This window comes from Alicycliphilus denitrificans, from assembly GCF_044792555.1.
Classification (GTDB): domain Bacteria; phylum Pseudomonadota; class Gammaproteobacteria; order Burkholderiales; family Burkholderiaceae_C; genus Alicycliphilus; species Alicycliphilus denitrificans_A.
Map to the genome: position 1 here is coordinate 1,233,969 of NZ_CP126238.1, position 110,826 is coordinate 1,344,794.

The 110,826-nt window shown below is 65.9% G+C and carries 110 protein-coding genes and 4 pseudogenes (2 of these 114 running past the window's edge); 56 read left to right on the top strand and 58 right to left on the bottom strand.

Going from position 1 to position 110,826, the window contains the following annotated elements:
* Window positions 1-738, top strand: the end of a protein-coding gene (locus P7644_RS05810; protein WP_404302178.1) for an FUSC family protein. Its footprint begins 1,443 nt before the window's first position; only the last 738 of its 2,181 coding nucleotides appear in the window; its start codon lies off the left edge, out of view; it ends in the stop codon at window positions 736-738.
* Between the two features lie 317 nt (window positions 739-1,055).
* Here P7644_RS05810 and P7644_RS05815 read toward each other — a convergent pair whose 3' ends face one another.
* The 5 genes from P7644_RS05815 to P7644_RS05835 are packed head-to-tail and all read right to left on the bottom strand — an operon-like array spanning window position 1,056 to window position 5,614.
* Window positions 1,056-1,886 carry an SDR family oxidoreductase gene (locus P7644_RS05815; protein WP_404302179.1) on the bottom strand — a complete coding sequence of 277 codons (831 nt, stop codon included), beginning with the start codon at window positions 1,884-1,886 and terminating at the stop codon, window positions 1,056-1,058.
* Between the two features lie 30 nt (window positions 1,887-1,916).
* Window positions 1,917-2,732, bottom strand: a complete 816-nt coding sequence (locus tag P7644_RS05820; protein ID WP_404302180.1) for a cupin domain-containing carboxymuconolactone decarboxylase family protein — start codon at window positions 2,730-2,732, stop codon at window positions 1,917-1,919.
* A 27-nt stretch (window positions 2,733-2,759) separates the two neighbouring features.
* On the bottom strand, window positions 2,760-3,551 hold the full coding sequence (locus P7644_RS05825) for an SDR family oxidoreductase (protein ID WP_404302181.1): 792 nt from the start codon (window positions 3,549-3,551) through the stop codon (window positions 2,760-2,762).
* A complete protein-coding gene (locus tag P7644_RS05830) occupies window positions 3,548-4,615 on the bottom strand; it encodes an NAD(P)-dependent alcohol dehydrogenase (RefSeq protein WP_404302182.1) in 1,068 nt (355 codons plus the stop codon). Before P7644_RS05830 ends, P7644_RS05825 begins: the two co-directional genes overlap by 4 nt.
* Window positions 4,616-4,633: 18 nt before the next feature.
* A complete protein-coding gene (locus tag P7644_RS05835; protein ID WP_404302183.1) occupies window positions 4,634-5,614 on the bottom strand; it encodes an aldo/keto reductase in 981 nt (326 codons plus the stop codon).
* Window positions 5,615-5,717: 103 nt separating this feature from the next.
* On the opposite strand from P7644_RS05835, the gene P7644_RS05840 reads away from it, so the two are divergent.
* Window positions 5,718-6,608: a LysR family transcriptional regulator gene (locus P7644_RS05840; protein ID WP_404302185.1), complete on the top strand. Its 891-nt coding sequence runs from the start codon at window positions 5,718-5,720 to the stop codon at window positions 6,606-6,608.
* Between the two features lie 94 nt (window positions 6,609-6,702).
* Here P7644_RS05840 and P7644_RS05845 read toward each other — a convergent pair.
* Window positions 6,703-6,795: pseudogene (locus P7644_RS05845) on the bottom strand (hypothetical protein); the annotation flags it as partial.
* Window positions 6,796-6,912: 117 nt separating this feature from the next.
* Window positions 6,913-7,137, bottom strand: coding sequence for a hypothetical protein (locus tag P7644_RS05850; RefSeq protein WP_404302186.1), 225 nt, complete (start codon window positions 7,135-7,137; stop codon window positions 6,913-6,915).
* Between the two features lie 54 nt (window positions 7,138-7,191).
* Between P7644_RS05850 and ylqF the strand changes: the two genes are divergently transcribed.
* Complete coding sequence (ylqF, locus tag P7644_RS05855; protein WP_404302187.1) at window positions 7,192-8,151, top strand: ribosome biogenesis GTPase YlqF; 960 nt, start codon at window positions 7,192-7,194, stop codon at window positions 8,149-8,151.
* Window positions 8,152-8,240: 89 nt separating this feature from the next.
* On the opposite strand, the gene P7644_RS05860 is transcribed toward ylqF, so the two are convergent.
* Genes P7644_RS05860 through P7644_RS05870 form a run of 3 tightly spaced genes read right to left on the bottom strand, consistent with a single transcriptional unit; the run spans window position 8,241 to window position 11,184 of the window.
* A complete protein-coding gene (locus tag P7644_RS05860) occupies window positions 8,241-10,082 on the bottom strand; it encodes a hypothetical protein (protein WP_404302188.1) in 1,842 nt (613 codons plus the stop codon).
* A gap of 59 nt (window positions 10,083-10,141) precedes the next feature.
* Window positions 10,142-10,849 (bottom strand): pseudouridine synthase, encoded by a 708-nt coding sequence (locus tag P7644_RS05865; protein WP_404302189.1) that lies wholly within the window; start codon window positions 10,847-10,849, stop codon window positions 10,142-10,144.
* 53 nt (window positions 10,850-10,902) lie between these two features.
* Window positions 10,903-11,184 carry a hypothetical protein gene (locus P7644_RS05870; RefSeq protein ID WP_404302190.1) on the bottom strand — a complete coding sequence of 94 codons (282 nt, stop codon included), beginning with the start codon at window positions 11,182-11,184 and terminating at the stop codon, window positions 10,903-10,905.
* A 71-nt stretch (window positions 11,185-11,255) separates the two neighbouring features.
* Between P7644_RS05870 and P7644_RS05875 the strand changes: the two genes are divergently transcribed.
* Window positions 11,256-12,182 (top strand): DHH family phosphoesterase, encoded by a 927-nt coding sequence (locus tag P7644_RS05875; RefSeq protein ID WP_404302191.1) that lies wholly within the window; start codon window positions 11,256-11,258, stop codon window positions 12,180-12,182.
* A 72-nt stretch (window positions 12,183-12,254) separates the two neighbouring features.
* Here the strand turns inward: P7644_RS05875 and P7644_RS05880 are convergent, their stop codons facing one another.
* On the bottom strand, window positions 12,255-12,698 hold the full coding sequence (locus P7644_RS05880) for a thermonuclease family protein (protein WP_404302192.1): 444 nt from the start codon (window positions 12,696-12,698) through the stop codon (window positions 12,255-12,257).
* Between the two features lie 226 nt (window positions 12,699-12,924).
* Here P7644_RS05880 and rarD point away from each other — a divergent pair, with 226 nt between their 5' ends.
* Window positions 12,925-13,806 (top strand): EamA family transporter RarD, encoded by an 882-nt coding sequence (gene rarD / locus P7644_RS05885; protein ID WP_404302193.1) that lies wholly within the window; start codon window positions 12,925-12,927, stop codon window positions 13,804-13,806.
* A 37-nt stretch (window positions 13,807-13,843) separates the two neighbouring features.
* Here rarD and P7644_RS05890 read toward each other — a convergent pair whose 3' ends face one another.
* Both P7644_RS05890 and P7644_RS05895 read right to left on the bottom strand, forming a co-directional pair.
* Window positions 13,844-14,416 (bottom strand): pseudouridine synthase, encoded by a 573-nt coding sequence (locus P7644_RS05890; protein ID WP_404302195.1) that lies wholly within the window; start codon window positions 14,414-14,416, stop codon window positions 13,844-13,846.
* Window positions 14,413-15,297, bottom strand: a complete 885-nt coding sequence (locus tag P7644_RS05895; RefSeq protein WP_404302196.1) for a peptidoglycan DD-metalloendopeptidase family protein — start codon at window positions 15,295-15,297, stop codon at window positions 14,413-14,415. The genes P7644_RS05890 and P7644_RS05895 overlap by 4 nt, the downstream gene beginning before the upstream one ends.
* 305 nt (window positions 15,298-15,602) lie before the next feature.
* Here P7644_RS05895 and P7644_RS05900 point away from each other — a divergent pair, with 305 nt between their 5' ends.
* Complete coding sequence (locus tag P7644_RS05900) at window positions 15,603-17,000, top strand: aspartate ammonia-lyase (protein WP_404302197.1); 1,398 nt, start codon at window positions 15,603-15,605, stop codon at window positions 16,998-17,000.
* Between the two features lie 131 nt (window positions 17,001-17,131).
* Here P7644_RS05900 and P7644_RS05905 read toward each other — a convergent pair whose 3' ends face one another.
* The 4 genes from P7644_RS05905 to P7644_RS05920 form a co-directional block, all read right to left on the bottom strand.
* Window positions 17,132-17,911, bottom strand: a complete 780-nt coding sequence (locus P7644_RS05905; protein ID WP_404302198.1) for a DUF4377 domain-containing protein — start codon at window positions 17,909-17,911, stop codon at window positions 17,132-17,134.
* A gap of 40 nt (window positions 17,912-17,951) precedes the next feature.
* The gene (queE, locus tag P7644_RS05910; RefSeq protein ID WP_404302199.1) at window positions 17,952-18,593 is read right to left on the bottom strand and encodes a 7-carboxy-7-deazaguanine synthase; all 642 of its coding nucleotides are present in this window, start codon (window positions 18,591-18,593) and stop codon (window positions 17,952-17,954) included.
* 4 nt (window positions 18,594-18,597) lie between these two features.
* Window positions 18,598-19,707, bottom strand: coding sequence for a 6-carboxytetrahydropterin synthase (locus tag P7644_RS05915; protein WP_404302200.1), 1,110 nt, complete (start codon window positions 19,705-19,707; stop codon window positions 18,598-18,600).
* Between the two features lie 61 nt (window positions 19,708-19,768).
* A complete protein-coding gene (locus tag P7644_RS05920; RefSeq protein ID WP_404302201.1) occupies window positions 19,769-21,574 on the bottom strand; it encodes a glutamine--tRNA ligase/YqeY domain fusion protein in 1,806 nt (601 codons plus the stop codon).
* A gap of 205 nt (window positions 21,575-21,779) precedes the next feature.
* On the opposite strand from P7644_RS05920, the gene P7644_RS05925 reads away from it, so the two are divergent.
* The 5 genes from P7644_RS05925 to P7644_RS05945 all read left to right on the top strand — a co-directional run bounded on the left by P7644_RS05925 (window position 21,780) and on the right by P7644_RS05945 (window position 24,732).
* A complete protein-coding gene (locus P7644_RS05925) occupies window positions 21,780-22,136 on the top strand; it encodes a hypothetical protein (RefSeq protein WP_404302202.1) in 357 nt (118 codons plus the stop codon).
* Between the two features lie 119 nt (window positions 22,137-22,255).
* Window positions 22,256-22,702 (top strand): type II 3-dehydroquinate dehydratase, encoded by a 447-nt coding sequence (gene aroQ, locus P7644_RS05930; protein WP_404302204.1) that lies wholly within the window; start codon window positions 22,256-22,258, stop codon window positions 22,700-22,702.
* On the top strand, window positions 22,696-23,592 hold the full coding sequence (locus tag P7644_RS05935) for an alpha/beta fold hydrolase (RefSeq protein ID WP_404302206.1): 897 nt from the start codon (window positions 22,696-22,698) through the stop codon (window positions 23,590-23,592). The genes aroQ and P7644_RS05935 overlap by 7 nt, the downstream gene beginning before the upstream one ends.
* Window positions 23,593-23,660: 68 nt before the next feature.
* Window positions 23,661-24,023, top strand: a complete 363-nt coding sequence (gene arfB, locus P7644_RS05940) for an alternative ribosome rescue aminoacyl-tRNA hydrolase ArfB (protein WP_404303142.1) — start codon at window positions 23,661-23,663, stop codon at window positions 24,021-24,023.
* 37 nt (window positions 24,024-24,060) lie between these two features.
* A complete protein-coding gene (locus tag P7644_RS05945; protein ID WP_404302207.1) occupies window positions 24,061-24,732 on the top strand; it encodes an alpha/beta hydrolase in 672 nt (223 codons plus the stop codon).
* A gap of 84 nt (window positions 24,733-24,816) precedes the next feature.
* Here P7644_RS05945 and P7644_RS05950 read toward each other — a convergent pair whose 3' ends face one another.
* Entirely contained in the window at window positions 24,817-25,284 is a 468-nt protein-coding gene (locus P7644_RS05950; protein WP_404302208.1) for an Lrp/AsnC family transcriptional regulator, read from the bottom strand.
* Window positions 25,285-25,386: 102 nt separating this feature from the next.
* Here P7644_RS05950 and mdeB point away from each other — a divergent pair, with 102 nt between their 5' ends.
* From mdeB to P7644_RS05965, 3 genes are all read left to right on the top strand, one after another.
* Entirely contained in the window at window positions 25,387-28,026 is a 2,640-nt protein-coding gene (gene mdeB / locus P7644_RS05955; RefSeq protein WP_404302210.1) for an alpha-ketoglutarate dehydrogenase, read from the top strand.
* A gap of 91 nt (window positions 28,027-28,117) precedes the next feature.
* On the top strand, window positions 28,118-28,558 hold the full coding sequence (locus P7644_RS05960) for a helix-turn-helix domain-containing protein (RefSeq protein ID WP_404302211.1): 441 nt from the start codon (window positions 28,118-28,120) through the stop codon (window positions 28,556-28,558).
* Between the two features lie 85 nt (window positions 28,559-28,643).
* Window positions 28,644-29,795 (top strand): acyltransferase family protein, encoded by a 1,152-nt coding sequence (locus P7644_RS05965; protein WP_404302212.1) that lies wholly within the window; start codon window positions 28,644-28,646, stop codon window positions 29,793-29,795.
* A 55-nt stretch (window positions 29,796-29,850) separates the two neighbouring features.
* On the opposite strand, the gene rnk is transcribed toward P7644_RS05965, so the two are convergent.
* From rnk to P7644_RS06015, 10 genes are all read right to left on the bottom strand, one after another.
* Entirely contained in the window at window positions 29,851-30,261 is a 411-nt protein-coding gene (gene rnk / locus P7644_RS05970) for a nucleoside diphosphate kinase regulator (RefSeq protein WP_404302213.1), read from the bottom strand.
* Window positions 30,262-30,578: 317 nt separating this feature from the next.
* Window positions 30,579-31,442, bottom strand: coding sequence for an S-formylglutathione hydrolase (gene fghA, locus P7644_RS05975; RefSeq protein WP_404302214.1), 864 nt, complete (start codon window positions 31,440-31,442; stop codon window positions 30,579-30,581).
* Between the two features lie 109 nt (window positions 31,443-31,551).
* On the bottom strand, window positions 31,552-32,667 hold the full coding sequence (locus tag P7644_RS05980; RefSeq protein WP_404302215.1) for an S-(hydroxymethyl)glutathione dehydrogenase/class III alcohol dehydrogenase: 1,116 nt from the start codon (window positions 32,665-32,667) through the stop codon (window positions 31,552-31,554).
* 161 nt (window positions 32,668-32,828) lie between these two features.
* Entirely contained in the window at window positions 32,829-34,124 is a 1,296-nt protein-coding gene (locus P7644_RS05985) for a citrate synthase (protein ID WP_404302216.1), read from the bottom strand.
* A 36-nt stretch (window positions 34,125-34,160) separates the two neighbouring features.
* Complete coding sequence (locus P7644_RS05990; protein ID WP_404303144.1) at window positions 34,161-34,433, bottom strand: succinate dehydrogenase assembly factor 2; 273 nt, start codon at window positions 34,431-34,433, stop codon at window positions 34,161-34,163.
* 4 nt (window positions 34,434-34,437) lie between these two features.
* Window positions 34,438-35,142 carry a succinate dehydrogenase iron-sulfur subunit gene (locus P7644_RS05995; protein WP_404302218.1) on the bottom strand — a complete coding sequence of 235 codons (705 nt, stop codon included), beginning with the start codon at window positions 35,140-35,142 and terminating at the stop codon, window positions 34,438-34,440.
* Window positions 35,143-35,171: 29 nt separating this feature from the next.
* Window positions 35,172-36,977 carry a succinate dehydrogenase flavoprotein subunit gene (gene sdhA / locus P7644_RS06000; protein WP_404302219.1) on the bottom strand — a complete coding sequence of 602 codons (1,806 nt, stop codon included), beginning with the start codon at window positions 36,975-36,977 and terminating at the stop codon, window positions 35,172-35,174.
* 22 nt (window positions 36,978-36,999) lie between these two features.
* Complete coding sequence (gene sdhD, locus P7644_RS06005) at window positions 37,000-37,365, bottom strand: succinate dehydrogenase, hydrophobic membrane anchor protein (RefSeq protein WP_404302220.1); 366 nt, start codon at window positions 37,363-37,365, stop codon at window positions 37,000-37,002.
* Window positions 37,366-37,389: 24 nt separating this feature from the next.
* Window positions 37,390-37,824, bottom strand: coding sequence for a succinate dehydrogenase, cytochrome b556 subunit (gene sdhC, locus P7644_RS06010; RefSeq protein ID WP_404302221.1), 435 nt, complete (start codon window positions 37,822-37,824; stop codon window positions 37,390-37,392).
* 136 nt (window positions 37,825-37,960) lie between these two features.
* Complete coding sequence (locus tag P7644_RS06015; RefSeq protein ID WP_404302222.1) at window positions 37,961-38,752, bottom strand: GntR family transcriptional regulator; 792 nt, start codon at window positions 38,750-38,752, stop codon at window positions 37,961-37,963.
* Between the two features lie 190 nt (window positions 38,753-38,942).
* Between P7644_RS06015 and P7644_RS06020 the strand changes: the two genes are divergently transcribed.
* The 8 genes from P7644_RS06020 to P7644_RS06055 all read left to right on the top strand — a co-directional run bounded on the left by P7644_RS06020 (window position 38,943) and on the right by P7644_RS06055 (window position 48,293).
* Window positions 38,943-39,929: a malate dehydrogenase gene (locus tag P7644_RS06020; RefSeq protein WP_404302223.1), complete on the top strand. Its 987-nt coding sequence runs from the start codon at window positions 38,943-38,945 to the stop codon at window positions 39,927-39,929.
* A gap of 182 nt (window positions 39,930-40,111) precedes the next feature.
* On the top strand, window positions 40,112-41,116 hold the full coding sequence (locus tag P7644_RS06025; RefSeq protein ID WP_404302224.1) for an HpcH/HpaI aldolase/citrate lyase family protein: 1,005 nt from the start codon (window positions 40,112-40,114) through the stop codon (window positions 41,114-41,116).
* A gap of 55 nt (window positions 41,117-41,171) precedes the next feature.
* A complete protein-coding gene (locus P7644_RS06030; protein WP_404302225.1) occupies window positions 41,172-41,771 on the top strand; it encodes a hypothetical protein in 600 nt (199 codons plus the stop codon).
* A 117-nt stretch (window positions 41,772-41,888) separates the two neighbouring features.
* Entirely contained in the window at window positions 41,889-44,480 is a 2,592-nt protein-coding gene (gene acnB / locus P7644_RS06035) for a bifunctional aconitate hydratase 2/2-methylisocitrate dehydratase (protein WP_404302226.1), read from the top strand.
* 145 nt (window positions 44,481-44,625) lie between these two features.
* Complete coding sequence (locus tag P7644_RS06040) at window positions 44,626-45,234, top strand: TetR/AcrR family transcriptional regulator (protein WP_404302227.1); 609 nt, start codon at window positions 44,626-44,628, stop codon at window positions 45,232-45,234.
* Window positions 45,231-46,382: an efflux RND transporter periplasmic adaptor subunit gene (locus P7644_RS06045; RefSeq protein WP_404302228.1), complete on the top strand. Its 1,152-nt coding sequence runs from the start codon at window positions 45,231-45,233 to the stop codon at window positions 46,380-46,382. The genes P7644_RS06040 and P7644_RS06045 overlap by 4 nt, the downstream gene beginning before the upstream one ends.
* Complete coding sequence (locus tag P7644_RS06050; RefSeq protein WP_404302229.1) at window positions 46,379-47,578, top strand: ABC transporter permease; 1,200 nt, start codon at window positions 46,379-46,381, stop codon at window positions 47,576-47,578. Before P7644_RS06045 ends, P7644_RS06050 begins: the two co-directional genes overlap by 4 nt.
* 4 nt (window positions 47,579-47,582) lie before the next feature.
* The gene (locus P7644_RS06055) at window positions 47,583-48,293 is read left to right on the top strand and encodes an ABC transporter ATP-binding protein (RefSeq protein ID WP_404302231.1); all 711 of its coding nucleotides are present in this window, start codon (window positions 47,583-47,585) and stop codon (window positions 48,291-48,293) included.
* Between the two features lie 67 nt (window positions 48,294-48,360).
* On the opposite strand, the gene P7644_RS06060 is transcribed toward P7644_RS06055, so the two are convergent.
* Window positions 48,361-49,683, bottom strand: coding sequence for a lytic murein transglycosylase (locus tag P7644_RS06060; RefSeq protein WP_404302232.1), 1,323 nt, complete (start codon window positions 49,681-49,683; stop codon window positions 48,361-48,363).
* A 45-nt stretch (window positions 49,684-49,728) separates the two neighbouring features.
* Here P7644_RS06060 and sbcB point away from each other — a divergent pair, with 45 nt between their 5' ends.
* Together sbcB and P7644_RS06070 are read left to right on the top strand one after the other, a co-directional pair.
* Complete coding sequence (gene sbcB, locus P7644_RS06065) at window positions 49,729-51,165, top strand: exodeoxyribonuclease I (RefSeq protein WP_404302233.1); 1,437 nt, start codon at window positions 49,729-49,731, stop codon at window positions 51,163-51,165.
* Window positions 51,137-51,991: an NAD-dependent protein deacetylase gene (locus P7644_RS06070; protein WP_404302235.1), complete on the top strand. Its 855-nt coding sequence runs from the start codon at window positions 51,137-51,139 to the stop codon at window positions 51,989-51,991. The genes sbcB and P7644_RS06070 overlap by 29 nt, the downstream gene beginning before the upstream one ends.
* Window positions 51,992-51,997: 6 nt before the next feature.
* Here P7644_RS06070 and P7644_RS06075 read toward each other — a convergent pair whose 3' ends face one another.
* Genes P7644_RS06075 through ccmA form a run of 10 tightly spaced genes read right to left on the bottom strand, consistent with a single transcriptional unit; the run spans window position 51,998 to window position 60,791 of the window.
* Entirely contained in the window at window positions 51,998-54,271 is a 2,274-nt protein-coding gene (locus P7644_RS06075) for a TonB-dependent hemoglobin/transferrin/lactoferrin family receptor (protein WP_404302237.1), read from the bottom strand.
* 25 nt (window positions 54,272-54,296) lie between these two features.
* Window positions 54,297-55,157, bottom strand: a complete 861-nt coding sequence (gene ccmI, locus P7644_RS06080) for a c-type cytochrome biogenesis protein CcmI (RefSeq protein ID WP_404302239.1) — start codon at window positions 55,155-55,157, stop codon at window positions 54,297-54,299.
* Window positions 55,154-55,633, bottom strand: a complete 480-nt coding sequence (locus tag P7644_RS06085) for a cytochrome c-type biogenesis protein (RefSeq protein WP_404302240.1) — start codon at window positions 55,631-55,633, stop codon at window positions 55,154-55,156. The genes ccmI and P7644_RS06085 overlap by 4 nt, the downstream gene beginning before the upstream one ends.
* Complete coding sequence (locus P7644_RS06090; protein WP_404302242.1) at window positions 55,630-56,154, bottom strand: DsbE family thiol:disulfide interchange protein; 525 nt, start codon at window positions 56,152-56,154, stop codon at window positions 55,630-55,632. The genes P7644_RS06085 and P7644_RS06090 overlap by 4 nt, the downstream gene beginning before the upstream one ends.
* A complete protein-coding gene (locus P7644_RS06095) occupies window positions 56,151-58,118 on the bottom strand; it encodes a heme lyase CcmF/NrfE family subunit (RefSeq protein WP_404302244.1) in 1,968 nt (655 codons plus the stop codon). Before P7644_RS06095 ends, P7644_RS06090 begins: the two co-directional genes overlap by 4 nt.
* 2 nt (window positions 58,119-58,120) lie before the next feature.
* Entirely contained in the window at window positions 58,121-58,558 is a 438-nt protein-coding gene (gene ccmE / locus P7644_RS06100; RefSeq protein WP_404302246.1) for a cytochrome c maturation protein CcmE, read from the bottom strand.
* On the bottom strand, window positions 58,555-58,734 hold the full coding sequence (gene ccmD / locus P7644_RS06105; protein WP_404302248.1) for a heme exporter protein CcmD: 180 nt from the start codon (window positions 58,732-58,734) through the stop codon (window positions 58,555-58,557). Before ccmD ends, ccmE begins: the two co-directional genes overlap by 4 nt.
* Window positions 58,721-59,461, bottom strand: a complete 741-nt coding sequence (gene ccmC, locus P7644_RS06110; RefSeq protein ID WP_404302250.1) for a heme ABC transporter permease CcmC — start codon at window positions 59,459-59,461, stop codon at window positions 58,721-58,723. Before ccmC ends, ccmD begins: the two co-directional genes overlap by 14 nt.
* The gene (gene ccmB, locus P7644_RS06115; protein WP_404302252.1) at window positions 59,458-60,165 is read right to left on the bottom strand and encodes a heme exporter protein CcmB; all 708 of its coding nucleotides are present in this window, start codon (window positions 60,163-60,165) and stop codon (window positions 59,458-59,460) included. Before ccmB ends, ccmC begins: the two co-directional genes overlap by 4 nt.
* Window positions 60,162-60,791 carry a cytochrome c biogenesis heme-transporting ATPase CcmA gene (ccmA, locus tag P7644_RS06120; RefSeq protein WP_404302254.1) on the bottom strand — a complete coding sequence of 210 codons (630 nt, stop codon included), beginning with the start codon at window positions 60,789-60,791 and terminating at the stop codon, window positions 60,162-60,164. Before ccmA ends, ccmB begins: the two co-directional genes overlap by 4 nt.
* Window positions 60,792-61,062: 271 nt before the next feature.
* On the opposite strand from ccmA, the gene P7644_RS06125 reads away from it, so the two are divergent.
* From P7644_RS06125 to P7644_RS06145, 5 genes are all read left to right on the top strand, one after another.
* A complete protein-coding gene (locus P7644_RS06125; protein ID WP_404302255.1) occupies window positions 61,063-62,751 on the top strand; it encodes a cytochrome D1 domain-containing protein in 1,689 nt (562 codons plus the stop codon).
* 92 nt (window positions 62,752-62,843) lie between these two features.
* Window positions 62,844-63,437, top strand: coding sequence for a NapC/NirT family cytochrome c (locus P7644_RS06130; protein WP_404302256.1), 594 nt, complete (start codon window positions 62,844-62,846; stop codon window positions 63,435-63,437).
* A 62-nt stretch (window positions 63,438-63,499) separates the two neighbouring features.
* Window positions 63,500-64,327, top strand: coding sequence for an ethylbenzene dehydrogenase-related protein (locus tag P7644_RS06135; protein WP_404302258.1), 828 nt, complete (start codon window positions 63,500-63,502; stop codon window positions 64,325-64,327).
* Window positions 64,328-64,368: 41 nt separating this feature from the next.
* Window positions 64,369-64,710: a cupredoxin domain-containing protein gene (locus tag P7644_RS06140; protein ID WP_404302259.1), complete on the top strand. Its 342-nt coding sequence runs from the start codon at window positions 64,369-64,371 to the stop codon at window positions 64,708-64,710.
* A 185-nt stretch (window positions 64,711-64,895) separates the two neighbouring features.
* Window positions 64,896-66,617 carry a cytochrome D1 domain-containing protein gene (locus P7644_RS06145; protein ID WP_404302260.1) on the top strand — a complete coding sequence of 574 codons (1,722 nt, stop codon included), beginning with the start codon at window positions 64,896-64,898 and terminating at the stop codon, window positions 66,615-66,617.
* 44 nt (window positions 66,618-66,661) lie between these two features.
* On the opposite strand, the gene P7644_RS06150 is transcribed toward P7644_RS06145, so the two are convergent.
* Together P7644_RS06150 and upp are read right to left on the bottom strand one after the other, a co-directional pair.
* Window positions 66,662-68,086, bottom strand: coding sequence for a cytochrome D1 domain-containing protein (locus tag P7644_RS06150; RefSeq protein ID WP_404302261.1), 1,425 nt, complete (start codon window positions 68,084-68,086; stop codon window positions 66,662-66,664).
* A gap of 82 nt (window positions 68,087-68,168) precedes the next feature.
* On the bottom strand, window positions 68,169-68,798 hold the full coding sequence (upp, locus tag P7644_RS06155) for a uracil phosphoribosyltransferase (protein WP_404302262.1): 630 nt from the start codon (window positions 68,796-68,798) through the stop codon (window positions 68,169-68,171).
* 152 nt (window positions 68,799-68,950) lie between these two features.
* On the opposite strand from upp, the gene P7644_RS06160 reads away from it, so the two are divergent.
* Window positions 68,951-69,655: a YebC/PmpR family DNA-binding transcriptional regulator gene (locus tag P7644_RS06160; RefSeq protein ID WP_404302263.1), complete on the top strand. Its 705-nt coding sequence runs from the start codon at window positions 68,951-68,953 to the stop codon at window positions 69,653-69,655.
* A 67-nt stretch (window positions 69,656-69,722) separates the two neighbouring features.
* On the opposite strand, the gene P7644_RS06165 is transcribed toward P7644_RS06160, so the two are convergent.
* Both P7644_RS06165 and P7644_RS06170 read right to left on the bottom strand, forming a co-directional pair.
* Window positions 69,723-70,427, bottom strand: a complete 705-nt coding sequence (locus tag P7644_RS06165) for a glutathione binding-like protein (RefSeq protein ID WP_404302264.1) — start codon at window positions 70,425-70,427, stop codon at window positions 69,723-69,725.
* Between the two features lie 72 nt (window positions 70,428-70,499).
* Window positions 70,500-72,008, bottom strand: a complete 1,509-nt coding sequence (locus P7644_RS06170; RefSeq protein ID WP_404302265.1) for a helicase HerA-like domain-containing protein — start codon at window positions 72,006-72,008, stop codon at window positions 70,500-70,502.
* Window positions 72,009-72,080: 72 nt separating this feature from the next.
* Between P7644_RS06170 and P7644_RS06175 the strand changes: the two genes are divergently transcribed.
* The 6 genes from P7644_RS06175 to P7644_RS06200 are packed head-to-tail and all read left to right on the top strand — an operon-like array spanning window position 72,081 to window position 77,033.
* Complete coding sequence (locus tag P7644_RS06175; protein WP_404302266.1) at window positions 72,081-72,800, top strand: YebC/PmpR family DNA-binding transcriptional regulator; 720 nt, start codon at window positions 72,081-72,083, stop codon at window positions 72,798-72,800.
* A gap of 18 nt (window positions 72,801-72,818) precedes the next feature.
* Window positions 72,819-74,105, top strand: coding sequence for a phosphoribosylamine--glycine ligase (purD, locus tag P7644_RS06180; RefSeq protein WP_404302267.1), 1,287 nt, complete (start codon window positions 72,819-72,821; stop codon window positions 74,103-74,105).
* Complete coding sequence (hemF, locus tag P7644_RS06185) at window positions 74,105-75,055, top strand: oxygen-dependent coproporphyrinogen oxidase (protein WP_404302268.1); 951 nt, start codon at window positions 74,105-74,107, stop codon at window positions 75,053-75,055. The genes purD and hemF overlap by 1 nt, the downstream gene beginning before the upstream one ends.
* 47 nt (window positions 75,056-75,102) lie before the next feature.
* Entirely contained in the window at window positions 75,103-75,891 is a 789-nt protein-coding gene (rsfS, locus tag P7644_RS06190) for a ribosome silencing factor (RefSeq protein WP_404302269.1), read from the top strand.
* Between the two features lie 14 nt (window positions 75,892-75,905).
* The gene (gene rlmH, locus P7644_RS06195; protein WP_404302270.1) at window positions 75,906-76,373 is read left to right on the top strand and encodes a 23S rRNA (pseudouridine(1915)-N(3))-methyltransferase RlmH; all 468 of its coding nucleotides are present in this window, start codon (window positions 75,906-75,908) and stop codon (window positions 76,371-76,373) included.
* 60 nt (window positions 76,374-76,433) lie between these two features.
* Window positions 76,434-77,033, top strand: coding sequence for a Maf family protein (locus tag P7644_RS06200; RefSeq protein ID WP_404302271.1), 600 nt, complete (start codon window positions 76,434-76,436; stop codon window positions 77,031-77,033).
* A gap of 30 nt (window positions 77,034-77,063) precedes the next feature.
* Here the strand turns inward: P7644_RS06200 and P7644_RS06205 are convergent, their stop codons facing one another.
* Genes P7644_RS06205 through P7644_RS06235 form a run of 7 tightly spaced genes read right to left on the bottom strand, consistent with a single transcriptional unit; the run spans window position 77,064 to window position 83,364 of the window.
* Entirely contained in the window at window positions 77,064-78,653 is a 1,590-nt protein-coding gene (locus tag P7644_RS06205; RefSeq protein WP_404302272.1) for a cytochrome D1 domain-containing protein, read from the bottom strand.
* Window positions 78,646-79,857, bottom strand: a complete 1,212-nt coding sequence (gene nirJ / locus P7644_RS06210) for a heme d1 biosynthesis radical SAM protein NirJ (RefSeq protein WP_404302273.1) — start codon at window positions 79,855-79,857, stop codon at window positions 78,646-78,648. The genes P7644_RS06205 and nirJ overlap by 8 nt, the downstream gene beginning before the upstream one ends.
* Before the next feature lie 11 nt (window positions 79,858-79,868).
* Complete coding sequence (locus P7644_RS06215) at window positions 79,869-80,351, bottom strand: Lrp/AsnC family transcriptional regulator (RefSeq protein WP_404302274.1); 483 nt, start codon at window positions 80,349-80,351, stop codon at window positions 79,869-79,871.
* On the bottom strand, window positions 80,341-80,817 hold the full coding sequence (locus P7644_RS06220; RefSeq protein ID WP_404302275.1) for an Lrp/AsnC family transcriptional regulator: 477 nt from the start codon (window positions 80,815-80,817) through the stop codon (window positions 80,341-80,343). Before P7644_RS06220 ends, P7644_RS06215 begins: the two co-directional genes overlap by 11 nt.
* Window positions 80,804-81,811, bottom strand: coding sequence for an Lrp/AsnC family transcriptional regulator (locus P7644_RS06225; protein ID WP_404302276.1), 1,008 nt, complete (start codon window positions 81,809-81,811; stop codon window positions 80,804-80,806). The genes P7644_RS06220 and P7644_RS06225 overlap by 14 nt, the downstream gene beginning before the upstream one ends.
* Window positions 81,812-81,814: 3 nt before the next feature.
* Entirely contained in the window at window positions 81,815-83,017 is a 1,203-nt protein-coding gene (locus P7644_RS06230) for a cytochrome D1 domain-containing protein (protein ID WP_404302277.1), read from the bottom strand.
* On the bottom strand, window positions 83,014-83,364 hold the full coding sequence (locus P7644_RS06235; protein WP_404302278.1) for a c-type cytochrome: 351 nt from the start codon (window positions 83,362-83,364) through the stop codon (window positions 83,014-83,016). The genes P7644_RS06230 and P7644_RS06235 overlap by 4 nt, the downstream gene beginning before the upstream one ends.
* Before the next feature lie 251 nt (window positions 83,365-83,615).
* On the opposite strand from P7644_RS06235, the gene cobA reads away from it, so the two are divergent.
* The 4 genes and pseudogenes from cobA to P7644_RS06255 form a co-directional block, all read left to right on the top strand.
* Complete coding sequence (cobA, locus tag P7644_RS06240; RefSeq protein WP_404302279.1) at window positions 83,616-84,440, top strand: uroporphyrinogen-III C-methyltransferase; 825 nt, start codon at window positions 83,616-83,618, stop codon at window positions 84,438-84,440.
* Between the two features lie 64 nt (window positions 84,441-84,504).
* Window positions 84,505-85,992, top strand: a complete 1,488-nt coding sequence (gene rng, locus P7644_RS06245; RefSeq protein ID WP_404302280.1) for a ribonuclease G — start codon at window positions 84,505-84,507, stop codon at window positions 85,990-85,992.
* Between the two features lie 187 nt (window positions 85,993-86,179).
* Complete coding sequence (locus tag P7644_RS06250) at window positions 86,180-87,463, top strand: tyrosine-type recombinase/integrase (RefSeq protein WP_404302282.1); 1,284 nt, start codon at window positions 86,180-86,182, stop codon at window positions 87,461-87,463.
* A gap of 259 nt (window positions 87,464-87,722) precedes the next feature.
* Window positions 87,723-87,859: pseudogene (locus P7644_RS06255) on the top strand (AAA family ATPase); the annotation flags it as partial.
* Between the two features lie 34 nt (window positions 87,860-87,893).
* Here P7644_RS06255 and P7644_RS06260 read toward each other — a convergent pair.
* Both P7644_RS06260 and P7644_RS06265 read right to left on the bottom strand, forming a co-directional pair.
* The gene (locus P7644_RS06260; protein ID WP_220637467.1) at window positions 87,894-88,136 is read right to left on the bottom strand and encodes a hypothetical protein; all 243 of its coding nucleotides are present in this window, start codon (window positions 88,134-88,136) and stop codon (window positions 87,894-87,896) included.
* 84 nt (window positions 88,137-88,220) lie between these two features.
* A complete protein-coding gene (locus P7644_RS06265) occupies window positions 88,221-88,568 on the bottom strand; it encodes a DUF4148 domain-containing protein (RefSeq protein ID WP_404302283.1) in 348 nt (115 codons plus the stop codon).
* A gap of 246 nt (window positions 88,569-88,814) precedes the next feature.
* Between P7644_RS06265 and P7644_RS06270 the strand changes: the two are divergent.
* A pseudogene (locus P7644_RS06270) lies at window positions 88,815-89,384 on the top strand (IS256 family transposase); the annotation flags it as partial.
* A 121-nt stretch (window positions 89,385-89,505) separates the two neighbouring features.
* Here the strand turns inward: P7644_RS06270 and P7644_RS06275 are convergent.
* On the bottom strand, window positions 89,506-90,090 hold the full coding sequence (locus P7644_RS06275; RefSeq protein WP_404302284.1) for a MerR family DNA-binding protein: 585 nt from the start codon (window positions 90,088-90,090) through the stop codon (window positions 89,506-89,508).
* A gap of 587 nt (window positions 90,091-90,677) precedes the next feature.
* Between P7644_RS06275 and P7644_RS06280 the strand changes: the two genes are divergently transcribed.
* The 15 genes from P7644_RS06280 to P7644_RS06350 all read left to right on the top strand — a co-directional run bounded on the left by P7644_RS06280 (window position 90,678) and on the right by P7644_RS06350 (window position 105,582).
* Entirely contained in the window at window positions 90,678-91,079 is a 402-nt protein-coding gene (locus tag P7644_RS06280; RefSeq protein WP_404302285.1) for a hypothetical protein, read from the top strand.
* 10 nt (window positions 91,080-91,089) lie between these two features.
* The gene (locus tag P7644_RS06285; protein WP_404302286.1) at window positions 91,090-91,338 is read left to right on the top strand and encodes a DUF2933 domain-containing protein; all 249 of its coding nucleotides are present in this window, start codon (window positions 91,090-91,092) and stop codon (window positions 91,336-91,338) included.
* Complete coding sequence (locus P7644_RS06290; RefSeq protein WP_404302287.1) at window positions 91,335-91,985, top strand: methyltransferase family protein; 651 nt, start codon at window positions 91,335-91,337, stop codon at window positions 91,983-91,985. The genes P7644_RS06285 and P7644_RS06290 overlap by 4 nt, the downstream gene beginning before the upstream one ends.
* Before the next feature lie 177 nt (window positions 91,986-92,162).
* Window positions 92,163-93,026: a polyphosphate kinase 2 gene (gene ppk2, locus P7644_RS06295; RefSeq protein WP_404302288.1), complete on the top strand. Its 864-nt coding sequence runs from the start codon at window positions 92,163-92,165 to the stop codon at window positions 93,024-93,026.
* 33 nt (window positions 93,027-93,059) lie between these two features.
* A complete protein-coding gene (locus P7644_RS06300) occupies window positions 93,060-95,489 on the top strand; it encodes a heavy metal translocating P-type ATPase (protein WP_404302290.1) in 2,430 nt (809 codons plus the stop codon).
* 19 nt (window positions 95,490-95,508) lie between these two features.
* The gene (locus P7644_RS06305) at window positions 95,509-96,837 is read left to right on the top strand and encodes an MFS transporter (RefSeq protein ID WP_404302291.1); all 1,329 of its coding nucleotides are present in this window, start codon (window positions 95,509-95,511) and stop codon (window positions 96,835-96,837) included.
* Window positions 96,834-97,445: a LemA family protein gene (locus tag P7644_RS06310; RefSeq protein WP_404302293.1), complete on the top strand. Its 612-nt coding sequence runs from the start codon at window positions 96,834-96,836 to the stop codon at window positions 97,443-97,445. The genes P7644_RS06305 and P7644_RS06310 overlap by 4 nt, the downstream gene beginning before the upstream one ends.
* Before the next feature lies 1 nt (window position 97,446).
* Window positions 97,447-98,355, top strand: coding sequence for a TPM domain-containing protein (locus P7644_RS06315; protein WP_404302295.1), 909 nt, complete (start codon window positions 97,447-97,449; stop codon window positions 98,353-98,355).
* A 1-nt stretch (window position 98,356) separates the two neighbouring features.
* Window positions 98,357-98,854: a TPM domain-containing protein gene (locus tag P7644_RS06320; protein ID WP_404302296.1), complete on the top strand. Its 498-nt coding sequence runs from the start codon at window positions 98,357-98,359 to the stop codon at window positions 98,852-98,854.
* A gap of 25 nt (window positions 98,855-98,879) precedes the next feature.
* The gene (locus P7644_RS06325; protein WP_404302297.1) at window positions 98,880-100,238 is read left to right on the top strand and encodes an MBL fold metallo-hydrolase; all 1,359 of its coding nucleotides are present in this window, start codon (window positions 98,880-98,882) and stop codon (window positions 100,236-100,238) included.
* The gene (locus P7644_RS06330) at window positions 100,235-101,776 is read left to right on the top strand and encodes a thymidine phosphorylase family protein (protein ID WP_404302298.1); all 1,542 of its coding nucleotides are present in this window, start codon (window positions 100,235-100,237) and stop codon (window positions 101,774-101,776) included. The genes P7644_RS06325 and P7644_RS06330 overlap by 4 nt, the downstream gene beginning before the upstream one ends.
* The gene (locus tag P7644_RS06335; RefSeq protein WP_404302300.1) at window positions 101,773-102,672 is read left to right on the top strand and encodes a ribose-phosphate pyrophosphokinase; all 900 of its coding nucleotides are present in this window, start codon (window positions 101,773-101,775) and stop codon (window positions 102,670-102,672) included. Before P7644_RS06330 ends, P7644_RS06335 begins: the two co-directional genes overlap by 4 nt.
* Complete coding sequence (locus P7644_RS06340) at window positions 102,669-103,844, top strand: trypsin-like peptidase domain-containing protein (protein WP_404302302.1); 1,176 nt, start codon at window positions 102,669-102,671, stop codon at window positions 103,842-103,844. Before P7644_RS06335 ends, P7644_RS06340 begins: the two co-directional genes overlap by 4 nt.
* A gap of 6 nt (window positions 103,845-103,850) precedes the next feature.
* Complete coding sequence (locus P7644_RS06345; protein WP_404302303.1) at window positions 103,851-104,495, top strand: YqaA family protein; 645 nt, start codon at window positions 103,851-103,853, stop codon at window positions 104,493-104,495.
* 37 nt (window positions 104,496-104,532) lie between these two features.
* Entirely contained in the window at window positions 104,533-105,582 is a 1,050-nt protein-coding gene (locus tag P7644_RS06350) for a type II glyceraldehyde-3-phosphate dehydrogenase (RefSeq protein WP_404302304.1), read from the top strand.
* A 65-nt stretch (window positions 105,583-105,647) separates the two neighbouring features.
* Here the strand turns inward: P7644_RS06350 and P7644_RS06355 are convergent, their stop codons facing one another.
* The 5 genes and pseudogenes from P7644_RS06355 to fliE form a co-directional block, all read right to left on the bottom strand.
* Window positions 105,648-106,910, bottom strand: coding sequence for a hypothetical protein (locus tag P7644_RS06355; RefSeq protein WP_034062037.1), 1,263 nt, complete (start codon window positions 106,908-106,910; stop codon window positions 105,648-105,650).
* Between the two features lie 105 nt (window positions 106,911-107,015).
* The gene (locus P7644_RS06360; protein ID WP_404302307.1) at window positions 107,016-109,445 is read right to left on the bottom strand and encodes a xylulose 5-phosphate 3-epimerase; all 2,430 of its coding nucleotides are present in this window, start codon (window positions 109,443-109,445) and stop codon (window positions 107,016-107,018) included.
* Between the two features lie 106 nt (window positions 109,446-109,551).
* Window positions 109,552-109,950, bottom strand: a complete 399-nt coding sequence (locus P7644_RS06365; protein ID WP_404302308.1) for a hypothetical protein — start codon at window positions 109,948-109,950, stop codon at window positions 109,552-109,554.
* Between the two features lie 265 nt (window positions 109,951-110,215).
* Window positions 110,216-110,674: pseudogene (locus P7644_RS06370) on the bottom strand (class I SAM-dependent methyltransferase); the annotation flags it as partial.
* Window positions 110,675-110,707: 33 nt separating this feature from the next.
* Window positions 110,708-110,826 carry the 3' end of a flagellar hook-basal body complex protein FliE gene (fliE, locus tag P7644_RS06375; RefSeq protein WP_404302309.1) on the bottom strand. The gene runs 190 nt beyond the window's last position, so only the last 119 of its 309 coding nucleotides appear in the window; its start codon lies off the right edge, out of view; the stop codon is at window positions 110,708-110,710.

The following is a 110,826-nucleotide window of genomic DNA, read 5'->3' on the forward strand; positions in this document are numbered from 1 at the left end:
CATGCGTTCACGCTGCAGCGCTACCTGTTCACCGCCATCGCGGCCACGGTGCTCGGCCTGGTGCAGGCGCATTTGCTGGGCGCGGGCGGCAGCCCCGGCTTCGTGCTGCTCGAACGCATGGCCGACACCCTGATCGGCGCCGGCATCGCCTGGGCCTTCGCCTATGTGCTGCCCTCTTGGGAGCGCCAGCAGATACCGGCCCTGGTGGCGCGCACGCTGGCGGCGCAGACGCGCCACGCGCGTGAGGCCCTGGGCCTGGGCCAGCTGCAGGCCGTGGACAACCACCCCGAACTGGCCTGGCGCCTGGCCCGGCGCGAGGCCTACGACAGCCTGGGCGCCCTGGTGCAGGCCACGGCGCGCGCCTGGAAGGAGCCGCGCGCCGTGCGCCCGCCGCTGGCGCCGCTGGAACGCATGCAGGTGCATTGCTACCAGCTGCTGGCGCAGCTCACGGCCGTCAAGTCCATGCTGTTGCTGCGCCGCGGGCATTTGCGCGGCGAGGACGTGCAGGCGCCCCTGCAGGAGGCCGCCGAGCGGCTGGAGGCCGTGCTGACCGGCGCCGCCGTGGCTGCTGCGCCCGAGCCGCCATGGGACGGGGAGGCAGTCCCGCAGTCATTGCCGCCGCTGGTCGAGGCCGATCTTGCCCCCTGGCTGCTGCGCCGCCTGCGCCTGGCCGAGGGGCTGGCGCAGCAGCTGCGCAGCGAGGCCATGGCGGTGGTGACGCCGCTGCGGGGCGGATAGGGTTGGTGGCGCGCGTGTGCGCGCCATGCGGAGATCTCAGGCCGTGCGCTGACCAGGGCCTGTTGCATGGGTTGTTGAGCTGTCAGGATGGGCAGGTACCGGCCAAGAGCCGACGTCCATAAGAGCGCCCACAACCAGACTCTCGACCGTAGCTTTGGTCGATTCACTCCTCGCTCTTGACCTCTGTTGCCGCAGTAGTGGACGGTGATCGGGGCCACACGTCAGCGTGGCGACCAGTTATGCACGTCGGCAACGCCACCATGCAGGCGAGCGAGGGGCGAGGTAGCGGCCGTCGCCGCTGGGCGGTTCACATGAGTTCATGCCGCTGGCGACAACGCACCGAACCGGTACGCCGCAGTGACGCCGCCGTCCATCAGGAAGTCGCTGCCGGTAATGAAGCCGCCATCAGTGCCCATCAGCAGCGCAGCCACGTTGCCCACCTCATCCGGCGTGCCGGCGCGACCGACGGCGCAGGTTTCTATCATGCGACGATAGCCCGCGCCGCGCGGGCCGTTCAGTTCGTCGCGGGCCAGTGGCGTAATGATGATTCCGGGGCTGATCGTGTTGATCCGCGCGCCGCGCCGCCCCCAGCGCACGGCCTCGGCCATCACGCGCAGCGAGTTGCCGCGCTTGGAGAGCTGATAAGCGTGCAAGGTGTCGGTCACCTGGCCGGGCTGCAGCATCTCAAGGGCAAGCAGATCTTCTGTCGGTGTGGTTGCCAGCGCCTTGTCCTGCTCTGCCGTCAGCGCCGGCAGCCGGTGACCCGACTGCGAAGAGATCACCACGCCCGAGCCGCCGCGTGCGATCACGTTGCCGAACAGTTCCAGCACAAGCGCAGTGCCATAAAGGTCGACCTTCAGGATGGTGTCGATCGGTGCCTGCGAGGGGGACACGCCGGCGGCATGGACGAGACCCGTGATGGCACCCAGACTCTGAGCCTTGTCGACCAGGGCCTGGACCGACGCGCGCGACGAAATGTCGACCTCAGCCGCGCTTACATCAAAGCCGGCGTTGGCCAGAGCCTCGGCCGCTTCGATGGCGCTCTTGTGCGTGACATTCGCCAGTAGCAAATGCTTGCCCGCTCCCACACGGCGGGCAATGGCCTGGCCGATGAATCCGGCTCCGACGACGACGACAACTTCCTTCATCTCGATCTCCTGTGAGCAGTTCAAGCTGACTCAGGACCGCGGCTGCGCGAACACCTCGCGCGCCACGCCGATGGCTGTCACGGCGCTCGGCCAGCCGGCATAGAACGCCAAGTGTGTGGTGGCTTCGATCAGCTCGGCATCCGACAGTCCGATCTGCCGCGCCCACGCGAGGTGCCCACGCAGTTGTTCTGGCCGATTCATCGCGATCAGTGCGCTCACTGTGATCAGGCTGCGGTCGCGCGGGGGCAGCCCGGGCCGCGCCCACACGTCACCAAAGAGCACGTCGTCAGTCAGTTGCCCCAATTTGGACGCGATGTCGCCGAAGAGCTTCTGGCCTTGGGGCGGCTGGGCCGGTGCCGCGCCGGTCACGGGCACAGGCGGCGTGCCGTACTGCGCATCGCTCACCGGCTCCATCCATTCGGCAGCCTTGCTGTCGAGGGCCTCGGTGATGGCAATGTGCGTCATCGCACTGTCCGCCGCTGCACCATGCCAGTGCTTGACATTGGCGGGGATATGGACCACATCGCCGACCTGGATCTGTTCGGCCGCACCGCCCCAGCGTTGCACGCGTCCGATGCCGGCCGTCACGACCAGAGTCTGGCCCAGCGGATGGCTGTGCCAGGCCGTGCGCGCACCGGGAGAGAAGCTAACCGTGCCGGCCGAGGCCTGCTCGGCGCCGGCGGGGGTGTAGAGCATCTCGACCTTCACCGCTCCGGTGAAGTTTTGTGCAGGCGCAGGGTTGATCGGCCTGGTGCCGGCGTGGGTGATCGTCAGTTCGGGCTCGGCACCGGCCGACGGCTCCGTCATCGATAGGGGCATTGCAGCGGTGGCAATCAAGGGGTTCATAGTTATCTCCTTGGGTTGGCGGCCTGCTCAGCGTTTCGGCGTTGAAAACCGCGCCAGCTCTTCGAGCACACGGGTCGGCTCGTCGGCCAGGGGCATGTTGGCACTGTCGCGCACGGCGTCGAGAGCGCCTGCAGCGTCTGGCTGAAGCGCCGCAAACAGCGGCTCCAGTTCCTTCTGCGCCGCGCCGCGCTCGGCCACCAGCTCGAAGGTCTTCGCCCGTGCGGCATCAGACGTCAGGCTGTGCACCAGCACTTTGGCAATCTGCTGGCGCGAGATCACGCCGTCGCTGGGATCGCCCGCCTGCCGCGTGTCACCCTGTAGCAAGACCAGGCGGTGCTGGTCCGGTGCGTTGTAGTCGAACCAGCCGGGTCGCACAATGGTGTAGGGCAGGCCGCTGGCGCGCAGCAGGCGTTCGCCGCGGCGCTTCCAGTCGTGGATCTGGGTGGTGCGGTTGTAGTCTCCCTGGCGGTTCGTCACGCCAATCGATGTCATCAATGCGACGCGCGCCGAGCGGCCGCCAAGTGCCTGCAGCACGTTGCGCACACCGCCGTAGTCCACCTGCTCGGCCGCGGCCTTGCCGCCATCGGAGCCGTGGGTGAACACGATGGCGTCGATGCCCTGCGCGGCGGCCGAAAGGCTTTCGGGCTGGGTCAAATCGCCGACAACGCGCTGTGCTTCTGACGGCAGATCGGTGGCACGCTCTAGATCACGCACCAGCGCGCGTACGGCATGGCCCTGGTGCAGCGCCTCAGTCACCACGTGACGCCCGATGCTGCCGGTCGCGCCGACCACCAGCACGGTGAGCCTGTGCCCGCTCATGCTGCCACCTCGCCCTTCAGCGACGCCATGTCGATGACGAATCGGTACTTGACATCGGCCTTGAGCATACGCTCGTAGGCTTCGTTGATGTCCTGGATGCGGATCAGCTCGATGTCCGAGTGAATGCCGTGGGCACCGCAGAAGTCCAGCATCTCCTGCGTCTCGGCAATACCGCCGATCAGCGACCCCGCCAGCGCCTTGCGGCTGAACACCAGCGGGCCAGAGTTGAGCGCCGGCTCCAGCGGCCCCAGGTAGCCGACCATCACGAGGGTACCGCCGGTGGCAAGTGTCGGTACGTAGGGGTTGACGTCGTGCTGATAGGGCACAGTGTCGATGATGAGGTCGAAGTGCCCGGCCACGGCCGCCATCTGCCCGGCGTCGGTGGAAATGACGATGTGGTCGGCCCCCAGCCGGCGGGCATCGGCTTCCTTGCCGGGCGAGCGGCTGAACAGCGTGACCTCGGCGCCCATGGCCTTCGCGAGCTTCAGGCCCATGTGGCCGAGGCCACCCAGACCGACAATGGCCACCTGGCTGCCGGGCTGTACGTTCCAGTGCCGCAGTGGCGAGTAGGTCGTGATGCCGGCGCACAGCAGCGGCGCTGCGCCGGCCAGTTCGAGCGCATCGGGAACTTTCAACACGAAGTGCTCTGCCACCACGACTTTTTCGCTGTAGCCGCCATAGGTGCGGGTGCCGTCCACGGGATCGGTGTGGTTGTAGGTGTAGGTGGCTCCGTTCTCGCAATACTGCTCCCACCCCTTGCCGCAGGCCTTGCAATGGCGGCAGGACTCGACCATGCAGCCGACGCCCACACGGTCGCCCACCTTGAAGCGGGTGACCTCGAGGCCAACCTCGAGCACGCGGCCGACGATCTCGTGGCCTGGCACCATCGGGTACTGCGCGTTGCCCCAGTCGTTGCGCACGTTGTGCAGGTCAGAGTGGCAGACGCCGCAGTACAGGATTTCGATGACCACGTCGTCCGATCGCGGGCTGCGGCGGTCGAACTCGAACAGGCCCAGCCGGCTGGTGGGCGAGTGGGCGGCATAGCTTTTCACAGGGTAGGTCATGGTGCGGATCTCCAGGGCTCATCGGCCGACGCGGTTGGCCAGTTGGGCGGGGTAACGCGCGCCTTCGATGGCGATACCCTCGAGCGCTTGGCCAATGCGTTGTAGGTCGGCGGCGTCGAGTTCGACGTTCACCGAGGCCAGGTTCTCGTCCAGCCGATGCAGTTTGGTCGTACCCGGAATCGGCACGATCCAGGGCTTGCGCGCCAGCAGCCAGGCCAGCGCCACTTGCGCCAGCGTGATGCCCTTGGACTGGGCTATGACGGTCAGCGCATCGATCAGCGCCTGGTTCGCCTGCCGGGCCTCGGACGAGAAGCGCGGCACGATGTTGCGAAAGTCGTCTTTGCTGAACTCGGTCGCCGCGTTGATCGCCCCGGTCAGGAAGCCCTTGCCCAGCGGGCTGAAGGGCACAAAGCCGATGCCCAACTCCTCAAGTACCGGCAGCGTCGCCTGCTCAGGCTCGCGCCACCACAATGAGTATTCGCTCTGCAGCGCGGTGACGGCCTGCACCGCGTGCGCGCGGCGGATGGACTCAACGCCGGCCTCCGACAAGCCGAAGTGGCGCACCTTGCCTTCGGCGATCAAATCCTTCACGGTGCCGGCCACGTCTTCCATCGGCACCTGAGGGTCGACGCGGTGCTGGTAGAGCAGGTCGATTCGGTCCGTGCGCAGGCGCTGCAGCGAGGTCTCGACGACGGCACGGATGCGCTCGGGGCGGCTGTCCAGGCCTGCCTCCGAATCACCGTCCTTGAAACCGAACTTGGTGGCGATGACGACCTGGTCACGCACCGGCGCCAGCGCTTCGCCGACCATTTCTTCGTTCAGCGCACCATAGGCCTCGGCGGTGTCGAAGAAGGTCACGCCGCGCTCCACGGCCTGGCGCATGAGCTGCACCCCCGCCGCGCGGTCCACGGCAGGGCCATAGCCAAAGCTCAGGCCCATGCAGCCGAACCCGAGTGCCGATACGGTCAGGCCGCTGCGGCCCAGTTGACGGTTTTTCATGGGGGTGTTTCCTTGTGGTGAATCCATAGGAGCCACTCTAGACTTCGGTTCACTGAATGAATAGACTGCTAAACCGATATGCAGTCATAAGCACTACTAATTAATGGCGCGCTTCGACGATCTGGCCGCTTTCGCCGCCGTGGTGCGCGAGGGCAGCTTCACACGCGCTGCAGCGCAGATGGGTATGACCCAGTCCGCGCTGAGTCAGACCGTGCGCTCGCTGGAGCGCAGGCTTGACCTGAAATTGCTGAACCGGACCACGCGCAGCGTGTCACCCACCGAGGCGGGGGAACGGCTTTACCTGACCGTCGGTCCGCGCTTCGCGGACATCGAGGCCGAGCTGGCGGTGCTCAGCGAACTGCGCGGCAAGCCGGCCGGCACCATTCGCATCTCGGCCACGGAACACGCCGTGCGCACGCTGCTCTGGCCACGGCTACAGCCGTGGCTGCCGAAGTACCCTGACATCAAGGTGGAAATCAGCAGCGACAACCGCTTCATCGACATCGTGGCCGAGCGCTTTGACATCGGTGTGCGCCTGGGCGGTGACGTGGCAAAAGACATGATTGCTGTGCGCATTGCGCCGGACATGCGCCTGGTCGTGGTCGGTAGTCCAAGCTACTTTGAGCGCCATACCCGGCCCCGCACGCCGCAGGACCTCACTGAACACGATTGCATCGGTCTGCGCCTGCCGTCCCACGGCGGACTGCTTGCCTGGGAGTTTCAGCGAAGCGGCAAGAGCATCAATGCGCATGTCACCGGGCGACTGGTTTTCAACTCCAGCGACATGGTCGTCGCCGCGGCGCTGGGCGGACATGGCCTGGCGTGGGTTCCCGACGATGCGGTCGCTGAGCACATCGCCGCCGGGCGCCTCGTGTCCGTGCTGGACGACTGGTCGCAAACCTTCCCCGGGTACCACGCGTACTACGCCACCCGCAGCGCCTCCCCCGCCTTGGGTCTAGTTGTCGAGGTCTTGCGTCAAGCGGGGGAGCAATGACCTGGCCGACTGCTCTGCTCAACCGCGAAGGACTGCTTCGGGTCGAAAGCAGGCTTGCCCATACATGCAACCCTTGAGCCGTGGTTCCATCGCCTCAAGGGATCCCCGCCAGGGCACCCTTCAGCGTCTCCCGCGCTTCCTCACACCACCGCTGCGCCGCTGCGTAGAACCCGTCCCACGCGCACCCATTGCATCCCCGTTCGCAACAGCTCGTGGGCTCGGGCGCTGGGGGCGCAGGGCCACGGCCGCGCGGATGGCCCCGGCCTGCAGTGCGGCGAAGCGCTGGCGCGTGGCGCCGGGCAGGTCAGTGGCTGCGGCGGCGCCAGCGAACGAGGCCGTAGCGCAGCAGAAAGGCGCAGCCCAGCACCAGGGCGAACCAGCCCGCCAGATGGGCCTGGGCCATGAGCTCGCGCACGTCCTGCGAGCGCGCCACGTAGGGGGCCAGCAGGATGATGGCGCCTATGAGCGCGCAGACCGCGCCCTTGAGCAGCAGCTCGGAATCTTGTTTGCGCTGATGGGAGGAGGGCATGGGGCGATTATCCTTGGCGCCTTCCCGAAGTTTGATGAGTGAAAGTACAGCCCCATGGCCATTCAGTGGTTTCCCGGTCACATGCACCTGACGCGCAAGGCGATAGGCGAGCGCATCAAGGACATCGACGTGGTGATAGAGCTGCTGGACGCGCGTCTGCCGGGCTCAAGCGCCAATCCGCTGCTGGCCGAGCTCACGGCGCACAAGCCCACGCTCAAGGTGCTCAACAAGCAGGATCTGGCCGACTCCGCGCACACCAGCGCCTGGCTGGCCTGGTACAACGCGCGGCCCGCCACCCGCGCCATCGCGCTCGATGCCTCCGATGCCGCGCCGGCGCGCCGGCTCATCGACGCCTGCCGCCAGTTGGCGCCCAACCGGCGCGGCCTCTCAAAGCCCATGCGGGTGCTGATTTGCGGCATTCCCAACGTGGGCAAGTCCACGCTGATCAACACCCTGTCGGCCAAGCGCCAGGCCAAGACCGGCGACGAGGCTGGCATCACCAAGCAGGAGCAGCGCATCGTGTTGGACGATGACTTCTACCTCTGGGACACGCCCGGCATGCTGTGGCCGCGCATCATCGTGCCCGAGAGCGGCTACCGCTTGGCCGCCAGCGGCGCCGTGGGGCGCAACGCCTACGACGAGGAAGAGGTGGCGCTGGAGCTGCTGGCCTATTTGAAGCACCACTATGCGGCGCTGCTCGACGCGCGCTACAGGCTGGGCCTGGACGCGCAGGCGATCGGCGCCATGCATGACGACGAGCTGCTGGAGCTGATTGCACGCAAACGCGGCGCCGTGATGAGCGGCGGGCGGCTGAACCTGCAAAAGGCCGCCGAGATCGTGCTCACCGACCTGCGCAGCGCCGCTCTGGGGCGCGTGACGCTGGAGAGCGTCGAAGACTTCCAGGCCTGGCTGGCCGCGGGGCAGCTGCAGGACAAGGCGCGCGCCGAACGCAAGGCCGAGCAGCGCAAGCGCGACGAGCGCCGCGCGCGCAACGCGCCACGCGGTGCGGGTTAGGCGGTGGTTTGTGGTGAAAAGTGCTGCCAACGCTTAGCCAGTAAGCGCTGTTGGCTATAAAAAATAGAGTATTTGTGCCGCAGTCAGCGCTACCAGGCCAGCGGTGTCGGCGCGTCGTCCCAGAAGATGAAACGCCTGGCCTCGGCATAGCGTGAGTTGCTGATCAGGTACGGATCGGTGCCGCTGCCCTTGTGCAGCAGTACCAGGTAGCCGCCGGCCGTGCCCACGGCCAGGGCGAGGCCGTCCGGCGCGGTAGCGATGCTGCAAATCGCGCCCCCGATGTGGTGGCGCCACAGCGCGCGGCCGTCTTCGGCCAGGCCCAGCAGGTCGCCATGCGCGTCGCCGCGTACCGTCAGGCCATGGGCCGTGGCGCTGGTCACAAGAGCCTCGGGCGCCACGGCGACTGGCGTTTGCTCGGCGGGCAGCGGACTGATATGCAGCCCGTCGCTGCTCACCTGCCACCAGACGGGCGCTCGTGCCTGGGCCTGGGCCGTGGGGGCCACGCGGGCCAGCAGCCGGCCATCTGCCTGCCACAGCACCGGCCCCACGGCTTGGCCGCCGCGCGCGGCGTGGTGGCTGAAGGCGCCGGGGGCAAAGGCAAAGCGGCGGTGAAAACGTGCGGACAAATCCGGATTTGCCTGGGCATGTACGGCGCGCGCCAGCTGCAGTACGGTAGCGGCCTGGGCGCTGCGTGGATCCACCAGGGGCGGAGGCGTGGGTGCGCCATCGCCTGGCTGCGCAATCTCTGCGGTCTGGTGTGCCCACTGTGTGCGCACCAGCGTGGCATGGGCGCGTCCGGTGCTTTGCCATTCATGGGACAGGGCCATGATGCTGGCACCGAATACCGCGGCATCGACCTCGTCGGGGGCAAAGGGCGGTGTGCGCGGCAGGGCGGGCGCGCCAGCGTCGTCGCCGGGCGGGGTGGTGGTTTGCAAGGCCTGCTGCTCTTGCGCATGGGCCGAGTACAGCTGCTGCTCCAGGTGGGTGAAGAGTCGCAGCAGGCGCGCCATGTGCTCTACGGCGTCATTCGTCAGGGGGCGGCGCGTGTCGCTTTGGCGCTGGGCGTAGCTCAGGTGCAGGCCCGGCGGGTGGGCCGTCCCCGCGAGGGGTGCGTCGTCCTCGATCAGGTCGATCTGGTAGCAGGCGTGGGCGTCGTCTTCCTCGTCGCCCGGCCCCTCGCTGCCGTTGCGCCAGCTCAATTTGAGCGCGCGGCCCCAGTGCCGGGTGCCTTGCTGGCCGGGCTGGCGCGCGCCTATCCAGACATCGCCCTGCCACCAGCCATTGCGCTCGGGGTCCCACCAGTCGTTGTAGCGGCCGGTGAAGACGGGCAGCAGCGTCAGTGCCTGCACGCGCTCGGGCGTGAGGGCTGCGTGCAGCCGCGCGCGCAGCGGCCGGCCCGCGCGGCGCTGGCCCTCGGCCAGGCGCCAGTAGTCGATCACGCCGCGCCAGGCCTGGGCGCAGGCCTGCAAGGCCTCGGGGCTGGCGTGCCCGGCCTCCAGCGGCTGCCAGGGGCCGGCGCGGCCGGTGCTGTCGTAGGCGCGGTATTGGCGCAGCAGGCCGTTGGTGAGTGTCGGCCGCGTGGGCTGGCGCAGCCTGGCCCAGGTCTGGCTGAGCAGGTTGCCGTGGGTGGATGCGGCGGCGTCATCGGGCAGGGCGAGCCAGAAATCCCAGCGTTTCCAGAGGGTGATGAACAGGCCGTCGTGGTAGGCGTCCTGGTCTTCGTCGACATGGCGGCGCGTGCATAGAAAGTCGGTCTGCCCGAACCAGCCCGCGGCCTTGCGGCGGCTGCTGTCGGGCAAGGCCACGCGCAGCAGCTGGCGCAGGTGCTGGTCATGCATGGCCTCGCCGGGGCAGAGCGTGTCGTCCCGGGGCAGGTCGGTGTCATCCATGTCGGATGGCGAGCGCGCGGCGACGGCGGAGGGTGCGGGCATGGCGTGCATGGCGGGCCTTGCTGGGGGTGTGATGCATGGTAGCGTGGGGGGTGCCCGGGTTAAACCTCTTCCCAGGGCAGGGCAAACACGCGTTGCCAGTCCAGCCAGGATGGGATACCGCCGTCATGCGCCACCTGGGGCCAGCGCAGGCCGCTGTCGAGCGTGATGCGGCGGCCGTCCTGCGGGTGCGGCAGCTCCAGGCGCCAGGCGTGCAGCCACAGTCGCTGCAGGCCCAGGCGCTCGGCCCACCAGCGGTTGAGCGGCCCCTTGCCATGCGTGGCGTCGCCAATGATGGGGTGGGCGATGTGCTTCAAGTGGCGCCGGATCTGGTGGCGCCGCCCGGTCGTGGGCTGGGCCAGCACCAGGCTGGCGCGGGTGCCGGCAAAGCGCGGGTCGCTGGGCTCGGGCAGTTCCAGCCGCGCCAGTCGGGAGACAAGGGTGTGCGCGGGCTGGGCCGGGGCGTGCGGCGGCGCGTCGTCGGGGCGCAGCGGGTGGTCTACCTCGGCCTGCAATGGCGCCCAGCCGCGCACCAGCGCCAGGTACTGCTTGCGCACCGCGTGCCGCGCAAAGGCCTCGGCCAGGGCGCGCGCGGCCGCCGGGTGCAGGGCCATCACGAGCACGCCGCAGGTGCCCTTGTCGAGCCGGTGCACGGGGTAGACATGCTGGCCGATCTGGTCGCGCAGGGCCTGCACCACGAAGCGCGTCTCGCCGGCATCCAGCCCCGTGCGGTGCACCAGCCAGCTGGCGGGCTTGTACAGCGCCACCATGTGCTCGTCCTGCCACAGCAGGGGCAGCGGGGGGTGGGGGGTGGGGTTCAGGATCAGCGTCCGGGCGTGAGCTGTATCGTGCTCAGGCCCGAGTCCTGCGCCTCCCGGCGCGGCGCCAGCCAGTACACCCACAGGCCGCGCAGCCAGGCCCCCAGGTAGACGATGGACACGGCAAAGATGCCCCATTGATCGGCCTGCCATGAGGCGTAGAACCAGAACGGCTGGCCCAGCAGCCCGAAGATGCAGGCCCAGCGGCGCAGGCCCGGGTTGCGCGCCTGCGAAGCCCAGGCGGCGGTGGCGCCCAGCAGGGCGATGGCGATCTGGTCGAGTCCCATGATGTCAACTGGATATATGCACAGGCATGATAGCAGGCGGCCTGCCTGCCAGGGCGGCACAATGCGCCGCCATGATGATGTCCTCGCGTTCCACGATTTTGCCGCTGCCCCTGCTGGCCGCGCCCCGTATCGACGATCCCCAGCCCCTGGTGCTGTACCACGGCCGCTGCGCCGACGGTTTTGCCGCTGCCCTGGCCGCCTGGCGCTTTTATGCGGGCCAGGTCGAGTGCCTGGGCCTGTCGCACGGGCAGGTGGGCAGTGTGGCTGAGCTGCCGCCGCTTGCGGGCCGCGCCGTGTATGTGCTGGATTTTTCCTTCGCGCCCGCGCTGCTGGCCGAGATCGACGCACGTGCCGCCAAGCTGGTGTTGCTGGACCACCACAAGAGCGCGGCCGAGCAGCTGGCGGGTTTTGCCTGCCGCTGCGGCGTGCTGCACTTCGACATGGGCAAGTCCGGCGCACGCCTGGCCTGGGAGTTCTTCCACCCGGATGCGCCGCTGCCCGACCTGGTGCGCCATGTGGAGGACCGTGACCTGTGGGCCTGGCAATACCCCGAGACGGCGGGCTTCGTGGCGGCGCTGGACATGGAGCCCTTCGACTTCACCCGCTGGCAGCAGATTGCCGACTTTTCGCCCGCCGAGACGGCGGCCTTCGTCGCGCGCGGCCAGGCCATGGACGAGAAGTTCCGCCACCTGGCGCAGGACGTGGCCGGCGGCGCGCAGCCGCTGGTGTTCAACGGCCAGGCCGGGCTGATGGTGAACGCGCCCGGCGCCTTCCACAGCCTGGTGGGCGAGCTGCTGTCGCAGCAAAGCGGCACTTTTGCCCTGATGTGGGCCGTGGGTAAGGATGGGCAGGTGAAGGTGGGCCTGCGCTCGCAGCGCGGCTACGACTGCTCGCCGCTGGCCGTCAGCATGGGCGGCGGCGGGCATGCCCAGGCCTGCGGCTTTCGCCTGCCTCAGGCGCGGCTGGCGGAATTGCTCAGCGGCAACTTCAAGGCCTGAAACGGCCGTGACGCAAGTGCAATAAGCGCTATAAGCTATATTTAATGTAGCTATAGTGCAGTTGGCCTGGCACTACAGACGTGGGTACTTGCGCCGGTAGTCCCAGGGTGCGAGCGGGCGCTTTTGTGCCCACAGCCCCTGGCCACTGGCGCGCGCCTGGCGCTGCAGGGCCAGTAGCTTGGGGTACTGTTTGGCCTGTGGCGCATAGACCCAAGCCAGGCCGGCGCGCATCTGGGCCGTGGCCACGTCCTGGCCCTGGCAGCGCACATGGGCCAGGGAGCGGCCATAGCTGTCGTGGCCCAGCCGGTACAGCCGCGCCTGCTGGCGAAAGCACAGGCGCGCCAGGTTCTGGTGCGCGCGCTGGCCAAAGGCCTGGCGGCTCTCGGGTGCGTCGATGGCGGCGATGCGCACGCGCTCTTGGCGCCATGCGCCGGGCGCGCCGCAGCGCGCGGTGAGGGTGTCGCCATCGTGGATGGCGACCACGAGGCAGAGCAGGGCGGTGGCGGATACGGACACGGGATGGACGGCGCAAAAGGGAGCGCACTATACCCCGCGCATCCCCCGGCAGCGCCCCAGGCGGCGCTGCCCAAAAAATAGGCGATGCGCTGCGCGCCAACACTGGTGCGGCCCGCACGCAGTTGTCCCGGTGCTTGTCCACAGCTCGGCCCACAGGCGGTGGGCATAACTTGCAAGAGCCTGCAATCACCGACAATTACGGGTTCTCTTCTTTGCCCCGCCCCCTGTGATCAAAGGTCTTGTTGCGTCCATCGTCGCGTCCGTTCTGTTTGGTGCCATGTACTACCTGGCGCCCGTGCTGGCGCCGCTCGATGGCGAGCAGGTCTTCGGCTGGCGCATGCTGGCCACTCTGCCCTTCACCACCGCCCTGCTGCTGTGGCGCGGGCAGTGGCCGCGCGTGCGCCTGCTGGCGCGGCGCGTGCAGCGCCAGCCTTCGCTGGCCCTGGGACTGCTGGCCAGCGCGGCCCTGCTGGGGGTGCAACTGTGGCTGTTCCTGTGGGCGCCGCTGTATGGGCGCGCGCTGCCGGTGTCGCTGGGCTACTTTCTGCTGCCGCTGGTGATGGTGCTGGCCGGGCGTGTGCTGTACCGCGAACGCCTGTCGGGCCTGCAATGGCTGGCCACGGCGCTGGCGGGCGCGGGCGTGGCGCACGAGGTGCTGCGTGCGGGCGGCATGTCCTGGGAAACCTGGCTCGTGGCGCTGGGCTATACGGTGTACTTCGTGCTGCGCCGGCGTCTGTCCACCGACCACCTGGGCGGGCATTGGCTGGACATGCTGCTGCTGGTGCCCGCGGCCCTGTGGTTCGTGCTGCGCGCGCCCTCGTCGCTGGCGCTGGTGGCGGGGCACACGCACCTGTGGGCCATGGTGCCGGTGCTGGGCGTGATGAGCGCGGTGGCGCTGGCGCTGTACATGGCGGCCAGCCGGCTGCTGCCGCTCGGCCTGTTTGGCCTCTTGAGCTATGTGGAGCCGGTGCTGCTGGCGCTGGTGGCGCTGCTGCTCGGCGAGAGCATTGGCCCGGACCAGTGGCCGACCTACGGGCCGATCTTCGCGGCCGTGGCGGTGCTGGTGCTCGATGGCGCCCTGCGCTTGCGCACGCCGCCAAAAGGTTGAGTCAAAAGTGGCTGTAACGCTTATCTATCAAGCGCAATCAGCTTTGTTTTTGATAGCTTTTGCGGGGCGCCGCGACTTCCTCCCAGCGGCCAGGGGCCAGGCCGTCCAGCGTGTACGGGCCTATGGCCGCGCGCACCAGGCGCAGCGTGGGGTGGCCCACGGCGGCGGTCATGCGGCGCACCTGGCGGTTGCGGCCCTCGCGGATGACGAGCTCGATCCAGCAGTCAGGAATCTGCTGGCGCACGCGTATCGGCGGGTCGCGCGGCCATAGCGCGGGAGGTGGATCGAGGCGGCGCACGCGCGCGGGCAGGGTGGGGCCGTCGTTGAGCCGCACGCCGCAGCGCAGGGCGTCGAGTGCCCCGTCATCGGGCATGCCCTCGACCTGCACCCAGTAGGTCTTTTCCATCTTGTGGCGCGGGTCGCTGATGCGCGCCTGCAGGGCGCCGTCGTCGGTCAGCAGCAGCAGGCCCTCACTGTCGGCGTCCAGGCGCCCGGCCACGTAGACGCCGGGCAGGTCTATGAAGTCCTTGAGGCCGCGCCAGCGCCCCTCGGGCGTGAACTGGCTCAGCACGCCATAGGGTTTGTTGAAGCGGATCAGGCGCGCCGTCATGCGGGCAGGAACAGGGCCGGATCGACCATGCTGCGGTTGAGCATCACGCCCCAGTGCAGATGCGGGCCGGTCACGCGGCCCGTGGCGCCCACCTGGCAGAAGGCCTGGCCCGCGCGCAACCGGTCGCCCGGCTGGCAGTCCACGCGGCTCAGGTGGCAGTACATGCTGAGCAGACCGCCGCCATGGTCCAGCCAGACGGTGCCGCCGTTGAAGAAATAGTCGCCCACGTCGATCACCCGGCCGGCCAGCGGCGCCACCACGGGCGTGCCGGTGGCGGCGGCGATGTCCATGCCGCTGTGCGGATTGCGCGCCTGGCCGTTGAACACGCGGCGCAGGCCGAAGCTGCCCGAGCGCCGCCCCGGCGCGGGCTGGAGCATTTGCAGCTGCTCCGGCAGCGGCGTGGAGAAGGTGGCCATGACCTGCTGCTGGTGGGCGCGCTCGCGCTCGTGGCGCGCCAGGTCCTCGGGCGCCAGGTCCACGGTGCGCGGCGCCACCGTCAGGCGCTGCTCGCGGTACTGCTTGGCCACCACGCGGTAGGCGATGCGGCGTGCCGCAGTGGAAGGCGTGGCCTGCACCGTCACATGGGCCTGGCCCACGGGTGCGGAGAGTGCTATGCCGACGATGGCCGTCCATTCGATGGCATCGCCCAGCACCAGCACGGGCACGTCGCCCGCGTGCACCACGGGGCGCTCGGGCGCCGGGCCCAGGGCCAGCCGGGCCACGCCGCCGGGCACCTGCAGCGCCTGGGGCCAGGCCGGGGCCGTGGGGGCGCGGGCCAGCACGGCGGAGCCGGGCAGCAGCGCCAGGCCCAGGGCCTGGAGCAGTCTGCGGCGCCGGACACCCTGCAAGCGCAGGGCAGAGGGGGAGATGAGAGCGGACATGGATGACACGGCCGGCAGTGTAGGCCCCTGGGCCCACCCGCCTGCCCACCGCGGGGGCATGGTTATGCGCAAAGTTATGGTTCTCATGCGCGGCGCGTGCATTGGGTCATAATCCGCCTCCAATGCCCTGGGCACCTTGGTGGTCGGGGCATTGCCACGTTTGGCACCTGCGCCGCCCACAAGGCACGCCAGCCCCGCAGCACCCACCGGGTTTTTCTCCTGCGCCAGCGCGGACCGCGCCCCAGCCATCACCCGGGGGCGGACCTTTGTCCCATTTTTCCCCCTCACCAGAAAGCAGATCGACCATGCGTCAAGAAAAAGACTTCATTGGCATCAAGACCATTCCTCCCGACGCCTACTGGGGCGTGCATACCGCCCGCGCCGTAGAGAACTTTCCCATCACCGGCCACAGCGTGGCCCAGATGCCCGCGCTGATCCGCGCCTTTGCCTTCGTGAAGAAGGCCGCCGCCCACGCCAACCTGCAGCTGGGCGCGATCAACGAAACCCAAGCCGGTGCCATTGCCAAGGCCTGCGACGACCTGATTGCCGGCCAGTTGCATGAGCAGTTCGTCACCGATGTGATCCAGGGCGGCGCCGGCACCTCCACGAACATGAACGCCAACGAGGTGATCGCCAACCGCGCGCTGGAGCACCTGGGCCTGCCCAAGGGCAGCTACGACGTGATCCACCCGAACGACCACGTCAACGCCTCGCAAAGCACCAACGACACCTATCCCACGGCGGTGAAGATGGCCACCTGGTTCGGCATCCAGGAACTGCTTGCCGCCCTGGCCGCCCTGCGTGGCGCCTTCGAGGCCAAGGCGCTGGAATTCGCCCCCATCCTGAAGATCGGCCGCACCCAGCTGCAGGACGCCGTGCCCATGACGCTGGGCCAGGAGTTCCAGGCCTTTGCCGCGATGATTGCCGACGACGAGCGCCGCCTGCGCGAGTCGGCCTACCTGATGTGCGAGATCAACATGGGCGGCACCGCCATAGGCACGGGCATCAATGCGCCCGTGGGCTATGTGGACGTGGTGACGCCGAAGCTGGCCGAGCTCTCCGGCGTGCCCGTGAAGGCCGCCGCCAACCTGATTGCCGCCACGTCGGACACGGGCGCCTTCGTCGATATTTCCGGCGTGCTCAAGCGCATCGCCGCCAAGCTTTCCAAGATCAGCAACGACCTGCGCCTGCTGTCCTCGGGCCCGCAGGCCGGTGTGGGCGACATCAAACTGCCGGCGCGCCAGGCGGGCTCGTCCATCATGCCGGGCAAGGTGAACCCGGTAATCCCCGAGGTGATGAACCAGGTGTGCTTCGAGGTGATAGGCAACGACGCCGCCATCACCATGGCCTGCGAGGCCGGGCAGCTGCAGCTCAATGCCTTCGAGCCGCTGATCGCCTGGGCCCTGCACAAAAGCCTGCACCACCTGGCGCGCGCCTGCCACACGCTGCAGGTGAACTGCGTGGAGGGCATCGTCGCCAACCAGGACCTGCTGGACGAGCGCATCGCCGCGTCGGTGACGCTGGTGACGGCCTTGAACCCGCTGATCGGCTACGAAAAGGCCGCGGCCATCGCCAAGGCCGCCATCGCCACGGGCAAGCCCATCGCCCAGGTGGCCGAGGACCTGGGCATCATGGGCCGGGACGAGCTGCAGAAGCTGCTCGTGGCCGAGCGCCTGACCCAGGCCGGGGCGATCACCGCCTAAGCTATTAAAAAAATAGCTGCTGGCGCTTTTTGAATAAGCGTTTCAGCTGATTTTCTTCCTCTCCCGCTGGCGGGGGAGGGAGAAATACCTGCAACGTCGTTGCCTGCTGTGTAGCGACGTCATACCGACGCCTACTTCACGCGCTCGCTTTCCACCACCATGTCCAGCACATAGGCGTAGGCCGATGCATCGGCCGGCGCGTTCTGGCGCTTGAAGCGGTTGAGGCGCAGCACAGTGCGCACGCCCGGCTCGTGGGTGTAGCCCTGCACCTCGTCGTAGAACGGCTGCCATGGCCCGACATGGGTCTTGACGCCGTTGTCGCCGTAGCGCAGCTCGCGCACGCGCAGGCATTGGGCGGTCTGCACCGGGCCACGGCTGCAGGCCACCCGCTCGGGCGCCACCTCCAGGAACATGCGTTCGCCCGGGCCACCGTATTGCGTCTGCGGTGTGGGCTGGCCGGCCAGCTCCCAGCGGCTGCCGTCGGCAAAGAACAGCTGCAGCCGCGGCGTGCCCCCGGCGTGCAGCTGGTAGCGTTGCACGGTGGGCAGCTGGGCGCCCACGCGCTGCTCCAGTTGCATCAGGGCCGGGTCGGCGCAGGCGCGCTTGGTGGACAGGGGCTGGGCCAGCTGCATCTCGTCGCCGCGCGTGCCGAAGCGCGCGCCCAGCAGGTTGCACAGCTTGCGCACACTCAGCTGTTGGCCTTCAAAGTGCAGCTGCAGCGGATCATGGCCGGCCGGCAGCCAGCGGCCGTCGGGCCGGCCCTGGGCATCCAAGGCGGCCGTCAGGTTCCAGTCGTAGGCGGCCAGGTCGGGGGCGCCGGCTTGGGGCTGTGATGGGGTGCTGGTGCAGGCGGTCATCAGGGCGGCCAGGGCCAGAGTGCAAAGCCTGGGGATCGTGGTGCGGTGATTCATGGCGCAGTTGGAAACCGGTCGGAGTGGAAGGTTCACGCTCTTAGCGGATCGCCAGCATTTTGTGGGTTTGGATGGACAGGCGCCACCTCGGATGCGCCATGCAGTAGGCCAGTGCCGCGTCCGTGTTCTGGGCGATGGCAGGACCGTCCATAGGTTGCAGCAAGTAGTTGTCGAAGCGCAGCGTCGGCCAGGGCAGGGCATCCGGCATCAGGCCTGGCTGCGGAAACACGAGTTTGAGTTCGTGGCCACTGGTCTGCACCAAGGGTGCGCCGGCCTTGGGGCTGACACAGATCCAATCGATCCCCTCGGGCGCGGCGACCGTTCCATTCGTTTCCACGGCGATGCGAAAGCCCCGCCCATGCAGGGCATCAATGAGGGCATGATCCAGTTGCAGAAGCGGCTCTCCGCCGGTCATGACCACCAGCCGATGTTGCTCGTCTGTCGCTGGCCAGAAAGAAGTGATACGGTCTGTAAGTTCGTCCGCCGTCGCGTATTTGCCGCCGAACGTGCCGTCGGTACCCACGAAGTCGGTATCGCAAAAGCGGCATACCGCCGAGGCCCGGTCCGCCTCCCGTCCACTCCACAGATTGCAGCCGGCAAACCGGCAGAACACCGCCGGCTTGCCCGCCTGCAGGCCCTCGCCCTGCAAGGTGTAGAAGATCTCTTTGACTGAATACGTCATCGGCTTATACCGGCAGTACCGGCCCGTTCAGGTGCCCCCCGACGAGGGAGCCACCACCTTCGGACTCAAACACATCGACGCGGGCCAGCTGTGGCAACTGGCGCCGCGTCGTCGCGTGCAGCCAACGCGCGATGGTGGTGGTGTCGCCGTCGGCCAGTTCGGGCTGCTCGTGCAGCGGGTGATGATCCAGCGACTTGAAAATCGGATCGAACACGGCTTTCACGTCACCGAAATCGACCGTCCAGCCCATCACTTGGTGAATCGGTGCGCTCAGATGCAGCCGCAGCGTGTAGGTGTGGCCATGGATGGCGCTGCGTGGCTCATTGGCGGGCGCGTGCCTGTGCCGCACAGCGCTATCGATGGTGAAGTCCTTCCAGATGCGGTAATCCGTGCCATCGAAGGTGGCGCCGCACGATGCCGTCTCGTAAACGGTGACCCATGACAGGGTGGGAAGCTGGGGCTTGAGCTGGGCCCACAACCATGACGAGAGCATCTCGCTGGTGGGGTTTTCAAGGCCGGGGATTTCGTTCAAATAGTGGTAATTGACCTGCGCTGCAATGGGCGCCCAGAGGCTGTCGAGGTGGTCGTAGTCGATGCGCTCGGCCGTGCCTGCCAGGTTCTGGCTGGCGTGCAGAATCACCTCGAAGCCATGTCCGTGCAAGCGCCCGCATTTGTGACCGGGCGGCACATGGGGCAGGCGATGCGCCGCCTGAAAGCGATAGCGCCGCCAGATGTGCGCATGGTCACGCCCATCGATCTCGACACCTTGGTGCGGCGTGCTCTGAACGGCGACCCGGTCGATGCCGGGCACCTCGAGCCGGTCCCGGATCCAACGCGCCAAATTCTCGTCGGTCGGCTGTGCCAGTTGTTGATTGAGTACGCCGTAACTCAGCATGCTGGCGCAGCGGTCAAGCTGCTGCTGCAGGGCGTTCACCTCGCCCCCGGGGTAGGGCGCCCAATCGACCGGTATGCCCGCATAGGCCGTTGCGGCAAAGCCATGTCCGTGCATGCCCCGGCACCGATGGCCATCGGGCAGCATGTCGATCTGCCGCGCGGCCTCAAAACGGGCACGCGCGGCGTGCAGGATCTCAAGAGTAGATGTGGTGGCGGTCATGTGACCTTCGGCATGGCTGCCGCTCCAATAATTGGCAGCCAACAGAATGGCTGCCCGGGCCTTACTTGGCCCAGCTGTCCTTGAGCCCCGTCACGCGGTTGAACACGGGTTGGCCGGGGGCGTGCTCCTTGCGGTCGGCGACGAAGTAGCCGAAGCGCTCGAACTGGAACTTGTCCTCGGGCCGTGCCGCGGCCAGGGATGGCTCGACATAGGCCGTCACCACCTTCAGGCTGTCCGGGTTGAGTAGCGCCAGGAAGTCCTTACCGCCCGCGTCGGGCTGCGCGTCGGTGAACAGGCGGTCGTACAGGCGCACCTCGGCCTGCACGCCGTCGGCCACGCCCACCCAGGTGATGGCGGCCTTGACCTTGACGCTGTCGGCGCCGGGCGTGCCGCTCTTGGTGTCCGGCACCACGGTGGCCAGCACCTTGGTGACCTGGCCCGCGGCATTCTTCTCGCAGCCGGTGCATTCGATCACGTAGCCGCCCTTGAGGCGTACCTTGTTCCCGGGAAACAGGCGCTTGTAGCCCTTGGGCGGCAGCTCGGCGAAATCCTCGCGCTCGATCCAGACCTCGCGCCCCAGCGTGAAGCGGCGCTCGGGCACGGCCGCGCCTTCCTGCGCGTGGGGCAGGGCGGGCAGGCTGCAGGGTTCCAGGTGGTCGCCGCCGCCGAAAACCTCGGCCCAGTTGGTGAGCTCCAGCTTGAGCGGGTCGAGCACCACCATGGCGCGGTGCGCCTTGGTCTCCAGGTCTTCGCGCAGGCAGCCCTCCAGCGTGCTGTAGTCGATCCAGCTGTAGTCCTTGGTCACACCGATGCGCTCGCAGAACATCTGGATGGAGGCGGGTGTGTAGCCGCGCCGGCGCAGGCCCACGATGGTCGGCATGCGCGGGTCATCCCAGCCGCTGACGATGCCGTTGTCCACCAGGTGCTTGAGCTTGCGCTTGCTGGTGACCACATAGGTCAGGTTCAGGCGCGCGAACTCGTACTGGCGCGGGTGCGGCTTGGCGATCAGGCCGCCCTCGGCCAAGCGGTCCAGCAGCCAGTCGTAGAACGGGCGCTGGTCTTCAAACTCCAGCGTGCAGATGCTGTGGGTGATGCATTCCAGTGCGTCCTCTATGGGGTGGGCAAAGGTGTACATGGGGTAGATGCACCATTTGTCGCCGGTGTTGTGGTGCTCGGCACGCTTGATGCGGTAGATGGCCGGGTCGCGCAGGTTGATGTTGGGGTGGGCCATGTCGATCCTGGCGCGCAGCACGGCGGCGCCGTCGGCCAGCTTGCCGTCCCGCATCTCGCGAAAGCGTGCCAGGTTCTCGGCCGGAGTGCGGCCGCGGTAGGGGCTGTCCACGCCGGGCTTGCTGAAGTCGCCGCGGCTCACGCGCATTTCCTCGGCCGTCTGCTCGTCCACGTAGGCGTGGCCGGCCTCGATCAGGTATTCGGCCGCGCGATACATGAAGTCGAAATAATTGCTGGCGTAGTACAGGTTCTCGTGACCGTCCGGGTCCTTCCAGTCAAAGCCCAGCCAGTGCACGGCGTCGATGATGCCGTCCACGTACTCCTGCTCTTCCTTCTCGGGGTTGGTGTCGTCAAAGCGCAGGTGGCACACGCCGCCATAGTCGCGCGCCAGGCCGAAGTTCAGGCAGATGCTCTTGGCGTGGCCCACGTGCAGGTAGCCGTTGGGCTCGGGCGGAAAGCGCGTGCGGATCCTGGCGGGATCGAGCGCGCCAGCGCCCTGGTGCGCGGCGTCGCCGGGGCTGCCGGCCCAGCGGTTGTCGGCATGCGTGCCCTGGGCCAGGTCGGCTTCGATGATCTGGCGCAGGAAGTTGCTGGGCTTGACGGATTCTGTGGTTTCTTTGTGGGCTGAGGTGCTCATCCTTTGATTTTAGGCCGCGTGGGCATGGCCCTTGCGGGGCGGGCGACTACGTTCGGAAACAACATAAACAGTGTTTCATGACATCCTTTGCTGCTGTTGGCGCGTTGAGGGCTTTGGCGGCCCTGTTTGCAGCCCTGTTTGTTCGTGTCGATAGAGCTGTGTCCTGCGGAGGGCGGGCAGGCTTTGCAGTCAAAGGAGAATTTTTATGACCCAACGTCGCTCTTGGTTTGCCGCCGTCGCATCGGTCGGTGTGGCATTGGCCCTGATGGCGGGCGCTGGCACGGCGCAGGCGCGCAGTGATGTGTATTGGTCGGTCGGCGTGGGCGCGCCCGGCGTGGCCCTGGGCGTGGGCAATGCCGCCCCGGTGTACTACGCACCGCCCCCGCCCGTCTACTACGCGCCGCCCCCGGTGGTATATGCGCCGCCCGTTTACAGCGCACCGCGCCCTGTGTACTACGCACCGCCCGCGGTGTATTACCGGGGGCATGACCACTGGCGCGGGCATCGCCACCACCATCACCGTGGCCATGATGATCGGCGCGGTCATCGCGATTGGCGCTGACGCACCTGGCACATGAGTGAGGCAGGCGGCCCTTAGCGGCCGCTTTTGCTTGGGGTGCGCCCCGCATAATGGGCGCTTGCGGGTCCGCTCGGGCGGGTTAGAACCGCATGTCTCACCGTATGACCAAAACCGTTTTCGTTCTCAACGGCCCCAATCTCAACCTGCTGGGCACGCGCGAGCCGCAGGTGTATGGCTCCCAGAGCCTGGCCGACGTGGAGCAGATCTGCGCCGCGGCCTGCGCGCGCCATGGCCTGGCGCTGGTGTTTCGCCAGAGCAACCACGAGGGCACCCTGGTGGACTGGATCCACGAGGCCGGCCGTCTGTACGCCTCAGGGCAACTGGCCGGCGTGGTGCTCAATGCTGCGGCCTATACGCACACCAGCGTGGCGCTGCTCGATGCCGTGAAGGGCACGGGCGTGCCGCTGGTGGAGCTGCACATCAGCAACGTGCATGCGCGCGAGAGCTTCCGCCACCACTCCTTCCTGGCCAGCGCGGCGCGCGCCGTGATGTGCGGCTTTGGCGTGCAGGGCTACGCGCTCGCCATCGACGGGCTGGCGCAATGGTGACGCAGCAGCCTCTCGCCACATTGCCCGTGCCGCCCGAGGTGCTGGCCCTGCGCGGCCAGGCCAGGCGCGAGACCACGCCCTGCGGCGGCGGCGACATCGTCTGGCATGTCTGGGGCACGCCGCAGGACGGCATGCCGCCCCTGGTGCTGCTGCACGGCGGCAGCGGCAGCTGGACGCATTGGGTGCGCAACATCGAAGGCCTGGCGGCCGCGGGCCGCGAGCTGTGGATCGTCGACCTGCCGGGTTTTGGCGACTCGGCTTCGCCGCCCGCGGGCGGGGACGCCGACGCCCTGGTGCAGCCGCTGGCCGAGAGCCTGCGCGCGCTGTTTGGCCCGCGCCAGTGCGACCTGGTGGGCTTTTCCTTCGGCGGCCTGACGGCCGGCCTGCTGCTCGCGGCGCACCCCGAGCTGGCGCGCCAGCTGGTGCTGGTGGGCGCGCCCGCCATGGGCGTGGTGCCGCAGCGGCAGTTTGCGCTCAAGGCCTGGCGCCACCTGCCCGAGGCCGGGCAGATCGCGGCGCACCGCTACAACCTGGCCGCGCTCATGTTTCAGAACCCGGCGCTGATCGATGAGCAGGATGGCCTGGCGCTGGGCCTGCATGTGGCCAACGTGCTGCGCGACCGCATGCCGCGCCGCCGCCTGGCGCACACCGATGCGCTGGCGCGCGCGCTGCCGCAGGTGGGCTGCCCCGTGCACGCCATCTATGGCCGCGGCGACGCGATTTACAAGGAGTGGATTGGCGCACTGGAGGGCGCCTACGCTGCTGCCGCCCCCGACTTTCGCGGCCTGGCGCTGATCGAGGACGCCGGCCACTGGGTGCAGTTTGAGCGCCCGCAGGCCTTTCAGCAGGCCCTGTTGGCCGCGCTGGGCGCAGGGGCGGGCGCCGCCTGAGAGCCGTGAACGCGCCGCAGCACCCCGGGGGCTTGCAGGTGAACCCGGCCGAGGTCGAGCTGAGCGCCATGCGCGCCCAGGGCGCGGGCGGGCAGAACGTGAACAAGGTGGCAAGCGCCGTGCATCTGCGCTTTGACATCGCCGCCTCGTCCCTGCCTGAGGACGTGAAGCAGCGCCTGCTGGCACTGCGCGACGGCCGCATCACCCAGCAGGGCGTGCTGGTCATCAAGGCCCAGCAATACCGCACCCAGGAGGCGAACCGCCTGGACGCGCTGGCGCGCCTGCAGGCCCTGGTGGACAGCGTGGCCCGGCCGCCGCGCGTGCGCCGCGCCACCCGGCCCACGCTGGGCTCGCAGCGCCGGCGCCTGGAATCCAAGAGCCGGCGCTCGGGCCTGAAGGCGCTGCGCGGCCGGCCCGGCGCGGTAGAGTGACGCGGCTCCCGCACTCCTTTTCCACAGGTCCATCACCATGTCTGATTTACCGCTGTCCTTCCTGCACCGTCCCGCCGCGGCGGGCACTTCCCAGCCCTGGCTGCTGGTGCTGATGCACGGCGTGGGCAGCAACGAGCAGGATCTGTTCGGCCTGGCGCCCTATGTGCCCGCGCCGTTCCATGTGCTGAGCCTGCGCGCCCCCTACCGCATGGGGCCTGATGCCCATGCCTGGTTCGAGTTTTCCGTGGCCGCGGACGGCACGCGCAGCATCAACGAGCCGCAGGAGGCCGCCAGTCGTGCCCTGGTGGCGCAGACCGTGGACGCGGCCGCGCGCGGGCTCGGCATTCCCGCCGCGCGCGTGGTGGCGGGCGGCTTCAGCCAGGGCGGCATCATGGCGCTGACGCTGCTGCTCACGCGGCCCGAGCTGCTGCACGCCGCCATGGTCTGGCACAGCCGGCTGCTGCCGCAGGCGCTGGGGCAGGCCGCCCCGGCCGCGGCGCTGGCCGGCCGCCGGCTCTGGGTGAGCCATGGCGTGCAGGACAACGTGATCCCGCTGGCCAGCGCCCGGGCCATCCGCGACCATGCGCAGGCCCTGCCGCTGGCGCTGAGCTACCGCGAATACCCGGGCCTGCACGAGATCCGCCCCGAGGAGCTGCGCGACTCCATGGCCTGGCTGCAGGGCCTGACGGCGGCCATGGATTCCCCGTGAGCGGTTTTGGATGAAAAGTGGTTGTAACGCTTTACTGTAAAGCGTTTAAAGCTATTAATAAATGAGTATTTCGGCGCCCGACCCCTACGCCTTGGGTAGCGGCAGGGCGGTCTTGTAGCGCACCTGCTTGAGCGTGAAGCTGGTGCGTATCTTCTCTATGCCCGGGATGGGCGTGAGCTGCTCCAGGATGAAGCGCTCCAGCGCCGCGATGTCGGGCAGCATCACGCGGATCAGGTAGTCGCTGTCGCCCGTCATCAGGTAGCACTCCATCACCTGCTCATGCTCGGCGATGTGCTGCTCGAACGCGGTCAGTGCCTCCTTGCTCTGGCTCTTGAGGCTGATGCTGATGAAGACGTTGAGCCCCAGGCCCAGCGCCGTGGCATTCGCCAGCGCCACATAGCGGCTGATGATGCCGGCCGTCTCCAGCGCCTTCACGCGCGCCAGGCAGGGCGAGGGCGACAGGTGCACGCGCCGCGCCAGCTCCACGTTGGACAGTGCGCCGTCGGCCTGCAGCTCGGCGAGTATGCGCAGATCGATGGTGTCAAGTTTCATATGCCGCATTGGATTGCATAAGCGGCAGATTGTGCCGCCATTCTCTGACGAGGCTCGCAAATCGGCACCCTGTTTTCCCCGCATCGGCATACAGTGGTGAGCATGAACGCCCCCATCTCCCCGACCACCCTGTACCCGGCCAACGGCGCCGTGGATAGCGACCCGCAGGAAACCGCCGAATGGCGCGACGCCTTTCTCGCCCTGGTGGCCACCCAGGGCCCCGAGCGCGCCCGCTTCATGCTGGACGAGCTGACGCGTGCGGCCCACTCCAGCCGCGTGGGCTGGAAGCCAGAGTTGAACACCCCGTACGTGAACACCATCGCCGCGCAGGCGCAGCCGGCCTTCCCGGGCGACCTGGCGGTGGAGGAGCGCCTCGCCTCGCTGATGCGCTGGAACGCGCTGGCCATGGTGGTGCGCGCCAACCAGGCCTATGGCGAGCTGGGCGGCCATATCGCCAGCTACGCCAGCGCGGCCGATCTGTTCGAGGTCGGCTTCAACCATTTCTTCCACGCGCGTGAAGGATTGGCGCCGGGCCAGCACCGGGGCGATCTGGTGTTCTTCCAGCCGCACAGCGCGCCGGGCGTCTACGCCCGCGCCTTCCTGGAGGGGCGCCTGTCCGAGCAGGACCTGCTGCATTTCCGCCAGGAAATCACCGCCCCCCGGGAGGGCGCGCGCGGCCTGTGCAGCTACCCGCACCCTTGGTCCATGCCGGACTTCTGGCAGTTTCCGACCGGCTCCATGGGCATAGGGCCGATCAGCAGCATCTACCACGCGCGCTTCATGCATTTTTTGAGCGACCGGGGCCTGCTCGACTGCAGCGGCCGCAAGGTCTGGGGCGTGTTCGGCGATGGCGAGATGGACGAGCCCGAGAGCACCAGCGCCTTGACGCTGGCCGCGCGCGAGGGCCTGGACAACCTGGTGTGGGTGGTCAACTGCAACCTGCAGCGGCTCGATGGGCCGGTGCGCGGCAATGGCCGCATCGTCGATGAACTGGAGCGCCTGTTCACCGGCAGCGGCTGGAACGTCATCAAGCTGCTGTGGGGCAGCGACTGGGACGGCCTGTTTGCGCGCGACCTGAGCGGCACCCTGGTGCGCACCCTGGGGGCAACGGTCGATGGCCAGATGCAGACCTTTGCCGCCAAGGACGGGCGCTTCAACCGCGACAATTTCTTCGGCCAGAGTCCCGAGCTGGCGGCGCTGGCCCAGGGCATGACGGATGAGCAGATCGACCGCCTGAAGCGCGGCGGCCACGACCTGGTGAAGATCCACGCCGCCTACGCGCAGGCCGCCGCGCACCGGGGCCAGCCCACGGTGATCCTGGCGCACACCAAGAAGGGCTATGGCATGGGCACGGCCGGCCAGGGCAAGATGACCACGCACAGCCAGAAGAAGCTGGACGACAAGGAGTTGATCGAGTTTCGCAACCGCTTCAACCTGCCGCTCACCGACGCGCAGGCGGTGAACCTGGAATTCCTCAAGCCCGCGCAGGACAGCGCCGAAATGCACTACCTGCAGGCAAGGCGCCAGGCCCTGGGCGGCTACCTGCCCCGGCGCGAGTCCGCGTGCGCGCCGCTGCCCGTGCCGCCGCTGGCCAGCTACGCGCAATTTGCGCTCGCGCCGCAGGCCAAGGAGATGAGCACCACCATGGCCTTCGTGCGCATGCTCGGCAGTCTGCTCAAGGATGCGCAGCTGGGCCCGCGCATCGTGCCCATTGTGGCCGACGAGGCGCGCACCTTCGGCATGGCCAACCTGTTCAAGCAGGTGGGCATCTACAGCAGCGTGGGCCAGAGCTACGCGCCCGAGGACATAGGCTCCATCCTTTCCTATCGCGAGGCCAAGGACGGGCAGATCCTGGAAGAGGGCATCAGCGAGGCCGGCGCCATCGCCAGCTGGACGGCCGCCGCCACCAGCTACAGCGTGCACGGCCTGGCCATGCTGCCGTTCTACATCTACTACTCGATGTTCGGCTTCCAGCGCGTGGGCGACGCCATCTGGGCCGCCGCCGACCAGCGTGCACGCGGCTTCCTGCTGGGCGCCACCTCGGGGCGCACCACGCTGGGCGGCGAGGGCCTGCAGCACCAGGACGGCAGCAGCCACCTGGCGGCGGCCACCATCCCCAACTGCAAGGCCTATGACCCGGCGTACGCTGGCGAGCTGGCCGTGATCCTGGATGCCGGCATGCGCGAGATGCTGGTCGAGCAGCGCGACGTCTTCTACTACGTCACGCTGATGAACGAAAACTACCCCCAGGCCGACCTGCCCGAAGCGGCGTATCACGGTGTGCTGCGTGGATGCTATTTGTTCAATAGCTATCAGCGCTTACAAGATGGGCGTGAGAGCCAGGTTTCTTCTGAAAAACACGTCACCCTGCTGGGCTCGGGCGCCATCCTCACCGAGGTGATCAAGGCCGCCGAGATGCTGGCCGCGGACGGTATTACCGCGCATGTGGTCAGCGTTACGAGCTGGAGCGAGCTGGCGCGCGACGGCCGGGCCTGCGAGGACAGTGGCGCCACGCCCTGGCTGGCCCAGGTGCTGGGTGGCACGCAAGGCCCCATCGTCGCCGCCACCGACTACGTGTGCGCCGTGCCCGAGTCCGTGCGCGGCTATGTCCCCGAGGGCCGGCGCTACCGCACCCTGGGCACCGACGGTTTTGGGCGCAGCGATACGCGCGCCGCGCTGCGCAGCTTCTTCCAGGTGGATGCGGCGCACATTGCCGCGGCTGCCAGGCGGGGGCTGGCATGACGGTGAAAAACGCCCAGGTGCTTGACAATTGCGGCAGGTGCTGGAACTAAAAATGCTACGCTTGGCATCTTTTTTTGCCTTGATATAAACGATGACTGCCTTCTCCAATGCCTTTCGCTCCGAGGTCGCGCGCATGGCGCGCAAGGAAATCAAGGGTGAATTCGGCAGCCTGCGCAAGACGGTCACGTTGCAGCGCGGCGAGATCGCGGCGCTCAAGCGCGATGTCAAGCTGCTTGCGGCGCAGTTGAAGGCCTTGCAAAAAGTGAGCCCGCACCAGGCCGATGCGCCCGCGGCGACCCAGGCGCCCGCGCGCAGCAGCAAGCGCAGCGCAGAATTCGATGGCCAGGCCCTTTTGGCCAAGCGTCAGCAGCTGGGCATCACCCAGCAGGCCATGGCGAGCCTGCTGCAGGCCTCGACCCTGTCGGTCTACAAATGGGAAAGCGGCAAGGCCACGCCGCGAGCCGCGCAGTTGGAGCGCATCCAGGCGCTGCTGAAGATGGGCAAGCGCGCGGCGTTGGCGGCGCTGCAATGAAACCCGCTTGAAACCCACTGGCCCCCGGCTGCGTTGTGGTTGGCAGGCCTCCTGGCCGGCATCCGTTTTTCTCCATTTCTTTTTAATGTCCCACGCTCAACGCAGCGCCGTCATCGACTGCACCAAGGGGCTGGCCTGCGCGGCCATCGTCTGGCATCACCTGGCGTTCTATGGGCCCATGTCCGACGTGGTGCGCCAGGAGCTGCCCGGCCTCATCGACTGGCTCTACGACGACGCACGCATGGCCGTGCAGGTGTTTCTGGTGCTCGGTGGCTTTCTTGCCGCCGCAAGCCTTGCGCCGCACGGGCAGGCGCGCTTTGATGACCCCTGCAAGCGCATTGCACGGCGCTTTGTGCGCCTGGTCGTGCCCTATGCGGTGGCGCTGGTGTTGGCCATCCTCGTGCAGGCGGCCGTGCGCCCCTGGTTCGACCATGACTCGGTTTCGGCCGACCCGGATCTATGGCAGCTGCTCGCGCATGCGCTGCTGCTGCAAACCGTGCTGGGCGAGGAGTCGCTGTCCGCAGGCGTCTGGTACGTGGCCATTGACTTCCAGCTGTTTGCCCTGACGGCCTTGCTGCTGGCGGGTGCGTCCATGGCCGCGGCGGCGCTGCGCGCGCGCTGGGGTGAGCGCGCACTGGTGCGTTGCTGGCCCAGGACCGTGACCGGAGTGCAGCTGCTGGTGGTGGCGGGGGTGGCCGCATCGCTGCTGGTTTTCAACCGCGATGCGCAGTGGGATATCTGGGCCTTGTACTTCTTTGGCGCCTATGGCCTGGGCATGCTGGCGTTCTGGGCCGTGCAGTCGCCGCGGCCGCTGGGCGCCTGGGGCTGGGCCTTGCTGATGGCGGTGCTGGTGCTGGCGGCGCTGGTCCTGCAGTGGCGTGCACGCATCGCGCTGGCCGGCGTCACGGCGCTGGCCCTGGTGCTGGCCATGCGCCAGCCGGCCATGGCGCGCTGGGCGGGATGGGCGCCCTTGAACCGGCTGGGGCAGATCTCTTATTCGGTCTTTCTGGTGCACTTTGCCGTCTGCGTGGCCGTGAATGCCGTGGCGAGCTACTTTTGGCCGCAGTCCCTGGCCGCAGCCGGGCTGGGCATGGTGCTGGCGTTCCTGCTGTCGCTGGCCGCAGGCCATGTGCTGTACGAGCGCGTGGAGCGCCATGCGCCCACCTGGCAGGCGGCGCTGCGCTGGCAGGCGGGGCTGGTGGCGACGGGTTTGCTGACCGCCGCCGTGTTGACATAAAAAAAGGCAGCCTGTGCCTAGGCCGCCTTGGTCAGGGGGAGCGCTTGCTTGGCGCTCAGCGATGCAGCTCGCCCGCGTTCTCGGGCTGGTATTCGATGGCATCGACGCGCACCGTGGTGACCCGGCCCGTGGCGCTGGGCATTTGCAGCTCGTCGCCCACGCTCAGGCCCAGCAGGGCAATGCCCACGGGAGCGAAGATCGATACCTTGGTGTCGCTGCTGTCCATCTCCTTGGGGTAGACCAGGGTCAGGGTGCTGCTCTTGCCGGTCTCGAGCATGGTGAAGCGCACGGTGGAATTCATGGTCACCACATTCGGCGGCATGTCCTTGGGGTCGAGGACGTCGGCGCGGTCGAGCTCGGCCTCCAGCGCATCGCGGCCAGGGAAATCGCCGGTGTGCTTCTCCAGCAAGGATTCCAGGCGCTCGAAGTCCAGCGACGAGACGGTGATGGATGGTTTGCTGTGCATGGTGTTTCCCTTGATGCGAATGGACGCGGCAATAAACGGACAAAAGCCCGGGCAACGGGGTTGTCCGGGCCAAGGCGTTGTTCGGGTTCAAAAAAAATGCACCCAGGCGGTGCGTCGGACCCGATTGTCCGCCCGGCGCGGGGTTTTGCCAAGCGATACCGCACTGCGCTCCCGTGATTTGTTTGCACAAGAGCCGGCAATCGCTTAGCGACGTGCCCCGGCCAGGCCTCTTGGCGTTCATGGCGCCTTCAGCCGCAAAACAAAGGTATGGCTTTCGGCGCTGGCTGAATGCCAATCATGGCCAATGATCCAAGGCCCTACCGCGTGCCCAGCGCCTGCGCGTGGTGGCGCAGGTGGTCTTCGATGAAGCTTTGGATGAAGTAGTAGCCGTGGTCATAGCCCGCATGGCGGCGCAGTATGAGCGGCTGGCCTATGGATGCGCAGGCGGCCTCGAAAAGATGCGGGTGCAGCTGCTCGGCCAGGAATTTGTCGGCCAGGCCCTGGTCGATGAGGATGCCTGCCGGGTAGGGCGCGGCGGGTTGGTTCTCCATGAGCACCGTGGCATCGTGCGCGCCCCAGGCCGTGCGGTCGGGGCCAAGATAGCCGGTGAAGGCCTTTTCGCCCCAGGGGCAGCGCGTGGGGGCGCAGATGGGTGCCAAGGCCGACAGGCTCTTGAAGCGGCCCGGGTGGCGCAGCGCCAGCGTGAGCGCGCCGTGGCCGCCCATGCTGTGGCCGAAGATGCCCAGCCGGCCATCGTCCACGGGCAGGGTGCTGGCGACGAGGGGCAGCAGCTCCTGCAGCAGGTAGCTTTCCATGCGCCAGTGCGCGGCCCAGGGGGCCTCGGTTGCGTCCAGGTAGAAGCCCGCGCCCACGCCGAAGTCCCAGGCATCCGATTCGCCCGGCACGCCCGCGCCGCGCGGGCTGGTGTCGGGGGCGATCAGGGCCAGGCCCAGCTCGGCCGCCTGCTGCTGCGCGCCGGCCTTGATGGGGAAGGTTTCCTCGGTGCAGGTCAGGCCGGCCAGGTAGAGCAGGGCGGGCACGGCTCCGCCCGCCAGGGCGCGGGGCGGCAGGTAGACGGAAAACTGCATCGGCAGGCCGATCTCGCGCGATGCATGGCGGTAGAAGCGCTGCTCGCCGCCAAAGCAGGTGTGGCTTGACAGCAGTTCTATGGCGGTGGACATGGGGTTTAAGCTCCTGTTTCTATAGTTTCTGGCGCTTGATGGAAAACGATCTCAAGTAGAAAAATACCTGAAATCGTTGATTGGCAAGCGCTGTGCGCTCTTGTTTTCGTCAGTCCGCGTAGTGGACCACCGAGCGGATGGACTTGCCCTCGTGCATCAGGTCGAATGCCTGGTTGATGTCCGTGAGGCCCATGGTGTGGGTCACGAAGGGTTCGAGCTGGATCTTTCCGCGCATCGCGTCTTCCACCATGGCGGGCAGTTCGCTGCGGCCCTTGACGCCGCCGAAGGCCGTGCCCAGCCACCTGCGGCCGGTGACCAGCTGGAAGGGGCGGGTGCTGATCTCCTGCCCCGCGCCCGCCACGCCGATGATGACCGACTGGCCCCAGCCGCGGTGCGCGCATTCCAGTGCCGCGCGCATCACGTTGACGTTGCCGATGCACTCGAAGCTGTGGTCCACGCCCCAGCCGGTCATCTCCACGATCACCTGCTGGATGGGCCGGTCGTTGTCCTTGGGGTTGACGCAGTCGGTGGCGCCGAAGGTGCGCGCCAGGTCGAACTTGGACGGGTTGGTGTCGATGGCGATGATGCGCCCGGCCTGGGCCAGCTTTGCGCCCTGGATCACGGCCAGGCCGATGCCGCCCAGGCCGAACACGGCCACGGTGTCGCCCGGCTGCACCTTGGCGGTGTTCTTCACGGCCCCCAGGCCCGTGGTCACGCCGCAGCCCAAGAGGCAGACCTGCTCGGGGTTGGCGTCGGGGCTGATCTTGGCCAGTGACACCTCGGCCACCACGGTGTATTCGCTGAAGGTGGAGCAGCCCATGTAGTGGTACACGGGCTGGCCGTTGTAGGAAAAGCGCGTGCTGCCGTCGGGCATCACGCCCTTGCCCTGGGTGGCGCGCACGGCCACGCACAGGTTGGTCTTGCCGCTTTGGCAGAACAGGCATTCGCCGCACTCGGCGGTGTAGAGCGGAATCACGTGGTCGCCGGGCTGCACGCTGGTCACGCCTTCGCCGCATTCGACGACGATGCCGGCGCCCTCATGGCCCAGCACGGCGGGGAAGATGCCCTCGGGGTCGTCGCCGGAGAGGGTGAAGGCGTCGGTGTGGCACACGCCGGTATGGGTGATTCGGATGAGCACCTCGCCCTTTTTCGGGGGCGCGACGTCGAGTTCGACGATCTGCAGGGGCTCTCCAGCCTTGAAGGCAACGGCGGCGCGGGATTTCATAGTCAGGGATCCTTGGAAGAACAGGTCAGGAGAAACAAGGGTAGCGGGCAGCGCCGCCATGGTAGCGATGCCGCCACGCAGCATGGAAAAAGCCCGCAGGCAGCAGGTGCATGCGGGCTTTGGGGCAAAAGCGGCCTGCGCGAAGGCAGGCGCCGGCAGGGTCAGGGCACGTCGCGGCGCGGCGAGCCGGTGAACAGCTGGCGCGGGCGGCCGATCTTGTACTCGGGATCGCCGATCATCTCGTTGAGCTGGGCGATCCAGCCCACGGTGCGGGCCAGGGCAAAGATGCCGGTGAACAGGTTCACCGGGATGCCGATGGCGCGCTGCACGATGCCGGAGTAGAAGTCCACGTTCGGGTAGAGCTTGCGCTGCACGAAGTAGTCGTCCTCCAGGGCGATCTTCTCGAGCTTCTTGGCCAGTGCGAACAGCGGGTCATTCTCCAGGCCCAGCGCGGCCAGCACTTCGTCGCAGGTTTCCTGCATGAGCTTGGCGCGCGGGTCGTAGTTCTTGTACACGCGGTGGCCGAAGCCCATCAGCTTGACGCCGGAATTCTTGTCCTTGACCTGCTCCATGAACTCGCCCACCTTGGCCACGCCGCCATTGGCCTGGATCTGTTCGAGCATGTTCAGGCAGGCCTCGTTGGCGCCGCCGTGCGCCGGGCCCCACAGGCAGGCCACGCCAGCGGCAATGGCGGCGAACGGGTTCGTGCCCGAGCTGCCGCACAGGCGCACGGTGGAGGTGGAGGCGTTCTGCTCGTGGTCCGCGTGCAGGATGAAGATGCGGTCCATGGCGCGCTCGATCACCGGGTTGACCACATAGTCCTCGCAGGGCGTGCCGAACATCATGCGCAGGAAGTTGCCGGCGTAGGACAGATCATTGCGCGGGTACATGTAGGGCTCGCCCTTGCCGTACTTGTAGGCCATGGCCACCAGCGTGGGCATCTTGGAGATCAGGCGGATGGCCGCGATCTCGCGGTGCTCGGCGTTATGCACGTCGGTGCTGTCGTGGTAGAAGGCCGACATGGCACCCACCAGGCCGGTCAGCACGGCCATGGGGTGGGCGTCGCGGCGGAAACCACGCAGGAAGAACTGCATCTGCTCGTTCACCATGGTGTGCTTGAGCACCAGCTTGTGGAAGTCGGTGCGCTGGCTCTCGCTGGGCAGGTCACCCTTGAGCAGCAGGTAGCAGGTATCGAGGTAGTCGCACTTGGTGGCCAGTTGCTCGATAGGGTAGCCGCGGTACAGCAACTCGCCCTTGTCGCCGTCGATGTAGGTGATGTCCGACTGGCAGGAGGCGGTGGACAGGAAGCCAGGGTCATAGGTGAACATGCCCGTCTGGCCATACAGCTTGCGGATGTCGATCACATCCGGGCCGATGCTGCCCTGGTACACGGGAAGATCTATGCTCGGGCTGCCGTTGCTGAACGAGAGCGTCGCTTTGTTGTCTGCCAGTTTCATTTCCAGTTTCCTTCAGTGGTTTGGCCTGTTGGGGGGCTATGCGCGTTGGCGCAACTGCTCCAGCACTTCCTTGACTTCCTCGGTATCGGTCTCGCCTTGCGGTTCCTTGCGGCGCAGCAGCAGGTCCAGCAGGTCGTTGTCCGACAAGTCCATCAATATCGTCAGTCCCCGCGCCTGACGCGTGGTCAGGCGCGAGCCATGGTTGGCGAAAAAACGCTCGAGAAACAGGTCGTTCTCGACCAACCCGCGGCGGCAGCGCCAGTGCAGGATGGCCACTTCGCGCTCGTCGAGCAGCATTTCGTCGGCCATGGTCTTAGATGGCACGGCGTGCCATCAACTCCTTGATCTTGCCAATGGCGCGCGTCGGGTTCAGGCCCTTGGGGCACACGTCCACGCAGTTCATGATCGAGTGGCAGCGGAAGAGGCGGTAGGGATCTTCCAGGTTGTCCAGGCGCTCGCCCGTGGCCGTGTCACGGCTGTCGGCGATGAAGCGGTAGGCCTGCAACAGGCCTGCGGGACCGACGAACTTGTCCGGGTTCCACCAGAAGCTGGGGCAGGCGGTGGAGCAGCTGGCGCACAGGATGCATTCGTACAGGCCGTCGAGCTCCTCGCGCTCCTCGGGCGACTGCAGGCGCTCCTTGTCGGCCGTGGCGTAGATCTCGCTTTGCAGATAGGGCTTGATCGAGTGGTATTGCTTGAAGAACTGCGTCATGTCCACGATCAGGTCGCGGATCACCGGCAGGCCGGGCAGGGGCTTCAAGACGATGTCGCCCTTGAGCGTGTTCATGTTGGTCAGACACGCCAGGCCGTTCTTGCCGTTGATGTTCATGGCGTCGGAGCCACAGACGCCTTCGCGGCAGGAGCGGCGATACGACAGCGAGGGATCTTGCTCCTTGAGCTTGAGCAGGGCATCCAGCAGCATGCGTTCGTGGCCGTCGAGCTCGACCTCCACGGTCTGCATATAGGGCTTGGTGTCCTTGTCCGGGTCGTAGCGGTAGATCTTGAAGGTGCGTTTCATGGGTGTTTCTCTCGTGGGCGGCGGCTGGTTTAGAACGTGCGAACCTTCGGGGGGATGCTGTCCACCGTCAGCGGCTTCATGTTCACGGGCTTGTAGCTCAGGCTGTTGGTGGCGCTGTGCCACAGCGTGTGCTTGAGCCATTCCTTGTCGTTGCGGCCGAGCGGGCACTCGGGGTGATCGGCCGGATGCTCGTAGTCGTACACCGTGTGTGCGCCACGGCATTCGGTACGTGCCGCGGCCGACACCATGGTGGCCTGAGCGACCTCGATCAGGTTGTCCACCTCCAGCGCCTCCATGCGCGCGGTGTTCCAGACCTTGGACTTGTCCTTCAGGGTGACGGAGCCCACGCGCCCGCGCAGGGCATTGATCTTCACCACGCCTTCGTCCATGCCCTTTTGCGTGCGGAACACGCCGGCATGCTGCTGCATCGTCTGGCGAATCTCGTTCGCAATGTCCTGGGCGTAGGTGCCTGCGGTGGAGTCCTGCAATTGATTCAGGCGCGCCAGGGTGCGATCGGAGCCGTCGGCAGGTACGGGCTGGTGCGAGCCATAGCCTGCGACAAAGCTCACGATGTGCTTGCCGGCGGACTTGCCGAACACCAGCAGGTCCAGCAGCGAGTTCGTGCCCAGGCGATTGGCGCCGTGCACCGACACGGCGGCGCATTCGCCCACGGCGTACAGGCCCTTGACGATGTTGTTCCGCTCGCCGTCCCAGACCACGACCTGGCCGTGGATGTTGGTCGGGATGCCGCCCATCTGGTAGTGGATGGTGGGCACCACGGGGATGGGTTCCTTGGTGATGTCGACGTTGGCGAAGTTGTGGCCGATCTCTTCCACCGAGGGTAGGCGCTTCCTGATGGTGTCTGCGCCCAGGTGGTCGAGCTTCATCAGGATGTAGTCCTTGTTCGGGCCGCAGCCACGGCCTTCCTTGATCTCCTGATCCATGGAGCGCGAGACGAAGTCGCGCGGCGCCAGATCCTTCAAGGTGGGCGCGTAGCGCTCCATGAAGCGTTCGCCGTTGCTATTCAAAAGAATAGCGCCCTCGCCACGGCAGCCCTCGGTCAGCAGCACGCCGGCGCCGGCCACGCCGGTGGGGTGGAACTGCCAGAATTCCAGATCCTGCAGCGGAATGCCGGCGCGCGCCGCCATGCCCAGGCCGTCGCCGGTGTTGATGAAAGCGTTGGTGGAAGCGGCAAAGATGCGGCCCGCGCCACCCGTGGCCAGCAGCACGGCCTTGGCGTGCAGCTCGTACAGGTCGCCGGTTTCCAGTTCCAGGGCGGTGACGCCGACCACGTCGCCGCCTTCGTTGCGGATCAGGTCCAGCGCCATCCATTCGACGAAGAAATTCGTCTTCGACTCGACGTTCTTCTGGTACAGCGTGTGCAGCATGGCGTGGCCGGTGCGGTCGGCCGCGGCGCAGGCGCGTTGCACGGGCTTTTCGCCATAGTTGGCGGTGTGGCCGCCGAACGGACGCTGGTAGATGGTGCCGTCGGCGTTGCGGTCAAACGGCATGCCGAAATGCTCCAGCTCGATCACCACATTCGGTGCCTCGCGGCACATGAATTCGACTGCGTCCTGGTCGGACAGCCAGTCGCCACCCTTGATGGTGTCGTAGAAGTGGTAATGCCAGTTGTCCTCGCTCATATTGCCCAGCGATGCGGATACGCCTCCCTGGGCCGCCACGGTGTGCGAGCGGGTGGGGAAGACCTTGGACAGGCAGGCCACGGAGAGGCCGGCGCGGGACAGTTCGAGGGAGGCGCGCATGCCGGAGCCGCCGGCCCCGACGATGACCACGTCAAATTTGCGCTTGGTGATATTCGCTTTGGTATAGCTCATTGTGTTCTTTCAATCGCGGGGGTCACAGACGCCACAGGACCTGCAGGGCCCAGCCGGTGCAGCCGACCAGCCAGACGATGGTGAAGGTCTGCAGCAGCAGGCGCAGACCGTCGGGACGGGCATAGTCCATCCACACGTTGCGCACGCCCACCCAGGCATGCCAGGCCAGCGAGACGATCAGGGAGAAGGTGAGGAACTTCATCCACTGGGCGGCAAAGATGCCGGCCCACAGGTCGTAGCCGATGGGGCCCTTGCTGAAGATCACTTGTGCCAGCAGGCACACGGTGAACAGGACGATGACGATGCCGGTCAGGCGCTGAACCAGCCAGTCGCGCACGCCGTAATGGGCACCGGCCACGGTGCGTTTGGAGCCGTAGGTCACGGACATGGTGTTTTCCTTTTCTCTCGAAGATCAGTACAGGCCAAACAGCTTGGCGCCCAGGACCAGCGTCAGGCCGATGCTGAGCACCAGCGTGAAGACGGCGGAGCGGCGGCCCGTGTCCTTGTTCACGGCGCTGTGGTCGATGTCCATCCACAGGTGGCGCAGGCCGGCGATCAGGTGGTGCAGATAGGCCCAGATCAGGGCCAGCGTCACCAGCTTGATGAGCCAGCCGGGCACGAAGCCCAGGCCCGCAGTGAAGGCGGCGGCGAAGCGGCCGAATGAGATCTCCGAGGACACAGAGGTGTCGAACATCCAGATGACCAGGGGCAGCAGCAGGAACATGAGCATGCCGCTGGCGCGATGCAGGATCGAGACCCAGCCAGCCAGCGGCAGGCGGTAGGTCCTGACGTCATGGAAGATGTTGATGTTCCGGTACTCGGGTCGTTTCTTGGCGTGCTCTGTCATGGCGTTGTGCTTTCGTGGATGTAACTGCGTTGTAATTGCATGAAGGCGGACAACCTAAAATTCTATTGCAACGCAGTACAAAGGTTTTGCGGTGACTGCGTATTCATGGCGTTTGCGTTCGGAAGTTGGCTGTGTGTCAGCTGAGTTTGTTGTGGTAGTGATGCGTGTCCGTGCGGTACAGGCCGCGGCGCAACTCCATGGGGACGTCGTTGTAGGTGTAGGCCAGCCGCTCTACGCTGAGCAGGGGGGTGCCGGGTGTCACGTTCAGCCACTGCGCCTGGGTCTCGTCGGGCAGCACGGCGCGTATCTTCTCCTCGGCGCGCACCATGCGCACGCCAAAGTCGAGCTCGAACATGGCATAGGTGGGGCCCTGGTAGTGGGCCATCTGCTCGGCCGTCAGGCCCCTGAAGGGCTGGTTGGGCAGCCAGATGTCCTCCAGGATGGTGGGCACTCCCACAAAAGACAGGATACGTTTGATCTGGATCACAGAGTCGCCCGCGCGCAGCGCAAGGCTGCGGGCCACCTCGGCGCTGGCGCGCAGCCGGCGGCACTCCAGAATGGTGCGCTGCGCGGGGCCTTCCACGCGTGCGTCGCCCGAATCGGGCAGTAGCTTCAAGAAGCGATACTGCACCTGGCGTTCGGCATGGGTGGATACAAAAGTCCCCTTGCCCTGGCGGCGCGTCACCAGGTTCTCGGCCGCCAGCTCGTCAATGGCCTTGCGCACCGTGCCCTGGCTCACGCGAAAGCGCGCCGCCAGTTCGATTTCGCTGGGAATGGCCTCGCCGGGCTTCCATTCGCCGTGCTGCAGGCTGTGCAGGATCAGGCCCTTGATCTGTTGGTACAGGGGGCTGAAGGCGGGCGTGGCTACTCCCGTGCCGCCGTTTGCGGGCGGTGTGCCTTCGGTGCTTGGCGGAGGCAGGGACGACATGGTGCTTGGGGGTGGGTTCTGCGTTTTCGAGGGGTAATCATATCTTATATAAGACATAAGACAAATTGACCCTGTGTCCGAATCGGCAGTAAAATTAACGGCTGTTTGCGAGGCTCGGGCTGCTGATTTCTGGCGCTGGTGCGGCCTTGTACCAACACCTTTTTTGTCACTTCCTTTCTGGAGTTTTCTCATGAGCAAGAAGCCCGTTCGCGTCGCAGTTACCGGCGCCGCTGGTCAAATCGGTTACGCCCTGCTGTTTCGCATCGCCTCCGGCGAAATGCTGGGCAAGGACCAGCCCGTCATCCTGCAATTGCTCGAAATCCCGGACGAAAAGGCCCAGAACGCACTCAAGGGCGTGATCATGGAACTTGAGGATTGCGCCTTCCCGCTGCTGGCCGGCATCGAGGCCCATGCCGACCCCATGACCGCCTTCAAGGACACCGACTACGCCCTGCTCGTCGGCGCCCGCCCGCGCGGCCCCGGCATGGAGCGTGCCGACCTGCTGGCCGCCAACGCCCAGATCTTCACCGCCCAGGGCAAGGCCCTGAACGCCGTGGCTTCGCGCAATGTGCGCGTGCTGGTGGTCGGCAACCCCGCCAACACCAACGCCTACATCGCCATGAAGAGCGCGCCCGACCTGCCGCGCGAGAACTTCACCGCCATGCTGCGCCTGGACCACAACCGCGCCGCCAGCCAGATCGCCGCCAAGATCGGCTGCGCCGTGGGCGACATCGAGAAGCTGGCCGTGTGGGGCAACCACTCGCCCACCATGTACGCCGACTACCGTTTCGCCACCGTCAATGGCAAGTCCGTCAAGGACACCATCAATGACCACGACTGGAACGCCAACGTGTTCCTGCCCACCGTGGGCAAGCGCGGCGCGGCCATCATTGCCGCCCGCGGCCTGTCCTCGGCCGCCTCGGCTGCCAACGCCGCCATCGACCACATGCGCGACTGGGCCCTGGGCACCAACGGCAAGTGGGTCACTATGGGCATTCCGTCCAACGGCGAATACGGCATTCCCAAGGATGTGATGTTCGGCTACCCCGTCACCTGCGAAGGCGGCAAGTACACCATTGTCAAGGACCTGCCCATCGATGCCTTCAGCCAGGAATGCATCAACAAGACCCTGGCCGAGCTGCAGGGTGAGCAGGATGGCGTGAAGCATCTGCTGTAAAAAATGTAGCTGCTGGCGCTTGATTTACGGAATTTTCATTATGTTTTCTAAAGGAAAACATTTCCAATCAAGCGCTGGCAGCTCACTTTTTTATGATTCACGATAAAGACATGCTGTTGCCATTGCCGTCCCCCGGCCTGCAGTAGCAACACCATTTTTTTGTCCGCAACGGCCAGGACTCCATGACCCCAGTCGCACCCCATCCCCGAGAGATCCTGCTGGGCGCCCAGGCGGCAGCGCATGCCCTGCCGGTGTGCGATCACTACAGCGGCGTCGAGCAGCGCATGCGCAAGAGCCTGCAGCTGCAGGCCGAGATGCTGCAGGAGTTTGGCCACTGTGTGTTCGACGTCACGCTGGACTGCGAGGACGGCGCGCCCGTGGGCCAGGAGCGCGAGCATGCCCAGCTGGTCGCGCAGCTGGCCAGGAATGCCGCCGCCGGGGCGCGCGTGGCCGCGCGCGTGCACACCGTGGACCACCCCGCGTTCGCGCAGGACATGGCCATCATCGCGGGCGAGGCCGGCCAGCACCTCGCCCACATCATGATCCCCAAGGTGGAGTCGGTGGACGACGTGCTCGCGGCCGAGCGTGCGCTGCTGGCCGCCGGGGCCGGCCACCTGCCGCTGCATGCGTTGATCGAGTCGCCCGCGGCCGTGCACCGGGCGTTCGAGATCGCCGCGCACCCGCGCATCCAGAGCCTGAGCTTTGGCCTGATGGATTTCGTCTCCGCCCATGGCGGCGCCATTCCCGCTTCGGGCATGACCTCGGCGGGCCAGTTCCAGCACCCGCTCGTGGTGCGCGCCAAGCTCGAGATCGCGGCCGCCTGCCACGCCAACGGCAAGGTGCCATCGCACTGCGTGGTCACCGAATTCAGCGACCAGGCCGCCATGCAGGCCGCGGCCGCGCGCGCCGCGCGCGAGTTCGGCTACACGCGCATGTGGAGCATCCACCCGGCGCAGATCCGCCCCATCCTGGCCGCCTTCGCGCCCGAGGATGCCGAGATCGCGCGCGCCACCCAGATCATTTCTGCCGCCATCGACGCCGACTGGGCCCCCATCAGCGAAGACGGCGTGTTGCACGACCGCGCCAGCTACCGCTATTTCTGGCAGGTGCTTGAGCGTGCGCACCAGACCGGCCGCGCGCTGGCGCCGCAGGCGCGGGCCTGGTTTGCCAATGCTGACGGCAACTGATGTGGGTACTTCGCCGCCACAATCAAGGTTTTCTCCCATTTCTGCCGGAGTCATCATGAAAACCCTTATCGCTTCCGCCATGCTGCTGCTGGCCCCCGTGTGGTCTATGGCGCAGCCGGCAACTGCGGCCCAGGCGGGCAAGAGCGTTGCCAAGAAGCCCGCTGCCAAGCCCGCCAAGGCAGCCAAGGCAGCGCATGAGGCCACGACTGTCGCCAAGGCCGCGCCCACCAGCAGCCGCACCCGCCTGCACAGCGGTGCCATGCAGGTGGCGGCCGGCATCGCCGCGGCCGAAATTGCGCTCACCCCCGAAGAGCTGGCCGTTTCCGACGAGGTGCACACCGGCCGCATGGCCTGCGAGCTGGGAGCCTTTGTGCAGGTGGAGCGCGATGCGCAGTCGCCCGGGCGCTTCTATGTGGAAGGCAAGGGCTTCAAATACCACATGGCACCCGTGACTTCGGTGACCGGTGCGGTGCGCCTGGAGGATCAGCGCGCCGGCGCCGTGTGGATACAGATCGCCAACAAATCCATGCTCATGAACCAAAAGCTCGGTCAGCGCATGGCTGACGAGTGCATGAGCCCGCAGCAGTTCACGGTGGCCGAGGGCTTCAAGAAGAACCCGCCGCCCAGCCTGCTGGACAACCCCGCGGCCAAGTAAAACCAGCGTCCTTTGGCCGGGTCACAGGCACCAGCCGTCTTGGCGGTGGGCGTGCATGTGTCCGGCAGGTGATCGTCCCCCACTTTGAAAACCCTGACCATTCCGGAGAAAGAAGACATGTTGCAAGCCTATCGAGCCCATGCCGCCGAACGCGCCGCCCTCGGCATCCCGCCCCTGGCACTGGATGCAAACCAAGTTGCCGAGCTGATCGAGCTGATCAAGAACCCGCCGGCGGGTGAGGCCGAGTTTCTGCTGGACTTGCTGACGCACCGCGTGCCTCCGGGCGTGGACGATGCAGCCAAGGTCAAGGCCAGCTTCCTGGCGGCCGTGGCGCATGGCGACATCCAGGTGGGCCTGATCGGCAAGGCCCGCGCCACCGAACTGCTGGGCACCATGGTTGGCGGCTACAACGTGCACCCGCTGATCGAACTGCTGGACGACGCCGAGGTCGCCGGCGTGGCGGCAGAGGCGCTGAAGAAGACGCTGCTGATGTTCGACTACTTCAACGACGTGGCGGCCAAGGCCAAGGCCGGCAACGCCAAGGCCAAGGAAGTGATGCAGAGCTGGGCCGACGCCGAGTGGTTCACCAGCCGTCCCAAGGTCGATGAAAAAATCACCGTCACCGTGTTCAAGGTGCCCGGCGAGACCAATACCGACGACCTGTCGCCCGCGCCCGACGCCACCACGCGCCCCGACATCCCCATGCACTACCTGGCGATGCTGAAGAACACCCGCCCCGACGCGGCCTTCAAGCCCGAGCAGGACGGCAAGCGCGGTCCCATGCAGTTCATCGAGGACCTGAAGAAGAAGGGCCACACCGTCGCCTACGTGGGCGACGTGGTGGGCACGGGCTCCAGCCGCAAATCCGCCACCAACAGCGTCATCTGGGCCACGGGCCAGGACATTCCCTACGTGCCCAACAAGCGCTTTGGCGGCGTGACGCTGGGCGGCAAGATCGCTCCCATCTTCTTCAACACGCAGGAAGACTCGGGCTCGCTGCCGATCGAGGTCGATGTTTCCAAGCTGGAGATGGGCGACGTGATCGACGTGCTGCCCTACGACGGCAAGATCGTGAAGAACGGCGAGACCGTGGCCGAGTTCAAGCTCAAGAGCGACGTGCTGCTGGACGAAGTGCAGGCCGGCGGCCGCATCAACCTCATCATCGGCCGCTCGCTGACGGCCAAGGCGCGTGAGTTCCTGGGATTGAGCGCCTCGACCGCCTTCCGCCTGCCCCAGGCGCCCGCCGAGTCCAAGGCCGGCTTCACCCTGGCGCAGAAGATGGTCGGCCGCGCCTGCGGCCTGCCCGAAGGCCAGGGCGTGCGCCCCGGCACCTACTGCGAGCCGCGCATGACCACCGTGGGTTCGCAAGACACCACCGGCCCCATGACGCGCGACGAGCTGAAGGACCTGGCCTGCCTGGGCTTTTCCGCCGACATGGTGATGCAGTCCTTCTGCCACACCGCCGCCTACCCCAAGCCCGTGGACGTGAAGACGCACCGCGAGCTGCCCGCCTTCATCAGCAACCGCGGCGGCGTGGCCCTGCGCCCCGGCGACGGCGTGATCCACAGCTGGCTCAACCGCCTGCTGCTGCCCGACACCGTGGGCACGGGCGGTGACTCGCACACGCGCTTCCCCATCGGCATCAGCTTCCCTGCAGGCTCCGGCCTGGTGGCCTTCGGCGCCGCCACGGGCGTGATGCCGCTGGACATGCCCGAATCGGTGCTGGTGCGCTTCAAGGGCGAATTGCAGCCCGGCGTCACGCTGCGCGACCTGGTGCATGCCATTCCGCTGTACGCCATCAAGGCCGGTTTGCTGACCGTGGCCAAGGCCGGCAAGATCAACATCTTCTCGGGCAAGATCCTTGAAATCGAAGGCCTGCCGGACCTGAAGGTGGAGCAGGCATTCGAGCTGTCTGACGCCTCGGCCGAGCGCTCCGCCGCCGGCTGCACGATCAAGCTCAACCCCGAGCCGATCAAGGAGTACCTGCGCTCGAACATCGTGCTGATGAAGAACATGATCGCCGACGGCTACCAGGACGCGAAGACCCTGCAGCGCCGCATCGAGAAGGTCGAGGCCTGGCTGGCCAAGCCCGAGCTGCTCGAAGCCGACAAGGACGCCGAGTACGCCGCCGTGATCGAGATCGACATGAACGAGATCAAGGAACCTATCGTCTGCTGTCCCAACGACCCGGACGACGCCAAGTTCCTCTCCGAAGTGGCCGGCACCAAGATCGACGAGGCCTTCATCGGCTCGTGCATGACCAACATCGGCCATTTCCGCGCAGCCGCCAAGCTGCTCGGCGGCCAGCGCGACATTCCCGTCAAGCTGTGGGTCGCGCCGCCGACCAAGATGGACCAGAACGAGCTCATCAAGGAAGGCCATTACGCGGCGTTCGGCACGGCCGGCGCGCGCACCGAGATGCCGGGCTGCTCGCTGTGCATGGGCAACCAGGCGCAGGTGCACGAAGGTGCGACGGTGATCTCCACCAGCACGCGCAACTTCCCCAACCGCCTGGGCAAGAACACCAATGTGTTCCTGGGTTCGGCCGAACTCACCGCCATCGCCTCGCGTCTGGGCAAGCTGCCCACACGTGAGGAATACCTCAAGGAAATGGGCGTGATCGACGCGGACAAGACCAGCGTGTACCGCTACATGAACTTCGACCAGATCGAGGAATACGCCGAGGTTGCCAAGGGCGTGGCGGCCTGACAGGCCACGGGCCGCCGTTGGCGGCCCTCATGAAAGAACCCCCGCCGGCGTGCAGCCGGGCGGGGGTTTCGTTTTTTCTGGAGCACTGGGTTTGGGGCCGGATAAGATAAGATAGTAATAAGTCACTTACTTTCCACGGATGCCCATGAGCGAAGCAAGCAAACATCTGCCGGCCGACGAGCGGCGCAGCGCCACGGTGGAGGCGGTGATCGATCTGGCGGCGCAGCAGAACCCCAGCGACATCACGACCACGGCCATTGCCCGGCGCATGGGCGTGACGCAGGGGGCCTTGTTTCGCCATTTCCCGAGCAAAGACGCCATATTGCAGGCGGTGATGACCTGGGTGGCGCAACGCCTATTGGCGCGTGTGGACAAGGCGGCGCAGGCAGCGCCGTCGCCCGCAGCGGCCCTGGAGGCGGTGTTCATGGCACATATCGATTTCGTGTGCGAGCGTCCTGGCGTGCCGCGCCTGCTCTTTGGTGAACTGCAGCGACCGGGCCAGAGCATTCCCAAGCAGTTGGTGCAGACGCTGATTGAGCACTATGGCGAGCGGCTGCGCAGGCTGCTGGAGGCTGGCAAGGCGCAGGGCGAGCTGGACCCCGGTCTGGATGTGCCGGCCGCCGCCGTGTTGTTCATAGGCAGTATCCAGGGGCTGGTCATGCAGTCGCTGCTGGCCGGTGATGTGGCGCGCATGCGCCAAAACGCGCCGGGGGTGTTTGCCATCTACCGCCGTGGCATCGGGAGGCTGCAATGAAATTTCCACAGTTGCAGCGCCGCACGCTGGCGCTGGTCGCCGTCATCGTGCCGCTGGCGCTGTTGTTCGTGTACGTGGTGCTGCGCTCGGGGCCGCTGGCGCCGGTGGCGGTGACGCTGGGTACGGTGCAGTCGCGCGCGGTGGCGCCGGCGCTGTCGGGCATTGGCACGGTGCAGGTGCGCTACATCCACAAGATCGGCCCCACGGTCGCCGGGCGCGTGCGGCGCCTGGACGTGCATGTGGGCGACATGGTGCGGGCGGGCCAGGAGCTGGGCGAGATGGATCCCGTGGACCTGGACGAGCGCATACGCGCCCAGCAGGCCGCGATCAAGAGCGCCGAGGCCGCCCTGCGCCAGGCCGAGGCCCGGCAGGGCTATGCCCAGAGCCAGGCGCAGCGCTACGAGCAGCTGGTGGCCGTGCGCGTGACCAGCGAGGAGAGCCTGGCCACCCGGCAGCAGGAGCTGGCCGTGGCCGACGCGGCGCTCGCGGCCGCGCGCGAGGATGCGAGCCGCCTGCGCTCGGACCTGCAGGCGCTGCGCGCGCAGCGTGGCAACCTGCGCCTGGTGGCTCCCGTGGCCGGGCTGGTGGCCGCGCGCGATGCCGACCCCGGTACCACGGTGGTGGCGGGGCAGGCGGTGGTCAGGATCATCGATCCCGCCAGCCTGTGGGTGGATGCGCGCTTTGACCAGATCAGCGCCCAGGGCCTGGCGGCCGACCTGCCGGCCGAGGTGGTGCTGCGCTCGCGCCAGGGCCAGCCGCTGGCCGCGCGCGTGCTGCGCACCGAGCCGCTGGCCGACGCAGTGACCGAGGAACTGCTGGCAAAAATCGTCTTTGACGCGCTGCCCAGGCCGCTGCCCCCGATCGGCGAGCTGGCCGAGATCACCGTGCGCCTGCCGGCGCTGCCCGAGGCCCCCACCATCCCCAACGCTGCCCTGCGCACCGTGGCCGGCCAGCGCGGCGTGTGGCGGCTCAAGGATGGCGAGCTGGCGTTTGCGCCGCTGCGCCTGGGCCGCGCCGACCTGGAAGGCCAGGTGCAGGTGCAGGAAGGTCTGGCCGCGGGCGAGGCCATCGTGGTCTACAGCGAAAAGACCCTGGGCCCGAAGAGCCGCGTGCATGTGGTCGAGCGCATTGCCGGGGGGGCTCCATGATCAGCCTGGCGGGGCGCGACATCCTGCATGCCTGGGGCAAGTTCGTCTTCACCGGCATTGGCCTGGGGCTGCTGATCGGCGTGACGCTGACCATGGCCGGCGTGTACCGCGGCATGGTGGACGACGGCAAGGTGCTGCTGGACAACAGCGGCGCCGACCTGTGGGTGGTGCAGAAGGACACGCTGGGCCCCTACGCCGAATCGTCCAGCGTGCCCGACGACCTGTGGCGCAGCGTGCGCGCCATGCCCGGCGTGGCGCAGGCGGCCAACATCACCTACCTGACCATGCAGGTGGGCCATGGCGACAAGGATGTGCGCGCCATGGTGGTGGGCGTCACGGCGGGCGGCCCCGGCATGCCGGGCTGGCCGCCGCAGCTGATGGCGGGGCGCCAGATCACGCGCGGGCACTACGAGGCCGTGGCCGATGCCGCCGCCGGCGTGCGCCTGGGCGACCTGCTGAAGATCCGCCGCAACCACTACACGGTGGTGGGCCTGACGCGGCGCATGGTTTCGTCGAGCGGCGACCCCATGGTGTTCATACCGCTCAAGGACGCGCAGGAGGCGCAGTTCTTGAAGGACAACGACGCCATCCTCATGCAGCGCCGCCGCACCGAGGCCAACCCGGCCTTCAACCGCCCGGCCGTGCCGGACCTGCTGGACGCGGTGATCGCCTCGCAGACCAGCAACAGCTATGTGAACGCCGTGCTGGTGCGCCTGCGGCCCGGCTTCACGCCGCAGGAGGTGGCAGAGCCGATCCGCCTTTGGCTGCGCCTGACGGTCTATGACCGCGCGCAGATGGAGGGCATCCTCGTGGGCAAGCTCATCGCCACCTCGGCCAAGCAGATCGGCATGTTTTTGGTGATTCTGGCGCTGGTCAGCGCGGCCATCGTCGCGTTCCTGATCTACACGCTGACCATGGACAAGATCCGCGAGATCGCCGTGCTCAAGCTCATAGGCACGCGCAACCGCACGATTGCCTGGATGATCCTGCAGCAGGCCCTGGTGCTGGGCCTGATCGGCTTCGTCGTGGGCAAGATCACGGCCACCTTTGCCGCGCCGCTGTTCCCGAAGTACGTGCTGCTGGTGCCGTTCGACACGGCCATGGGCCTGATTGCCGTGATGGCGATCTGCGTGCTCGCGAGCGTGGTGGCGATACGCGTGGCGCTGCGCGTCGATCCTGCGCAGGCGATCGGGTGAAGCCATGAACCGACAAGGCATACGCATAGAGCGCCTGAGCAAGCGCTATGGCTCGGGCGAGACGGCCTTCCTGGCGCTCAAGGACGTGAACATGCATGTCGCGCCCGGCGAGGTGGTGGGGCTGATCGGCCCCTCGGGCTCGGGCAAGAGCACGCTGCTCAAGTGCCTGGGCGCGGTGATCGACCCTACGTCCGGGCGCATGACGCTGGACGAGCAGGTGATCTACGACGACGGCTGGAAGGTGCGCGACCTGCGCGCGCTGCGCCGCGACCAGATGGGCTTCGTGTTCCAGGCGCCGTACCTGATACCGTTCCTGGACGCCACCGACAACGTGGCCCTGCTGCCCATGCTGGCGGGCGTGCCCAACGACGAGGCGCGCCGGCGCGCGCTGGAACTGCTCACCGCGCTGGACGTGCAGCACCGCGCGCGCGCCATGCCCTCGCAGCTGTCGGGCGGCGAGCAGCAGCGCGTGGCCATTGCGCGCGGCCTGGTGAACCGCCCGCCGGTGATCCTGGCCGACGAACCCACGGCGCCGCTGGATTCGCAGCGCGCCATGGCGGTGATACGCATCCTGAACGACATGGCCCGGCGCCTGCAGACGGCCGTCATCGTGGTCACGCACGACGAGAAGATCATCCCCACCTTCAAGCGCATCTACCACATCCGCGACGGCGTGACGCACGAGGAGGCGGGCGAGGGGCGCGGGTTTGACTGAAGTTAAGTAAAAATAGGGCTGTAACGCCCGCCAATAAAGCGTCACAAGCTATTAATACAGGAGCTATTCAAGGCTCCTGCAAGCGTCGCAGCAGTTCGTGCGTGGCATAGCCGTCGGCCGGCAGGCCCAGGCTTTGCTGGTAGCGGCGCACGCCGGCGCGCGTGGCCGGGCCGGCCACGCCATCGGGCGTGCCGGCGCCAAGCCCCCGGGCGTTGAGCAGCTCCTGCAGCGTCCTGGTCTCGCTGCGTGACAGTGCCGGCAGGTCGCGCGGCCAGGAGGCGACCAGGCCCGTGCCGCCCTCGATCTGGCGCGCCAGCAGGCCCACGGCCAGGGCGTAGTTCACCGAGTTGTTGTAGCGCAGCAGGGCGCGGAAATTCGGGCCGACCAGGACGGCCGGGCCGCGCGCACCCGCGGGCGTGAGGATGGAGGCGCCCGGCAGCTGCGGCAGGGCCTCGCCGTCGATGCCGCGCACGCCTTCGGCGGCCCAGGCCTCGCTGTCCTGGCGCACGCCCAGTTCGGCTCGCGCATAGTCGAAGCCCGGCGGCAGCCGCACCTCCACGCCCCAGGGCTGACCACTTTTCCAGCCCGAATGCGCCAGGAAGTTGGCCGTGGAGGCGGTCACGTCGGCCACGCTGCCCCAGATGTCGCGCCGGCCGTCGCCGTCGGCATCCACGGCATAGGCCAGGTACACCGAGGGCAGGAACTGCGTATGCCCCATGGCGCCGGCCCAAGAGCCCACGAGCGCGTCGGCCGCGATCTCGCCCCGGTCCACGATGCGCAGGGCCGCCAGCAGCTCGCCGCGCGCCCAGTCGCGGCGCCGGCCGTCGTAGGCCAGCGTGGCCAGCGCATCGACGGCGGAGAAGCTGCCGAAGTTGCGGCCGTAGTTGCTCTCCATGCCCCAGATGGCCGTGATCACGCTGGCCGGCACGCCATGGCGCTGCTCGGCCGCCGCCAGCGCGGCGGCATGCAGGCGGCGCTGCGCACGCCCCTGGGCCACGCGCTGGGGTGAGACGGCGCTGTCCAGGTAGGCCCAGGGCGGGCGCGTGAATTCGGGCTGGGCGCGGTCCAGTTCCACCACCCGGGACTGCCACTGGGCGCGGGCCAGCGTGGCGTCCACGGTTTGCGCGCGGATGCCGGCCGCCAGCGCCTCCTGCGCAAAGGCCTGCAGCCACGTGTAAAAGCCGGCGATGGTGCTTGCCATGCCGCTCACGTCGGCGGTTGCGGGCATTGGCGTGGGTGGTGCCGTGGGTGGTGCGGGGGCCGTCGCGGCGGTAGTGGTGGCAGGCAATGCGGGGGCAGGGGCGCTGGCGCAGCCGGTAAGTACCGCAAGGCCCAGGGCGGCGGGAAGAAACAGGAAACGCATGACAGCGATTGTGCCGGCATGGGCCATGCATACTCGGGCCTCGCCAAGTTTCCGGCTGCAACCGACCTGCCCATGCACACCTTTCTCTGGCACGACTACGAAACCTTCGGCGCCGACACGCGCCGTGACCGCCCCGCGCAGTTTGCCGCCATACGCACCGATGCCGAACTCAATGAGATCGGCGCGCCGCTGATGATCTACTGCCGCCCGGCCAACGACTATCTGCCGAGTCCAGAGGCCTGCCTGATCACCGGCATCACGCCTCAGCTGTGCCTGGAAAAAGGCCTGCCCGAGCATGAGTTCGCGGCGCGCATCGAGGCCGAGCTGGCCCAGCCCGGCACCATCGGCGTGGGCTACAACACGATACGCTTCGACGACGAGATTACGCGCTTCATGTTTTGGCGCAACCTGATGGACCCCTATGCACGCGAATGGCAGAACCAGTGCGGCCGCTGGGACTTGCTGGACGTCGTGCGCATGACCTATGCGCTGCGCCCGGATGGCATCGAATGGCCCGTGGTCGAAGGCAAGCCCAGCTTCAGGCTGGAGCATCTGACGCGCGCCAATGGCCTGGCGCACGATGCCGCGCACGATGCGCTGTCGGACGTGCGTGCGACGATTGCGCTGGCGCGGCTCATACGCCAGCACAATCCCAGGCTGTTCGACTTTGCGCTATCCCTGCACAAGAAGGAGCGCGTGGCCACCGAGCTGCGCCTGCCGGCGACGGCGCAGACGGCGCGGCCCTTCCTGCATGTCTCGGGCATGTTCGGCACCGAGCGCGGCTGCCTGGCCGTGATGTGGCCGCTGGCCAGCCACCCCACGAACAGGAACGAGCTGCTGGCCTGGGACCTGGCGCAGGACCCGGCCGAGCTCGCCACGCTTTCCGCCGACGAGATCCGCCAGCGCCTGTTCACGCGCCAGGCCGACCTGCCCGAGGGGGTGACGCGCCTGCCACTCAAGAGCGTGCACCTGAACAAGTCGCCGATGGTGGTGGGCAATGTGAACACGCTCACGCCCGCCATGGCCGGGCGCTGGAACATCGACCTGGAGCGGGCGGAGCAGCACGCCGAGGCCGCGCGCCGGCTGCCCGACATGAGTGCCATCTGGGCCCAGGTGTTCAAGAGGCAGCAGGAAGCGGCGCCCGACGTGGATCAGGACCTGTACGGCGGCTTCGTGGGCAACGAGGACCGCCGGCGCCTGAACCGCCTGCGCGGCCTGAATGCCGAGGAGCTTGCGCGTGAGCGCCCGGGGTTTGACGATGGTCGCCTGAGCGAGCTGTTCTGGCGCTACCGTGCGCGCAACTTCCCGCAGACCCTCTCGCCCGAGGAGCATGAGCGCTGGGAGGCGCACCGCATCGCCATGCTGGTGGAGGGCGAGGGCGGCGGCCTGACCTTCGACGCCCTGTTCGAGCGTCTGGACGCGCTGGGCGCCGAGGCCGACGACGAACGCACCGAGGCCATCCTGGGCGCGGTGTACGACTATGCCGAAAGCATTGCCCCCGGCCTGTGACCTAGGGCTTGCCATCGAGCCGCTGCGGGGCTGGCTGCGCCGGCACCCGCGCCTGTTCGTGATCACCGGCGCGGGCTGCAGCACCGCGGTTGGCATTCCCGACTACCGCGACGAAAACGGTGACTGGAAGCGCCCGCAGCCCGTGACCTACCAGGCCTTCATGGGCGATGCGGCCACGCGCCGGCGCTACTGGGCGCGCAGCCTGCTCGGTTGGCCAGTGATGGCGCGTGCACGCCCTGGCACTGCGCACAGGGCGCTGGCACAGCTCGAGCACGCGGGCCGCATCGAGCTGCTGCTGACCCAGAACGTGGATGGCCTGCATCACGCCGCCGGCAGCCGGCGCACGCTCGACCTGCATGGGCGCGTGGATACGGTGCGCTGCATGCACTGCGAGGCACGTAGTCCGCGCGCCATCCTGCAGGCCGAGCTGCTGCGGCGCAACCCGGGTTGGGCGCAGCTGCAGGCCGCGCCCGCGCCCGATGGCGATGCCGACCTGCAGGGGCGCGACTTGTCCGGCTTCGACGTGCCATCCTGTACGCACTGCGGCGGCGGGCCGCTGAAGCCGGATGTGGTGTTCTTTGGCGAAAACGTACCGCGCGAGCGTGTGGCTGCGGCACATGCCGCGCTGGCGCGGTCCGACGCCGTGCTCGTCGCCGGCTCCTCGCTCATGGTGTATTCGGGCTATCGCTTCGTGCAGGCAGCCGTGCGGCAGGGCCTGCCCGTGGCGGCCATCAACCAGGGCCGCACGCGAGCCGATGAACTGTTGGCGCTGAAGCTGGCGATGGATGTCGACCAGGCGCTGCAGGCCGTGATCGATGCCTTGTAGGGCCTGTCAAAAATCCGCCACCAGCGACACGCGCGCATTGCGCCCGGGCTGGGAATAAGCGTCTATGGTGGCAGAACCTGCTGGCTGGCTATAGACATCGGGCCACATCCAGTACTTGCGGTTGGTGAGGTTGTTCAATGCCAGGTTCAGCCGCACCGCCTTGCTGATGCGCCACTGCGCACCCAGGTCCAGCGTGGTGGCAGAGGGCGTGGCAAATTGAGTGGTGCCGGCCTTGTTGTTGCCGATCGATACCAGGTCGATGTCCTTGTCCTTCTTGGCCGCGTAATGGCGCAGGTCGGCATACACGCTCCAGGGCGCGGTGTCGTAGCGCAGGCCCAGCGCAATCTGCATGGGCGTGATGGAGTTCAGCGGCCGGTCCGCCGTCCTGTCGGTGCCGCGTGTCTGGCCGTAGGCGAAGGTGTTGTGCAGGCGCCCCGGGCCTATGCTGCCCCAGTCATAGCCGCCCTTGAGCTCAAAGCCGTGAATGCGCGCACGTGCGATGTTCACGGCCTGGAAGGTTTGTTGCGTCGCTGTTTTGTTGATCAACCGGGCGTCTTCGATGAGGTTGGAATAGCGGTTGGCAAAACCCACCAGATCCACGCTCAGGCGATCGAAGCGGCCGCGTACACCTAGCTCCACGCCGCGGCTGCGCTCGGGCTTGAGGTCGGGGTTGGCGACGATGATGTTGTTCACACCCAGCGCAACGGCCTCAAAACGGTCGTTCACCTGGCCCGCGTCGGGCGCACGGTAGCCGGTTGCGTACTGGCCAAAGACACTCCACGCAGGTGTGGCGCGGTACAGCACGCCGAGCTTGGGCAGCGCGGCCGTGCCCGACAGCGATTTGCCGGGTTGCGGCGCCGGCGGGTGGTAAAGATTCTGGCTGGTCACGTCGATGGCGAAGTGATCGATGCGCAGCCCCGGGGTGATGGTCCAGTCCCCGTGCACGCTTTCGTCCTGCACATACAGGCCGGAGCTGGTCTGGCGCGTATCGGGAAAGCGCTTGAGCGGGAAGCTTTCCGGCGGCAGCGGCGCCTTGCCGTCGTACAGGTTGGTGATCGTGCTGCGCGCATGGTCAAAGCCGTAGACGATGCGGTGCGACCATTCGCCATGGCGCAGTATCTTGTCGGCCTGCAGGCCGAGCTGCCAGGTGCGCTCGTCATAGCGGTTATCGCGCACGCGATGCACGCCACTGCGCAGAAAGCTGTTGCCGATGCGCCGCGAACTGGCGTCCTGCACTGCCACTACCGTGCGCAGGTGGTCGGCCCAATCGGTGTTGAGGCCAAAGCGCGCGTCCCAGGTCAGGCGGTCGCGCTGTATCTGGGTGTGGGCATTCTCATCGAGCACATCGGCGGGCCTGGGTGGAGTTCCCGGCGCGCGACTGGACAGCAGATCGATATCGGATTTTTTCTGCGTGTGCTCGAACGTGAAGATATGGCGCTGCGTGCTGCTGGGGCGCAGCACCACCTTGCCCAGGATCGAGCCGTCGCGGAGGTCGGTTGGGTCGGGGCGGGTGCGGTTGCTGTTCGGTGCGTCGTTGCTGCCCATGTTGTCCAGTGCGTCGGAATGGCGCCCGGTGGCCGTCAGCATCCACTGCAGGCTGTCGCTGGCCTTGGCCGCAATGGTGCCGGCGGCGAAGTAGCCATGGTCGTCCTCGCTCCAGCCCGCGGCCACGCGCCCGCCCAAGGTCTTGGGCGCCCCACCTTCGGCTGTCTTGAGGAAGTCCATCGGGTCGTGGGTGACGAAGTTCACCACCCCCGCCATGCCGTCGCCGCCGTACTGGGCCGAGGCCGGGCCGCGGATCACGTCGATGCGTTTAAACAGTTCCAGCGACAGGTATTCACGGTCGAACATGGCCGAGCGCGACACATAGCTGCGCGGCATGCGGATGCCGTCCACCGTCATCAGCACGCGGTTGCCGCCCAGCCCGCGGATGTTGATGCCCATGTTGCCGTCGCGCGCAAACGCTGCCGATCCGGCGCCGACGGCCAGGCGCGCCGGGGAACTACGCACCGCAGTGTTGGGCAGATCCTGCAGCGCCTGGCGCAGCGTATGGACCTGCTGGTCGCTCAGGCTCTGGCCCTCGATGACGTCGGCGCTCAGCGGCAGGTCGTCGGCCAGCAGGTTGTTCTGGCTGGAGCCACTTACCACCACCGTCGGCAAAGTGACGTGTGCCTGTGGCCCGGGTTGTGCCTGCGCCGCCCCATGCATGGTCAGGCATGCCAATGACACAAGGATGGGCAGGATGCGCAAGCTGGGATGCTCAGGGGCGTGGATGCTCATAGGGCTCTGGATGGGGGCGATGTGGTCAGGGGCGGGGCTTCTGCTCTTTGGCCAGCGCACTCTGGGCGCGTGCGTCGTCCAGATTTTCCTGGGTCATCTTGGCGTCTTCCGAGCCGGGTTCGAGCAGGGACAGAAGCTTTTCCCACTCTTTGACGGCGCCGTCAAAGTTGCCGCGCTGGTAGGCGACGACGCCCGACATCATCAGTGCGCTGGGGTGCTCCGGGTCGATGGCCAGCGCCTGGCGGACCAGTTCCTCGGGGCGGCCATCCATGCGGTGCTGGGCCTTCATGGCCAGCAGTTCGGCATAGTCCACCAGCAGGTCGGGATGGGTACGGATGGCGTCGGTGGCCTTCTCATAGGCCTGCTCGGCCTCGTCCAGGCGCCCCATGACCTTGTACGAGCGCGCCAGCATGGCCCAGCCCTGGGGGTTGTCGGGCGCAGCCTTGAGCTTGGCCTCGAGCGACTCGACCATTTGCGTGATCTGCAGCCTGGCGGCCTCTTGCGTTGCCCCTGGGTTGAGCGCAGCAGGATCGCCCAACCAGCGATAGGTGCCCACCGAGAGCAGGGGCAGCATCAGCGCAATCACGCCGGCGGTGCGGCGCGCGGTCCAGAACCCCGGCGCAGACGCGATGGCAGGCATGTCGGGGGCGGCGGTGTCGTCGAGCAGGCGCAGTTGCAGTTCGTCGCGCGTGGCCTCGTAGTCTGCGGGGCTGATGGCGCCGCTCGCCAGGTCGCGCTCGAGCGTGGCCAGTTGATCCTTGTAGATGGACGCGTTCAGGCGTTCGCTGGAAACACCCTCCTGGGTCTTGGGGTGCAACAACGGGCGCACCAGCGCCGCAATGATCAGCAGAGTCAGGGCCGAGATGATGGCTATGAAAATGCTCATGAAAGGTTTTCCGGATCCTGAAGAAGAGACTGCGCCTTGGCGCGCCCGGCCTCATCCAGCGTTTGTGCCTCGGCGGCGCCGCGCTGGCTGCTGCGCACCATGCGCACCAGGATGAAAACCGCACCGGCCAGCAGCACGAAGGGACCAAACCAGAGCAGCCAGGTCACGGGGTTGACGGGCGGACGGTAGCGCACGAAGTCGCCGTAGCGGTTGACCATGAAGTCCATGATCTCGGCGTCACTCTTGCCGGCCTTGATGAGACCGCGGATTTCGCGCTTGAGGTCCAGCGCCAGGTCGGCGCGGGAGCCGGCGAGCGATTCGTTTTGGCAGACCAGGCAGCGCAGTTCCTCGGAAATGGCAATCATGCGCTTTTCCACCACTGGGTCTTCGGCCAGGGGCTGTGCTTCGTTGGCATGCACGCAGAGGGCGGCAAGGGCGCATTGCAGCGCCAGCAGAATGGCGAGCCAGAGTCTCATTTCTGCAGTTCCCGGATCAGGGGCAGGATTTGTTTTTCCAGGGCTTCCTCGGTCACCGGGCCAATCTGCTTGAAGCGGATCTTGCCGGCCTGGTCGATCAGGAAGGTCTCGGGCACGCCATAGACGCCGAAGTCGATGCCGATGCGCCCGTCCTGGTCGATGACCGTGAAGTCGTAGGGATCACCCTTGCGCTGCAGCCACTTGATGCTGTCAGCGGGCTTGTCCTTGTAGGCCAGGCCGATGAGGGGAATGTTCTTGCGCTTGGCGTATTCAATCAGCACCGGATGCTCTTGCAGGCAGGCCGTGCACCAGGAGGCCCAGACGTTGAGCAGCCAGACCTTGCCGCGCATGTCCTTGGCTGCAAACGACTGGTCCGGGGAGGCCAGGATGGGCGCGGAGAACTGTGGCGCGTCCTTGCCGATCAGGGGCGAGGGCACGACGCGCGGATCACGCGTCAGGCCTATGGCCAGAAACACTGCCAGTACCAGAAACAAGCCCAGGGGAATGAGTGCCTTCTTCACGCGGCGACTCCCTTCACCGTGACGCCCGTGGCGGCGCGCGCCCGCTTGCTGCGGTAGCGGCGATCCAGTGTCGCCATGGCTCCGCCGAGCGCCATCAACAAGCCGCCGCCCCAGATCCAGTTCACGAAGGGTTTGTAGTAGACGCGCACGGCCCAGACGGGGTGCTCTCCGCCTTCCAGGCGTTCGCCAAGTGACACATAGACGTCGCGCGCCAGGCCGGTATCGATGGCCGCTTCGGTCATGGGCATGGCAGAGGAGAAGTAGGTGCGCTTTTCGGGGTGCAGCAGGCGTAGGATCTGGCCGTTGCGGCTCAGTTCCACATCACCCACGTCGGCGCGATAGTTGGGGCCTTCGGTCTCCCGGATGCCGGTGAGTCTGAAGGTGTAGCCTCCTACAGCGACGGTGTCGCCCAGGCCCATGCGCACGTCCTTCTCGGTTTCATAGCCTTTGACCATGGTGACGCCCACCACGCTGACCGCGATGCCGATATGAGCCAGGTGCATGCCCCAGAAAGACCAGGGCGTGGCCCTCCAGTTGGTGGTGCTGCGCACTTGCCGGTAGATCTGCTGCAGCGAGGACAGCACGATCCACAGGGCTAGGCTCAGGCCCAGTGCCGCCAGGGCCGACCAAGGTCCGGCAAGCAGGGGCAGGCTGCAGCCCAGCACCAGCGATGCCAGGGCGCTGGCGCCTAGTTTGCGCGCCAGATCCAACGCGCCGTCGCTTTTCCAGCGTGCAAAAGTGCCCACCACCATGAACAGCAGCACTGGCACCATGATGGGCACGAAGACCGCATTGAAATACGGCGGACCGACGGAGAGCTTGCCCAGATTGAGCGAGTCCACTATCAGCGGGTAGAGAGTGCCCAGCAGCACAGAGGCCGCAGCCGTGGTGAGCAGCACGTTGTTGAGCAGCAGAAAGGTCTCGCGCGAAACCAGTGCAAACGCACCGCCAGAGCGCACCTTGCCCGCACGCATGGCAAACAGCGTGAGCGATCCGCCCACCACCACGCATAGGAAAATGAGAATGAACACGCCGCGCCGCGGGTCCGTGGCAAAGGCGTGCACCGAGGTCAGCACCCCCGAGCGCACGAGGAAGGTCCCCAGCAGGCTCAGCGAGAAGGCCGTGATGGCCAGCACGATGGTCCAGTTGCGAAACAGGCCACGCTTTTCTGTCACGGCCAGCGAATGGATCAGCGCCGCGCTCACCAGCCAGGGCAGGAAGGAGGCGTTTTCCACAGGATCCCAAAACCACCAGCCGCCCCAGCCCAGTTCGTAATAGGCCCACCAGGAACCCAGGGCGATGCCCAGCGTGAGGAAAATCCAGGCCGCCGTAGCCCAGGGGCGCGACCAGCGTGCCCAGGCGGCGTCCAACCGTCCATTAAGCAGCGCGGCGATGGCAAAGGCGAACGGAATCGCCAGGCCGACGTAACCCATGTACAGCATAGGGGGATGGAACACCAGGCCCGGGTCTTGGAGCAGAGGATTCAGGTCGCGACCGTCGGCCGGAATGTCGGCCAGGCGCAGGAAGGGGTTGGAGGTGAACAACATGAACACCAGGAAGCCCACCGCCACCAGACCCAACACACCCAGCACGCGCGCCACCATGGTGTCGGGCAACTGGCGCGAGAACAGGGACACCGCCAGCATCCAGGTGGTCAGCATGAAGTGCCATAGCAGCAGCGAGCCCTCGTGCCCACCCCAGACGCCGGCGATGCGGTAGATGTCGGGCAGGTGTGAGTTGGAGTGCTGCACCACATACACGACCGAAAAGTCGTTGCTATAAAAGGCGTAGGTCAGGCAGCCGTAGCCTAAGGCAGTGAGCAGCCATAGTGCCTGTGTGGCAGGCCGTGTCAGGGCGAGCCAGTCACGTCGCCCGGTCTGCCCGCCGGCCAAGCCCAGCAGGCCGAGCACCAGGGCGACGAAGAGCGACAGGATGAGCGAGAAATGACCTAGTTCTGGAATCATGGTTATTTCAGCGTCTGGATGGTCTTCTGGGCCTCGTCGACCGCGTGCTGTGCTTCGGGGGGCATGTAGTTTTCATCGTGCTTGGCCAGCACCTCGGAGGCCGTGAACAACCCGTCCTCGCCGAGCTTGCCTTGGGCCACTACGCCCTTGCCCTCGCGGAACAGATCGGGAAGGATGCCGGTGTAGGTCACCTTCATTTCCTGGGCCGTGTCCGTGACCACAAAGGAGACGGTCAGATCCTTGCGCTCGACCGAGCCCTCCTTGACCATGCCGCCCACGCGGAAGGTGCGGTTCTTTGGGGCCTCGCCCGCGGCAACCTGGCTGGGGCTGAAGAAGAAGACCAGATTGCTCTCGAATGCGTTGAGCACCAGATAAGCGGCCAGGGAGAGGGCGGCCAGTCCGGCGGCGATGATGGCGGCGCGTTTGTGGCGAGGTTTCATGTCTGCGATTCGTTGGGTTGGTGTTCGGCGCGTAGGAGTTGTTGTACCTGCTTGCGCCGGTTGCGGATCAGCAGCGACTCCACTGCCATCACCAGCGCCGTGGCGCCGAAACTGCCCCAGACATAGAAGGCATAACCTCCCATGGCGAAAAATTCTGAAAAGCTATTCCACTGCATGTTGAACCCACTCGGTGTGACGTTCCCGCTCGAGAATGATGTTGCGCACCCGCGCCAGGGCGGCGGCTATGGCATACATCCAGAAGGCCACCACCATGATCAGCATGCCCCAGAGCATGGGGGCCGCCATCGAGGGCGCGCGGGTCATCGAGACTGAGGCGCCCTGGTGCAAGGTGTTCCACCAGACGACGGAAAAATAAATGATGGGCACGTTCACCACGCCCACCAGCGCCAGCACGGCGCAGGCCTTGTCCGCGCGGCGCGGGTCATCGATGCTGGACTGCAGCGCCAGGAAGCCCAGGTACAGGAACAGCAGGATCAGTTCTGACGTGAGCCGCGCATCCCACACCCACCAGGTGCCCCACATCGGTTTGCCCCACAGCGAGCCCGTGACCAGCGACAAAAAGGCAAACAGTGCGCCCGTGGGTGCCAGCGCACTGGCCATCATGCCCGACAGTCGCGTATTGAAAGCCAGGCCGATGGCGGCCCAGCCTGCCATCACGATGTAGATGAACATCGACATCTGGGATGTCGGTACATGCACGAAAATGATGCGATAGCCCTGACCCTGCTGTGCGTCCGTGGGTGCGACAAAGAAGGCAATCCACAGACCGAGCAGCGTCAGCACGGTTGCCAGGCCTGCGAACCAGGGCCAAAGTCTTCCTGCCAGAAAATAGAAGTTTTGTGGCGAAGCGTACTTGAACCATTGAATGCCGGGTGTTTTCATTCCAGAGAAATTTTCAGGGCGGCGGTGGTAGCGAGGGGGGCGAAAAAAAGGGCAAGCACTAGCAGTGCAGCAAGCAGGGACAGGTGCCCGCCGGCACCCAGACCGGAGGCATGGGCTTCCACGGCGCCGGCACCAAAAATGAGCACGGGGATATAGAGCGGCAATATTAACAACGACAGCAGTACCCCCGCGCCGCGCACTCCCAAGGTTAGCGAGGCTCCGATGCTGCCTATGAGACTCAGCGTTGGCGTTCCCAGCAGCAGTGAGAGCATCAAAATCCCCAGGGCTTGGCTATCGAGTCCGAACTGCAAGCCGAGCACCGGGGCAACCAGCACCAGCGGCAACCCTGAAAGTAGGAAGTGCGACAGCGCCTTGGCCACCACCAACAGGGTCAGTGGGGTGGAAGACAGCAGCATCTGCTCTAGCGAGCCGTCGGCGTGGTCACTGGCGAACATGCGCTGCAGTGACAGCATGGCCGCCAGCAGCGCGCTCACCCACAGTACGCCTGGCGCCATACGCAGCAGCAGCGCGGATTCGGGGCCTACGCCCAAAGGGAACAGACTGGCGACAACGATGAAAAATACCAGCGGCGTCAGCACTTCGCCCTTTTGCCGCATGGCCAGGGCAACTTCACGCCGCAGTACCGCCAGCATGACGGCACCCAGCCCCAGCTGCATATCGGAATGTGAGGGTGGTGGGTTCATGCGCGCAATTCCAGGGGCTGGGCGGGCACCGTGCCAATGCCCACGCTTTGGTGGCTGGTCAGTACCGTGATGCCGCCGCTCGCCAGGTGCTGTGCAATCAGGTCTGAGAGCATGCGGATGCCGGTGTCATCCATGGCGACAAAGGGCTCGTCAAGTACCCATAGACGTGCCGGGCTCAGGGACAAGCGCGCCAGCGCAACCCGGCGCTTTTGTCCCTGCGAGAGGTGGCGCACCAGTTGCTCGCCCCGTCCGGCGACGCCGAATCGCGCAAGCGTGACGGATACTGTCTTGGCGTCACATGCGTGGCCGCGCAAGGCAGTGGCGAACGCCAAATTTTCACGGACGGTCATGGACTCTTGCAGGCCGTTGAGGTGCCCCAGATAGCACAGGTCCTGCTGGAAGGCGTCTCGCTGCGCACGGATGGATCGCCCTTCCCAGAGGATGTCACCCGACTCAATGGGCGACAGGCCGCAAAGCATGCGCAGCAGGCTGGTCTTTCCTATTCCGTTGGCTCCCATGACATGAAGCCAGCGTCCGCATTGCACCGTGCAATTGACGCCCTGGAATAGTTGGCGCCCTCCTTTGCTGCACCCGAGGTCATTGAAGGCAAGAATCGGTCCGGGCATCAATTTGTTGTTTCCACGTCACAGTTGCGCATCTTAAGTCAGCATTGCGCATGATTTATGCGCACATTGCCGCCTCTTGGCAATGTTTGGATTGTGTGCATATTCGCCCACTCTTTGATGCATTTGCTTTACCCTTTTGCCATAGGTCAAGGGTTGGGGAAACTGCACAAACATAATGAACTTACTCGGATCGACTTGTTGCGGCCGTCGCCGGGTTTCACAGCTACCTGAGAGGGTGGATTGGCTGCAAGATACCTACGGAGTAAAAAAGATGAAATTTCCCCGCCTTTCGAGCATTGCTGCAGTGGTGATGCTCTCGGGTCTTGCAGTACCTGCAATGGCTCAAGACGCCAAGCTCGAAGCGCCTGCCATGACGGCCGCAGAGAAAGAGGCAGCCAAGAAGATTTATTTCGAACGCTGCGCCGGTTGCCACGGCGTCCTGCGCAAGGGGGCTACGGGCAAGAATCTTGAGCCGCACTGGAGCAAGGTAGGCGCCGACGGCAAGAAGACCGAGGGCGGGACGCTTGCACTGGGCCAGTCGCGCCTGGAGAAGATCATCGGCTATGGCACCGACGGGGGCATGGTCAACTTCGACGACATCCTGACCAAGGAAGAGCTGACTTTGATGGCCAAGTACATCCAGAATCCCCCGGATGTGCCGCCTGAGTACAGCTTGAAGGAAACGATGGACTCCTGGAAGGTCATGGTGCCGGTCAGCGAGCGTCCGACCAAGCAGATGAATAAGATCAACCTGAGCAATGTCTTCTCGGTCACGCTGCGTGACACCGGTGAAGTGGCTCTGATTGATGGCGACACCAAGGAAATCCGTAGCATCGTCAAGACCGGCTACGCCGTGCATATCTCGCGTATGTCTGCCTCGGGCCGCTACGTGTATGTGATCGGTCGCGACGGCCGCTTGTCCCTGATTGACATGTGGATGGAGAAGCCAGCCGTCGTTGCTGAAGTGAAAATCGGCTTTGACGCGCGCTCGGTGGATACGTCCAAGTTCAAGGGCTTCGAAGACAAGTACGCGATTGCCGGCTCCTACTGGCCGCCCCAATTCGTGATCATGGATGGTGACACCCTGAAACCGCGCAAGGTGGTCGGTACTCGTGGCATGACAGTGGATGGCGAATACCACCCCGAGCCGCGCGTGGCCTCCATTGTGTCGTCCTTCATCAAGCCGGAATGGGTGGTGAACATCAAGGAAACCGGTCAGATCCTGCTGGTTGACTACTCGGATATCGAGAACCTCAAGACCACCACCATCGCATCGGCCAAGTTCCTGCATGACGGCGGATGGGATGCCTCCAAGCGCTACTTCCTGGTGGCTGCCAATGCTTCCAACAAGATTGCCGCTGTAGACACTAAGCTGGGCAAGCTGGCTGCTTTGGTTGATGTGGCCAAGATTCCCCATCCGGGACGCGGCGCCAACTTCGTCCACCCCCAGTACGGCCCCGTCTGGGCAACCGGTCACCTGGGTGCTGATGTCGTGACGCTGATCTCCACGCCTTCGGACGATCCCAAGTTCAAGAAGTACAAGCAGCACAACTGGAAGGTGGTGCAGGAGATCAAGCACGTTCCTGGCAATCTGTTCGTGAAGACCCATCCGAAGTCCAAGCATTTCTGGGCCGACGCACCCCAGAACCCCGACAAGGATCTGGCGGAATCCGTGGCCGTGTGGGACATGGCTGATCTGTCCAAGCCCAAGGCAGTGCTGAACGTGGCCAAGGACTCTGGCCTGCCGGAAACCAAGGCAGTCAAGCGTGCCGTGCATCCGGAATATTCCAAGGATGGCAAGGAAGTCTGGATCTCCCTGTGGGGTGGCAAGACCGACCAGTCGGCCATTGTGGTGTATGACGATGTGACCCTGAAGGTGAAGAAGGTGATCACCGATCCCAAGATGATCACCCCCACGGGCAAGTTCAACGTGTATAACACGCAGCACGACATCTATTGATGGGGCAGCCTTAGTCTGAGGCAAGGATCGAGGGGCGTGAGTCCCTTGGTCCGTGCGTCTCCAATACGAAAAATGAAGTGCGGAGAAATTTGATGGCTGGAAAATTTGCAAACCTGTGGGCCACCCTGAAAAAGCCAAGCGCGAAGTATTCGCTGATTGGGTTGCTGATGACAGGTTTCATCTCTGGCATTCTGTTCTGGGGCGGTTTCAACACCGGAATGGAAGCGACCAACACGATGGACTTCTGTATCTCCTGCCACGAGATGCACGACAACGTCTATCAAGAGTACAAGAAGACGATTCATTACAGCAATCGCACCGGTGTGCGCGCCATGTGTTCGGACTGCCATGTGCCCAAGGACTGGACGCACAAGATGATTCGCAAGATCCAGGCCAGTCGCGAGGTGTGGGGCAAGTTGACCGGTACTATCGATACCAAGGAAAAGTTCGAGGCCAAGCGCCTGACGCTGGCCGAGCGGGAGTGGGCGCGCATGAAGGCCGCTGACTCGCGTGAATGTCGCAATTGCCACAGTTTCGAGGGCATGGATACCGAGAGGCAAAAGGCGCGTGGCGCCAAGATGCACAAGATCGCGCAGGAAGAAAAGCAAACCTGTATCGATTGCCACAAGGGCATTGCACATAACAAGCCCAAAGGCATGAAGGAAGACGAAGACGAGGATCTGTAAGCTTGTTTGGCGGTTTGTCCTGGCTGGGGCGGTCGCCTGAGAACACCTATTAGGAGTAAACGATGAAAAAATCCACCCTTTCGATAATGCTTTTGGGTTCGCTGCTCGCTGTGGGAACGCAGGCAGCCTTTGCGGCGCCCGACTGGGGCAAGGTTCCCAAGCGCGATATCAACGTGTTCCACGCCGCTGTTTCCCCCATGGAGTGGGTGGGCAAGAAATCTGACCACAGTGGTACGGCTGGCCTCAAAAAGGGCGAAACTTGCATTGGCTGCCATGAGGAAAAGGGCACGCTCAACTTCGACATGAAACGCCTGGCCGGCAAGGACATGGAACCCAAGGGGGCTCCCAAGACCATGATGTACCCGGTGGCCGTGCAGGCCGCCTATGACGCCAGCAACCTTTACCTGCGCCTGACCTTCAAGGCCCCTGCAGGCGGCGCCGACCAGAGCGATAAGGACAACGAGGTCAAGGCCACCGTGATGTTCCCGGATGCACAGGTGCAACTGGCCAATCAGGCCGGCTGCTGGGCTTCCTGCCATAACGATGCGCGTACCATGCCCGGTGCAGATGACAAGAAGACCAAGTACACGAAAACCGGTGCTTATGAATTGATGCAGTGGAAGAGTGCCAAGGGCGCCAAGGTGGCCAATGGCACGGTGACCACGGAGCGCAAGATGGAAGGCGGCTCGCTGGGGGCAACGGCGGAAGGAACAAAGAGCGGCGACACCTACACCATCACGTTTACACGCAAGAATCCTGGCGAGGGTAAGACGGTGCCGTTCGGCCTCGCCATCCACGCCGATCATGCCTCAGGGCGCTTTCACCATGTCTCGCTGGGCTATACGCTGGGCGTGGGTGCAGACGGCGACGTGAAGGCGCTCAAGCAGTAACACTTTTGCTTCGACGACGTGAAAGCATGTCGCTCTCAGTCATGAAAACCGGAAGACAGGTGTCGACGTGTGCGGCACTTGTCTTTTTTTCTGCGGTGATCGCCTCGTCTCCCGTGTCGGCCCAGAAGACTGTCGAAGTCATCATTCAGAACTACCGCTTCGATCCGGCGCAGGTCCGTGTGCGTGCCGGGGATACGGTCAGATGGGTCAATCAGGAAAAGCGCACGAGCCATTCGGTACTTTTCTCGCCGGAGCAGGGGGGCGAATCCGAGAGGTTTTTCCCGCAGGAATCCTGGCAACGTCAGTTTGAGACGCCGGGCCGGTATCCATATTCATGCGGTCCACACCCGGAAATGAAGGGCGAGGTGGAGGTGACGCCTTAGCTCCGTGTTTGTTGGCGAACTCGCCTTCTGGGCAGCCGAGATGTTTTCGGGTTGATGCAAATCAGCCTTTGCCATTTTGACGTTTCTATATTGACAGTTGTCCTGTTGCGGCGAAAGCGACACCGCAGGACATTGGCTCAATCACAGGGCCAGTCAAGCAGCAAAGTCATATTTGGAGGCATCGCATGAAAAACTATCGGCCTACGAGTGTCGCTGCAGCATTGCTGGCGACGGTGGTTCTTGGCGTGTCCGCGCAAGAGCAGAAGGGCGTTTCCGAAGCAGAGAAGAACTACCAAGCTGGTACTTCCCCGCTCACCGCAACCCCCATGGTGCAAAGCACCAATCCCAAGGCGCCGCCCATGTCGCTGGCGGAGTTTGACGCTGCGCGCAAGATTTACTTCGAGCGCTGTGCGGGTTGCCATGGTGTTTTGCGTAAGGGCGCCACGGGCAAGCCCCTGACACCGGATCTGACCGTTCCCAAGGGGACGGATTACCTGAAGATTTTCATTGCCTATGGCTCGCCGGCCGGTATGCCCAACTGGCAGACCTCGGGTGAACTGACCGAGGCGCAGGTCGACCTGATGGCGCGCTATATCCAGCACGAGCCGCCCCAGCCGCCCGAATGGGGCCTGGCGGACATGAAGGGGACCTGGAAGGTCACGGTGGCTCCGGCCGACCGCCCCACGAAGAAGATGAACAGCTACAACATCAGCAACATCTTCTCCACCACCCTGCGCGATGCCGGCGAGGTCGCACTGATCGATGGCGACAGCAAGAAGATCATCAGCATCATCAAGACCGGCTACGCGGTGCATATTTCCCGCGTGTCGGCCTCGGGTCGCTACCTGTTCGTGATTGGCCGTGATGGCCGCGTCAACATGATCGACCTGTGGATGGAGACACCCACCAACGTGGCCGAGATCCGCATCGGCCTGGAGGCGCGTTCGGTGGAAACCTCCAAGTTCAAGGGCTACGAGGACAAGCTGGCTATTGCCGGCGCCTACTGGCCGCCCCAGTTCGTCATCATGAACGGCGACACGCTCGAGCCGCTGAAGATCGTGGCCACGCGCGGAATGACCGTGGACACCCAGGAATACCACCCCGAGCCACGCGTAGCCTCCATCGTGTCGTCGCTGCACAAGCCCGAGTTCATCGTCAACGTCAAGGAAACCGGCAAGTCCCTGATGGTCGACTACTCCGACATGAAGTCGCTGAAACTGACCGAAATGGGCGTTGCGCGCTATCTGCATGATGGTGGCTGGGATTCGAGCAAGCGCTACTTCATGGTGGCAGCCAATCAGAGCAACAAGATCGGCGTGATCGACTCCAAGAACGATACCGTGGTGGCGGTGGTCGATGTGGGCAAGATTCCGCATCCCGGGCGGGGCGCCAACTTCAAGCATCCCAAGTACGGCCCGGTGTGGTCCACGGGCCACCTGGGCGATGAAACCGTGTCCCTTATCGGCACCGACCCCGTCAAGCACAAGGCCCATGCCTTCAAGGTGGTGCAGACGCTCGCGGGGCAGGGTGGTGGATCGCTTTTCCTCAAAAGCCATCCCAAGTCCAGACACCTGTATGTGGACACGCCGTTGAATCCGGATGCGGGGCTTTCCCAGTCGATTGCGGTGTATGACATCAACAATCTCGACAAGGGCTACAAGGTGCTGCCGATCGGCCAGTGGGCCGGCCTGCCGGACGACGGTGGAGCGAAGCGCGTGGTGCAGCCCGAGTACAACAAGGCGGGCGACGAGGTATGGTTCTCCGTCTGGTCGGCCAAGGACAAGGCCTCGGCCATCGTCGTGGTGGATGACAAGACCCTGCAGCTGAAAAGCGTCATCAGGGATCCACGCTTGATCACGCCGACCGGCAAGTTCAACGTCCACAACACCCAGCACGACGTGTATTGAGCGATTTCAGCCCCCGGTCCTGCACGGCAGAAACGGGGGGGCTTTCAGCGGCGGGCGTCCACTGGCCGGGTGATCCTGTTGTGCAGGTTGTATTGGCCGCCGGGCTTGTCCATGGGGATGCGCTTGACCTCCTTGAATGTGGTGGCGTCGAAGACGACGAGTGCACCGCCGTCGGCCTTGCTCTCCCTCAGGCTGGCTAGGGCATAGCTGCCGTTACGTGTGAATTCGACATGTGCCAGGGTCTTGCCGGGGGCGGGACGGATGTCGGCCATGCGTTGGAGCGTACGTTTGTCGATGACCTGCAGTGTGTCTCGGGCGGACAGCATTGAATCCGCCCAGGCGTAGGGTGTGTCCTCGTGGCTGTGCACGAAGCAGCCCGGGCCCAGGGTGGGAATGGTCTGGAGCGTGGCCCAGGTTCCCAGGTCGATGACGCTGAGCTGGCTGTCGTGCAGGCTGGGCGTGGCCATCACGGTGTGCTCGGGCGCACTGGGCCGGGGGCGGTATTTCCAGGTGGTACCCGAGCCCAGGTATGGCCTGCCGGGCAGTTGCAGGTTGGCGATCTTCTTGCGCACGTCCAGGTGGATGACCTGGCCCAGGCCGGACTCGCGACCCGTGCCCACGAGTTCGTCGCGGCTGGGCGTCAATGAAAAATCCCTGATGGGCTCTGCCAGGTAGGTGCGGTGCGGGTTCAGGAAGCCCGCAATGAACGCGCCCTCCTTGTAGAGGAAATCGTGGATGACACCGATCGGCACGTCATCGGCCGTGGGGTTGTAACTGACCTCCCAGACCTCGGGCACATCCTCCAGTACGGCGACGAAGCTCCTGCGTGGCGCGGCGTCACGCACCGCCAGGACGCGCGAGCTTTGCGTGCGATGCTTGTTCAGTGCCGGGTGCACCTTGAGCGGGTTCAGCTCGGCGTCCAGCAGCACCAGCGTGTGCGGCTGGTCGTTGGCCACGGCCACATATTGGCCGTCGCTGGAGACGGCAAAATCGCGCGTGCTGCTGCCGGCGCGTACCCGGGCTACGACTTGCAGGTTCCAGATATCGAACTTGGTGATCCAGCCATCACGCGAGGCGAAGAGCATGTAGCGTCCATCGGGCGTGAACTTCGGCTCGCCGTGCAGGGCGGCGCCTGGCGCAAAGCGGTGGATGGGTTCCAGTCGATCGCCGTCCAGTACGCTGACATATTGGCCATCCGCCTCCACCACGATGAAGAGATTCATCATGTCCGCGCCCTGGAATACGGGCGCGGGTTGGGCCGGCAGGCTGCCTGGCGTGTGGTGGACGATGCGTGAGGCCTTGAGGTCAGCCTCGGTCAACGTCGGGGCTGGTTGGCCAGGCTGGTCCGCGCCATGATCGGTGCGGCACTGCTGCTGGAGCAGGGCTGCGGTGGTTTTTGCTTCCGCGGGCGAGCCTGCGGCCAGCACCAGGGCCGCAGCGCACAGGCCGGTGGCGGCGTGCCGCAACACTCTGCCTGCGTGGGCAGCCAGGAGGGAGTGGGGCGTTGGATGCATCATGAGATCACTGGTGCTGTGCCGTGTGGCCGTGCTCTTACTTGGTGCCAAAAATACGGTCGCCCGCATCCCCAAGGCCCGGCAGGATGTAGCCGTGCTCATTGAGCTCGCGGTCGATGGCGGCGGTGAAGATGGGGACGTCGGGGTGGGCCTTCTGCATGGTGGCCACGCCCTCGGGCGCGGCCAGCAGGCACACGAACTTGATGGAGCGCGGCTGGAGCCGCTTGATGCGCTCCACGGCCGCGGCGGCCGAGTTGCCGGTGGCCAGCATGGGGTCCACCACGATCACGTCGCGCTCGGCCATCTCGGACGGCATCTTGAAGTAATACTCCACGGGCTGCAGCGTGGCCGGATCGCGGTACAGGCCGATGTGGCCAATGCGCGCGCCGGGCACCACGTTGAGCATGCCGTCGAGGAAGCCGTTGCCAGCGCGCAGTATCGACACCAGCACCAGCTTCTTGCCGTCGATGACCTTGGCGGTCATGGTCTCCAGCGGGGTTTCGATCTGCACATCCTGCAGCGGCATGTCGCGCGTGACCTCGTAGGCCATCAGCGTGGACAGCTCGCCCAGCAGGCGGCGAAAGCTGTTGGTGCTGGCGTCCTTCTTGCGCATCAGGGTCAGCTTGTGCTGCACCAGGGGGTGGGCTATGACGTGGACGTTGCTCATGGGCGGGTGCCTCTTGTGGAATATCAAAGGAAACGGGGGGCCAGGGCGGAATTTTTGCACGCCCAGGCGCGGCTTCGGCGGCGAGGTATAAACTTTGCGGCTGCGGCGCAGGCCGCATTTTTTGTTGGCTCCACGCAAAGGAAATCGTAGCCATGGGTGCGCAATGGAAGGCAAAGGGCAAGGCGCTGGTCGCCGATGCCAAGGGCAGGCTTTTTGGCAAGCTGGTCAAGGAAATCATCGTTGCCGCACGCGCTGGCGCCGACCCGGCCGGCAATTCGCGCCTGCGTCTGGCCATTGAGGCGGCGCGCAAGGCCTCCATGCCCAAGGACACGCTGGAGCGTGCCATCAAGAAGGGCTCGGGCGTGGGCGGTGACGCTGTGAACTATGAGCGCGTGATCTACGAGGGCTTTGCGCCGCACCAGGTGCCGGTGATGGTGGAATGCCTGACCGACAACGTGAACCGCACCGCGCCCGAGATGCGCGTGTGCTTTCGTAAGGGACAGATGAGCGCCGTGGCCTGGGATTTCGACCATGTCGGCATGATCGAGGGCGAGCCAGAGCAGCCCGGCGCCGACGCGGAACTCGCCGCCATCGAGGCGGGCGCCCAGGACTTCGAGCCCGGCGAGGAAGAGGGCCAGACCCTGTTCCTGACCGATCCCGCGGACCTGGACGCGGTCGCCAAGGCGCTGCCCGGGTTCGGCTTCAAGGTGCTGTCGGCCAAGTTGGGCTACAAGGCCAAGAACCCGGTGAGCATGGCCAGCCTGTCGCCCGAGGCGCAGGAGGAGGTGCAGGCGTTTCTGGCCGGCATCGAGAACAACGACGACGTGCAGAACCTGTTCGTGGGCCTGGTGGATTGAAGGCGCCGCCGCTGCAGCCAAAAAGCCGCTGATTCAGCGGCTTTTTTTGCGGGCGACGGGCCCCGCGTTAGCGGCGCACGGTGCCGGCGTCCTGGCCGAACAGGATTTTCTTGGCCGCCTCATCCACCGTGGGCGCGGTGTTGATGGTCTGGGCCAGGGCGTAGGCGCGCTCCGTGGCGGGGCGGGTGCGGATGCGTTCGAACCAGGCCCGCAGGTGCGGGAAGTCGCCCAAGTCCTGGCGTTGCCGCTCATGCGGCACGATCCACGGGTAGCAGGCCATGTCGGCGATGGAGTATTCGCCCGCGACGATGTAGTCGCGGCCGTCGGCCAGGTGCTTGTCGAGCACGCCGTACAGGCGTGCGGTTTCCTTCACGTAGCGCTCGATGGCGTAGGGGATCTGCTCGGGCGCGTACTGCACGAAGTGGTGGTTCTGCCCGGCCATGGGGCCCAGGCCGCCCATCTGCCAGAACAGCCATTGCAGCGCCTGGTTGCGCCCGCGCAGGTCCGGCGGGATGAACTTGCCGGTCTTGTCGGCCAGGTACAGCAGGATGGCGCCGGATTCGAAGATGGACAGCGGCGCGCCGCCGTCGGCCGGCGCCTGGTCCACGATGGCCGGGATGCGGTTGTTCGGCGCGATGCGCAGGAAGTCGGGCGCGAACTGCTCGCCGCGGCCGATGTTCACCGGGTGGATGCGGTAGGGCAGGCCTGCTTCCTCCAGGAACAGCGTGATCTTGTGGCCGTTGGGGGTGGTCCAGTAGTACAGGTCGATCATGGAGTACTCATAAAAAAATAGCTGACTACGCTTGTGGTTAGGGTGTTAGAGCCACTTTTTGTTTCAAATGGCTCAGCGCTTCCTGCCGCCGAAGATGCTGCCTAGCACGCCGCGCAGGATTTCCTTGCCCAGGCTGGTGCCCATGGTGCGCACGGCGGACTTGGCCATGGTCTGCACCAGGCCGTCGCGCTTGCCGCCGCGCGGGCCGGTGGAGCCGAACAGCACGTCGTTGAGCCCGCCTATCAGCCCGCCCTCGTCCTGCGCGCCCGCATTGCCTTGGTTTGCGGCCGCGTTGCTGACTGCCGCATCGGCGCGGCCGCGCAGCTTCTCGTAGGCCGACTCGCGGTCCACGGGTTGTTCGTAGGTGCCCGTGACGAGCGAGCCCGCGATCAGCGCGCGCCGCTCGCTGTCGGTAATGGGGCCGATCTGGCTGCCCGGCGGCAGTACGTAGACGCGCTCGGTCTCGCTGGGCCGGCCCTTGGCGTCGAGCAGGCTCACCAGCGCCTCGCCCACGGCCAGTTCGGTGATGGCGGCCTCGATGTCCAGGCCCGCCTTGGGACGCATGGTGGTGGCCGTGGCCTTCACGGCCTTCTGGTCGCGCGGCGTGAAGGCGCGCAGCGCGTGTTGCACGCGGTTGCCCAGCTGGGCGAGCACGCTGTCGGGGATGTCCAGCGGGTTCTGCGTCACGAAGTACACCCCCACGCCCTTGGAGCGCACCAGGCGCACCACGAGTTCGATGCGCTCGACGAGCACCTTGGGCGCCTCGTTGAACAGCAGGTGGGCCTCGTCGAAGAAGAACACCAGCTTGGGTTGCTCGGGATCGCCGATCTCGGGCAGCCGCTCGAACAGGTCCGACAACATCCACAGCAGGAAGGTGGCGTACAGGCGCGGCGAATTCATGAGCTTGTCGGCCGCGAGGATGTTGATCACGCCGCGCCCATCCACGGTCTGCATGAAGTCCTCGATGTTGAGCATGGGCTCGCCGAAGAACTTGTCGCCGCCCTGGGTCTCGATCTGCAGCAGGCCGCGCTGGATGGCGCCCACGCTGGCGCTGCTGATGTTGCCGTATTCGGTGGTGAAGTCCTTGGCGTTGTCGCCCACATGCTGGAGCATGGCGCGCAGGTCCTTCAGGTCCAGCAGCAGCAGGCCGTTGTCGTCGGCGATCTTGAACACCAGGTTCAGCACGCCCAGCTGGGTCTCGTTCAGGTTCAGCATGCGTCCCAGCAGCAGCGGCCCCATGTCGGAGATGGTGGCGCGCACTGGGTGGCCCTGCTCCCCGAACACGTCCCACAGCGTGGTGGGGCAGGCCACGGGCTCGGGCAGGGCCAGGCCACGCTCGGCCAGCACCTTGGCCAGCTTGTCGCCGATGCTGCCCTTTTGGCTGATGCCCGTGAGGTCGCCCTTCACGTCGGCCATGAACACCGGTACGCCGATGCGCGAGAACTGCTCGGCCAGGGTCTGCAGCGTCACGGTCTTGCCGGTGCCGGTGGCGCCGGTGATCAGGCCATGGCGGTTGGCCAGGCCCGGCAGCAGGTGGCATTGGGTGGTGTCGTGCTGTGCGATCAATAGGGGCTCGGCCATGGCAATCCTGTGAGGGGGTGAGTCAAAAGTAAAATCCCGACCGCAAGATTAAATCAATCAAAGGACGCTGCAGTGGCAGGACACAGCAAATGGGCCAACATCCAGCACCGCAAGGGCCGCCAGGATGAAAAGCGCGGAAAGATCTGGACCCGCATCATTCGTGAAATTACCGTCGCGGCGCGCACAGGCGGCGGCGACCCCTCGGCCAACCCGCGTCTGCGCCTGGCCATCGACAAGGCCAAGGCCGCCAATATGCCGGCCGACCGCATCAAATACAACATTGACAAGGCCTCGGGCACGCTGGAGGGCGTGAACTACGAGGAAATCCGCTACGAGGGCTACGGTATCGGCGGCGCCGCGATCATCGTGGACACCATGACCGACAACCGCGTGCGCACCGTGGCCGAGGTGCGTCACGCCTTCAGCAAGTACGGCGGCAATATGGGCACCGAAGGCTCGGTGGCCTTCCAGTTCAAGAACGTGGGTCAGATCATCTTTGCCCCTGGCACCAGCGAAGACAAGGTGATGGACGTGGCCTTGGAAGCAGGTGCCGAGGACGTGATTACCGACGACGAAGGCGCCATCGAGGTGCTGACCGCGCCCGGCGACTTCGAGGCCGTGCGCAACGCGTTGCAGGCCGCGGGCCTGACGCCCGAGGTGGCCGAGGTCACCATGCGTGCCGAGAACACCATTGCGCTGGAGGGCGACGCCGCCGCCCGCATGCAAAGGCTGCTGGACATGATCGAAGACCTTGACGATGTGCAAGATGTCTATCACAACGCTGAGCTCTAGGAGCTAGAACGACAACTTATGAAAATCCTAGTCATTGGCGGCGGCGGCCGGGAACACGCACTGGCCTGGAAGCTGAGCCAGTCCCCCAGGACCACCAGGGTCTATGTGGCGCCGGGCAACGGCGGCACGGCCTTGTCGCCCCGGTATGAGAACCTGCCCATCACCGATGTGGTGGCGCTGCGCGAATGGGCTCAGGCGCAGAAGATTGCGCTGACCGTGGTCGGCCCTGAGGCGCCGCTGGCCGCGGGCGTGGTAGACGAGTTCCGCGCCCACGGCCTGCGCATCTTCGGCCCCACGAAGGCGGCGGCCCAGCTCGAAAGCTCCAAGGCCTTCTCCAAGGCCTTCATGCGCCGCCACGGCATCCCCACGGCGGACTACGACACCTTCACCGACCCGGCCCTGGCCCACGCCTTCGTGGACCGCCTGGGCGCGCCCATCGTCATCAAGGCCGACGGCCTGGCCGCCGGCAAGGGCGTGGTGGTGGCTACCACGCTGCAGGAGGCGCACGATGCCGTGGACTTCATGCTGGTGGACAACAAATACGGCGTGGCGCACAACGAGGGCGGGGCGCGCGTGGTGATCGAGGAATTCCTCGAGGGCGAGGAGGCCTCCTTCATCGTGCTGTGCGACGGCAAGAACGTTGTGGCGCTGGCCACGAGCCAGGACCACAAGCGCCTCAAGGACGGCGACCAGGGCCCGAATACCGGCGGCATGGGCGCGTATTCGCCGGCCCCGGTGGTCACGGCCGACGTGCACGCGCGCGCCATGCGCGAGGTCATCCTGCCCACCATCCGCGGCATGGAAAAGGACGGCATTCCCTACACCGGCTTTCTGTATGCCGGCCTGATGATCGACGCCACCGGCCATCCCAAGACGCTGGAGTTCAACTGCCGCATGGGCGACCCCGAGACGCAGCCCATCCTGATGCGCCTGAAGAGCGACCTTGTCGAGGTGCTGGGCGCAGCCGTGGACGGCAGGCTGGACCAGGTCGCGCTGCAGTGGGATCGGCGCACCGCGCTGGGCGTGGTCATGGCCGCGCACGGCTACCCCGACAGCCCGCGCAAGGGCGACGCCATCACCGGCCTGCCGCAGGACGAGGACGATGCCATGGTGTTCCACGCCGGCACCCAACTCGACGAGGATGGCGTGGTGCGTACCAGCGGCGGGCGCGTGCTGTGCGTGACGGCCCTGGCCGACAACGTAAAGCAGGCGCAGCAGCGCGTGTACGACGTGGCGCGCGGCATCTACTTCGATGGCGCGCAGTACCGCCGCGACATCGGCCATCGCGCCGTCAAGGGCGGCTGATGGCGCAGGCTCTGAATCCCGCCAGCACCGTGGCAAGGGTGCGCGGCTACCTTGAAGGCCTGCAGTCGCGCATCACCGCCGCACTGGAAGACATCGAGGGACCGCAGGATCAGGGCGGTGCGCGCTTCAGGTCGGACGCCTGGCGACGCGAGCCTGGCTCGCCCCTGCAGGGCGACGGCATCACGCGCATCCTGGAGGGCGGGCGCGTGTTCGAGCGCGCCGGCTGCGGCTTCTCGCATGTCAGCGGCCCGCAACTGCCGCCCTCGGCCACGCAGCACCGGCCCGAGCTGGAAGGCAGCCCGTTCGAAGCCATGGGCGTGTCGCTCGTATTCCACCCGCGCAACCCTTATGTGCCCACCGTGCACATGAACGTGCGCATGATCGCCGCGGGCCGGCCGGGGCAGGAGCCCACCTGCTGGTTCGGCGGGGGCATGGACCTGACGCCGTACTACGGCTTCGAGGAAGACGCGGTGCATTTCCACCGTGCCTGCCGCGACGCCCTGGCGCCGTTCGGCGAGGGCCTGTACCCACGCTTCAAGGCGTGGTGCGACGAGTATTTCTATCTGAAGCACCGGGGCGAGCAGCGCGGCATCGGCGGCATCTTCTTCGACGACTTCTCCGACCTCGGCTTCGAGCGCAGTCTGGCCATGACGCAGAGCGTGGGCGATGCCTTTTTGAAAGCCTACCTGCCGATCGTGCAGCGGCGCATGGCCCTGCCCCATGGCGAGCGCGAGCGCGAATTCCAGCTCTACCGCCGAGGGCGCTACGTAGAGTTCAACCTGGTCTGGGACCGCGGCACGCATTTCGGCCTGCAGTCGGGCGGGCGCACCGAGTCCATCCTGCTGTCCATGCCGCCGCTGGCGGCCTGGACCTACCAGCGCGAAGACGCACCGGGCACGCCCGAGGCCGAACTCACCACACGTTACCTGCAACGCCGCGACTGGCTGTGAGCCTTGACAGGCTATATTGACCCCATTTTTTCTCTGAAGACCCCTAGATGACCACTTCCCCCAAATCGGAAACCGCCGCCAAGAAAGACGTGACCCGGCTCCAGCGCGCCATCGTCGATGGACTGGAGGACGTCAAGGCGCAAGACATCCAGGTCTTCAACACCGAGCATCTCTCGCCGCTGTTCGAGCGCGTCGTCGTCGCCACCGGCAGCTCCAACCGCCAGACCAAGGCCCTGGCCGCCAGCGTGCGCGACGCCGTGCGCGAGGCCGGCTTCATCAAGCCGCGCACCGAGGGCGAGGAGAACGGCGAATGGATCATCGTGGACTGCGGCCAGGCCGTGGTGCATGTGATGCAGCCCGCCATCCGCCAGTACTACCGGCTGGAGGAAATCTGGGGCGAAAAACCCGTGCGCCTGAAGCTGGGCGCGGCCAAGCCGCGCAAGATCATGGCCTCGGAAGACGCCAGCGGCGCGCCCTTGCGCAAGCCCGCGGCGAAGAAGCCCACGGCCAAGAAGGGGGCGCCCCAACCACCGGCCAAGAAGGCTGCGGCCAAGACTGCCGCGAAGTCTGCCGGCGCCAAGCCCGTAGCAAAGCCGGCAGCAAAGACCGCGGCAAAAACCGCAGCAAAAACCGCTGGCAAGGCCGTGGCCGCGAAGAAACCTGCTGCCGTGAAGAAGCCCGCGGCCAAGACAGCGATGAAAACCGTGGTGGTGAACAAGCCCGCAGCCAAGAAGGCGCCCGTGAAGGCCGCGGCCAAGACCACGGCGCGCAAGCCCGCGGCCAAGCCTGCGGCAAAAACTGCCGCAAAGAAGGCCCCCGCACGCAAGAAGGCCTGAGCCCTCCCTGACGCATGAAGCTGCTCATCGTCGCCGTGGGTCAGCGCGTGCCCGATTGGGCGCAGACGGCCTATGAGGACTACGCCAAGCGCTTTCCGCCCGAGCTCAAGGTCGAGCTCAAGGCCGTGAAGACCGAGCCGCGCGGCTCCAAGACGCTGGAAACCTTGTACGCCGCCGAGCGCGAGCGCATAGCCGCGGCCATCCCCCGTGGCACGCGTGTGGTGGTGCTGGACGAGCGCGGCACCAGCCTGACCACCAAGGCCCTGGCCCAGCGCCTTAAGGACTGGCAGCTGGGCGGCGACGACGTGGCCCTGGTCATCGGCGGCCCCGATGGACTGGACCCGGCCTTGCGCCAGGCCGCGCACGAGCGCATACGCCTGTCGGACCTGACGCTGCCGCACGCCATGGTGCGCGTGCTGCTGATCGAGCAGCTGTACCGCGCCTGGTCGGTGAATGCGGGCCATCCGTATCACCGTGAATGATATCGTTTTGATAGCTGTAATCGCTTGATGGACGGGCGTTAAAGCCCGATTTGACTCAAAATGCCTGACTTCATCTACCTCGCCTCGCAAAGCCCGCGCCGGCGCCAGTTGCTGGAGCAGATCGGCGTGCGCCATGAGCTGCTGCTGCCCGGCCCCGACGAGGATGCGGAAGGCCTGGAGGCCGTGCTGCCGGGCGAAGAACCGGCCGACTATGTGCAGCGCGTCACGGCCCTCAAGCTGGACGCGGCGGTGGCGCGCCACGCGCGCCGCGGCCTGGCGCCTGCGCCCATCCTGTGCTCGGACACCACGGTGGCGCTGGGCCGGCGCATCTATGGCAAGCCCGAGGATGCGCAGGATGCCGTGCGCATGCTCTCGGAACTATCGGGCCATGAGCATCAGGTGCTGACCGCCGTGGCGCTGCAGGCGGGTGACAGGCGCCTGGCGGCGCTGTCGGTCTCGCGCGTGCGTTTTGCCGCGATGACGCCAGCGCAGATCGCGGCCTATGTCGCCAGCGGCGAGCCCATGGGCAAGGCCGGCGCCTATGCCATCCAGGGGCCGGTGGCGCAGTATGTGGAAAACCTGGACGGCAGCTACACCGGCATCATGGGGCTGCCGCTGTTCGAGACGGCCGGGCTGTTGCGCGCGGCCTGGGTGCTGTAAGCGCGAGCGTGAAAACGCTTTAGGCGCCCGTCAATGCGAGGTGCCTTCGCTGCGGGTGATCTTGTTCCATACGTTGTATTTGCCCACGGGCTTCTTCATGGGCAGGCGCTTGACCTCCTGGAAGGTGGCGGCGTCGTAGACGATGAGGGCGCCATCCATCTCCCACAAGCTGGCAAGGGCGTAGCGGCCGTCGCGTGTGAATTCGATGTGCGCCAGGGTCTTGCCGGGTTCGCGCACTTCAGCCACGGGCTTGAGGCTGCGCTTGTCGATGATGGTCAGGCGCTCCTTGCCCTCCTTGCTCATCATTGAATCCGTCCAGGCGTAGGGCGTGTGCTCGTGGCTGCGCATGAAGAAACCGGCGCCCGGGGTGGGGATGGTGGCCACGTTTTTCCAGGTTTTCATGTCGATCACGTCGACCGCGCCGCCGCCCAGGTTGGGGCTGGCGAGTACCGTGGTGCCATTCCAGGCGAAGGTGATGCCCGAGCCCAGGTGTGGCATGCCGGCGATGGGCAGGTCGGCGATCTTGCGCCGCAGGTCCAGGTTCACCACCTGGGCGCTGGCGTTGCCTCCGGCCTTGGGCCGTGTCGCCCCCAGGGCGTGGCGGTAGCTCTGGTCGAAGAAGAAGTCGTCCAGCGGCTCTTCCAGTGGCGTGCGGCGTACGTCTAGGTAGCCGGGCTTGGCAATGCCCTCCTTGAGCCTGCGGCCTTGCACCAGGCCGTCGTGGATGGGAGCTGCCCTTTTGTCGTAGGAAATTTCCCAGATTTCCGGGATATCCTTGAGCGCCACCACGAAGCTGTTCCTGGGCGTGGCGTCGTACACGGCAGAGACGCGCGAGCTCGCCTTGCCGTCGAGGGTGGCAGCGTTGTAGGTCTTGACGAGCTGAAGGTCGGCGTCGAACAGTGCCAGGCTGTGCGGCAGGTAGTTGGCGGCCATGACCCAGCGGCCGTCGCCGCTCACGGCCACGTTGCGCATGTTCAGGCCGGCGCGCACCTCGGCCACCACGGCCAGGCGCCATAGGTCGTACTTGGTGATCCAGCCGTCGCGCGAACCAAAGAACACATAGCGTCCGTCGGGGGTGAACTTCGGGCCGCCGTGCAGGGCGTAGCGGCTGGCAAAACGGGCGATGACCTCGAAACGGTCGCCGTCGAGCAGCGAGACATGGTGGTCGCCCCCTTCCACCACCACGAACAGGTTCATCGGGTCGGCGTCCCACTTCGGCTTCACCGGTTCATCGGCCGGCAGTGGCGTGGCGATGCGGGAGGCCCGGATGTCGGCCTCGCCCCAGCGCGGCGCGGGCAGCACCGGGGTGCGTATCCAGTCCGCCAGGGCCTGGATCTCAGTGCCCGAGAGCCGGTCCGCGTAGCCCGCCATCTGCGTCGCCTGGCGGCCTTCCTTGATGACGCGCAGCACCTCGGCCGGGCGGGTGCGCTCCAGGCTCTCGGGCAGCAGGGCCGGGCCCATCAGGCCGGTGCGCTGGGCGCCGTGGCAGCTGGCGCAATGCTGCTGGTACAGGGCCGCGGCGTCGGGCTTGCCGCTCGCGGCCTGGGCGCACAGCGGGCCGGCCAGGGCCAGGGCAAGGAGGGCGGCGGCGCGCAGGGCGGGGCGGGGCAGATCAGGCATGGGCAATCTCAATGCGGCGCTTGGGCAGCGCGGGTTCAAACGGTGTCGAGGCGGCCCCGACCTCGGCGTCGCTCAGGTAGCAGCCCGGGTCTTCAAACCAGAAGTTGCCGGTGAGCTGCTGCGCGCGCACGCGGGTGTTGCCGTTGCAGATGGCCAGATGTTTGCAACTGCCGCAGCGTCCCTCAACCGGGCGAGGGCGCTGTTTGAGGCCGGCCATCAGCGGGTCGCTGACGTCGTTCCAGATCTCGGAGAAGGGCCGGTCGCGCACGCAGCCCAGGTCGTGGTGCCACCACATGGTGTCGGGGTGCACATGGCCCAGGTTGTCGATGTTGGCGATCTGCTGGCCGCTGGCGTTGCCGCCCCAGGCCACCAGGCGCGCGTGCAGCGCCTCTTCCCATTGCGGCAGGTGCGAGCGCACCCATTGCAGCAGGTAGGGGCCGTCGGCGTCGTTGTTGCCACTGACGTAGTCGTCCATGCTGCCGGCCTGGGCGGCGGCCCAGGCGCGCTCGAACAGCAGGTCCATGGCCGCGCGCGTGGCCTGGTGCTGCGCATCCTTGTCGCGGTGGATGTTGCCGCGCCCGGCGTAGTTCAGGTGCGAGAAGTAGAACTTGTGCGCGCCCACCTCCTGCATCAGGTCGAGCAGCGCGGGCAGGTCGTGGCCGTTCAGGGCCGTCATGGTGTAGCGCAGGCCCACCTTCACGCCCACCTGGTCCAGGTGACCGATGGCGGCCAGGCTGCGGTCAAAGGCGCCTTCGAGACGGCGGAACTTGTCGTGCGTGGCCTTCAGGCCATCCAGGCTGATGCCGACGTAGTCAAAGCCGGCATCGGCAATGCGCCGCGCCATGGGGGCGTCGATCAGCGTGCCGTTGGTCGAGAGGCCGGTGTAGAAACCCATCTCGCGTGCGCGGGCCGAGATTTCAAAGATGTCCGGGCGCAAGAGCGGCTCGCCGCCGGAGAGGATGAGCGCGGGCACGCCAAAGGCCTTGAGGTCGTCCATCACCGAGAACACCTCGGGCAGCAGCAGCTCGCCCGCGTAGTCGTGGTCCGCCGAGAGTGCGTAGCAATGCTTGCAGGTGAGGTTGCAGCGGCGGATCAGGTTCCAGATGACGACAGGGCCGCGTGCCCTGCGGTCTTTCACGACAGGGTAGCTGCCCGTGGCTTGTGCCTGCGCGAGTTCGCGCATGTACTGGCTGATGCGAAACATGGCTTAGTCCTTCAAACGTTTTTCAAGCGCAGGCCGGTTTTTTTCAGGATGGCCGTGGAGTACAGGATGTCGTGGCTGCGACAGGCGTTACCCAGCAGGGCGACGATGTCCTGGGCCTGCTGCTCCACCGCCGCGCGGCTGGTGCCGTGCAGCATGGCAAACAGGTTGTAGGGCCAGCCGGGCAGATGGCGCGGGCGGCGGTAGCAGTGCGACACACCCGGTAGCTCGGCTACGCGCGGCCCGAGTTCGGCGATACGTTCGTCATCCACGTCCCACACGCTCATGCCGTTGGCGGTGTAGCCCAGGCGGTAGTGGTTGGGCACGGCGCCAATGCGGCGGATCAGGCCCTGGGCCAGCATCTGCGCCAGGCGTTCGCGCACCTGCTCGCCGCTCACGCCCAGCATGGCGCCCACGGCCTCATAGGGGCGCGCGACCAGGGGCAGGCCGCCCTGGGTGGCGGCGATCAGGGCGCGGTCGAAAGCGTCAAGCGCCATGGGCATCTCCGGTGGTCGCCAAGGCGGGCAGGCGCAGCTCGACGAAATATTCTTCTTCCTTCGGGAAGGCAAACACCTGCAGGCCCACGGCCTCCTCGATGCGGGCGAGGGCGTCCTGTGCCTGCGCGGGCGATTCGGCGGCGACCACGAACCACATATTGAGCTGGTGCGTACGCCGGTAGTTGTGTGCTACTTCGGGAAAGCTGTTGACCACGGCGTTTACGGCGTCAAAGCGTTCCTCGGGCACGGCAATCGCTGCGAGCACGAACTGGCCGCCGGCGCGCTCGATCTGGAACAACGGGCCAAAGCGCGTGAGCACGCCCTGGGCCAGCAGCTGGTGCAGGCGCTCGATGACGCGCTCCTCGCTCCAGCCCAGCTGCGCTGCGACGGCGGCAAAGGGGCGATCGACGAGCGGAAAGCCGCCGTGCAGATGGTCGATGAGACGAGCGTCTTCAGGCGTAAGCATGTGCTGCTCCTTGGGGTGCCGGGCCATGGTGGGCAAAGCGGCGTGCGCCGGTCTGCTTGAAGCGGCGCAGCGAAAACAGTGTGGCGCGCGGTTTGCCATGCAACCCGGCTTGGGCGATGGCGGCGTCTACGGTGGCGCGCACGCTGTCGCGGTCGCGGCCATGCACCATGCAGTACAGGTTGAAGGGCCAGCCGGGTGCGCGTGCGCGCTGGTAGGCCAGGGTGATGCCGGGGATCTGCGCCAGCGCCTCGCCGCAGGCGTCTACCGCGCAATCGGGCACGTCGAACACCGTCATGGCGTTGGCGGTGAAGCCGAGCTCGTGGTGGCGCACGACGACGCCAAAACGGCTCAGGGTTTTGGCATCGAGCCAGCGCGCAAGCGTTGCCAGTACGCTCTCGACCGGCTGGCCGAGCTGTGCGGCCCAGGCGTCAAAGGGTTGCTCGATGAGCGGCAGGCCCTGTTCGGCCAATGCTGCCAGGGGTTCGTCCTGCGGCTGCAGGCTGTGCTGCGCCCAATGCGTGGCACCGCTGGCCTGCGATTGCGCGGCGCGCAGGTCAAAGCCGGTATCGATGCGGTAGGGTCGCAGCATGGGCAGGCGCAGCACAGCCAGGCCGGTGTCGGCCTCGATGGCGCGCAGCAGCAGTTCCACGGCAGCGGCATCGCGCCCGGTGGCGACGAACCACAGGTTGACCTGGTGCTCGCGTTCGTAGTTGTGATTCACGCCCGGGTGTGCCGAAACGATGGCGGCCACGGCGTCCAGCCGGGCTGGCGGCACCGCCATGGCGGCGAGCAGCGAGGCGCCGCCTGCGCCCGGCGCAAACACCGCCCCGATGCGACTCACGCTGCCACCGCGCTGCAGGCGCTGGTAGGCGTTGAGCACCTGGGCCGCCTCCAGCCCCAGTGCTGTGCCGATGGCGGCAAAGGGCGCGCGCACCAGCGGAAAGCCGCGCTGCCAGGCGTTGAGCAGGGTGAGGTCGGTAGCGTGCGTAGCCATGGCTCAAAACCCCAGGCGTTGGGCGCGCGCGGTGAAGAAGATGCCGCTGGGCGCATCCACCTTCAGGGTTGCCTGCAGCTGGCGCGTGTGCGTGTCATAGACCTGCACGCGGTTGTCGTCGCGGCAGCTGATCCACACCGATTCGCCGCGTGGCGTGAATTCCATGTGCAGCACCGCCTTGCCGGGTTCCAGGGTCTGCAGCACGCGCTGGCTGGGGGTATCTATCACCTGCACGCGGTTGTAGTCGGGGACCGAAAAATTGACCCACACCTGGCGCCCATCGGGCCGCGCCATGACGAACACCGGCTGGCCCGCGACCGGGATGCGGCCCACCTCCTGCCAGGTCGTGGTGTCGACCACCAGCACCTCGTGGCGGCCGATGGCCGGCAGGTAGGCATGGTGTCCGGCGATGGCCCAGCCGCGCAGGTGTGGCATCTTGTACACGGGCAAGGGCTTCTGGCCGCGCCCGTAGCCGCCCAGGATGCGCCGCACCTGGGGCTTGTCTTCCCACAGGTCGAGCATGGCCAGGCCGTCTTCGCCAAACAGGCCGGCAATGTAGGTGCGGCCATTGGGCGAGACGAGGGCGTCGTAGGGCTGCTGGCCAATATTCTCGATGGTGGTGATCTGCGGCTGGCGTGGGTTGCTGCAGTCGGCAATGCAGATGGCGGAAGCGTCGAACAGGCTGTAGATGAAGCGCCGCTGCGGCAGGTCCGCCAGGCCGACGACGCGTGAGCGCTGGCCGCCCGGCATGGCAGCGGGCACGTCGGCCAGCAGCTCCAGCGTGGCGGCGTCGAAGACCTTGATGCCGCCGGGCTGGTAGTTCTGCGCCACGACCAGGCTGCCGTCGGCGCTGATGGCTCCGCCAATGGAGTTGCCGGCCTGCATTACGCGGTGGGTGATGCGTGCGCCCAGGATGTCCACGCGGGTCAGGCCGCCGTCGCGGCCAAAGACATAGGCAAAGCGCGCGTCGCGCGAAAAGACCACCGAGGCATGCGACAGGTCGCCCAGGCCTTCGACGCGGCCAACGATCTCGCGGCGGCTGGTGTTGATGAGGGTCAGCGCGCCCTGGGCACGCTCTATGACCACGCCCAGGTCGCCCGTGCCCTGCAGGGCGGGCGCGTTGGGGGAGGATGTCTGGGTGCTGGCGCAGCCGCTGGCCAGCAGCGAGGTACCGGCGGCGAGCGATAGGAGGGAGCGTCTTTTCATGGGGCGTGGCTCTTGTTTTCTTCGGGAAAGCCGCTGGCCAGCTGCTGGGCAATCCACAGGGCTTCATCGGCGCTCAGCAGCGCACTCCAGGGCGGCATGGGCGTTCCGGGGATGCCGTGGATGATGACGGCAGCCAGGAAGTCGGGGGGCTTGGCGGCCAGAGCCTGGCGTGTGAGCGCCGGACCCAGGCCGCCGGTGAGGCGCATGCCATGGCAGGAGCCGCAGTCCTGGCGCACCATGCGCACCAGCTGAGCGGTGCGCTCGGGAGCCGGTGCGGCTGGCGTTTGCGCCCATGTAGCCGCTGCCGAGAGCGCCAGGGTGAGGGACAGTAGAGCGTTGCGTGCCATGTCAGGCCTCAGGTTGCGGCATCAACGGATGTCGTGCCGCGCGTTGTACACATGGAAGTGGCCGGACAGTGCATGGAAGACCTCCGTGGAGGTCATCGCCTATCTCGCGGGGCACTGCCGGTTTCCTTTTTTGCGAGTAGGCGCATCGTGCTGCGGGTATTCCCTGGCGTCCTTGACTTACCTCAAGGACAGGTCCCTTGCGGTCTTTGAACAATGGAGCCCGCCCCACGATCTGCCAAGGAAACGCCCACATGAGCTTCGTAGAAGATGCGCGCTGGTTCACCCCCCCGCCAACCGCAGATGTATCTGACGCGCCTGGTTCGCCAGGGCGGGTGACTCTGGTAGGTGCCGGACCGGGTGATCCGGAACTGCTTACCTTGCGAGCCGTCAAGGCTCTGCGCGGCGCCCGCCTGGTGCTCTACGACCATCTGGTGAGCAAGGAGGTACTGCGCTATGTGGCGGAAGATGCTGACCTGATCTATGTGGGCAAAGAGGCCTCGCAGCATACGCTGCCCCAGGAATCCATCATCGACCTCATGGTGCGCCTGGCGCGCAGCGGGCGCAGCATGGTGCGCCTCAAGGGGGGTGACGGCTTCATCTTCGGCCGCGGCGGCGAGGAGGCTCAGGCCTTGGCCGACGCCGGGATTGGCTTCGAGGTGGTGCCAGGCATCACGGCGGCCCAGGGAGCGGGCGCTTGTGCCGGCATTCCTTTGACCCACCGCGACCATGCTGCCACCCTGGTGTTTGCCACCGGGCACCTGCGCGGCGAAAACGAGGTGGCCCTGGATTGGGAGGCCTTGGCCCGCCCGCGCCAGACCGTAGTGATCTACATGGGCATGGGCACGCTGCCCGTGATTTGCGAGCAATTGGTGCGCCACGGCCTGCCCGCCGGCACGCCCGCGGCCCTGGTGGAGCAGGCCTCCCTGCCGGGCCAGCGCTGCATCACAGGCACGCTGCAGGATCTGCCTGCCCTGGCCCAGCAGCACAGGGTGCGCCCGCCGGCGCTCATCGTTGTAGGCGAGGTGGTGGCGCTGCAACCGCAACTGATGCGCGGTATGCAGACGACAGGGGTGTAGAGAGAGCTACTGCCCGCGGCACGGGTCGGTTTCAGGCATCATGGATGCTTCATAGAGACTGCCCATGCAACAAGACATTTTGATCAATTGGTCACCGCAGGAGACGCGCGTCGCGGTGGTGGAAAGCGGTGCCGTGCAGGAACTGCACGTGGAGCGCACCCTTGAGCGTGGCATGGTCGGCAACGTCTACCTGGGCAAGGTTTCGCGCGTGCTGCCCGGCATGCAGTCGGCCTTTATCGACATCGGCCTGGAGCGTGCAGCCTTCCTGCATGTGGCCGATGTGTGGCAGCGTCAGGAGGGCGGCGAGGCGCCGATGTTCGCGCGCAAGGGTGAGCCGCCCGTGCCCATAGAGAAGCAGGTGTTCGAGGGCCAGGCGCTGATGGTGCAGGTCATCAAGGACCCGATAGGCAGCAAGGGCGCCCGCCTGTCCACGCAGATCAGCATTGCCGGACGGCTGCTGGTGTTCCTGCCCCAGGACGACCATATCGGGGTGTCGCAGAAAATTCCTCAGGAGGAGCGCGATGCGTTGCGAGCACGTCTGCAGGCGTTGGTGGGCGACAAGTCCACGGGCGGCGGGGGCGGCTTCATTTTGCGTACCAACGGCGAGGATGCGAGCGATGAGGAGCTGGCCGAGGACATCACCTACCTGCGCAAGACCTGGGCCGGTATACGCCAGGCGGCGCAGAGTCGTCCACCCACCTCGCTGCTGTACCAGGACCTGAGCCTGCTGCAGCGCGTGCTGCGCGACCTGGTGAGCGACGCGACGCAGACCATACGCCTGGATTCGCGCGAGCAATTCGCTGCGCTGCAGCAGTTCGGGCGTGAGTTCATGCCGCAGGCGGCGGCCAAGCTGCAGTGGTACAAGGGCGAGCGGCCGATCTTCGACCTCTACGCCATCGATGAGGAAATTGCCCGCGCGCTGGGCCGGCGCGTGGACCTGAAGTCCGGCGGTTACCTCATCGTGGACCAGACCGAGGCGCTCACCACCATCGACGTGAACACCGGTGGCTACGTAGGCGCGCGCAATTTCGACGACACCATCTTCAAGACCAACCTGGAGGCGGCCGGAGCCATCGCGCGCCAGCTGCGCCTGCGCAACCTGGGTGGCATCGTGATCGCGGACTTCATCGACATGCTGCGCGAGGACCACCAGGCGGCCGTGCTCGCCGAGTTCAAGAAGCAGCTGTCGCGCGACCGGGTCAAGACCATGGTGGGAGGCTTTTCGCAGCTGGGCCTGGTGGAGATGACGCGCAAGCGCACGCGCGAGTCGCTCGCCCACATGCTCTGCGAGCCGTGTCCCAATTGCCGCGGCGTGGGCGAGGTCAAGACCGCGCGCACCGTGTGCTACGACATCCTGCGCGAGGTGCTGCGCGAGGCACGCCAGTTCAATCCGCGTGAATTCCGAGTCGTGGCCGCGCCCCAGGTGGTGGACCTGTTCCTGGACGAGGAAAGCCAGCACCTGGCGGGCCTGTCGGACTTCATCGGCAAGCCGATCTCGCTGCAGGCCGAAAGCTCGATCGGACAGGAGCAGTACGACATTGTTTTGCTGTGAGGTTCAGGCGGGCTCATCCTGCCTCAATCGCCACACATAAGTGACTGTCGTGAAAGGAGATTTCGTCAGGCGAGCATTCTTGTCGTGTCTTGTGGTCCCATCCTTTCGCAACACTATTGGGTAGCTGCGTGGGTAGCTAGCCGGTGCGCTGGACCCGGCTTCTGCGTAGCGCCCAGGAGCATTGAGTATGTCGACCAAGAATGGACTGTTATCCGACCTGCAGTTGAAGCAGTGGGCCAAGGCGGGCAAATCTCTGGCAAAAAGTGACGGCAACGGCTTGACGTTCACGCTGTCCGCCGCGGGCAAGGCGGTATGGGTGCTGCGGTATCGGTTTGGTACGCGGCGGTTTGAACTGACCCTCGGCCCCTATCCCGATCTTGGCTTGGCGGAGGCCCGAGCCATGGCGACAGTAAAGCGGGCTGACATTCTTCGAGGCGTCAACCCGGTCGCCGAGAAGCACAAAGCCAAGGTTGTCCTTGCAAGGGACTGGACGCTGCGCAATCTCATTCAGGACTATCGGCTCAAAAAACTGGCCGCTCTAGGCAGCAGCACGCAACGCAGCTACGGCCGCCATCTCAAGCTGTTGGATCGACGCCTTGGAACGTTGAACGTTCGCGAAGCCGAAGCCGGCGATATCGTCGCTCTCATCGAGGAAAGCAAACTGACCTGGGTGGAGTCAAACATGTTGCTCGTGGCGACAAAGAGCGTGTTCACCCATGCTTGCGGAAAGCGACTGCTTGATGCCAACCCCTGCAAGGGGATCATGTTGGCAGCCCTTCTGGGGCCGCGGCCTCCGATTAGGAAGCGCTTGATGCTAACCCGGGAGGAACTGCATCTTCTGTTTAATGCCAAGATGCGACGCGTCAACGCCCTGGCGATGAAAATCTTGCTGGCCTGTGGTGTGAGGAGTGCTGAGTTTTACATGGCAAAGTGGGAGAACGTCCACCTGGATGAAGTTCGCTGGCATGTGCCGGAGAGCAAGACCGGGCCTGCCATGGATATCCCATTGGTTCCTACGGTCGTCGGTTGGTTTGAGGAATTGCGTGTGATGGCCGGATCTTCCGCGTACGTGATGCCAGCGAGAAAGCAGGCGCGCGTGCGTCGCCAGAACGGCGACACTCATGTTTCGAAGGACACCATACGCGAGGCAATCGATTACTGGATCAATCAATACGAGCCAGACGTTCGTCGGTTCACCCCGCATGATTTCCGCAGCACGATGAAGTCGCATATGCGTGCACTTGGTGTTCAACGGGACATTTCGGAGATGTGCCTAAACCACAAGTTGACGGGGGTCGAAGGCATCTATGACCAGTACACCTACTACGAAGAGCGCCGAGAAGCGCTCCATATCTGGACGGACTTTCTCGTTGGGTGCGAACGGTCATTGTCTCCGCCGGCGATTTTGGGTTCTTCGCGAAGCGTCGTAAGGCGGGAGCGGTCTCCCAGGACTGCGGCGTGCCCCTGTTGAGAATTTCGATGCTTGCAAGTCTGGGTCGCGCTCGCGCCTGCCCTTGTGCCTCGATTTGTCTGCGCATGGGTAGTGCCCCCGAAGAATGGACTTCTTAGCTCATGACCACAGTGCTGGAAGGGAGCGAAGAAATGGTCGGCAAGCAAGTGCGTGGCAAGTACACGCAGGAGTACAAAGCGGAGGCGGTTCGGCAGGCTGAGGCCAGCCAATCGCTGGCAGTGCTGTGCTGGTCGAACTCAAGGCACTGCGCCCGCACGGCATGGCCGGCGCGTGGGCCGATCTGGTCGAGCAAGGCGGCGGCGAGGGGGCGGTGTGGGCATGAAGTACTCGCGCTGGCTGATCGAGCATCTGCTGCAGGCCGAAGGCACGGACCGTGCGATGCGCTCGGTCAGCCATTAGATGCACGCAGCGACCAATCCCATCTCCAAAGTTACGGGGTACTGGTTTCTTTGGCGACTTCTTTTGCGGCATCTTTGCAGGCCTTGACTTCGGCCTCATAACGCGCCTTGCGCAATTGGTTCAGGTACGGCGTCGTCTGTGCGCGCGGGCCATGGTCGAGCTGCAATACGAGTTTCTTGGGAGGACAGACCTTTTCTTGGTCTGGTGCGGCACTGGCCGAGAGACTGAAGCCAAGGGTCGTGGCGCCAACGAGAGCGATGAGCAAGTATTTCATGATGAACTCCTTGGATAGAAAAACCGAACGTGTGATTCAGCGATCCTCGGCCTCCCCGGTAATCCGCTGCACCCCAACTGGCCATCAACCTTGGGAGTTGAGACGCAGACGCGCGTCGCGTTCTTCAGGGGACTCGCTCCGCAGTTCGTTGATTACTTGCTCACGTGTCTTGCCAGGACTTGCATCGGGTGTGCGCATCGGGAAGTTGCTTTGGCCGTAAGAGTGTCGTCCTTGCTGCATAGCAGCCTTGGTTTCTGCAATGACCTGCTCTCGCGTTTTCTCACTCTTGAAGTGTTCCGGGTGAACGATTACGCCCTTTTCATTGTTGGCAGGATGTTCGTATGCGGCCGAAGCTATCCCTGGAAGGCCCAGGGTAACCACTGCGGCCGCGGCGGCAATCATGGAAGAAAGGGAGAGGCGTTGTTGGATCATGGTTGAAGCTCCTAGCGATGGTGAATAAAACTTGCATCTCTCATGCCTTGCTTGGGCGTTGAGGAGATGTGTTCATCGTAGGGAGCGCACCCCAACAGAATCTAGACAGCCCGATGACATTTTTATCAGGGAGCGGCGCGAGCTGGAGCGCAAGTTGGTGGACCTGCGCGGGGGACAAACGCGGAGGACGGAGGATCTACCACACGGGTAGACAGAAGTCGCCAGTGGATCGGCGCGAGCCTGTCAGAGGTCGTGACGGAACTGCGCAACCGCGGTGTGCAGGACATCTTCATTGCCTGTGTCGATGGGCTCAAGGGCTTCCCCGAGGCCATCGAGGCGGTGTTCCCCAAGACGGTGGTGCAGCTGTGCATCGTGCACATGGTGCGCCACAGCCTGAACTACGTGTCGTGGAAACGCAGGAAGGAAGTGGCCGCTGACCTGCGTCGCATTTACGCCGCCGCCACCTTGGATGAGGCCGAACTGATGCTCGGGGAGTTTGAAGAAAAATGGGACCAGGAGTACCTGCCCATTGGCCAGTCTTGGCGCAGGAACTGGGGGCGGCTGACCCCATTCTTTGATTACCCGCCCGACATCCGCAAGGTCATCTACACCACCAATGCCATCGAGTCGGTGAACATGGGGCTGAGGAAGCTGACCAAGAACCGGGGCTCATTCCCCAGCGATGAGGCGCTGACCAAGCTGTTCTACCTGGCCCTGCGCAACATCAGTCAGAAGTGGACCATGCCGATTCGGGATTGGAAGGCTGCGCTGACCCGCTTTACCATTCAGTTCGGAGACCGCATCTCCGTCAACTGAAGTCCGAACCGTTTACACAAAAATTCGGACACGCCCAGAGATTTTGTGTCACGGCAACAGCCCGGGTGCAATTGAGCAGCCCTGGCTTTCGCGCATCCTCCAGCGATGTCGCTCCAGCGAGCTATCGCAATCGATGGATAGGCGGTTGTGGGTCCGCAGGCGGGCAAACAAGTGCAGCGATGATGGGGCAGGGAGACGCCTGCCCCGCCTCCTCGCACCGCGCGAGCATGTCACGCAGTGCACCTCGCATGCGTTCCAGATCCCCGACCTTCTCATCGATCTGCTCAAGGCGTCGCCGCGTCACCGTCTGGATGGCCCGGCGATTCCGTCCGTCCTCAAGGTCCAGCAGCGATCCCACCTCATCCAACGAGAAGCCCAGGCTCTGCGCCCGCTTGATGAAGCCGATCCGCTGGACCATTGAAACGTGGTAACGCCGGAAACTGCCTGCGGCCTTCGGAACCGGCAAGAGCCCGCGACCCTGATAGTAGCGAATCGTCTCTACACCGACGCCAGCGACTTTCGCCAGTCTGCCGACCGTCATCCAATCGCCCGGGCCTTCGTTCATCGAGGGATCTACCGTTTTCTTCATCGCCATGGCAGGATAACGCTGTACCGTGTAGTTGACCCCTGTCTCCATTTGATCGAGATCAATATCTTGGAGCTTGCCTAAGCATAGGATTAATGTAGGGGTATAAAGGCTGCGCATGCGCACATTTCTCAGCGCCCGTACGACTCGCGCCATCGCGTGGATGGTGCTGGGGGTATGGTTGTTTGCGCTTGCGGCCGGGATGGCGAATGCCTGCCTGTTGGAGTCCCCGGAGCCGCACCACCATGCGTCCGGGTATGAGCACGGCAATGGCCACTCCCATGGGGGTCATGAGGGCGCCCACGAAAAGCATGAAGAGGGGAGCCAGGACCTGTCGAAGGCACCTTGCCTGAAACTCTGCGGAGAGGTCAACCAGTCGGCAATTCAGAAGACGCCGACCTTCGCGTTCGACCTTATTGGGCTTCCGTCCCCTTCATATGCTGCCTGGGAACCGGCCCCGGCGCTGGCTCTGCGAGCCATCCCATTGAGGAGCCCCCAGCAGGCTCCCTCACAGCCGCCTGCTTGGCTGCTGTTTGCACGTCTCGCGTTATAGCGCCTCCTGTGAGCGCTGTGCCGGCTATGTCCGGCACGCGTCTCGTACGCCTTGACTCTGTACCCGGCTACGGAGTTCTCATATGGGATTTGTCTGCTGGAAGCGCCACTTGGCTCGACCAGACGACAAAAGCCAGCGGCTAAAGGAGAAAGAAATGACATTCGTTCGCTCCATCGCGGTCGTCTTCGGCGCCGCCCTCGTCAGCTTGTTTGCGTTCGCGCAAGACGACCATCAGGCTCATCATCCTGCGGGTTCGAGCGCCCCTGCGACTTCGGCTCCAGTGGCGCCGAGCTTCGAGGGCATGGGGGCGCAGATGAAGTCCATGCAGGCGATGCACGAACGGATGGTGGCCGCGAAGACGCCCGAAGAACGCAAAGCGCTGATGGCCGAGTACATGCAGGCCATGCGAGGCGGCATGGCGATGATGAAAGCAGTGAAGGAGGGCACTGCGCCGGCGCTGCCCGCCGAGCGGCAGCGAACGCTCGAAATGCGCATGGACATGTGCCAGTCCATGATGCAGATGATGATGGACCGGCTGCCCGAGTCGGTGAAGTGAGGAGCAAGCCATGACAGCATCTCACCGCGTGGGCTCATCCGAACCGGCGTTTTCAAGCTCGCGATGGTTCCTGGGCTTTCTGGTTTTCTCGGGCGCAAGCATCTACATGCTGTTCACGGAACACCGGGCCCACTACCTGGCCGCTCTGCCGCTGGTCCTTCTCGCGACATGCGTCGTCGCCCATGTGCTGATGCATCGTCATGCCGCAGCAAGCGATCTTCGCGAGCCGGATAAAACGACACATGGAGATCGCACATGAATCACGATGCGCCCGCCTATGGGCTATGGTTGCTCGTTCTCGTGAACTCGGCGGTCTTCATCATGTTCGCCTTCAGCTTCTTCAAGCCGCAGACTTCGCGTGATTGGCGAACTTTCGGGACATTCGCAGCGTTCATCGTTGCGCTGTTCGTCGAGATGTATGGCTTTCCGCTGACGCTGTACCTGCTTTCCGGCTGGCTGCAGACGCGGTATCCGAGTCTGGACCTACTGGCCCACAACAGCGGCCATCTCTGGTCGACCTTGCTGGGCGAAAAAGGCGATCCGCACTTCAGCCCGCTGCATATCGCGAGCTACGTCTTCATCGGCGGCGGCTTCTGGCTTCTGTCGAGTGCCTGGAATGTGCTGTACCACGCACAACGATGCGGGCAGCTCGCGGTAAGCGGACCCTACGCCAGGATTCGGCACCCGCAGTACGTGGCCTTCGTGGCCATCCTTCTCGGCTTCCTACTGCAGTGGCCAACGCTGTTGACGCTGCTCATGTTCCCCTTCCTCGTCGTCATGTATTCGCGGCTGGCGATCAACGAGGAGAAGGACATGCGCAAGCAGTTCGGCGCCGAGTTCGATGCCTACGCCGCGCGAACGCCGCGCTTCTTTCCATCCCTCTCGGGTCCGCGCCAGCGAGGCTGACATGAAGACGATTCGCCTGCGCCAATCCGCCCGTAGACCGTACCTGGCTGCAGCGTGCGGTCCCTGCGGCGGTGCCGCGTGCCGCTCGCATGCGGACCTAATCACCATGCCCGATCGAGTACCGGAGCGCTCATTGAACAGCGCCGCCTGCAACGATAAGGCCTAACGGAGAACCCCATGGCAAAGAGCAAGAAGGCCGCGACAGGCGCGAAGAACAAGGCTCATGCGGACGACGTCGAGATCGCGCACGGCTCGCCGCGAGACGAGGCCGCCGCACGCTCGATCGGCCGCGAGGATTATGAGGCGCAGTTGCACATACTGCAGATAGAACTCGTGAAGCTGCAGCGTCACTTCATCAAGTGCAGCGACCGCATCCTCATCCTCTTGGAGGGACGGGACGGTGCGGGCAAGGATGGCAGCATCAAGCGGCTCGTCGAACACCTGAGTCCGCGGGAAACCCGGGTCGTCGCGCTCGGCAAACCCTCCGACCGGGACCGCACCGGTTGGTACTTCCAGCGCTACGTGCCGCACCTACCGGTCGGCGAAGAACTCGTTGTGTTCAACCGCAGCTGTTACAACCGCGCCGGCGTGGAGCCGGTGATGGGTTTCTGCACGGCTGAGCAACACGAGGAGTTCATGAACTCCGTGCCCAAGTTCGAGGAGATGCTGGTCAACTCCGGCATAAAGCTGCTGAAGTATTACCTCGACATCGGCAAGAAAGAGCAGACCCGCCGGCTCGGTGAACGCCGCCGTGACCCGCTCAAGCAATGGAAATCAAGTCCGGTCGACGCCGTGGCGCTGAAGCACTGGGACGGCTACACGCGTGCGCGCGACGAGATGTTCATACGCACGCACACCGCTGCCGCTCCCTGGTTCGTCGTGCTCGCCGACAACAAGCGAGTCGCCAGGCTCAACCTGATCAGGGATGTCCTCTCGCGGCTCCACTACGCGGGCAAGAAGCACAAGCTCATCGCTCCCGACCGGGAGATCGTCTTCGAATTCTCGCAGGATTGCATGGACTCGGGCCGACTCGCACGTTGACAGCACGAACACAGCGAACAGGAAGAACCATACATGAAGTCAATCAACGTTGAGGTCGGAGGGCTCGTGTCGAGCCTGAGCGCGGAGGGAGTGCGCCGCAAGCTGCAACAACTCCCGGGCGTCCATCATGCGGATGTCAACTACGTCGCGGGGAGCGCTACGGTCCATTTCGACGACCGGCAACTCAGTGTCGAGGACCTGCGCCTCCGGATCGTCGAGTGCGGCTATCACTGCAGTGGCGAGCAGACGCCTAAGCATGTGTGCGATCCCGCCACGGGCAGTACGGCGGGCCAGAGCCATGACGGACACGCTCATCACGCCGTGTCTGCGAAGCATTCGGGGCACGCCCATGCAGTCGGAGCGACTGCGACGACGGCCGCCTCGCCGGCCTCCCATGCCGGGCACCAGGGCCACGCAGGCGAGCCCGCCATGGCCGACATGATGCACGACATGGGGCACGGGTCTGGGTCGATGCAGGACATGGCCCGGGACATGCGCAATCGGTTCTTCGTGTCCCTGATCTTTTCGATTCCGGTGTTTCTCTATTCGCCGATGGGGACGATGTTCGGCGACTTCCAGACGCCGTTCGGTCTGGACGACAAGCTCTTCCTTTTCATCTTCGCAAGCGCGGCGATCATCTATCCCGGCTGGCCTTTCTGCATCGCTGCGTGGCGCGCTTTGCGCAACGGTGTCGCCAACATGGCCACGCTGGTCGTGCTGTCGGTGGGCGTCGGATACCTGTTCAGCGTCGGAGCGACCTTCTTCTACGAGGGTGAGGTGTTCTATGAAGCGGCGTCGGTGCTGCTGGTTTTCATCCTGCTGGGCCACTGGTTAGAGATGCGCGCCCGCGCGGGTGCGTCCGACGCGATTCGCGCGCTGATGGATCTCGCGCCACCGATGGCCACCGTCGTGCGCAACGGTGTCGAGACCAAGGTGCCAACCGCCGAGGTCGTGGCCGGTGAACTGGTGGTGATCAAGCCCGGCGACAAGATCCCGGTGGATGGCGAGATCGTCGAAGGGGCCTCGCAGGTCGACGAGTCGATGCTGACCGGCGAGTCGATGCCGGTCAAGAAGGTGGTAGGCAGCACCGTCGTGGGCGCCAGCATCAACAAGAGCGGGAGCTTCCGCTACAGGGCCACGAAGGTCGGTGCGGACACGGCATTGGCCCAGATCGTCAAGCTGGTTCAGGAGGCCCAGAACTCGAAGGCACCCGGCCAGCTGCTGGCCGACCAAGCGTCGCAGTGGCTGGTGCTGGCGGCGATCGTGATTGGCCTGTTGACCTTCAGCGTCTGGTACTGGGTGATGGGCCAGACGCTGCTATTCGCACTCACCTTGACCATCACGGTATTCGTGATCGCATGCCCTGATGCACTGGGCCTGGCCACGCCGATGGCGATCATGGTCGGGACCGGCCTGGGCGCGATGAACGGCATTCTCTTCAAGAATGCGGCCGCATTGGAAAACGCGACCAAGCTGACAGTGGTGGTGTTCGACAAAACCGGCACCTTGACACTCGGGCAGCCCGATGTCGTCGAGATCGTGACCGCGCCCGGTGTCGAGGAGGCGCGGCTTCTGGCGACGGCCGCCGCGGTGGAGAAGTTCTCCGAGCACCCCCTTGCACTCGCAGTGCTCAAGCGTGTGGGGGACATGCCGATGGAGGTCACCGAGAACTTCACCAACATCGATGGGCAAGGTGCACGGGCCACCATCGGGGGCGAGAGGGTGCTGCTCGGGAACCGGCTGCTGATGCAGTCGGAGCAGGTAGACCTGGCAGTCCTCTCCAGCGAGGCAACGCGGCTGCAAGGCGGCGGGCGCACGGTGGTCTATGTCGCGCGCGGCGGCTGGCTGATCGGCCTCATCGCAATCGCGGACGCCGCCCGGCCGACCTCGCGCGAGACGATCTCCAAACTGCAGGCGCGGGGCGTGAAGGTCGCGATGCTGACCGGCGACAACCAGGCGACCGCCGAGCGCATCGGCAAGGAACTGGGCATCGACATCGTCCTTGCGGACGTGCTGCCGGGGCAGAAGGCATCCAAGATCCAGGAACTGCAGCAGCAAGGCCACAAGGTGGGCATGGTCGGCGACGGCATCAACGACGCGCCAGCGCTGACCCAGGCCGACGTGGGTTTTGCGATCGGCGCCGGGACGGACGTCGCGATGGAGAGCGCCCAGGTAGTGTTGATGAAAAGCGACCCGTACGACGTCGTCGGGGCCATCGAGCTCTCCCGCGCGACGCTGCGCAAGATGCACCAGAACCTATGGTGGGCCGTGGGCTACAACGTGATCGCCTTCCCGCTTGCGGCTGGGGTGTTGTACCCCTTCACGCTGTCGCCCGAGGTTGCCGCGTTGTCGATGTCCGGCAGTTCCGCGATCGTGGCCATCAATGCGCTGATGCTCAAACGCACGCGTCTACCGGGCATCAAGCGAGTCACGTCGCGCGCCTCCGCTCAAGCGGTCGCGTGAGCCCGTGCTGCGAACCACCATGGTCGAGAGCCACCCGATGAGATCGCCGCCATCCAAAGCCACGCCGGCCCGTCAGGACGACCTGGGCGTCATTCAGCTGGGCTGGCTGGCTGCGGCCGTGTTCGTTGTCTCGGCCGGGTATGGCGCGTTGATGCCCTTGATTCCCGACTGGCTGCGCCCTCTGATGGGCGAAGCGGATCCAGCGGTGCTCGCGCGCCATGTCGGCTACCTCAGCGGCATCTACACGGCCGGGATCCTTGTGGGGGCGCCGCTGTGGGGCGTGCTGGCGGACAGGCTGGGACGCGCCCGCGTGCTGCTGGTCGGGCTGGTCGGCTATGTGGCGAGCCTGCTTCCGCTGCTGCGCCCCGAATCTGTGGGCGTGGTCGGCATCTATACGCTGCGCGGCGCCACGGGCTTCTTTGTCGCCGCAGTCGTGCCCGTGGTGCCGGCGCTCGTCGCGCAGTACACGCCGCAGGCGATACGCGCCAAGCGCTTCGCATGGTTGGGCGCGATGTCACTGCTCGGGTTCCTGTTCGGGCCCGGCCTCAACGCCGTCGCGGATCGCCTTGCCGGCTTGGGCGTCTTCGCCGCCCTCGTGCAGGGGTCATCGACCAAGCTCGTGATCGGACTCTCGGCCGCGCTGGGAGCGTTGATGATGCTGGGCCTGGTCGCCACGCTTCCCGCGCCGTCCACCACTCTGGATGCGGGCCCGAGCGATGACGACGGCGCGCCCGAGAGCCGATCCTTCACGCTCTGGCTGCTCAATGGCGTGGTCATGTTCGTGCTCGCCGGCTTTGAACTCGGCATCGTGCTGCAGGGCCAGCGTCATCCCGATCTCACGTCGCGCGACGTGTCGTTGATGTTCGCCGAATGCAGCCTGGTGATGTTGGGCGTCAACGCGGTCCTGTTTTTCACCGGCTTGCTTGAGCGCGCTGATCCCCGTCGCATGTTGGCTGCCGGCATGATCCTGGGTATCGCGGGACTCGCGGTGCTGGCTCGCCATGGCAGCGAGACCTGGATGTACGTTGGCGTCAGTTTCACAGCGGCGGGCACCGGTATCGTGCTGCCGACCGTTGCCTACCTCGCCGCGGGCTCCGCACGTCGGCGGCTCGGAACCGCGATGGGCGGCCTAGCGGCAGCAGCTGGCTTCGGGCAGACGCTGGGATCGGCAGTCGCCGGCTGGCTGTTCGGCACCGTCATGCAGAGCAGCTTCGCTTGGCTGTCCATCCCGCTCGTGGCCACCCTCGCTTTCTTGCTGATTCCCCGGAAGTGGTGGCCAGCGAACCCGGCCCTGCTGACGGCTTCACCTTCTTCCACTTCACCCACCTCCACGGAGACCGAACCATGAGACTTGTCCTGACGACCCTGCTCGCAGCGCTTTCCCTTTCGCTGAGCGGATGCGGCTACAACGACTTCCAGCGGCTGGACGAACAGACCAAGTCTGCCTGGTCCGAGGTGCTGAACCAGTACCAGCGGCGCGCAGACCTGATACCGAACATCGTCGCGACGGTGAAAGGAGAGACCAACTTCGAGCAAGAGACGCTGACCCGGGTCGTCGAAGCGCGCGCCAAGGCCACCTCGATCCAGGCTACTCCGGAACTCGTCAACAACCCCGAGGCGTTCCAGAAGTTCCAGGCGGTGCAGGGCGAGCTGTCCGGCGCGCTGAGCAGGCTGCTGGTCGTGAGCGAGAACTACCCGCAGCTCAAAGCCAACCAGGCCTTCCAGGAGCTGCGCGCACAGCTTGAAGGCACCGAGGACCGCATCACTGTGGCACGCGGGCGCTATGTGAAGGTGGTGCAGGACTACAACGTCCTGACGCGCAGCTTCCCGACCAACATCACGGCCAAGGTGTTCAGCTACGACGTCAAGCCGAACTTCTCCGTCGCCGACGAGAAGGCGATGGCCACGCCGCCCCAGGTCGACTTCGGCGCCTCGGCACCGGCGGCGCGCCGCTGACATGAGCACGATGAGAACAGCAGTGCCGTACCCGGCCGCCCACCTGCGCCTGGCCCGTATGCTGGCCTGGCTGTTGCTGAGCCTGTTCCTGGCGGTCGCGTCCGCGCAGGAACTGGTCGCTATTCCGCCGCTGAAGGCGCGTGTCACCGACCTCACTGGGACGCTCGCCGCCGATCGGGTCGCCTCGCTGGATGCGCAGCTTCGTGCCTTCGAGGAACGCAAGGGCGTGCAGATCGCGGTGCTGATGGTCGGCTCCACGCGGCCCGAACCGGTCGAGCAGTACGCCATGCGGGTGGTCGAACAGTGGAAGCTCGGCCGCCGCAAGGTGGACGATGGCGCACTGCTGCTGGTTGCGAAGGACGATCGTGCCGTGCGCATCGAGGTTGGCTACGGCATCGAGGGCGCGCTGAGCGACGTGGTGGCGCGGCGCATCATCGACGAAGTAATCACGCCGCGCTTTCGCCAGGGCGATTTCGACGGCGGCATCGCGGAAGGCGCCGAACAGATCATGCGCGTCGTCGACGGCGAAGCCCTGCCTGCGGCGGACCCACGGCGGCAAGGGCGGACCAACGACATCGGCCAAGCGTGGCCCTTTCTGTTCATCGTGGCCTTGATGCTGGGCGGGTTGCTGCGCAACGCGCTTGGCCGCGTTCCCGGCGCCGTGGTCACAGCCGGGGTATTGGGTGCTGCGGCGTGGCTGGTGGTGGGCACCCTCGTGGTGGCCGCGATGGCCGGACTGGCGGGATTCTTCGTCACGCTGCTGGGCATCGGGATGGGCGGCCACGGCGGCATGCACGGGCACCATCGGGGGAGTGGATGGCCTGGTGGCGGATTCGGCGGCGGTGGCGGAGGCGGATTCCGCGGCGGTGGCGGCGGCTTTGGTGGCGGTGGCGCCTCAGGACGGTGGTGAGATGAACATTCAACGACTTCTTCGCCACCTCGCCACCACCAGCCACGCAGTACGCCGGGCTTTCCCGCCGCACGCCCTGGACGCGATCGAGCAAGCCATCCGTACGGGAGAGTCCCAGTATGGCGGCCAGTTGCGCTTCGTGGTCGAGGGCGCGCTGGACGGATCGCCGCTATGGCGAGACCAGTCGCCGCGCGAGCGAGCGCTGGATCTGTTCGCCCGTATGGGCATATGGGACACGGCGCATAACAGCGGCGTGCTCATCTACGTGCTGCTGGCCGATCGGGCGGTGGAGATCGTGGCCGATCGCGGCATCCTTGCCTGTTGCGGTGCCGACATGTGGTCAGGTGTGTGCCAGCGCATGGAAGCCCAGTTCGCGCAGGGGCGCTTCGAGGCCGGTTCCATGGAGGGCATCGCCGCCATCAGCCATATGTTGATGCAGCACTTTCCGCGGGTCTCGGGCGACGGCAACGAGTTGCCCGATCGGCCAGTCCTTCTTTGAACGACAACATCCTTGGAGACCTTCCATGCAACTTCAGTTTCTGGGTGCCACGGGCACCGTGACCGGTTCGAGATACCTCCTGCGCCATGGCGACGCGACCATCCTGGTGGACTGCGGCCTGTTCCAGGGCTTTAAGCAGCTGCGGCTGCGCAATTGGGAGCCGCTGCCGGTTGCGCCCAAGACGATCGATGCTGTCGTGCTCACCCACGCCCACATCGATCACAGCGGCTACCTGCCGCTGCTGGCGCGACAGGGTTTTCGCGGGCGGGTCTATTGCACGTCCGCGACGCATGAGCTATGCAAGATCCTGCTCACCGACAGTGGTCATTTGCAGGAAGAAGAGGCGAAGTTCGCCAACCGCCACGGCTTCTCCAAGCACAAGCCCGCGCTGCCGCTGTACACGCGGGAGGATGCCGAGCGCTGCCTGAAGCTTTTCTCCCCGCGTCCGTTCGCCGAGGCCTTCGAGGCTCTGCCCGGACTCACAGCCCGGCTGGAGCCTTCGGGGCACATGCTCGGCTCCGCCTTCGTGCACCTCAGCGATGGGCAGCGGTCGGTGCTCTTCTCCGGCGACATCGGCCGCCCGAACGACCCGGTGCTGCGCCCGCCGGTGCAGGTCCCGGGCGCGGACTACCTGCTGGTGGAGTCCACCTACGGCAACCGCAAGCATGAAGAGACTGACGCGCTGGAAAAACTGGAGACCGTGATCAATCAGACCGCAGCCCGCGGCGGCGTGCTGGTCATCCCCGCGTTCGCGGTCGGCCGCGCCCAAAGCCTGATGTATGGCATCTACCAGCTCAAGAAGCAGGGCCGCATCCACCACTTGCCGGTGTACCTCGACAGCCCAATGGCCATCGATGCCACGCGGCTGTACCACGCCCACCGTGACGAGCATCGGCTCTCGCCCGAGGAGTGCGAGGGTATGTGCCACGCCGCGAAGATCGTCAACAAGGTCGAGGAGTCCAAGGCGCTCAGTGCCGGCCGCGGGCCGATGGTGATCATCTCCGCCAGCGGCATGGCCACGGGTGGTCGGGTGGTTCACCACCTGAAGTCCTTCGCACCCGATCGGCGCAACACGATCCTGTTCGCCGGCTACCAGGCGGGTGGAACCCGCGGCGCGGCGATCCTGCACGGTGCGTCCACCGTTCGCATCCATGGCGAAGACGTGCCGATTCGCGCCGAGGTGGCCTCGCTCGACAACCTCTCCGCCCACGCCGATGCCGACGAGATCATCGCGTGGCTGCGCGGCTTCACGCAGACGCCGCGCCGCACGTTCGTGACGCACGGCGAGCCCGAGGCGGCCGATGCGCTGCGCTCGCGGATCGACCATGAACTCGGCTGGGCGGTCTCGGTGCCCGACTACCTGCAGACCGTGGAGCTTGAATGACAGCGCAAGTGGATGAAGCCGGCCGCGCCAAAGAGGCCGGGAACAGGCTGCAGGCGTGGCGCACGGGCATCGACACCTATCAGGAGCCGGTGGTCTACATGCGGCGCGATTGCCCGGTCTGTCGATCGGAGGGTTTCACGACCCAGGCGCGCGTACAACTGACGGCCGGCGGCCGAAGCATCGTGGCGACGCTCAGTGTCGTCGACGGTGATTGGCTGGCCGAGAACGTCGCCGGTCTGTCCGAGTCCGCGTGGGCATCGCTGGGTGCGCAGGCGGGTGAGCCGGTCGCGGTCACCCATGCGCCACCGCTGGATTCGCTCAGCCATGTCCGGGCCAAGGTCTACGGCAACTCCCTCGGCGACGCCGAACTCGGCGCGATCATCTCCGACGTCGCGGCGGGCCGCTACTCGGACCTGCACCTCGCCACCTTCATCACCGCCTGCGCGGGCGATCGCCTCGACCTGGCGGAGACTGTCTCGCTCACGAAAGCCATGATCGCCGTCGGCGAGCGCATCGATTGGGGCCGTCCGCTGGTGGTGGACAAGCACTGCGTCGGCGGCCTGCCTGGGAATCGCACGACCCTGCTCGTGGTGCCCATCGTGGCCGCCTGCGGCCTCACGATGCCCAAGACCTCCTCGCGCGCCATCACCTCACCGGCCGGGACGGCCGACACGATGGAGGTGCTGGCACCGGTCAACCTGGATGTGCCGAGCATGCGACGCGTGGTCGAGCGCACGGGCGGCTGCATTGTCTGGGGCGGCTCGGTCCGGCTCAGCCCCGCCGACGACATCCTTATCCGCGTCGAGCGGCCACTCGATCTCGACAGCGAAGGGCAGCTCGTGGCCTCGGTCTTGTCCAAGAAGGCCGCTGCGGGCTCGACCCATGTGTTGATCGACCTGCCGGTGGGCGCCACCGCGAAAGTGCGCAGCGCACACGCCGCGGCGTCGCTCGGCCGGCGCCTGCAGGAGGTGGGTGGCGCCATAGGCCTGCAGGTGTTCTTTCGCGTCACCGACGGAGAGCAGCCGGTCGGCCGCGGGATCGGCCCCGCACTGGAAGCCCGCGACGTACTGGCCGTCCTGCAAGGGACGCCCGAGGCCCCGGCGGACCTGCGAGAGCGGGCGCTGCGGCTGGCGGCGGACATCCTCGAAATGGGCGGCGCGGCGCGTGCCGGCGGCGGCCTGAAGCTCGCCACCGAGGTGCTGGCCGACGGCCGGGCCTGGGCCAAGTTCCAGGCAATCTGCTCTGAGCAGGGCGGCCTTCGCAGCCTCCCGATGGCGGCGCATCTGCACACCGTCGAATCGCCGGCCACGGGCCGTGTCACCCGCATCGACAACCGCCTGCTCGCGCGGGCGGCCAAGCTCGCCGGTGCGCCGACCGCCCCGGCCGCCGGCATCGATGTGCACGCGCGCCTTGGCGATCGCGTCGAAGCCGGACAGGCGCTGTTCACGCTGCATGCCCAGGCACCAGGCGAACTGGCCTATGCCCTGGAGTTCGTCCGCGCGCGCCCACCGATCTTCCAGATTTCGGAGAACGCATGAAACCACTCATTTTTCACCTGCCAGGCGACGAGGCCTTCGCCGAAGGCCTCGTCCGCGCGTTGCGTGCGGAGCGGGCCACCCTGCAATTACACCGGTTTCCGGACGGCGAGTCGCTGGTGCGGCTGGAAGCCGACGTGACGGGCCGCACCGTCGTGCTCGTGGCCAGCCTGGCACAGCCCGACGCCAAGGCGCTGCCCCTGCTGTTCGCGGCAGACGCTGCACGTGACCTCGGTGCCACACGCGTACTGCTGGCAGCGCCCTACATGGCGTACCTGCGCCAGGACCGGCGCTTCAACACGGGCGAAGCGATCACGTCCCGAACGTTCGCTGCGCTGGTATCGACGGTGTTCGATGGCGTCGTCACCGTCGACCCCCATCTGCACCGCTACCACTCGCTTGGCGAGATTTACCGGGTGCCCACGCGCGCCGTGCAGTCCGCGCCCGTCATCGCGACCTGGGTCGCGGCGAACGTGGATCGCCCAGTGCTGATCGGCCCCGACGCCGAAAGCGAGCAATGGGTCCAGGAAGTCGCGCGGGGGGCCGATGCACCGTTTACCGTGCTGCAGAAGATTCGCCGGGGCGACAAGGACGTGGAGGTCAGCCTGCCCGACACCTCGGCCTTGGCAGGCCGCCAGCCCGTGCTCATCGACGACATCGTGTCCAGCGCGCGCACGATGATCCAGGCCATCGCGAGCGTGCGCCGCGTCGGATTGCCGCCGCCGGTGTGCATCGGTGTGCATGCGCTCTTTGCCGCCGATGCCTATGACGCGCTCCTCGCGGCGGGCCCCCAGCGGGTGCTGACCTGCGACACCGTGCCGCATGCCTCCAATGGCATCAGCGTGGTGGCACCGCTGGCGGCCGCGGTTCAGGATCTGATTGAGGCCAGCGCCACATGAGCGACGACCTTGTACGCCGTCCCTCCGCGCTACGGCGGCTCTGGCTCCTGCTGACCCAGGCAATCGCGATCGGCGCGGGTGTCATCATCGCCTGGCGGGCCTTCGGGCCGGCGCCTGTCCCTGTGACGCCCGACGTCGTGGCGGTACAGGAGGCGCCGCATGCGAGCGCCGCTACCGGCTCGGCGCCTGCCACACCGAGCGCGACCACAGCCCGCCTGGAGGCGGGGTTTCGCGCCGCCGCCGCCAAGGCGTCCGCTTCGGTTGTGAACATCTACACCCGCAAGACACCTCCGCGCAGGATGCCGAACTGGTTGCGGCCCGATGGCGGCGATGAGAACGCCGCCCAAGGCGCGTCGAGTCTTGGGTCGGGCGTCATCGTCGCGGCCCAGGGCTATATCCTCACGAACAACCATGTCGTGGAGGGCGCCGACGAGATCGCCGTGATGCTGCCAGGCGAGAAGGTTGCCGCGGCGCGCGTCGTCGGTATCGATCCGGAGTCGGACCTTGCCGTGCTGCGCGTCGAGGCCACGGGGCTGCAGCCCATCACCTTCGCTGATCCAGCATCGGTGCAGGTCGGCGACATCGTGTTGGCCGTCGGCGATCCGTTCGGGGTCGGCCAGACCGTCACGCAGGGCATTGTGAGTGCTACGGGGCGCAACCGCCTGGGTATCAACACCTTCGAGAACTTCATCCAGACCGACGCGGCGATCAACCCCGGCAATTCGGGCGGCGCGCTCGTCGATGGGGACGGCGATCTCGTCGGCATCAACACCGCCATCTACTCGCGCAGCGGCGGCTCCCAGGGGATCGGCTTCGCGATCCCGGTCAGCTTGGCGCGGCAGGTGATGGAGCAGATCATCGCCACCGGCAGCGTGCGCCGGGGCTGGCTGGGGGTGAGCGCCCGCGACGTGATCCACAAGGCCACCGGTGCCGCCGCGGGCGCCGCACTGGTGGCGGTGCAGCGCGGCGGGCCTGCCGATCGCGCCGGGCTGAGGCCCGGTGACACGGTGCTTGCGATCAACGGAAAGGAGATCCCGGACACCGCCGGCCTGATCGGCGAAACAGCCGCAGTCGCGCCGGGCAGCAACGCCCAATTCAAGATCCTGCGCGGCCGCGAGACGGTGACCGTGCAAGTCGAACTCGGGCAGCGGCCCACGGTCCGCAAGCCCTGAGCGCCGATGACGATGCTGCACGGAACCGTCGAGACCGGCCTGCTGCGTGCGCTGACCCGCGGGGCGGAGACGCGTGCCTTTCCCCTCATCGTGGCGGCCGTGGCCATGGCCACCACGCTGTCGATGACGATTCCGTTCGGAACGTTGCTCGTCGCTGCCGTGCTACTCGCCCCGCGGCGCTGGCGGAGCATCGCCGCGACCTCCAGCATCGGCGCAGCCATCGGCGCACTGGTCCTCTATCTCGTGTTTCATCACCTTGGCTGGAACCGCTTCTTCGTCGCCTACCCCGACGTAGTGCGATCGACGGCCTGGCGTGACGCCACGTCCTGGCTCGGCGGGTACGGCGTGCCCTCGCTGCTGGTCATTGCAGCGCTCCCGGTACCGCTGACGCCTGCCCTCATGTTCGCGGCAATCTCCCGGCTGCCGGTGGCCGAGGTTCTTCTGGCGCTCTGGTTGGGCAAGCTGGTGAAGTACACGCTCTATGCGTGGCTTGCATCTGCTTTCCCATCGCCCTGGATCCGCAGGGTCCAGGACCGGATAGCGACGCTGCACGCCGCGCTGAGCCGCGCCCAGGCGCTCGATCCGGATTCGCGGCATCGAGCCGCACCGGGAACATCTTCGCCAGGACCGACAGAGCGGCCACAGCCATGAACGCAATGACACCCACATTCAAGAGGAAATGACAGCGATGTGCTTAAACAAGGTCAGAGTGGCGGTGAACGGGTACGGTGTGATCGGCAAGCGGGTGGCAGACGCGGTCGCGCTCCAGGAGGACATGGCACTTGCCGGCGTCGCGGACGTGGTGCACGACTATCGACTACAGGTCGCCGCGCAGCGCGGCTTCGCCATCCACGCGGCAACCTTTGAAGCTGAAGGAACGATGCGCGCCGCAGGTCTTCCTTTGGCGGGCAATCTGGCAGAACTGCTCGCGAAGGCCGATGTCGTGGTCGACTGCACGCCCAAGAAAGTCGCTGCGATCAACAAAGAGGTGTACGCCGCGGCCGGCGTGAAGTCGATCTTCCACGGTGGCGAGTCTCATGCGCTGACGGGGCACTCATTCGTCGCGCAAGCGAACTATGCGTCGGCCATCGGCCGCGAGTCCACTCGCGTGGTCTCCTGCAACACCACGTCCATCGTGCGAACGCTGGGGGCGCTGCGGACTGCCGGCCTGCTCAAGCGTGCACGCGGCACGCTCATCCGCCGGGCATCCGACCCCTGGGAAGCGCATGCCGAGGGAATCATCAATACCCTCGTGCCGGAGAAGGCGATCCCCAGCCACCAGGGACCGGATGCGAGGACCGTGATCCCGGATCTGGATGTGGTAACGATCGCGGTCAAGGCGTCGCACAACAGCAGTCACCTGCACACCTGGTGGGTCGAACTGACGAGGCCGGCAACGCGCGACGAGGTGCTGGCGGCCTTCCGCGCGGCGCCACGGATCGCGTTCGTGCGTTCCTCGGATGGCCTCGTGGCACTCAACAGTACGGTGGAGCTGATGGCCGATCTTGGCCGCCCGCGCGGCGACATGTGGGAGGTCGCCCTGTGGGAGGACGTCCTCGCGGTCGATGGCGACCAAGCTTACTATACCTACCAGGTCTTCAACCAGGCGATAGTGATTCCCGAAACCATCGATGCGATCCGCGCGCTGGGCGGCATCGAGTCCGATCCGTCAGCGTCAATCGCCCGGACGGATGCCGCGCTCGGTTTGCGGCACGACTTCATCCACGACCGCGACTAGGCGTCGATTCACGCTTGGGCGGTACATTCTGCCGCTGGTGCCGATCGTGCCTCGACGACCGTGCATCACAGCAGGTGCGAGATCTCGTTCAACGGCTTTAGGCCCGAGCCGAATCTGCCGATCGCATCGCGATGCGCGCCAAGCTCGCTGTAGGGGAGGTAGCGAATTCCCAGCTCCGCCACCCGCGTGAATGCCGGCCGACGCAACTGGCTGCGGACATCCTCGCGGCGAGCGTCCGGCGCCACCAGGAACATCGATACACCCGCTCCCAGCTCCGTGCCCAAGGCTAGGTCGAGCATGCGCACGATCCCGGAATAGATCGAGGTCGAGTGCTCTACCTCGAAGGCAGCGGCGATCTTCGAGCCGTCGGCCTCCACCCAAATGACGTCGATCAGGCGAACAGAGTCCAGACCGGCCCGGGCCTGCGCGGGAAGCTGCGTCAGACAGCCATCTCCGAGGCGTCCTCCCCGATAACTGCGCCCCTGATCGTTGGACGCAATCCAGACACCGTAGCCGAGCGACTTGCCCAGGTCGCGCAGCCATCCCTGAATTTCGGTGTGGGTCGCGTCGCTCTCGCGCTCCGCGGCCCAGCGTTTGTGGGCCGCGGCCGATTCCTCGCGCACCTTTTCGAGATCGGCCTCCCAGCCCTGGACGGCGGCCGCATCGTCATCGCGCGGTGGCGCCGCGTACCGGCCCGAGCCGATGTCGAACAGCAGCCCAGCCAGTGCCCCCATGTCGTTCGACAACGCGTTGCGGTGCTGGGCATTGAGGCGAAGGCCGCCTTCGCGCATCGAGAGGTAGTGCTCCCACTTGCCGAGCTTGACGCTGCTGCCCGTGACCGCGTTGTAGCCCTTCACGATCGCGGTGTTGAACGGCATCACGATCGTGGGGTGAACGAAGTACAGGAGATTCGCCACGGCGGGACCCAGGCCCTTGATCTGACGAGCGTCGATCCGCCGTATTGCTTCGATCACTTCCTCTGCGCTGTTGCAGCAGTCGCAGGTGTGCAACAACCGGGCAAAGGCCTGTTGGTTGATTGCGTTCTCGTAGATGTCGGGAATGCGCAGCTTGGGCTTCCACAGGAATGCATGGTCTGCCCCCTTAAAGATCTGGCGCTGCTCGGCCACCGATCCGACCACCGTTTCGAGCGAGGAACCGCGGAATGCGCTACCGAAGGTGCCCGCATCGATGTCCTTGACCACCTGCGCCAGGCCGCGGCGAATCGAGCGGAAGTTCTTCAGCCGTTCTTCCCACAGGAACCAGGTGTTGTAGGTGCTCAGCGGATCGGCTTTCCAGTGACCGATGAGAGTTTCAAGCGCGTGGGACATGGTGTCGATAAATGGGCGGGCACAAGGTGCCAATTGGACCACGGCCTCTTACTTATCGGCGCCGGAAACGACGCTATTCTTGTCCCTATGGGGCAAACAGGGGAATCATGCCGAGACCATCACTACCCGCGGGTCGCCGTGGCCTCCCACCGCGGCCAACTCCTCGGCGGTCAATATGCTCGCGGGATCGACGCCGAGCGCCTGCGCGGCCTCGGCCGCGACGTGCGCCCACGTGCAGCGGTTCGCAAACAGCATGCCGGCAACGTCGAGCGTCCCACCGCGCGCCTGGTAGCCTAGTGCACGGGTCTGCCGAGGCCCGGTATCGATGCGGCGCAACAGGCCCAGCGTCGGCTCCGGCCGCATGTGCGAGACGATGACGCGCACCGCAGCGGTGTCCGGGAACAGCGAGCGCAATGCCGCGTCGCCCGCCACGAAAGCCCGCTCGCGCTCGTCGCGTGGCAGCCGGAAGCGGCCCGGCTCGATGACGCAGGTGACTGCCGTCCGATGCCCGGCGTCGTCCAGCCGCCGCGCCGCGAGCAGCGCCTGCTGTAGCTGGTACGCACCGATAGCGACCAGCAACACATCGGGTGCGTCGCAGGGCTTCACCACGCAGGCGCCCTCATCGGCCAGACGCTGGGCCTGCTCGCCGCTCAGTTGGCTGGCGACGGCCCGCTTTGGAACGACCAGTGTCCAGAACTGGCCATGCGAGGCGTAGGCGGCTCGCAGCGCCGCGACGGCACTGTTGGCATCCACCGGGAACAACACACGTGCGGTGTCGGACATCTCGCCCAGCAGCGCCTCGGCCAGTGTCGGATCCTGATGGGACTGCTCGTTTTTGCCGTTCTCCCAGGTGTGGGATGTCGCCACCGTCACTACCGACAGCCAGCCCGGAGGCATGCCGGCCTCCGCCTGGTGGCGCGCGAACAGGATTTCCTGCCGCAGTGCACCCAGCATCTTCACGGCAAAGGCCTCGTAAGAAACAACGAGGTTGATGCCGCCCTTGTTGCCCAGCGCCGCACTGACCACCGCCTCTTCGTTGAGGGCCGTGATCACGGCGCCATCCACGGCTTCAGCCAAGCCCGGTTCGGGCGTGAAGACGCGGTGTTTGAGCAGGTCCAAGGTCTGGCCCATGCGGTTGCTGCGCAGCTCGTCGGGATTGCCGACGCGCGGGCGTAGTTGGGGATTGGCCTGGATGATGGCCGCGAAGGCTCCGTCGAGCGCACCCATCGGCGAGACATTGCCGAGGTCCGCGGCGTGCCACTGCGGCTCCGGGAACCTCGGTGCTGCGACATGGCGATGCGCCAGGGGATGGTCCCGCTCAAGGGGACGGCGCTGCACCTCATGCCGGCAGAGCAGGGCCAACGCTTCGTCGAGTTCGCCCGGTGGCACGAACAAGACGCGCGCGCCGTCATTGAACTGCTGCCGGGCAGTGAGATCGACACGGGGATTGCCCGCCAACGGCAGGTTGTGCGCGGCGTTGGTTCCGGCACCGGGAAAACCGAATCCTTTGGGCGCTTCGGCGATGGTGTAGTGAAGTGGCACCGGGTACTGAACGGTTCCACGCGAAACCCCCGTCGCGCAGGCCGCCAGCCGTTCCTCCATCGCGTGGATGGCCCAGGCGAATGCGGCGGGGTCGGTGCCGTCGATCTCCATAGGGTCGAAGCTGTTCAGCCGCAGATGCTGCTGGAACCATTCACGGCCGCCCTGCTGCTGCATGGTGCTGCGCTGCTCGATGCGACGGCCGTTGAGGATCATGAACGGAGCCACGAATCCACTGTCCTCGGCGCGCCACCAGCGCGGCGCCCAGTCGCTGCCGCGCTGCTCCTCGAATGCACCGTCGCTGAGGAACACCACCAGCCGTTCGCCGGGCAGGGGCATGTGCACGTACTGCAGTTCAGCGAAGCCGAGATAGCCCCCCTCGGACAGGCCGCCTGCCGTGTTCGGGCCGACGTGGCTGCCCAGCGGCGAGGCCGGGCGCCCCTGCGCGTCGATCGCGTAGCTGTAGAAGTCCCGAGCGAAGCGCGTAAGGCCGTTCTCGCTGCGGTCGTACCGCTCGGCGTGGCGCGGCGTCATGTTGCCCGCCAGCAGGTTGCAGGCGTCGATGCCCGCCACGCAATGGCCTTGACCCATCAGCCAGCCGCGTGTCAGGCCGCTGAGCGTGTTCGCGGCAAGGTAGCCGACATAGGCCGGCACGATGTTCAGTGATCCGCCGGTGTGGCCTTCAGGCGTCTCCTTGAAGTCCTTGGCCGCCATTTCCCGGCCGTCGGTATAGACCCGATCGGCATAGGTCATGTGAACCGTTAGCCACATCCCGGCCACGGCCAATCGGTCTGCGGCCCACAGCGTGCGGTAGATCGCGGATGTGTCGCTCGTCTTGCCTTCGGCGACCAGCACCTGTGCGAGTTCGTGGATTCGCAGCTGCGTGAGGTCGTTGTGGGCGATGGGGCCATGCCCGCGCGCCCAGCGCGCGAAATCGGGATCGGATTCGCGGAACAGTCGCGCGCGCTCGGCGACCCAGGGGAGGTTGTGATTCATCTTGAAGGTCCTTGGAACCGATCCGCAATGATGAGCGTCGGCGGGGTTGGGAACGCCGGCGTCTCGGATCGCCGGCGCAGAAACGAATGGCATGGCGCTGGACACGTCAGACCTGCCTCGCATATAGCACCACGGCCACGGCCCACAGCAAGGCAGGCAGCAATAGCGCCCAGCGGAAGTCCGAGTGGAGGACGAAGTTCATCGCACTCAGCAGCCCAACCGTCACAAGCCCGGCGAACGCGGCGGCCCAGCCGGTGCCGCCTTGCCGCTCGCGCATGGCCATGCGCGCCAGGTGGACGATCAGTACGCACGCGCCCGCCATGAAGCCGCCCATCACCGTGAACACGATTCGCCGCCATGCCTCCAGACCGGGTGCCAATCCACGAAGCCGATCCAGCGGCACACTGATGAAGCGCGGATCCTCGGGCAGCAGCGCCGGCCGCAGGAACACGAAGTAGGCGCCCAGCCCGACGAGCCAGACGCCGCAGGCCATGAACAGCCACATGGAGGTGCGCGGTGCCTGCGTGCGCAGAGGCGCCACGACGCTGGGTCGGCAGGCGTCTCGGCGTGCTTGTCGGCGGCTCACGGCGTACCGCCCTGCGGCGACCGCGTCACTGCGGCCACGCGAAGCCGAACTGCGGATGGGGCGAACGCGGGTCTGCTGACCGTCCACCTCCACGCCCTCACATTGACCTGCATCGGGCAGAAGAATACAACTCGCGCAACCCGGTCAGCGGGCCTGCTCATCTTTCGCTCACCGTCATTGGCGTTCATGGGGTAGTACCCGAGTAAAGATCGCGGCGCGTCAAAGGAACGGGCCATCTTCCGTCGTCTCGTTTGGACGCTACGATCTGGTAGATCCCTGTGCCGCCCGCCTCGAATTCCAGCGCGCATGCCGCCATGTACAGGCGCCAGACGCGGAAGGTCACCTCATCGTCTTCCTGCAAGGCCTCCTCTCGGCGCACTTCGAGTCGCTGAACCCAATGACGCAACGTCAGCGCGTAGTGGGGTCGAAGACCTTCGACATCATGGATTTCGAAGCCGGACCGTTCCATCCCGAGCTGGATGTTGCTGACGCAGTCCAATTCGCCGTCAGGAAAGACATAGCGGTTGATGAACTCGGTCGCGACAGTTCGGTTCCAGCCCTCTTCGTCATGGGTGATCCCATGGTTGAGGAAGAGCCCGCCCGGCCGCAAAACACGCTGCACCACGGCGTAGTAGGCACTCAATACCTGCATTCTTACTGCTTCGCCTTCCGAGCATCAGACCTGCATGTTCATCACATCGGTGTAAGCCTGAACAATTCGGTTTCGGCTCTGCAGCGTGGCCTGAAATGCAATGTTCGACTTGACTCCTGCAAGCATCGTTTCTTCAAGACTGA

Bases quoted from the DNA above. Each gene is read 5' to 3' on its own strand.
- P7644_RS06140 (WP_404302259.1), top strand. From the start codon at position 64,369: ATGAAAACCGGAAGACAGGTGTCGACGTGTGCGGCACTTGTCTTTTTT.
- rnk (WP_404302213.1), bottom strand. From the start codon at position 30,261: ATGCACAGCAAACCATCCATCACCGTCTCGTCGCTGGACTTCGAGCGC.
- P7644_RS06300 (WP_404302290.1), top strand. From the start codon at position 93,060: ATGAAGTCAATCAACGTTGAGGTCGGAGGGCTCGTGTCGAGCCTGAGC.
- nirJ (WP_404302273.1), bottom strand. From the start codon at position 79,857: ATGTTTCGCATCAGCCAGTACATGCGCGAACTCGCGCAGGCACAAGCC.
- sbcB (WP_404302233.1), top strand. From the start codon at position 49,729: ATGCACACCTTTCTCTGGCACGACTACGAAACCTTCGGCGCCGACACG.
- P7644_RS06355 (WP_034062037.1), bottom strand. From the start codon at position 106,910: ATGTCCCACGCGCTTGAAACTCTCATCGGTCACTGGAAAGCCGATCCG.
- P7644_RS06165 (WP_404302264.1), bottom strand. From the start codon at position 70,427: ATGATCGACCTGTACTACTGGACCACCCCCAACGGCCACAAGATCACG.
- P7644_RS05985 (WP_404302216.1), bottom strand. From the start codon at position 34,124: ATGAAACTGGCAGACAACAAAGCGACGCTCTCGTTCAGCAACGGCAGC.
- P7644_RS06130 (WP_404302256.1), top strand. From the start codon at position 62,844: ATGGCTGGAAAATTTGCAAACCTGTGGGCCACCCTGAAAAAGCCAAGC.
- mdeB (WP_404302210.1), top strand. From the start codon at position 25,387: ATGAACGCCCCCATCTCCCCGACCACCCTGTACCCGGCCAACGGCGCC.
- ccmE (WP_404302246.1), bottom strand. From the start codon at position 58,558: ATGAAACCTCGCCACAAACGCGCCGCCATCATCGCCGCCGGACTGGCC.
- P7644_RS05995 (WP_404302218.1), bottom strand. From the start codon at position 35,142: ATGAAACGCACCTTCAAGATCTACCGCTACGACCCGGACAAGGACACC.
- P7644_RS06280 (WP_404302285.1), top strand. From the start codon at position 90,678: ATGACATTCGTTCGCTCCATCGCGGTCGTCTTCGGCGCCGCCCTCGTC.
- P7644_RS06050 (WP_404302229.1), top strand. From the start codon at position 46,379: ATGATCAGCCTGGCGGGGCGCGACATCCTGCATGCCTGGGGCAAGTTC.
- P7644_RS06230 (WP_404302277.1), bottom strand. From the start codon at position 83,017: ATGAAAAGACGCTCCCTCCTATCGCTCGCCGCCGGTACCTCGCTGCTG.
- P7644_RS06275 (WP_404302284.1), bottom strand. From the start codon at position 90,090: ATGCGCAGCCTTTATACCCCTACATTAATCCTATGCTTAGGCAAGCTC.
- P7644_RS06060 (WP_404302232.1), bottom strand. From the start codon at position 49,683: ATGGCCCATGCCGGCACAATCGCTGTCATGCGTTTCCTGTTTCTTCCC.
- ccmI (WP_404302239.1), bottom strand. From the start codon at position 55,157: ATGAGCATTTTCATAGCCATCATCTCGGCCCTGACTCTGCTGATCATT.
- ccmA (WP_404302254.1), bottom strand. From the start codon at position 60,791: ATGCCCGGACCGATTCTTGCCTTCAATGACCTCGGGTGCAGCAAAGGA.
- queE (WP_404302199.1), bottom strand. From the start codon at position 18,593: ATGACGTATTCAGTCAAAGAGATCTTCTACACCTTGCAGGGCGAGGGC.
- P7644_RS06310 (WP_404302293.1), top strand. From the start codon at position 96,834: ATGAGACTTGTCCTGACGACCCTGCTCGCAGCGCTTTCCCTTTCGCTG.
- P7644_RS06315 (WP_404302295.1), top strand. From the start codon at position 97,447: ATGAGCACGATGAGAACAGCAGTGCCGTACCCGGCCGCCCACCTGCGC.
- P7644_RS06350 (WP_404302304.1), top strand. From the start codon at position 104,533: ATGTGCTTAAACAAGGTCAGAGTGGCGGTGAACGGGTACGGTGTGATC.
- P7644_RS06070 (WP_404302235.1), top strand. From the start codon at position 51,137: ATGCCGAAAGCATTGCCCCCGGCCTGTGACCTAGGGCTTGCCATCGAG.
- P7644_RS05925 (WP_404302202.1), top strand. From the start codon at position 21,780: ATGACCCAACGTCGCTCTTGGTTTGCCGCCGTCGCATCGGTCGGTGTG.
- aroQ (WP_404302204.1), top strand. From the start codon at position 22,256: ATGACCAAAACCGTTTTCGTTCTCAACGGCCCCAATCTCAACCTGCTG.
- sdhA (WP_404302219.1), bottom strand. From the start codon at position 36,977: ATGAGCTATACCAAAGCGAATATCACCAAGCGCAAATTTGACGTGGTC.
- P7644_RS06225 (WP_404302276.1), bottom strand. From the start codon at position 81,811: ATGGCTACGCACGCTACCGACCTCACCCTGCTCAACGCCTGGCAGCGC.
- P7644_RS06365 (WP_404302308.1), bottom strand. From the start codon at position 109,950: ATGTGGCTGTTCATGGCCTGCGGCGTCTGGCTCGTCGGGCTGGGCGCC.
- P7644_RS06160 (WP_404302263.1), top strand. From the start codon at position 68,951: ATGGGTGCGCAATGGAAGGCAAAGGGCAAGGCGCTGGTCGCCGATGCC.
- P7644_RS05835 (WP_404302183.1), bottom strand. From the start codon at position 5,614: ATGAAAAACCGTCAACTGGGCCGCAGCGGCCTGACCGTATCGGCACTC.
- ppk2 (WP_404302288.1), top strand. From the start codon at position 92,163: ATGGCAAAGAGCAAGAAGGCCGCGACAGGCGCGAAGAACAAGGCTCAT.
- P7644_RS05905 (WP_404302198.1), bottom strand. From the start codon at position 17,911: ATGAATCACCGCACCACGATCCCCAGGCTTTGCACTCTGGCCCTGGCC.
- P7644_RS06045 (WP_404302228.1), top strand. From the start codon at position 45,231: ATGAAATTTCCACAGTTGCAGCGCCGCACGCTGGCGCTGGTCGCCGTC.
- P7644_RS06335 (WP_404302300.1), top strand. From the start codon at position 101,773: ATGAAACCACTCATTTTTCACCTGCCAGGCGACGAGGCCTTCGCCGAA.
- P7644_RS06055 (WP_404302231.1), top strand. From the start codon at position 47,583: ATGAACCGACAAGGCATACGCATAGAGCGCCTGAGCAAGCGCTATGGC.
- arfB (WP_404303142.1), top strand. From the start codon at position 23,661: ATGCGCGCCCAGGGCGCGGGCGGGCAGAACGTGAACAAGGTGGCAAGC.
- upp (WP_404302262.1), bottom strand. From the start codon at position 68,798: ATGAGCAACGTCCACGTCATAGCCCACCCCCTGGTGCAGCACAAGCTG.
- P7644_RS05945 (WP_404302207.1), top strand. From the start codon at position 24,061: ATGTCTGATTTACCGCTGTCCTTCCTGCACCGTCCCGCCGCGGCGGGC.
- P7644_RS06250 (WP_404302282.1), top strand. From the start codon at position 86,180: ATGTCGACCAAGAATGGACTGTTATCCGACCTGCAGTTGAAGCAGTGG.
- P7644_RS05850 (WP_404302186.1), bottom strand. From the start codon at position 7,137: ATGCCCTCCTCCCATCAGCGCAAACAAGATTCCGAGCTGCTGCTCAAG.
- P7644_RS06040 (WP_404302227.1), top strand. From the start codon at position 44,626: ATGAGCGAAGCAAGCAAACATCTGCCGGCCGACGAGCGGCGCAGCGCC.
- ccmC (WP_404302250.1), bottom strand. From the start codon at position 59,461: ATGAAAACACCCGGCATTCAATGGTTCAAGTACGCTTCGCCACAAAAC.
- fghA (WP_404302214.1), bottom strand. From the start codon at position 31,442: ATGTCCACCGCCATAGAACTGCTGTCAAGCCACACCTGCTTTGGCGGC.
- purD (WP_404302267.1), top strand. From the start codon at position 72,819: ATGAAAATCCTAGTCATTGGCGGCGGCGGCCGGGAACACGCACTGGCC.
- P7644_RS06260 (WP_220637467.1), bottom strand. From the start codon at position 88,136: ATGAAATACTTGCTCATCGCTCTCGTTGGCGCCACGACCCTTGGCTTC.
- P7644_RS05890 (WP_404302195.1), bottom strand. From the start codon at position 14,416: ATGACGGCGCGCCTGATCCGCTTCAACAAACCCTATGGCGTGCTGAGC.
- P7644_RS06145 (WP_404302260.1), top strand. From the start codon at position 64,896: ATGAAAAACTATCGGCCTACGAGTGTCGCTGCAGCATTGCTGGCGACG.
- P7644_RS06025 (WP_404302224.1), top strand. From the start codon at position 40,112: ATGACCCCAGTCGCACCCCATCCCCGAGAGATCCTGCTGGGCGCCCAG.
- P7644_RS05895 (WP_404302196.1), bottom strand. From the start codon at position 15,297: ATGTCCGCTCTCATCTCCCCCTCTGCCCTGCGCTTGCAGGGTGTCCGG.
- P7644_RS05960 (WP_404302211.1), top strand. From the start codon at position 28,118: ATGACTGCCTTCTCCAATGCCTTTCGCTCCGAGGTCGCGCGCATGGCG.
- P7644_RS05980 (WP_404302215.1), bottom strand. From the start codon at position 32,667: ATGAAATCCCGCGCCGCCGTTGCCTTCAAGGCTGGAGAGCCCCTGCAG.
- P7644_RS06200 (WP_404302271.1), top strand. From the start codon at position 76,434: ATGCCTGACTTCATCTACCTCGCCTCGCAAAGCCCGCGCCGGCGCCAG.
- P7644_RS05935 (WP_404302206.1), top strand. From the start codon at position 22,696: ATGGTGACGCAGCAGCCTCTCGCCACATTGCCCGTGCCGCCCGAGGTG.
- P7644_RS06345 (WP_404302303.1), top strand. From the start codon at position 103,851: ATGACGATGCTGCACGGAACCGTCGAGACCGGCCTGCTGCGTGCGCTG.
- sdhD (WP_404302220.1), bottom strand. From the start codon at position 37,365: ATGTCCGTGACCTACGGCTCCAAACGCACCGTGGCCGGTGCCCATTAC.
- P7644_RS05840 (WP_404302185.1), top strand. From the start codon at position 5,718: ATGGCGCGCTTCGACGATCTGGCCGCTTTCGCCGCCGTGGTGCGCGAG.
- P7644_RS06340 (WP_404302302.1), top strand. From the start codon at position 102,669: ATGAGCGACGACCTTGTACGCCGTCCCTCCGCGCTACGGCGGCTCTGG.
- rlmH (WP_404302270.1), top strand. From the start codon at position 75,906: ATGAAGCTGCTCATCGTCGCCGTGGGTCAGCGCGTGCCCGATTGGGCG.
- P7644_RS05965 (WP_404302212.1), top strand. From the start codon at position 28,644: ATGTCCCACGCTCAACGCAGCGCCGTCATCGACTGCACCAAGGGGCTG.
- P7644_RS06305 (WP_404302291.1), top strand. From the start codon at position 95,509: ATGGTCGAGAGCCACCCGATGAGATCGCCGCCATCCAAAGCCACGCCG.
- hemF (WP_404302268.1), top strand. From the start codon at position 74,105: ATGGCGCAGGCTCTGAATCCCGCCAGCACCGTGGCAAGGGTGCGCGGC.
- rng (WP_404302280.1), top strand. From the start codon at position 84,505: ATGCAACAAGACATTTTGATCAATTGGTCACCGCAGGAGACGCGCGTC.
- P7644_RS05920 (WP_404302201.1), bottom strand. From the start codon at position 21,574: ATGAGCACCTCAGCCCACAAAGAAACCACAGAATCCGTCAAGCCCAGC.
- rsfS (WP_404302269.1), top strand. From the start codon at position 75,103: ATGACCACTTCCCCCAAATCGGAAACCGCCGCCAAGAAAGACGTGACC.
- P7644_RS05830 (WP_404302182.1), bottom strand. From the start codon at position 4,615: ATGACCTACCCTGTGAAAAGCTATGCCGCCCACTCGCCCACCAGCCGG.
- P7644_RS06205 (WP_404302272.1), bottom strand. From the start codon at position 78,653: ATGCCTGATCTGCCCCGCCCCGCCCTGCGCGCCGCCGCCCTCCTTGCC.
- ylqF (WP_404302187.1), top strand. From the start codon at position 7,192: ATGGCCATTCAGTGGTTTCCCGGTCACATGCACCTGACGCGCAAGGCG.
- acnB (WP_404302226.1), top strand. From the start codon at position 41,889: ATGTTGCAAGCCTATCGAGCCCATGCCGCCGAACGCGCCGCCCTCGGC.
- P7644_RS06015 (WP_404302222.1), bottom strand. From the start codon at position 38,752: ATGTCGTCCCTGCCTCCGCCAAGCACCGAAGGCACACCGCCCGCAAAC.
- P7644_RS06125 (WP_404302255.1), top strand. From the start codon at position 61,063: ATGAAATTTCCCCGCCTTTCGAGCATTGCTGCAGTGGTGATGCTCTCG.
- P7644_RS05860 (WP_404302188.1), bottom strand. From the start codon at position 10,082: ATGCCCGCACCCTCCGCCGTCGCCGCGCGCTCGCCATCCGACATGGAT.
- P7644_RS06360 (WP_404302307.1), bottom strand. From the start codon at position 109,445: ATGAATCACAACCTCCCCTGGGTCGCCGAGCGCGCGCGACTGTTCCGC.
- P7644_RS06330 (WP_404302298.1), top strand. From the start codon at position 100,235: ATGACAGCGCAAGTGGATGAAGCCGGCCGCGCCAAAGAGGCCGGGAAC.
- P7644_RS06075 (WP_404302237.1), bottom strand. From the start codon at position 54,271: ATGAGCATCCACGCCCCTGAGCATCCCAGCTTGCGCATCCTGCCCATC.
- P7644_RS06030 (WP_404302225.1), top strand. From the start codon at position 41,172: ATGAAAACCCTTATCGCTTCCGCCATGCTGCTGCTGGCCCCCGTGTGG.
- cobA (WP_404302279.1), top strand. From the start codon at position 83,616: ATGAGCTTCGTAGAAGATGCGCGCTGGTTCACCCCCCCGCCAACCGCA.
- P7644_RS06290 (WP_404302287.1), top strand. From the start codon at position 91,335: ATGAATCACGATGCGCCCGCCTATGGGCTATGGTTGCTCGTTCTCGTG.
- P7644_RS05820 (WP_404302180.1), bottom strand. From the start codon at position 2,732: ATGAACCCCTTGATTGCCACCGCTGCAATGCCCCTATCGATGACGGAG.
- P7644_RS06170 (WP_404302265.1), bottom strand. From the start codon at position 72,008: ATGGCCGAGCCCCTATTGATCGCACAGCACGACACCACCCAATGCCAC.
- P7644_RS06325 (WP_404302297.1), top strand. From the start codon at position 98,880: ATGCAACTTCAGTTTCTGGGTGCCACGGGCACCGTGACCGGTTCGAGA.
- P7644_RS05815 (WP_404302179.1), bottom strand. From the start codon at position 1,886: ATGAAGGAAGTTGTCGTCGTCGTCGGAGCCGGATTCATCGGCCAGGCC.
- P7644_RS05875 (WP_404302191.1), top strand. From the start codon at position 11,256: ATGATGATGTCCTCGCGTTCCACGATTTTGCCGCTGCCCCTGCTGGCC.
- P7644_RS06265 (WP_404302283.1), bottom strand. From the start codon at position 88,568: ATGATCCAACAACGCCTCTCCCTTTCTTCCATGATTGCCGCCGCGGCC.
- P7644_RS06135 (WP_404302258.1), top strand. From the start codon at position 63,500: ATGAAAAAATCCACCCTTTCGATAATGCTTTTGGGTTCGCTGCTCGCT.
- P7644_RS06235 (WP_404302278.1), bottom strand. From the start codon at position 83,364: ATGGCACGCAACGCTCTACTGTCCCTCACCCTGGCGCTCTCGGCAGCG.
- P7644_RS05915 (WP_404302200.1), bottom strand. From the start codon at position 19,707: ATGACCGCCACCACATCTACTCTTGAGATCCTGCACGCCGCGCGTGCC.
- P7644_RS06320 (WP_404302296.1), top strand. From the start codon at position 98,357: ATGAACATTCAACGACTTCTTCGCCACCTCGCCACCACCAGCCACGCA.
- P7644_RS06215 (WP_404302274.1), bottom strand. From the start codon at position 80,351: ATGGCGCTTGACGCTTTCGACCGCGCCCTGATCGCCGCCACCCAGGGC.
- P7644_RS05865 (WP_404302189.1), bottom strand. From the start codon at position 10,849: ATGGTGGCGCTGTACAAGCCCGCCAGCTGGCTGGTGCACCGCACGGGG.
- P7644_RS05990 (WP_404303144.1), bottom strand. From the start codon at position 34,433: ATGGCCGACGAAATGCTGCTCGACGAGCGCGAAGTGGCCATCCTGCAC.
- P7644_RS05825 (WP_404302181.1), bottom strand. From the start codon at position 3,551: ATGAGCGGGCACAGGCTCACCGTGCTGGTGGTCGGCGCGACCGGCAGC.
- P7644_RS06220 (WP_404302275.1), bottom strand. From the start codon at position 80,817: ATGCTTACGCCTGAAGACGCTCGTCTCATCGACCATCTGCACGGCGGC.
- P7644_RS05900 (WP_404302197.1), top strand. From the start codon at position 15,603: ATGCGTCAAGAAAAAGACTTCATTGGCATCAAGACCATTCCTCCCGAC.
- ccmB (WP_404302252.1), bottom strand. From the start codon at position 60,165: ATGAACCCACCACCCTCACATTCCGATATGCAGCTGGGGCTGGGTGCC.
- P7644_RS06085 (WP_404302240.1), bottom strand. From the start codon at position 55,633: ATGAGACTCTGGCTCGCCATTCTGCTGGCGCTGCAATGCGCCCTTGCC.
- P7644_RS05950 (WP_404302208.1), bottom strand. From the start codon at position 25,284: ATGAAACTTGACACCATCGATCTGCGCATACTCGCCGAGCTGCAGGCC.
- P7644_RS06020 (WP_404302223.1), top strand. From the start codon at position 38,943: ATGAGCAAGAAGCCCGTTCGCGTCGCAGTTACCGGCGCCGCTGGTCAA.
- P7644_RS06095 (WP_404302244.1), bottom strand. From the start codon at position 58,118: ATGATTCCAGAACTAGGTCATTTCTCGCTCATCCTGTCGCTCTTCGTC.
- ccmD (WP_404302248.1), bottom strand. From the start codon at position 58,734: ATGCAGTGGAATAGCTTTTCAGAATTTTTCGCCATGGGAGGTTATGCC.
- P7644_RS06285 (WP_404302286.1), top strand. From the start codon at position 91,090: ATGACAGCATCTCACCGCGTGGGCTCATCCGAACCGGCGTTTTCAAGC.
- sdhC (WP_404302221.1), bottom strand. From the start codon at position 37,824: ATGACAGAGCACGCCAAGAAACGACCCGAGTACCGGAACATCAACATC.
- P7644_RS05870 (WP_404302190.1), bottom strand. From the start codon at position 11,184: ATGGGACTCGACCAGATCGCCATCGCCCTGCTGGGCGCCACCGCCGCC.